General features: G+C 66.0%; 110 protein-coding genes, 1 tRNA gene and 2 riboswitches (2 of these 113 running past the window's edge). Of the genes, 68 read left to right on the top strand and 43 right to left on the bottom strand.

Translation table 11 applies throughout. From position 1 onward, the window contains the following. From QX135_RS12505 to QX135_RS12485, 5 genes are all read left to right on the top strand, one after another. A protein-coding gene (locus tag QX135_RS12505; RefSeq protein ID WP_315740534.1) for a branched-chain amino acid ABC transporter permease crosses the window boundary here: on the top strand, window positions 1-258 show its final stretch. It extends 660 nt beyond the left edge of the window; 258 of the gene's 918 nt are visible here — the last part of the coding sequence; the start codon falls outside the window, past its left edge; it ends in the stop codon at window positions 256-258. Then, entirely contained in the window at window positions 255-1,202 is a 948-nt protein-coding gene (locus QX135_RS12500) for a branched-chain amino acid ABC transporter permease (RefSeq protein ID WP_315827950.1), read from the top strand. Before QX135_RS12505 ends, QX135_RS12500 begins: the two co-directional genes overlap by 4 nt. Continuing rightward, window positions 1,195-1,965 carry an ABC transporter ATP-binding protein gene (locus QX135_RS12495; RefSeq protein ID WP_315740532.1) on the top strand — a complete coding sequence of 257 codons (771 nt, stop codon included), beginning with the start codon at window positions 1,195-1,197 and terminating at the stop codon, window positions 1,963-1,965. Before QX135_RS12500 ends, QX135_RS12495 begins: the two co-directional genes overlap by 8 nt. Window positions 1,966-1,981: 16 nt before the next feature. Further along, the gene (locus QX135_RS12490; RefSeq protein ID WP_316181387.1) at window positions 1,982-2,686 is read left to right on the top strand and encodes an ABC transporter ATP-binding protein; all 705 of its coding nucleotides are present in this window, start codon (window positions 1,982-1,984) and stop codon (window positions 2,684-2,686) included. A gap of 188 nt (window positions 2,687-2,874) precedes the next feature. Then, on the top strand, window positions 2,875-3,027 hold the full coding sequence (locus QX135_RS12485) for a transporter (RefSeq protein ID WP_316181235.1): 153 nt from the start codon (window positions 2,875-2,877) through the stop codon (window positions 3,025-3,027). A 3-nt stretch (window positions 3,028-3,030) separates the two neighbouring features. On the opposite strand, the gene QX135_RS12480 is transcribed toward QX135_RS12485, so the two are convergent. Then, entirely contained in the window at window positions 3,031-3,366 is a 336-nt protein-coding gene (locus tag QX135_RS12480) for a hypothetical protein (RefSeq protein ID WP_315740531.1), read from the bottom strand. Between the two features lie 219 nt (window positions 3,367-3,585). Then, window positions 3,586-3,687, top strand: a riboswitch (guanidine-I (ykkC/yxkD leader). Window positions 3,688-3,761: 74 nt separating this feature from the next. On the opposite strand from QX135_RS12480, the gene QX135_RS12475 reads away from it, so the two are divergent. The 5 genes from QX135_RS12475 (at window position 3,762) to QX135_RS12455 (ending at window position 8,315) form a co-directional block, all read left to right on the top strand. Beyond that, the gene (locus QX135_RS12475; protein ID WP_316181236.1) at window positions 3,762-4,832 is read left to right on the top strand and encodes a putative urea ABC transporter substrate-binding protein; all 1,071 of its coding nucleotides are present in this window, start codon (window positions 3,762-3,764) and stop codon (window positions 4,830-4,832) included. A 151-nt stretch (window positions 4,833-4,983) separates the two neighbouring features. Beyond that, complete coding sequence (locus QX135_RS12470) at window positions 4,984-5,805, top strand: ABC transporter permease (RefSeq protein ID WP_316181238.1); 822 nt, start codon at window positions 4,984-4,986, stop codon at window positions 5,803-5,805. Next, window positions 5,805-6,578, top strand: coding sequence for an ABC transporter ATP-binding protein (locus tag QX135_RS12465; protein WP_316234100.1), 774 nt, complete (start codon window positions 5,805-5,807; stop codon window positions 6,576-6,578). The genes QX135_RS12470 and QX135_RS12465 overlap by 1 nt, the downstream gene beginning before the upstream one ends. A 40-nt stretch (window positions 6,579-6,618) precedes the next feature. Then, window positions 6,619-7,824, top strand: a complete 1,206-nt coding sequence (locus QX135_RS12460; protein ID WP_316181241.1) for an agmatinase family protein — start codon at window positions 6,619-6,621, stop codon at window positions 7,822-7,824. Window positions 7,825-7,946: 122 nt separating this feature from the next. Further along, complete coding sequence (locus tag QX135_RS12455) at window positions 7,947-8,315, top strand: hypothetical protein (RefSeq protein WP_315773763.1); 369 nt, start codon at window positions 7,947-7,949, stop codon at window positions 8,313-8,315. Between the two features lie 12 nt (window positions 8,316-8,327). Here the strand turns inward: QX135_RS12455 and QX135_RS12450 are convergent, their stop codons facing one another. The 3 genes from QX135_RS12450 to QX135_RS12440 form a co-directional block, all read right to left on the bottom strand. After that, the gene (locus QX135_RS12450) at window positions 8,328-8,582 is read right to left on the bottom strand and encodes a hypothetical protein (RefSeq protein ID WP_316173223.1); all 255 of its coding nucleotides are present in this window, start codon (window positions 8,580-8,582) and stop codon (window positions 8,328-8,330) included. A 3-nt stretch (window positions 8,583-8,585) separates the two neighbouring features. Next, entirely contained in the window at window positions 8,586-8,939 is a 354-nt protein-coding gene (locus QX135_RS12445; protein WP_315717130.1) for a PilZ domain-containing protein, read from the bottom strand. A gap of 132 nt (window positions 8,940-9,071) precedes the next feature. Then, the gene (locus tag QX135_RS12440) at window positions 9,072-9,992 is read right to left on the bottom strand and encodes a helix-turn-helix transcriptional regulator (protein ID WP_316181244.1); all 921 of its coding nucleotides are present in this window, start codon (window positions 9,990-9,992) and stop codon (window positions 9,072-9,074) included. Window positions 9,993-10,101: 109 nt separating this feature from the next. Here QX135_RS12440 and QX135_RS12435 point away from each other — a divergent pair, with 109 nt between their 5' ends. The 4 genes from QX135_RS12435 (at window position 10,102) to boxB (ending at window position 16,130) form a co-directional block, all read left to right on the top strand. After that, a complete protein-coding gene (locus QX135_RS12435; RefSeq protein ID WP_315773696.1) occupies window positions 10,102-11,637 on the top strand; it encodes a benzoate-CoA ligase family protein in 1,536 nt (511 codons plus the stop codon). A 339-nt stretch (window positions 11,638-11,976) separates the two neighbouring features. Continuing rightward, window positions 11,977-12,780 (top strand): alpha/beta hydrolase, encoded by an 804-nt coding sequence (locus tag QX135_RS12430; RefSeq protein WP_316234099.1) that lies wholly within the window; start codon window positions 11,977-11,979, stop codon window positions 12,778-12,780. Between the two features lie 95 nt (window positions 12,781-12,875). Further along, on the top strand, window positions 12,876-14,564 hold the full coding sequence (gene boxC / locus QX135_RS12425; RefSeq protein WP_316231526.1) for a 2,3-epoxybenzoyl-CoA dihydrolase: 1,689 nt from the start codon (window positions 12,876-12,878) through the stop codon (window positions 14,562-14,564). A gap of 114 nt (window positions 14,565-14,678) precedes the next feature. Continuing rightward, window positions 14,679-16,130, top strand: coding sequence for a benzoyl-CoA 2,3-epoxidase subunit BoxB (gene boxB / locus QX135_RS12420; RefSeq protein WP_316234098.1), 1,452 nt, complete (start codon window positions 14,679-14,681; stop codon window positions 16,128-16,130). 93 nt (window positions 16,131-16,223) lie between these two features. Here the strand turns inward: boxB and QX135_RS12415 are convergent, their stop codons facing one another. Together QX135_RS12415 and QX135_RS12410 are read right to left on the bottom strand one after the other, a co-directional pair. After that, window positions 16,224-17,033 carry an SDR family oxidoreductase gene (locus tag QX135_RS12415; protein WP_315813556.1) on the bottom strand — a complete coding sequence of 270 codons (810 nt, stop codon included), beginning with the start codon at window positions 17,031-17,033 and terminating at the stop codon, window positions 16,224-16,226. Between the two features lie 116 nt (window positions 17,034-17,149). Beyond that, the gene (locus tag QX135_RS12410) at window positions 17,150-18,208 is read right to left on the bottom strand and encodes a polysaccharide deacetylase family protein (protein ID WP_315813555.1); all 1,059 of its coding nucleotides are present in this window, start codon (window positions 18,206-18,208) and stop codon (window positions 17,150-17,152) included. Window positions 18,209-18,372: 164 nt separating this feature from the next. Here QX135_RS12410 and QX135_RS12405 point away from each other — a divergent pair, with 164 nt between their 5' ends. The 4 genes from QX135_RS12405 to QX135_RS12390 all read left to right on the top strand — a co-directional run bounded on the left by QX135_RS12405 (window position 18,373) and on the right by QX135_RS12390 (window position 22,972). After that, a complete protein-coding gene (locus QX135_RS12405; RefSeq protein ID WP_316234097.1) occupies window positions 18,373-19,767 on the top strand; it encodes an OmpA family protein in 1,395 nt (464 codons plus the stop codon). 4 nt (window positions 19,768-19,771) lie between these two features. After that, the gene (locus QX135_RS12400) at window positions 19,772-20,077 is read left to right on the top strand and encodes a hypothetical protein (protein ID WP_315740516.1); all 306 of its coding nucleotides are present in this window, start codon (window positions 19,772-19,774) and stop codon (window positions 20,075-20,077) included. A 503-nt stretch (window positions 20,078-20,580) separates the two neighbouring features. Then, entirely contained in the window at window positions 20,581-21,636 is a 1,056-nt protein-coding gene (locus tag QX135_RS12395; protein WP_315740515.1) for a lysylphosphatidylglycerol synthase domain-containing protein, read from the top strand. 28 nt (window positions 21,637-21,664) lie between these two features. Further along, window positions 21,665-22,972, top strand: coding sequence for an ATP-binding protein (locus QX135_RS12390; RefSeq protein WP_315740514.1), 1,308 nt, complete (start codon window positions 21,665-21,667; stop codon window positions 22,970-22,972). 121 nt (window positions 22,973-23,093) lie between these two features. Here the strand turns inward: QX135_RS12390 and QX135_RS12385 are convergent, their stop codons facing one another. After that, on the bottom strand, window positions 23,094-23,609 hold the full coding sequence (locus QX135_RS12385; protein ID WP_315717142.1) for a GcrA family cell cycle regulator: 516 nt from the start codon (window positions 23,607-23,609) through the stop codon (window positions 23,094-23,096). Window positions 23,610-24,086: 477 nt separating this feature from the next. On the opposite strand from QX135_RS12385, the gene QX135_RS12380 reads away from it, so the two are divergent. Next, a complete protein-coding gene (locus QX135_RS12380) occupies window positions 24,087-25,298 on the top strand; it encodes an aspartate aminotransferase family protein (RefSeq protein WP_315740512.1) in 1,212 nt (403 codons plus the stop codon). Window positions 25,299-25,306: 8 nt separating this feature from the next. Next, a complete protein-coding gene (gene argF / locus QX135_RS12375; protein WP_316181390.1) occupies window positions 25,307-26,233 on the top strand; it encodes an ornithine carbamoyltransferase in 927 nt (308 codons plus the stop codon). Between the two features lie 332 nt (window positions 26,234-26,565). On the opposite strand, the gene QX135_RS12370 is transcribed toward argF, so the two are convergent. Beyond that, the gene (locus QX135_RS12370) at window positions 26,566-26,952 is read right to left on the bottom strand and encodes an endonuclease domain-containing protein (RefSeq protein ID WP_315774321.1); all 387 of its coding nucleotides are present in this window, start codon (window positions 26,950-26,952) and stop codon (window positions 26,566-26,568) included. A gap of 115 nt (window positions 26,953-27,067) precedes the next feature. Here QX135_RS12370 and QX135_RS12365 point away from each other — a divergent pair, with 115 nt between their 5' ends. Next, on the top strand, window positions 27,068-28,075 hold the full coding sequence (locus QX135_RS12365; RefSeq protein WP_315740511.1) for an Hsp33 family molecular chaperone: 1,008 nt from the start codon (window positions 27,068-27,070) through the stop codon (window positions 28,073-28,075). 893 nt (window positions 28,076-28,968) lie between these two features. Here QX135_RS12365 and apaG read toward each other — a convergent pair. After that, complete coding sequence (gene apaG / locus QX135_RS12360) at window positions 28,969-29,361, bottom strand: Co2+/Mg2+ efflux protein ApaG (protein ID WP_315735770.1); 393 nt, start codon at window positions 29,359-29,361, stop codon at window positions 28,969-28,971. 323 nt (window positions 29,362-29,684) lie between these two features. Between apaG and QX135_RS12355 the strand changes: the two genes are divergently transcribed. The 3 genes from QX135_RS12355 to QX135_RS12345 are packed head-to-tail and all read left to right on the top strand — an operon-like array spanning window position 29,685 to window position 32,951. Further along, on the top strand, window positions 29,685-31,025 hold the full coding sequence (locus QX135_RS12355) for an OpgC domain-containing protein (protein ID WP_315797791.1): 1,341 nt from the start codon (window positions 29,685-29,687) through the stop codon (window positions 31,023-31,025). Continuing rightward, window positions 31,025-31,783: an SGNH/GDSL hydrolase family protein gene (locus QX135_RS12350; protein WP_315735774.1), complete on the top strand. Its 759-nt coding sequence runs from the start codon at window positions 31,025-31,027 to the stop codon at window positions 31,781-31,783. The genes QX135_RS12355 and QX135_RS12350 overlap by 1 nt, the downstream gene beginning before the upstream one ends. Window positions 31,784-31,796: 13 nt before the next feature. Next, on the top strand, window positions 31,797-32,951 hold the full coding sequence (locus QX135_RS12345) for an SGNH/GDSL hydrolase family protein (protein WP_316181258.1): 1,155 nt from the start codon (window positions 31,797-31,799) through the stop codon (window positions 32,949-32,951). An 87-nt stretch (window positions 32,952-33,038) separates the two neighbouring features. Here QX135_RS12345 and QX135_RS12340 read toward each other — a convergent pair whose 3' ends face one another. After that, window positions 33,039-34,247, bottom strand: a complete 1,209-nt coding sequence (locus tag QX135_RS12340; protein WP_315773990.1) for an O-succinylhomoserine sulfhydrylase — start codon at window positions 34,245-34,247, stop codon at window positions 33,039-33,041. A 76-nt stretch (window positions 34,248-34,323) separates the two neighbouring features. Continuing rightward, a riboswitch (SAM riboswitch) is annotated at window positions 34,324-34,403 on the bottom strand. 112 nt (window positions 34,404-34,515) lie between these two features. Here QX135_RS12340 and QX135_RS12335 point away from each other — a divergent pair. Both QX135_RS12335 and QX135_RS12330 read left to right on the top strand, forming a co-directional pair. Further along, window positions 34,516-35,622: a 2'-deoxycytidine 5'-triphosphate deaminase gene (locus QX135_RS12335; RefSeq protein WP_315735780.1), complete on the top strand. Its 1,107-nt coding sequence runs from the start codon at window positions 34,516-34,518 to the stop codon at window positions 35,620-35,622. 120 nt (window positions 35,623-35,742) lie between these two features. Next, on the top strand, window positions 35,743-37,221 hold the full coding sequence (locus QX135_RS12330; protein WP_316181261.1) for an MATE family efflux transporter: 1,479 nt from the start codon (window positions 35,743-35,745) through the stop codon (window positions 37,219-37,221). 16 nt (window positions 37,222-37,237) lie between these two features. On the opposite strand, the gene QX135_RS12325 is transcribed toward QX135_RS12330, so the two are convergent. From QX135_RS12325 to QX135_RS12305, 5 genes are all read right to left on the bottom strand, one after another. Then, a complete protein-coding gene (locus QX135_RS12325; RefSeq protein ID WP_316181263.1) occupies window positions 37,238-37,639 on the bottom strand; it encodes an SRPBCC family protein in 402 nt (133 codons plus the stop codon). Between the two features lie 11 nt (window positions 37,640-37,650). Then, a complete protein-coding gene (locus QX135_RS12320) occupies window positions 37,651-38,010 on the bottom strand; it encodes a VOC family protein (RefSeq protein ID WP_315778383.1) in 360 nt (119 codons plus the stop codon). A gap of 51 nt (window positions 38,011-38,061) precedes the next feature. Then, window positions 38,062-38,901 carry an AraC family transcriptional regulator gene (locus QX135_RS12315; protein WP_316181266.1) on the bottom strand — a complete coding sequence of 280 codons (840 nt, stop codon included), beginning with the start codon at window positions 38,899-38,901 and terminating at the stop codon, window positions 38,062-38,064. A gap of 76 nt (window positions 38,902-38,977) precedes the next feature. Further along, a complete protein-coding gene (locus QX135_RS12310) occupies window positions 38,978-39,550 on the bottom strand; it encodes a methylated-DNA--[protein]-cysteine S-methyltransferase (protein WP_315757628.1) in 573 nt (190 codons plus the stop codon). Window positions 39,551-39,774: 224 nt separating this feature from the next. Further along, entirely contained in the window at window positions 39,775-40,194 is a 420-nt protein-coding gene (locus QX135_RS12305; RefSeq protein ID WP_315735792.1) for an SPW repeat protein, read from the bottom strand. 243 nt (window positions 40,195-40,437) lie between these two features. On the opposite strand from QX135_RS12305, the gene QX135_RS12300 reads away from it, so the two are divergent. After that, window positions 40,438-40,511: transfer RNA gene (locus QX135_RS12300), tRNA-Gly, on the top strand. A 34-nt stretch (window positions 40,512-40,545) separates the two neighbouring features. Here QX135_RS12300 and QX135_RS12295 read toward each other — a convergent pair. Together QX135_RS12295 and QX135_RS12290 are read right to left on the bottom strand one after the other, a co-directional pair. Continuing rightward, entirely contained in the window at window positions 40,546-42,411 is a 1,866-nt protein-coding gene (locus QX135_RS12295; protein ID WP_316181268.1) for an AMP-dependent synthetase/ligase, read from the bottom strand. A 174-nt stretch (window positions 42,412-42,585) separates the two neighbouring features. Beyond that, on the bottom strand, window positions 42,586-42,951 hold the full coding sequence (locus tag QX135_RS12290) for a nuclear transport factor 2 family protein (protein WP_316181269.1): 366 nt from the start codon (window positions 42,949-42,951) through the stop codon (window positions 42,586-42,588). A 165-nt stretch (window positions 42,952-43,116) separates the two neighbouring features. Between QX135_RS12290 and QX135_RS12285 the strand changes: the two genes are divergently transcribed. From QX135_RS12285 to QX135_RS12260, 6 genes are all read left to right on the top strand, one after another. After that, the gene (locus QX135_RS12285; protein ID WP_315784814.1) at window positions 43,117-43,476 is read left to right on the top strand and encodes a hypothetical protein; all 360 of its coding nucleotides are present in this window, start codon (window positions 43,117-43,119) and stop codon (window positions 43,474-43,476) included. 712 nt (window positions 43,477-44,188) lie between these two features. Then, complete coding sequence (locus QX135_RS12280) at window positions 44,189-44,713, top strand: hypothetical protein (RefSeq protein WP_315735802.1); 525 nt, start codon at window positions 44,189-44,191, stop codon at window positions 44,711-44,713. Window positions 44,714-44,845: 132 nt separating this feature from the next. After that, window positions 44,846-45,034, top strand: coding sequence for a hypothetical protein (locus QX135_RS12275; protein ID WP_315735804.1), 189 nt, complete (start codon window positions 44,846-44,848; stop codon window positions 45,032-45,034). Window positions 45,035-45,053: 19 nt separating this feature from the next. Then, a complete protein-coding gene (locus QX135_RS12270) occupies window positions 45,054-45,647 on the top strand; it encodes an SCO family protein (RefSeq protein ID WP_315735806.1) in 594 nt (197 codons plus the stop codon). A 98-nt stretch (window positions 45,648-45,745) separates the two neighbouring features. Continuing rightward, entirely contained in the window at window positions 45,746-46,654 is a 909-nt protein-coding gene (locus QX135_RS12265) for a transporter substrate-binding domain-containing protein (RefSeq protein ID WP_315813339.1), read from the top strand. A gap of 141 nt (window positions 46,655-46,795) precedes the next feature. Beyond that, on the top strand, window positions 46,796-48,442 hold the full coding sequence (locus tag QX135_RS12260) for a lysine--tRNA ligase (RefSeq protein ID WP_316181271.1): 1,647 nt from the start codon (window positions 46,796-46,798) through the stop codon (window positions 48,440-48,442). Between the two features lie 192 nt (window positions 48,443-48,634). On the opposite strand, the gene QX135_RS12255 is transcribed toward QX135_RS12260, so the two are convergent. After that, complete coding sequence (locus tag QX135_RS12255) at window positions 48,635-49,396, bottom strand: carbonic anhydrase family protein (protein WP_316181273.1); 762 nt, start codon at window positions 49,394-49,396, stop codon at window positions 48,635-48,637. Between the two features lie 254 nt (window positions 49,397-49,650). On the opposite strand from QX135_RS12255, the gene QX135_RS12250 reads away from it, so the two are divergent. Both QX135_RS12250 and QX135_RS12245 read left to right on the top strand, forming a co-directional pair. Beyond that, window positions 49,651-49,995, top strand: a complete 345-nt coding sequence (locus QX135_RS12250; RefSeq protein WP_315778374.1) for a DUF952 domain-containing protein — start codon at window positions 49,651-49,653, stop codon at window positions 49,993-49,995. Then, a complete protein-coding gene (locus QX135_RS12245) occupies window positions 49,992-51,086 on the top strand; it encodes a quinone-dependent dihydroorotate dehydrogenase (protein ID WP_315735815.1) in 1,095 nt (364 codons plus the stop codon). The genes QX135_RS12250 and QX135_RS12245 overlap by 4 nt, the downstream gene beginning before the upstream one ends. Before the next feature lie 63 nt (window positions 51,087-51,149). Here the strand turns inward: QX135_RS12245 and QX135_RS12240 are convergent, their stop codons facing one another. The 5 genes from QX135_RS12240 to QX135_RS12220 form a co-directional block, all read right to left on the bottom strand. Beyond that, the gene (locus QX135_RS12240) at window positions 51,150-52,454 is read right to left on the bottom strand and encodes an MATE family efflux transporter (protein WP_316181392.1); all 1,305 of its coding nucleotides are present in this window, start codon (window positions 52,452-52,454) and stop codon (window positions 51,150-51,152) included. 107 nt (window positions 52,455-52,561) lie between these two features. Then, window positions 52,562-53,296, bottom strand: coding sequence for an MBL fold metallo-hydrolase (locus tag QX135_RS12235; protein WP_316181276.1), 735 nt, complete (start codon window positions 53,294-53,296; stop codon window positions 52,562-52,564). Between the two features lie 13 nt (window positions 53,297-53,309). Continuing rightward, a complete protein-coding gene (locus QX135_RS12230; protein WP_315735819.1) occupies window positions 53,310-53,618 on the bottom strand; it encodes a DUF6460 domain-containing protein in 309 nt (102 codons plus the stop codon). A gap of 120 nt (window positions 53,619-53,738) precedes the next feature. Continuing rightward, window positions 53,739-55,607 carry an ATP-dependent DNA ligase gene (locus QX135_RS12225; protein WP_316181278.1) on the bottom strand — a complete coding sequence of 623 codons (1,869 nt, stop codon included), beginning with the start codon at window positions 55,605-55,607 and terminating at the stop codon, window positions 53,739-53,741. Continuing rightward, entirely contained in the window at window positions 55,604-56,650 is a 1,047-nt protein-coding gene (locus tag QX135_RS12220) for a ligase-associated DNA damage response exonuclease (RefSeq protein ID WP_316181394.1), read from the bottom strand. Before QX135_RS12220 ends, QX135_RS12225 begins: the two co-directional genes overlap by 4 nt. A 115-nt stretch (window positions 56,651-56,765) precedes the next feature. Between QX135_RS12220 and QX135_RS12215 the strand changes: the two genes are divergently transcribed. From QX135_RS12215 to pdeM, 4 genes are all read left to right on the top strand, one after another. Beyond that, complete coding sequence (locus QX135_RS12215) at window positions 56,766-57,692, top strand: methyltransferase domain-containing protein (protein WP_316181280.1); 927 nt, start codon at window positions 56,766-56,768, stop codon at window positions 57,690-57,692. A 108-nt stretch (window positions 57,693-57,800) separates the two neighbouring features. After that, window positions 57,801-59,030, top strand: a complete 1,230-nt coding sequence (locus tag QX135_RS12210) for an ABC transporter substrate-binding protein (protein WP_315813334.1) — start codon at window positions 57,801-57,803, stop codon at window positions 59,028-59,030. Window positions 59,031-59,411: 381 nt separating this feature from the next. Next, complete coding sequence (locus tag QX135_RS12205; RefSeq protein ID WP_316181282.1) at window positions 59,412-62,108, top strand: ligase-associated DNA damage response DEXH box helicase; 2,697 nt, start codon at window positions 59,412-59,414, stop codon at window positions 62,106-62,108. A gap of 49 nt (window positions 62,109-62,157) precedes the next feature. Beyond that, window positions 62,158-62,811, top strand: a complete 654-nt coding sequence (gene pdeM / locus QX135_RS12200) for a ligase-associated DNA damage response endonuclease PdeM (protein ID WP_316181396.1) — start codon at window positions 62,158-62,160, stop codon at window positions 62,809-62,811. 247 nt (window positions 62,812-63,058) lie between these two features. Here the strand turns inward: pdeM and QX135_RS12195 are convergent, their stop codons facing one another. Further along, window positions 63,059-63,925, bottom strand: a complete 867-nt coding sequence (locus tag QX135_RS12195; protein WP_316181284.1) for a LysR family transcriptional regulator — start codon at window positions 63,923-63,925, stop codon at window positions 63,059-63,061. Between the two features lie 97 nt (window positions 63,926-64,022). On the opposite strand from QX135_RS12195, the gene QX135_RS12190 reads away from it, so the two are divergent. Then, a complete protein-coding gene (locus tag QX135_RS12190) occupies window positions 64,023-64,943 on the top strand; it encodes a DMT family transporter (protein WP_316181286.1) in 921 nt (306 codons plus the stop codon). Then, window positions 64,940-65,719: an MBL fold metallo-hydrolase gene (locus QX135_RS12185; protein WP_316181288.1), complete on the top strand. Its 780-nt coding sequence runs from the start codon at window positions 64,940-64,942 to the stop codon at window positions 65,717-65,719. Before QX135_RS12190 ends, QX135_RS12185 begins: the two co-directional genes overlap by 4 nt. Window positions 65,720-65,730: 11 nt before the next feature. Here the strand turns inward: QX135_RS12185 and QX135_RS12180 are convergent, their stop codons facing one another. The 5 genes from QX135_RS12180 to QX135_RS12160 all read right to left on the bottom strand — a co-directional run bounded on the left by QX135_RS12180 (window position 65,731) and on the right by QX135_RS12160 (window position 72,869). After that, entirely contained in the window at window positions 65,731-66,510 is a 780-nt protein-coding gene (locus QX135_RS12180) for a TIGR02186 family protein (protein WP_315735834.1), read from the bottom strand. Beyond that, entirely contained in the window at window positions 66,507-67,433 is a 927-nt protein-coding gene (locus tag QX135_RS12175; RefSeq protein WP_315735837.1) for a sulfite exporter TauE/SafE family protein, read from the bottom strand. The genes QX135_RS12180 and QX135_RS12175 overlap by 4 nt, the downstream gene beginning before the upstream one ends. Window positions 67,434-67,586: 153 nt before the next feature. Beyond that, on the bottom strand, window positions 67,587-68,420 hold the full coding sequence (locus tag QX135_RS12170) for a hypothetical protein (protein ID WP_316181290.1): 834 nt from the start codon (window positions 68,418-68,420) through the stop codon (window positions 67,587-67,589). A 151-nt stretch (window positions 68,421-68,571) separates the two neighbouring features. Further along, window positions 68,572-72,093 carry a hypothetical protein gene (locus QX135_RS12165; RefSeq protein ID WP_316181292.1) on the bottom strand — a complete coding sequence of 1,174 codons (3,522 nt, stop codon included), beginning with the start codon at window positions 72,091-72,093 and terminating at the stop codon, window positions 68,572-68,574. A gap of 188 nt (window positions 72,094-72,281) precedes the next feature. Beyond that, window positions 72,282-72,869: a PadR family transcriptional regulator gene (locus QX135_RS12160; protein WP_316181293.1), complete on the bottom strand. Its 588-nt coding sequence runs from the start codon at window positions 72,867-72,869 to the stop codon at window positions 72,282-72,284. Between the two features lie 137 nt (window positions 72,870-73,006). Between QX135_RS12160 and QX135_RS12155 the strand changes: the two genes are divergently transcribed. The 4 genes from QX135_RS12155 to QX135_RS12140 all read left to right on the top strand — a co-directional run bounded on the left by QX135_RS12155 (window position 73,007) and on the right by QX135_RS12140 (window position 78,987). Further along, on the top strand, window positions 73,007-73,405 hold the full coding sequence (locus QX135_RS12155; RefSeq protein WP_315735843.1) for a nuclear transport factor 2 family protein: 399 nt from the start codon (window positions 73,007-73,009) through the stop codon (window positions 73,403-73,405). Between the two features lie 128 nt (window positions 73,406-73,533). Beyond that, on the top strand, window positions 73,534-75,324 hold the full coding sequence (locus QX135_RS12150; protein ID WP_316181295.1) for an acyl-CoA dehydrogenase C-terminal domain-containing protein: 1,791 nt from the start codon (window positions 73,534-73,536) through the stop codon (window positions 75,322-75,324). 87 nt (window positions 75,325-75,411) lie between these two features. After that, entirely contained in the window at window positions 75,412-76,620 is a 1,209-nt protein-coding gene (locus QX135_RS12145) for an acetyl-CoA C-acetyltransferase (protein ID WP_315735847.1), read from the top strand. Between the two features lie 153 nt (window positions 76,621-76,773). Further along, complete coding sequence (locus tag QX135_RS12140) at window positions 76,774-78,987, top strand: 3-hydroxyacyl-CoA dehydrogenase NAD-binding domain-containing protein (RefSeq protein WP_316181298.1); 2,214 nt, start codon at window positions 76,774-76,776, stop codon at window positions 78,985-78,987. 189 nt (window positions 78,988-79,176) lie between these two features. On the opposite strand, the gene gstA is transcribed toward QX135_RS12140, so the two are convergent. After that, on the bottom strand, window positions 79,177-79,791 hold the full coding sequence (gene gstA, locus QX135_RS12135) for a glutathione transferase GstA (protein WP_315778359.1): 615 nt from the start codon (window positions 79,789-79,791) through the stop codon (window positions 79,177-79,179). Window positions 79,792-79,939: 148 nt separating this feature from the next. Here gstA and QX135_RS12130 point away from each other — a divergent pair, with 148 nt between their 5' ends. The 3 genes from QX135_RS12130 to QX135_RS12120 all read left to right on the top strand — a co-directional run bounded on the left by QX135_RS12130 (window position 79,940) and on the right by QX135_RS12120 (window position 82,808). Continuing rightward, window positions 79,940-80,428, top strand: coding sequence for a helix-turn-helix domain-containing protein (locus QX135_RS12130; RefSeq protein ID WP_315735855.1), 489 nt, complete (start codon window positions 79,940-79,942; stop codon window positions 80,426-80,428). A 96-nt stretch (window positions 80,429-80,524) separates the two neighbouring features. Next, on the top strand, window positions 80,525-81,895 hold the full coding sequence (locus tag QX135_RS12125; protein WP_316234096.1) for a glutamate--cysteine ligase: 1,371 nt from the start codon (window positions 80,525-80,527) through the stop codon (window positions 81,893-81,895). Between the two features lie 250 nt (window positions 81,896-82,145). After that, entirely contained in the window at window positions 82,146-82,808 is a 663-nt protein-coding gene (locus tag QX135_RS12120; RefSeq protein ID WP_315784842.1) for a PAN domain-containing protein, read from the top strand. Window positions 82,809-82,904: 96 nt separating this feature from the next. On the opposite strand, the gene QX135_RS12115 is transcribed toward QX135_RS12120, so the two are convergent. From QX135_RS12115 to tldD, 4 genes are all read right to left on the bottom strand, one after another. Continuing rightward, a complete protein-coding gene (locus tag QX135_RS12115; protein ID WP_316234095.1) occupies window positions 82,905-83,474 on the bottom strand; it encodes a nucleotidyltransferase family protein in 570 nt (189 codons plus the stop codon). Window positions 83,475-83,550: 76 nt separating this feature from the next. Then, a complete protein-coding gene (locus tag QX135_RS12110; protein ID WP_315778356.1) occupies window positions 83,551-83,889 on the bottom strand; it encodes an MmcQ/YjbR family DNA-binding protein in 339 nt (112 codons plus the stop codon). Window positions 83,890-83,902: 13 nt separating this feature from the next. Beyond that, a complete protein-coding gene (gene lepB, locus QX135_RS12105; protein WP_315757600.1) occupies window positions 83,903-84,694 on the bottom strand; it encodes a signal peptidase I in 792 nt (263 codons plus the stop codon). Further along, window positions 84,691-86,115: a metalloprotease TldD gene (tldD, locus tag QX135_RS12100; RefSeq protein ID WP_315735865.1), complete on the bottom strand. Its 1,425-nt coding sequence runs from the start codon at window positions 86,113-86,115 to the stop codon at window positions 84,691-84,693. Before tldD ends, lepB begins: the two co-directional genes overlap by 4 nt. 84 nt (window positions 86,116-86,199) lie before the next feature. On the opposite strand from tldD, the gene QX135_RS12095 reads away from it, so the two are divergent. Then, complete coding sequence (locus tag QX135_RS12095; protein ID WP_315735867.1) at window positions 86,200-86,700, top strand: GNAT family N-acetyltransferase; 501 nt, start codon at window positions 86,200-86,202, stop codon at window positions 86,698-86,700. 86 nt (window positions 86,701-86,786) lie between these two features. On the opposite strand, the gene QX135_RS12090 is transcribed toward QX135_RS12095, so the two are convergent. After that, window positions 86,787-87,416, bottom strand: coding sequence for an invasion associated locus B family protein (locus tag QX135_RS12090; RefSeq protein WP_315757598.1), 630 nt, complete (start codon window positions 87,414-87,416; stop codon window positions 86,787-86,789). 480 nt (window positions 87,417-87,896) lie between these two features. Between QX135_RS12090 and coxB the strand changes: the two genes are divergently transcribed. From coxB to QX135_RS12020, 14 genes are all read left to right on the top strand, one after another. After that, the gene (gene coxB / locus QX135_RS12085) at window positions 87,897-88,733 is read left to right on the top strand and encodes a cytochrome c oxidase subunit II (protein WP_315784764.1); all 837 of its coding nucleotides are present in this window, start codon (window positions 87,897-87,899) and stop codon (window positions 88,731-88,733) included. A gap of 69 nt (window positions 88,734-88,802) precedes the next feature. After that, window positions 88,803-90,416 carry a cytochrome c oxidase subunit I gene (ctaD, locus tag QX135_RS12080; RefSeq protein ID WP_315735873.1) on the top strand — a complete coding sequence of 538 codons (1,614 nt, stop codon included), beginning with the start codon at window positions 88,803-88,805 and terminating at the stop codon, window positions 90,414-90,416. 158 nt (window positions 90,417-90,574) lie between these two features. Further along, window positions 90,575-91,513 carry a heme o synthase gene (locus QX135_RS12075; protein WP_316234094.1) on the top strand — a complete coding sequence of 313 codons (939 nt, stop codon included), beginning with the start codon at window positions 90,575-90,577 and terminating at the stop codon, window positions 91,511-91,513. A 20-nt stretch (window positions 91,514-91,533) separates the two neighbouring features. Continuing rightward, entirely contained in the window at window positions 91,534-91,710 is a 177-nt protein-coding gene (locus QX135_RS12070) for a CoxF protein (RefSeq protein ID WP_315735877.1), read from the top strand. 34 nt (window positions 91,711-91,744) lie between these two features. Beyond that, window positions 91,745-92,380 (top strand): cytochrome c oxidase assembly protein, encoded by a 636-nt coding sequence (locus QX135_RS12065; protein ID WP_315735879.1) that lies wholly within the window; start codon window positions 91,745-91,747, stop codon window positions 92,378-92,380. Between the two features lie 87 nt (window positions 92,381-92,467). Beyond that, entirely contained in the window at window positions 92,468-93,325 is an 858-nt protein-coding gene (locus QX135_RS12060) for a cytochrome c oxidase subunit 3 (RefSeq protein ID WP_315757594.1), read from the top strand. A gap of 166 nt (window positions 93,326-93,491) precedes the next feature. Continuing rightward, the gene (locus QX135_RS12055) at window positions 93,492-93,881 is read left to right on the top strand and encodes a DUF983 domain-containing protein (RefSeq protein ID WP_315735883.1); all 390 of its coding nucleotides are present in this window, start codon (window positions 93,492-93,494) and stop codon (window positions 93,879-93,881) included. Window positions 93,882-94,065: 184 nt separating this feature from the next. Further along, window positions 94,066-94,824, top strand: a complete 759-nt coding sequence (locus QX135_RS12050; protein ID WP_315735885.1) for an SURF1 family protein — start codon at window positions 94,066-94,068, stop codon at window positions 94,822-94,824. An 84-nt stretch (window positions 94,825-94,908) separates the two neighbouring features. After that, a complete protein-coding gene (locus QX135_RS12045; protein ID WP_315797760.1) occupies window positions 94,909-95,388 on the top strand; it encodes a MerR family transcriptional regulator in 480 nt (159 codons plus the stop codon). Next, window positions 95,315-95,746: a carboxymuconolactone decarboxylase family protein gene (locus QX135_RS12040; protein WP_316160873.1), complete on the top strand. Its 432-nt coding sequence runs from the start codon at window positions 95,315-95,317 to the stop codon at window positions 95,744-95,746. The genes QX135_RS12045 and QX135_RS12040 overlap by 74 nt, the downstream gene beginning before the upstream one ends. Before the next feature lie 536 nt (window positions 95,747-96,282). After that, window positions 96,283-97,698: a threonine synthase gene (gene thrC / locus QX135_RS12035; protein ID WP_315797758.1), complete on the top strand. Its 1,416-nt coding sequence runs from the start codon at window positions 96,283-96,285 to the stop codon at window positions 97,696-97,698. Next, window positions 97,698-98,987, top strand: a complete 1,290-nt coding sequence (locus QX135_RS12030) for a pitrilysin family protein (protein WP_315735902.1) — start codon at window positions 97,698-97,700, stop codon at window positions 98,985-98,987. Before thrC ends, QX135_RS12030 begins: the two co-directional genes overlap by 1 nt. Window positions 98,988-99,101: 114 nt before the next feature. Beyond that, entirely contained in the window at window positions 99,102-99,689 is a 588-nt protein-coding gene (locus QX135_RS12025; protein ID WP_315735904.1) for a GNAT family protein, read from the top strand. A gap of 142 nt (window positions 99,690-99,831) precedes the next feature. Further along, window positions 99,832-100,449, top strand: coding sequence for a hypothetical protein (locus tag QX135_RS12020; RefSeq protein WP_315778388.1), 618 nt, complete (start codon window positions 99,832-99,834; stop codon window positions 100,447-100,449). A gap of 122 nt (window positions 100,450-100,571) precedes the next feature. On the opposite strand, the gene QX135_RS12015 is transcribed toward QX135_RS12020, so the two are convergent. From QX135_RS12015 to QX135_RS11995, 5 genes are all read right to left on the bottom strand, one after another. Further along, window positions 100,572-101,063 (bottom strand): ATP F0F1 synthase subunit B, encoded by a 492-nt coding sequence (locus QX135_RS12015; RefSeq protein ID WP_315797757.1) that lies wholly within the window; start codon window positions 101,061-101,063, stop codon window positions 100,572-100,574. After that, window positions 101,063-101,638 carry a F0F1 ATP synthase subunit B' gene (locus QX135_RS12010; RefSeq protein WP_315735908.1) on the bottom strand — a complete coding sequence of 192 codons (576 nt, stop codon included), beginning with the start codon at window positions 101,636-101,638 and terminating at the stop codon, window positions 101,063-101,065. The genes QX135_RS12015 and QX135_RS12010 overlap by 1 nt, the downstream gene beginning before the upstream one ends. A 28-nt stretch (window positions 101,639-101,666) precedes the next feature. Beyond that, window positions 101,667-101,894, bottom strand: a complete 228-nt coding sequence (locus QX135_RS12005) for a F0F1 ATP synthase subunit C (RefSeq protein ID WP_006615622.1) — start codon at window positions 101,892-101,894, stop codon at window positions 101,667-101,669. Between the two features lie 40 nt (window positions 101,895-101,934). Further along, entirely contained in the window at window positions 101,935-102,678 is a 744-nt protein-coding gene (locus QX135_RS12000; RefSeq protein WP_315735910.1) for a F0F1 ATP synthase subunit A, read from the bottom strand. A 73-nt stretch (window positions 102,679-102,751) separates the two neighbouring features. Continuing rightward, window positions 102,752-103,129, bottom strand: a complete 378-nt coding sequence (locus tag QX135_RS11995; protein WP_315784748.1) for an AtpZ/AtpI family protein — start codon at window positions 103,127-103,129, stop codon at window positions 102,752-102,754. Window positions 103,130-103,415: 286 nt separating this feature from the next. Between QX135_RS11995 and QX135_RS11990 the strand changes: the two genes are divergently transcribed. The 3 genes from QX135_RS11990 (at window position 103,416) to QX135_RS11980 (ending at window position 105,200) form a co-directional block, all read left to right on the top strand. Continuing rightward, complete coding sequence (locus tag QX135_RS11990) at window positions 103,416-104,039, top strand: 2-hydroxychromene-2-carboxylate isomerase (RefSeq protein ID WP_315735914.1); 624 nt, start codon at window positions 103,416-103,418, stop codon at window positions 104,037-104,039. A 102-nt stretch (window positions 104,040-104,141) separates the two neighbouring features. Further along, on the top strand, window positions 104,142-104,708 hold the full coding sequence (locus QX135_RS11985) for a hypothetical protein (protein ID WP_315773769.1): 567 nt from the start codon (window positions 104,142-104,144) through the stop codon (window positions 104,706-104,708). 24 nt (window positions 104,709-104,732) lie between these two features. Then, the gene (locus QX135_RS11980; RefSeq protein ID WP_315784746.1) at window positions 104,733-105,200 is read left to right on the top strand and encodes a secondary thiamine-phosphate synthase enzyme YjbQ; all 468 of its coding nucleotides are present in this window, start codon (window positions 104,733-104,735) and stop codon (window positions 105,198-105,200) included. A 108-nt stretch (window positions 105,201-105,308) separates the two neighbouring features. Here QX135_RS11980 and QX135_RS11975 read toward each other — a convergent pair whose 3' ends face one another. Next, entirely contained in the window at window positions 105,309-106,979 is a 1,671-nt protein-coding gene (locus QX135_RS11975) for an MFS transporter (RefSeq protein ID WP_315735921.1), read from the bottom strand. Between the two features lie 352 nt (window positions 106,980-107,331). Between QX135_RS11975 and QX135_RS11970 the strand changes: the two genes are divergently transcribed. Further along, complete coding sequence (locus QX135_RS11970; RefSeq protein ID WP_316181318.1) at window positions 107,332-108,006, top strand: response regulator transcription factor; 675 nt, start codon at window positions 107,332-107,334, stop codon at window positions 108,004-108,006. Window positions 108,007-108,889: 883 nt separating this feature from the next. Here the strand turns inward: QX135_RS11970 and QX135_RS11965 are convergent. Continuing rightward, a complete protein-coding gene (locus QX135_RS11965) occupies window positions 108,890-110,203 on the bottom strand; it encodes an MFS transporter (RefSeq protein WP_316181320.1) in 1,314 nt (437 codons plus the stop codon). A 206-nt stretch (window positions 110,204-110,409) separates the two neighbouring features. Here QX135_RS11965 and QX135_RS11960 point away from each other — a divergent pair, with 206 nt between their 5' ends. Next, complete coding sequence (locus QX135_RS11960) at window positions 110,410-111,345, top strand: LysR substrate-binding domain-containing protein (protein ID WP_315784741.1); 936 nt, start codon at window positions 110,410-110,412, stop codon at window positions 111,343-111,345. A gap of 172 nt (window positions 111,346-111,517) precedes the next feature. Here the strand turns inward: QX135_RS11960 and QX135_RS11955 are convergent, their stop codons facing one another. Further along, on the bottom strand, window positions 111,518-112,908 hold the end of the coding sequence (locus tag QX135_RS11955) for a PAS domain-containing hybrid sensor histidine kinase/response regulator (protein ID WP_316181323.1). It continues 2,128 nt past the right edge of the window; 1,391 of the gene's 3,519 nt are visible here — the last part of the coding sequence; its start codon lies beyond the right edge, outside the window; the stop codon is at window positions 111,518-111,520.

The raw sequence follows: 112,908 nt of genomic DNA, 5'->3' as shown, positions 1-112,908 counted from the left end.
AACATCCTGATTCTCGCCTTCGTGGTGATCGTGATCGGCGGCATCGGCTCGATCCGCGGCGCCTTCATCGCCGCGATCATGATCGGCCTGATCGACACCATGGGCCGCGCCTTTCTGCCCAATCTGCTGCGCCAGGTCCTGAACTCGGCCGCGGCCTCCACTGCGGCGCCGGCGATGTCGTCGATGCTGATCTATCTCCTGATGGCGATCGTGCTGGTGGCGCGGCCTGAAGGTCTGTTTCCGGCCAACCGCAGATGAAATCCTCGCTCAACGTTTCGACCATCGTGGCCATCATTGTCGTGGCCGGCCTGGTGCTGCTGCCGGTCTATTCGAACCTCTCCGGCAACATCTTCATCCTCACGCTGTTCACCCGCATCGTGATCCTGGCGCTGGCGGCCGTCAGCCTCAACCTGATCATGGGCTATGGCGGCATGATGAGCTTCGGCCATGCCGCCTATCTCGGCATCGGCGGCTACGCCGTCGGCATCCTGGCGCAGGAGGGCATCGGCTCCGGCTATGCACAGTTCGCGGTCGCCATCGCGGTTTCGGCGCTCTATGCGCTGGTCATCGGCGCGCTCTCCCTGCGTACCCGCGGCGTCTATTTCATCATGATCACGCTGGCCTTTGCGCAAATGGCCTACTACGTCGCGTCCGGCCTCGCCCGTTACGGCGGGGATGACGGGCTCACGGTCTACAAGCGCAGCGATTTCGGCGGCCTGATCAATCTCGGCAACCGCGTGCAGTTCTATTATCTCTGCCTGTTCTGCCTGCTTGCCGTCGTGGTCCTGATCTGGCGGATCGTCAATTCGCGCTTCGGCCTGGTGCTGCAGGGCCTGCGCTCCAACGAGCAGCGCATGCAGGCGATCGGCTTCCCGTCGAAGCGCTACAAGCTGGCGTGCTTCGTCATCGCCGGCATGCTCTGTGGCCTGTCCGGCGCGCTGCTTGCCAACAACACCGATTTCGTCAGCCCTGCCGTGATGTACTGGACCCGCTCCGGCGACCTCATGGTGATGGTCATCCTCGGCGGCATGGGCACCCTGATGGGGCCGGTCGTCGGCTCGGTCGTGTTCCTGGTGCTGGAAGAGGTGCTGTCGCAGATCACCGAATATTGGGCGCTGATCATGGGGCCGCTGCTGCTGCTGATCGTGCTGTTCGGCCGCGGCGGCATCATGGGCATGCTCGGGAGGTTGAACCGTGGCTGAACCTCTGCTTCGCGTCGACAATCTCGTGCGCCGGTTCGGCGGCATCGTCGCGACCGATCACGTCTGTCTCGACGTTGCCAAGGGCGAGATCCACGCCATCATCGGGCCGAACGGCGCCGGCAAGACCACGCTGATCAGCCAGCTCACCGGCCACCTGGCGCCGCATGCGGGTCGCATTTTCTTAGGGGGCCGCGACATCTCGCATTTCCCCGCCTATAAGCGCAGCGCGCTGGGGCTGGCGCGTTCGTTCCAGATCACCTCGCTGCTGACCGACTTCACCGCGGCCGACAATGTCGCGCTTGCGGCGCAGGCCCATGACGGCAAGCACTCGTTCCGTTTCTTCGCCGCCGCGCGCAAGGACAAGCCGCTGCGTGCCGCCGCGCACGCCGCGCTGGAGCGCGTCGGTCTCGGCCATCGCGCCGATGTGCTGGTGTCGAAGCTCAGCCATGGCGAGCAGCGCGAGCTGGAGCTCGCGGTCGCGCTCGCCACCAAGCCGCAGCTCCTGCTGCTCGACGAGCCGATGGCCGGCCTAGGGGTGACCGAGTCGCAGCGCATGGTGAAGCTGCTGAACGAGCTGCGCAAGGAAGTGTCGATCGTGCTGGTCGAGCATGACATGGAGGCGGTGTTCGCGCTCGCCGACCGCATCTCGGTCCTCGTCTATGGTCGCATCATCGCCTCGGGCAAGCCGGACGAGATCCGGCAGAACGAGGAGGTCAAGCGCGCCTATCTCGGCGATCAGCACGTGGTGGTCGGCCATGGTTGATCTGGGGACAAGCGCCATGCTGCTCGAGGTCGACGGCATCGAGACCTGTTACGGCCTGAGCCAGGTCCTGTTCGGCCTGTCGTTGGCGATCCGTCCCGGCGAGATGGTCTCGCTGATGGGCCGCAACGGCATGGGCAAGACCACCACGATCCGCTCGATCATGGGTCTGACCCAGGCCCGCGCCGGCCTGATCCGCTTCAGCGGCCAGGAGACGCGAAAGCTGCCGTCCTACAGGATCGCTCAGCTCGGCATCGGCCTGGTGCCGGAGGGACGGCAGATCTTTCCGAATCTGACCGTCACCGAGAATCTCGTGGCGGCCTCGGCCAACCGGCTCGGCGCGTCCGATCCCTGGACGCTCGACAAGATCCACGCGCTGTTTCCGCGGCTGGCCGAGCGCGGCGGCAACATGGGCAATCAGCTCTCCGGCGGCGAGCAGCAGATGCTGGCGATCGGCCGGGCGCTGATGACCAACCCGAAACTCCTCATTCTCGACGAGGCGACCGAGGGCCTGGCGCCGTTGATCCGAGAGGAGATCTGGAACTGCCTGTCGCTGCTGAAATCGCGCGGGCAGTCGATCCTGGTGATCGACAAGAACGTCGGGCATCTGACCCGCATCTGCGACCGCCACTACATCATCGAGCGTGGCCGCACCGTGTGGCACGGCACGTCGGAGCAACTGATGGCCGAGCCCGAGCTGCAGCACCGCTATCTGGGGATTTGAGGGCGGCGCGCTGCCGGCTATTCCGACGTGGAAGCGGATTGACTCAAATCAAGATCGCGTCGGGCGTTGGGGCGTAGATTTTGACAGTTGCCCCGACATGCGCTGATTTTTCGCATTGAGGCGCGGCTTGGACGGGATTATTTTTCCAGGGTAGTAGTTTGTTTTTCCTTTTATCAGAGGTTGAACAGATGCGTGCACCTCGTATCCGAATCGAATCACCACAGAAAGCCGTGGCCAGCCTGCGCGGCTTCTGGTCTGTTCATTCCGACCTTGAGACGGGGCTGTGTCTCGCCTTCATGCTGATCGTCGGAATCATCGTGAAAATGACGCCGCCACTCTAGACCTCAGCGATGGAACGGGATGTACTTCTGGTACTCCTTCGGCACCCGGCTGCGATAGCGCGACGGCACCGTGCCGCTGCGCAGGGAGTCCTCGACTTCCTTGCGCGTGCTGGTCCTCGTCCGCGTCTTCTTCGGCGCGGTCGCCTCGCTGGCCGGCTTGGCGTCGCCGGGTTTCTCGGCCGAGGCGGCTGGTGCGGGAGTGGCTGTCGGCGTGGGGCTTGCGGCGGGAGCAGGTTGCGCCGGCGCATCGGGAGCGGGCGCGCTCTGCGCGAAGGCTGCATCGGCGGCGAGGCTGAGAGCCAGAATGGTTGCCAATGCGATCCCGGAAGACCTGATCATATCAACGAGACTCCAAGCGACTGCGATTGACGTGCCTGCCTGATGATGTCGCCCCCGCGCACCGGACGGTTCATGCGGTCGTTGCATGGCCGGCGTCGGCTGATGCGCCACATCGCCCAAGAAGAATTCTGAGTGCCTGATTTTTGAGCACAGCGTGCCGCCGGTTCCGTTGAATCGCAAGCATTTTTCCTGGCATGCGGATTGCTCCCCTTGTTGATCAGAGTTGGCAGCTAGGGTTCCGGTTCTCCATCGAGAATGCTGGTCCGAGAGCAGCCGCCAGGGGAGAGCCCTGGTGCACGGCGGGATAAAAACCCGGGAGACCTCAGTGGCCGCGCTTGGCAGGCACGAGGTTCTTCATGCCAGTCCGCGGTCAGAAAACCGATGAGGGACTGGACATGGGAAAAGCGCGAAATCTGTTTGTTGCACTGCTCGCTGCATCGACGCTGGCGACCGCATCGCTGTCGCCCGCGTCAGCTGAGAAGAAGAAGGAATTCAACATCGCCTGGACGATCTATGTCGGCTGGATGCCGTGGCCGTATGCGGCCGAGTCCGGCATCGTCAAGAAATGGGCCGACAAATACGGCATCTCGATCAAGGTCACCCAGATCAACGACTACGTCGAGTCGATCAACCAGTACACCGCCGGCAAGTTCGACGGCGTCACCGTCACCAACATGGATGCGCTGACCATCCCCGCTGCCGGCGGCGTCGACACGTCGGCCATCATCATGGGCGACTATTCCAACGGCAATGACGGCGTGGTGCTGAAGAAGGGCAAGACCATGGCCGACATCAAGGGCCAGAAGGTCAACCTCGTCGAGCTCTCGGTGTCGCACTATCTGCTGGCGCGCGGCCTCGAGACCGTGAAGCTGTCCGAGAAGAACATCAAGACCGTCAACACCTCCGACGCCGACATCGTCGCCGCTGCGAAGTCGCCCGACACCACCGCGGTCGTGACCTGGAATCCGCAACTCTTGGAGGTGAAGGCCGAGCCGGGTGCGAGCCTGGTGTTCGACTCCAGCAAGATCCCCGGCGAGATCGAGGATCTCCTGGTCGTCAACAGCGCGACGCTCAAGGACAATCCCGAGCTCGGCAAGGCGCTGACCGGCATCTGGTACGAGACCATCGCGCTGATGAAGGACCAGAGCGAGAAGGGCAAGGCCGCCCGCGAGGCGATGGCCAAGCTGTCGGGCACCGATCTCGCCGGTTTCGAGACCCAGCTCAAGACGACGTTCATGTACTACGAGCCGAAGGATGCGCTCGCCTTCATGACCGGACCGGAGCTGCCGAAGATCATGGATCTCGTGCGCACCTTCTGCTTCGATCACAATCTGCTTGGCGAGAAAGTGAAATCGAAGGACGCGGTCGGCATCTCCACGCCAACGAAGGCGCTGGGCGCGGCCAGCAACGTGAAGCTGCGCTTCGATCCGACCTTCATGAAGATGGCGGCCGAAGGGAAGCTCTGACCGTGTTCCCGCCGGGCAACCAGTGTCTCCCCTCATCCTGAGGAGCTTGCGCGAGCGCAAGCGTCTCGAAGAATGACGCCCGGATCGGGGCTTCATGGTTCGAGACGGCGCTGGTGCGCCTCCTTTCAATGAGGAATGATGGAGTCTGTCGATGCCGCGTGCCATGAACGTCGTTCCGAACCGGGGCAGCCGGCTGTTGCTGGCCCTGTTGCCGTTCCTGCTGATCGCGCTGATCTATGTGGTCGGATCGGCGCAGCGGCGCGCGGACAATCCCGACGACAAGCTGCTGCCGCCGGTCTCCGAGATGGTCGCGACCTCCAAGCGGCTCGCGACCGAGCCTGATCGCCGCTCCGGCGACTACGTGCTGTGGTCCGACACGGCGGCGAGCCTGCAGCGCCTCGCGCTCGGGCTCGGCATCGCGGCGGTGATCGGGCTCGTGCTCGGACTCGCCATCGGATTGCTGCCGGTGGCCGGCGCCGGCTTCGGCACGCTGGTCGCGGTGCTGTCGATGATCCCGCCGATGGCGGTGCTGCCGGTTCTGTTCATCGTGTTCGGTCTCGGCGAATTGTCTAAGGTGGTGCTGATCGTCATCGGCGTCACGCCGACGCTGGTGCGCGATCTCTCACTCGAGGTGCAGGCCATGCCGCGCGAGCAGCTGATCAAGGCGCAGACCCTGGGCGCCTCGACCTGGCAGGTCGCGATCCGTGTCGTGTTGCCGCAGATCATGCCGCGCCTGATCAAGTGCCTGCGGCTGATGATCGGCCCGGCGTTCCTGTTTCTGATCTCGGCGGAGGCCATCGCCTCCGACGTCGGGCTCGGCTACCGCATCTTCCTGGTCAGGCGCTATCTGTCGATGGACGTGATCCTGCCCTATGTCGTCTGGATCACGCTGCTCGCCTATCTGTTCGACCTGGCCTTGGTGTGGATCGGCCGGCGCGCGTTCCCCTGGGCATATGACGGCGGAGCGCGCTGATGAGCACGCTCTCGTTCCGGAATGTCTGGGTCGAATACGGCAACCAGGTGGTGCTCGAACGCATTAATCTCGAGATCGCCTCCGGTACGTTCCTGTCGATCGTCGGTCCTTCCGGCGCGGGCAAGAGCACCTTTCTGCGTCTGATCCTCGGCCAGGAGAAGCCGACGCAAGGCGCCGTGCTGCTCGACGGCCAGCCTTTCCCGGCCGAGCCGGGGCCGGACCGCGGCATCGTGTTCCAGCGTTACTCGGTGTTTCCGCATCTGACCGTGCTCGGCAACGTGCTGCTCGGCTATGAGCTCGCCGCCTGCCCGTTCACGGCGCGGCTGTTCGGGGCGGCGCGCAAGGAGGCGATGGAGAAGAGCCTCGCGCTGATCGAGGCCGTCGGCCTCGCCGAGCATCGCGACAAATATCCAAGCGCGTTGTCCGGCGGCATGCAGCAGCGCCTGGCGATCGCGCAGGCACTGGCGAAGCAGCCGCGCGTGCTGCTGCTCGATGAGCCCTTCGGCGCGCTCGATCCCGGCACCCGCGTCCAGATGCATTCGCTGATCAAGCCGCTGTGGCGCGAGCACAACATGACCATCGTGATGGTCACCCACGACATCAAGGAGGCGTTCGGCCTCGCCACGCGGCTGATCGCACTCGACCGGCCGCGCAAGGATCCACAGGCGCCGGAGCGGTTCGGCGCGCGCATCACCTACGACCTCGATCTCACCCGCGACAGCGCCGTGCCCGTGCTCGGTTTCATCCGCGCCAGCGTGCAGGCGGCGCAATAGTCAGTTCAAGAAACGTCGAAAGAAACGAAGGAGAGCTTTCATGTCATTCCCATCGATGCGCCGGTCACGCCGTGCCGGCTTGCAGCCGCTGCGCCGGAGCATGCGCCGTCACCATCCGGACTTCGACAAGATGGCCACGCAAGGCTGGCAGGCGCTGGAGGCCGAGGGCAAGCTGCCGACCAACGGCTGGCGCAAGGAGCGGCAATGGGCGCTCGACATGGGCCTGCCCGGCGCCGACAGTCTGACCGATCGCGACATCCCGACCTTTGCGCGCGGTGAGCTGCCGCATTTCGCCGGGATCAACACCTTCATGAAGGCGCCCTATGTCGAGAACGTCCGTGACGTCGCCAAATACGACGCTGCCGTGATCGGCATTCCCTTCGATTCCGGCACCACCTATCGCCCCGGCACCCGCTTCGGGCCGCAGGGCATCCGCCGCATCTCCGCGCTCTACACGCCCTACAACTACGAGCTCGGGGTCGACCTGCGCGAGCAGATGACCCTGTGCGATGCCGGCGACGTCTTCACCATTCCCGCCAACCTCGAAAAGAGCTTCGACCAGATCAGCCGCGGCGTCGCGCATGTGTTCTCGTCCGGAGCGCTGCCGATCATGCTCGGCGGCGACCATTCGATCGGATTCCCCTGCGTGCGCGGCATCGCGCAGTGTACCGACAAGCGCATCGGCATCATCCATTTCGACCGTCACATCGACATCCAGGAGAAGGATCTCGACGAGCGCATGCACACCACGCCCTGGTACTGGGCGACCAATTTGCCGAACGTCTCGCCGACCAACCTGGTGCAGCTCGGCATCGGCGGCTGGCAGGTGCCGCGCGAGGGTGTCGAGGTCGCGCGCAAGCGCAACACCAACGTCCTCACCATCGCGGACATCGAGAAGATCGGCCTGGAGAAGACCGCCGAGATCGCGCTCGACCTGGCCTGGAAGGATGCCGACGCGGTCTACATCTCGTTCGACGTCGACTCCATCGATTGCGGCTTCGTGCCCGGCACCGGTTGGCCCGAGCCCGGCGGCTTCCTGCCGCGCGAGGCGCTCAAGCTGCTCGGCCTCGTCGCCGCCGAGGGCCTATGCGGCCTCGAAGTGGTCGAGGTCTCGCCGCCCTATGACACCTCGGACATCACCGCGCTGATCGGCGTCCGCGTCGTGGTCGAGGCGCTCGGCTCGATGGTCGCGCACGGCAAGCTCGGCAGCCACAAGCACATCATCAACAAGCCGGTCAGCTATTGAGGCCCGCGATGCGACATCATCACCACCATCACGGCCATGATCACCACGCGCATGATCACGACGATCATCATGACCATCCGCCGCACGGCCCCGGGCACAACCATGCGCACGGGCGCGTACCGGTGCAGTGGCAGACGCCGCACCAGCCGGAGGGCGCCAAGCCGGTCGCGGTGACCGAGCCCGACCTCGACAAGGTCGAGGCCGCCTTCGTCGACGGTTTCATCGCCGCCCCCGATCCGACCAGCTTCCTGCGGCTGGCGCGCGTCCCGTTCGAGATCCTGCGCGACGGCGCCAGCCTCAAGCTGCTGCGGGTGGAGATCGATGCGCTGACCGATGTCGGCAGCCTGACGCCGCATCTCGGCGGCGGCACCTTCCGCTACGATCCGCTGCCGTCGAACTTCATCTCACGCCGCCGCCGGCTGCGCTTTGTCTATTTCGACGGCACCGGCCTGTTGCCGCTGACCTATGCGGAGCTGCGGGAGATCGAGTGACCAGCTCAGAACTCAAGGCAGCGGCGTTCGCTTGAGCGCCGCTGCAAGCGCCTCGAAGCGCCCGGTGACTTCCGGCAGCACGAATGCGCGCACGGTCGAGGCCGCCGCGACGCCGATCACCAGCACGATGACATATTGGGCGGCGAGCAGCAGCGTGACGCGCCGGAGCCAGTGCGATCGCGGGCGCTCGGCGGCGCGCGCCGCGACCGGCGGCGGCGCATCGGAGGCGATCAGCCAGTCGTCGTGCTCTTGCGAGGATTCGGACATTGCTCAGTGCCCCGAGAGCAATTGCTCGAGGCGCGATTTGAGCTGCCTGTTGGCGCGCTCCTGCAGGCGCAAGGCGCGCGCCGTTTCGAGATCGATCACCTCGCCATCGTCGTGAAGGAAGGCGAGGCCGGCGCCCGCGCCGTCGCGCCACACCATCTGCGCCGGTCGTGACCATCCGCGCCGTTCGATGCTGATCTCGACGCGGTCCGGCAGCAGCACGCTGCCCTCGAGCTCGACCTTGACGCCGCGGTGGTTGAAATTGCGCACGACGCAGGCCAGCGTCGAGCAGCCTGAATTGAAGGTCAGCACGCCGCCATAGTAGACGCGCTGGCGAGCCTCGCGACGACGATTTTGCATCCCACGTCCTCCAGTGACTTAACGATTGATTAATCAATCGGAGGGTGTGTGGCGAGTCTCGCCGGTATTGAAATGTGGGTGGTGGTTAATGCGTACCGGACGCTTGCGGCGCGATCGAAGTCGCACGACGTCTCACGCCCGCGCGAACATCCGGGCGTCGCCCGTCAGCACCGGCTGCACGGCATCGCTCAGCCGCACAGCGGCCGCCTCGACCGACAGCCCCGCCGTATCGACCACCGCATTGGCCCTCGCGTACAGCGGCTCGCGGCTCGCCAGGATGTTTCGCAGCTCGGCCATCGCCGAGCGGTCGTCGGCCATCGGCCGGAGGTCGCCCTGCTTACGCACACGCCCCATGTGCTCCTCCGGCTCGGCCTTGAGCCAGATGGTGTAGAACGAGGTCAGGATCAGGTCGAAGGTGACCGGCTCGGAGACGATGCCGCCGCCGGTCGCCAGCACCATCGGCTCCTTGCGCGCGAGCAGTTGCACCAGGGCGGCCTGCTCCATGCGGCGAAAGCCTTCCTGACCGTAGAGCGCGATGATCTCGGCAACCGAAAGCCCGTTCTGCCGCTCGATCTCCTTGTTCAGCTCGACGAAGCTCCAGCCGATCCGCTCCGCCAGCATCTTGCCGAGCGTCGACTTGCCGGCGCCGCGCAGGCCGATCAGCGCAATGCCTGAGAACGAACGCCGCAATGGCGCCGATGCGCTGCCGGCAAGCAGCTCCTTGACCTCCGCGATCTGGCTCGGGGTCGCCTTCTTCAGGAGATCGCGAATGACCGGCCAGTCCGGCGATGGCTCGCCGCCGGGGATGATGTCGTCGAGCGGCGCGTTGATCGCATTGGCGATCCGGCGCAGCAGCACGATCGAGACATTGCCCTTGCCGCTTTCGAGCTGGGCGATGTAGCGCTCGGAAATCCCGGAGACCTCGGCCAGCACCTTGCGCGACATGCCGGCGAGCCCGCGCATCCGCCGCACCCGCTGGCCCAGCTGGTCGAGGAAATCGGTCTCGGCCGCGGACTGGCCGTCGTCGCGCGGGGCATCGCTGTGTGGCGTCATATCCCTGAGGTACTCTTTTGACCAGGAAACATAATGCCGAGGAGGATTGACAGCAAGCGACGTTGATGGCCTTGTATGAATTATAATTCAAAAATCCGGGGAGAATGCCGTGAAGTCGTACAATGCGGTATCGTGGTTGCTTGACCGCAATGTCGAGGCGGGCCGCGGCGACAAGCTCGCCTACACGGACACGGTCTCGGAGCTGACCTATCGCGGTCTGCAACAGCAGACCTGCCGCGTCGCCAACATGCTGCGCCGCCTTGGCGTCCGCCGCGAGGAGCGCGTGGCGATGATCATGCTCGACACGGTGGATTTCCCCGCGGTGTTTCTCGGCGCGATGCGCGCGGGCGTCGTCCCGGTGCCGCTCAACACGCTGCTGACCTCGGAGCAATACGCCTATGTGCTCGCCGACTGCCGCGCCCGCGTGCTGTTCGTGTCCGAGGCGCTGTATCCGGTGGTGAAGGACATTGTCGGCCGGATGCCGGATCTCGATTGCGTCGTCGTGTCCGGCGCCAATGCCTTCGGCCACAAGCTGCTCACCGAGGAGCTCGCGCGCGAGAGCGATCAGTTCGACACGGTGGCGACCCACGAGGATGAGCCTGCGTTCTGGCTGTATTCATCCGGTTCGACCGGCATGCCCAAGGGCGTGCGCCATCTGCACGGCAATCTCGCCGCGACGGCCGAGACCTATGCCAGCCAAGTGCTCGGCATCCGCGAGAGCGATGTCTGTCTGTCAGCCGCAAAGCTGTTCTTCGCCTATGGCCTCGGCAATGCGCTGACCTTCCCGCTGTCGGTCGGCGCAACCACGATCCTCAACTCCGAGCGCCCGACGCCGGCGCTGATGTTCAAGCTCCTCAACCGCTACAATCCGACCATCTTCTACGGCGTGCCGACCTTGTTCGCCGCGATGCTGCACGATGAGTCGCTGCGCCATGAGAAGGCCGGCAGCGCTCTGCGCATCTGCACCTCGGCCGGGGAGGCGCTGCCGGAATCGGTCGGCAATGCCTGGAAGGCGCGGTTCGGCGTCGACATTCTCGATGGCGTCGGCTCGACCGAGCTGCTGCATATCTTCCTGTCCAACGCGCCCGGGGACATCAAATACGGCTCATCGGGGCGCCCTGTGCCGGGCTATCAGGTTCGTCTTGTCAATGAGGCCGGCCAGGACGTGCCGGACGGCGAGGTCGGCGAGATGCTGGTGCATGCACCGTCCGCCGGTGAGGGCTACTGGAATCAGCGCCACAAGACCCGCTCGACCTTCGAGGGCTATTGGACGCGCACCGGCGACAAATATGTCCGCGACGCCGATGGGCGCTACACCTTCTGCGGCCGCTCCGACGACATGTTCAAGGTCTCCGGCATCTGGGTGTCGCCGTTCGAGGTCGAGAGCGCCCTGATCACGCATCCCTCCGTGCTCGAAGCGGCCGTGGTGCCGGAAGCCGATCCGGAAGGCCTGTTGAAGCCCAAGGCCTATGTCGTGCTGCGCCCGAGCGTCGATCGCTCGACCCTGCACGAGGCACTGAAGGAACACGTCAAGCAGAAGATCGGCCCGTGGAAATATCCGCGCTGGATCGAGGTGGTGGACAGCCTGCCGAAAACCGCGACCGGCAAGATCCAGCGCTTCAAGCTGCGCGAGGGGGCACATTAGCTGTCATTGGCTGTCATTCCCGCGCGCGCCGCAGTCGCGAATCCGGAAGCTCGACGTGGGTGAGATCAAGCGACAGACAATCTCAAGATTCCGGATCGGCCCAGCTTCGCTGCGCCGTCCGGAATGTCGGGGCCGGGATATGTGCATGGTGACGCAACTCATCGCCGCGAACTCCGCTCGGCTCTCTCCCCCCTTGTGGGGGAGAGGTGGAGAGGGGGGTACCACGCGCGCCGGTGCGTGTGGCTTACCCCCCTCCCTAGCCCTCCCCCACAAGGGGGGAGGGAACGAGGGAGCGAGCTGCGGGAGCATTTTACATCACGTGCAGACGGAGCGGTCGCGATGGCGCTAGCTGCATCAGGCTTCCTCACCATCGACACCGCTCAACTCGAACATCGCTTGATCGGTCCGCAGCCATCCGACGCGCCATGCATCGTGCTGCTGCATGAGGGCCTCGGCTCGGTCGGCCTGTGGGGCGATTTTCCCGACAAGCTCCAAGCCGCGACCGGCGCCTCCGTGTTCGCCTATTCGCGCGCCGGCTACGGCGCCTCAAGCCCGGTGACGCTGCCGCGGCCGCTCGACTACATGCAACGCGAGGCCCGCGATGTGCTGCCGAAGCTACTTGATGCGATCGGCTTCCAGCGCGGTCTCCTCGTCGGCCATTCCGATGGCGCCTCGATCGCGGCGATCTACGCCGGCGGCCGCGCCGATCATCGCCTCGACGGTGTCGTGCTGATCGCCCCGCACGTGATCGTCGAGGACGTCTCGGTCGCGTCGATCGCCGCTATCAAGACCATTTACGAAACCACGGAGCTGCGCGCCAAGCTCGGACGCTGGCACAAGGACGTCGACAACGCGTTCCATGGCTGGAACGGCGCCTGGCTCGATCCGGCATTCCGGGCCTGGGACATCACCGGCGACCTCGCCTACATCCGCGTCCCCGTCGCGGTGATCCAGGGCATCGACGACCAGTACGGTACCATCCGCCAGGTCGAGATCATCCAGGAGGAGTGCTACTGCCCGGTCGAGGTGACGATGCTTCCCAAGACCGGCCATTCCCCGCATCGCGAGTCGCCTGACGCCACCTTGCGGGTCATCGCCGAGTTCGCGGCCGCGACCTTGCCGGCCCCGGCATCACGAACATGAAACAAAGTGCATGTTTCGGCTTTTTGTCGTAGACGTCGGTCAAAACATGAATTATTGTGCATCTCAACGATAAGCACTCCAACGAAGGGTGACTCATGGCCGGGGAAGACCGCGTGCTCGCGGGAGGCAAGACGTTCATCGATTTTCAGACCGATCCCTCCCGCTACAAACATTGGAAGCTCTCGATCGACGGCGAGGTGGCGACGCTCGCCATGGACGTCGACGAGAATGGTGGCCTGTTCGAGGGCTACCAGCTCAAGCTCAATTCCTATGATCTAGGTGTCGACATCGAGCTGGCGGACGCCGTGCAGCGGCTGCGCTTCGAACACCCCGAGGTGAAGGTGGTCGTGCTGCGCTCGGCCAAGCCGCGTGTGTTCTGCGCCGGCGCCAACATCCGCATGCTCGCGGGCGCCACCCATGCCCACAAGGTGAACTTCTGCAAGTTCACCAACGAGACCCGCAACGGCTTCGAGGATTCCAGCGAGAATTCCGGCCAGCGCTTCATTACCGTGGTGAACGGCACAGCGGCCGGCGGTGGCTATGAGCTCGCGCTCGCCACCGACCACATCATCCTCGCCGATGACGGATCGTCCTCGGTGTCGCTGCCGGAGGTTCCGCTGCTCGCCGTGCTGCCGGGCACCGGCGGCCTGACGCGCGTCGTCGACAAGCGCAAGGTGCGCCGCGATCGCGCCGATGCGTTCTGCACGACGGAAGAGGGGGTCAAGGGCAAGCGCGCCGTGCAGTGGCGGCTGGTCGATGAGATCGCGCCGAACTCCAAGGTCGATGCCAAGGTGGCCGAACGCGCCAAGGAGTTCGCGGCCGCCTCCAAGCGCAACGGCAGCGGCAAGGGCGTTGCGCTCACGCCGCTCAAGCGCGTGATCGATGCGTCAAGCGTACGCTACGGCTTCGTCAACGTCGACATCGATCGCGCCGCCCGCATCGCCACGATCACGATCTCGGCCCCCGAAGCCGCGCCGCCCGCCGACATCGACGGCATGATCGCGCAGGGCGCATCGTTCTGGCCGCTGCAGGTTGCGCGCGAGCTGGATGATGCCATCCTGCATCTGCGCATCAACGAGCTCGGCATCGCCATGCTGGTGTTCAAGTCGCATGGCGAGCGCGCCCAGGTGCTGGCCCATGACGCCTTCCTGGAGGCCAACAAGGCGCATTGGCTGGTCAACGAGATCCGTCACTATTGGAAGCGCGTGCTGAAGCGCATCGACGTCACGTCGCGGACGCTGGTGACCTTGGTCGAGCCCGGCTCCTGCTTCGCCGGCACACTCGCCGAGCTCGTGTTCGCCTCCGACCGCTCCTACATGCTGATCGGCACCATCCAGGGCGACAACCGTCCGGCGCCGGCGATCGAATTGTCGGCGATGAATTTCGGCCCCTATCCGATGAGTCACGGCCTGACGCGGCTGGAGTCGCGCTTCCTCGCTGATCCCAACGATCTCGAGCGTGTCCGCGCGCAGACTGGCAAGCCGCTCGAGGCCGACGAGGCCGAGGAGCTCGGCCTCGTCACCTTCGCGCTCGACGACATCGACTGGGAGGACGAGATCCGCGTCTTCCTCGAGGAGCGCGCCAGCTTCTCGCCGGACAGCCTCACCGGACTCGAAGCCAATCTACGCTTCGCCGGCCCCGAGACGATGGAATCGAAGATCTTCGCCCGCCTCACCGCCTGGCAGAACTGGATCTTCCAGCGGCCCAACGCGGTCGGCGAGGAGGGCGCGCTCCGGCGCTACGGCACCGGCGAGCGGCCGAACTACGACATGACGCGAGTGTAAGGGGAGCGAACGGGGAGTGGCGAATAGCGAATAGGGAAGGATGTCTGGAACCCCTATTCGCTACTCGCCATTCGCTACTCGCCTCCAACAGATCAAAGCCCCCGGGAGGTCTCCATGAACATGAACATCATGAACGTCGATTACTCGACCAAGATTCCGAACAACGTGAATCTCGCCGAGGACCGTCAGGTCCTCAAGGCGCTGGAGGGCTGGCATCCCGGCTATGTCGACTGGTGGAATGACATGGGCCCCGAGGGCTTCCAGCAGTCGCTGGTTTATCTGCGCACGGCCTATTCGGTCGATCCGCGCGGCTGGGCCAAGTTCGACTACGTCAAGATGCCGGACTATCGCTGGGGCATTCTCCTTGCTCCGCAGGAAGAGGATCGCAAGATCCCGTTCGGCGAGCATTATGGCGAGCCGGCCTGGCAGGAGGTCCCCGGCGAATACCGCGCGCTGATGCGCCGCCTGATCGTGATCCAGGGCGACACCGAGCCGGCCTCGGTCGAGCAGCAGCGCCATCTCGGCAAGACCGCGCCGTCGCTCTACGACATGCGCAACCTGTTCCAGGTCAACGTCGAGGAGGGTCGCCACCTCTGGGCGATGGTCTATCTGCTGCAGAAATATTTCGGCCGTGACGGCCGTGAGGAGGCCGACGAGCTGCTGCGCCGCCGGTCGGGCGACGCGGATTCCCCACGCATGCTCGGCGCCTTCAACGAGAAGACGCCGGACTGGCTGTCGTTCTTCATGTTCACCTACTTCACCGACCGCGACGGCAAGATGCAGCTGCACTCGCTCGCGCAGTCCGGCTTCGACCCGCTGTCGCGCACCTGCCGCTTCATGCTGACCGAAGAGGCGCACCACATGTTCGTCGGCGAGACCGGCGTCGGCCGCGTCATCCAGCGCACCGTCGAGGCGATGCGGGCCGCCAGGATAGATGATCCCACCGACATCGCCAAGGTCCGCGCGCTCGGCGTCATCGATCTGCCGACGATCCAGAAGAAGCTGAACCTGCACTACACGCTGTCGCTCGATCTGTTCGGCTCGGAGGTCTCGACCAACGCTGCGAACGCCTTCAATGCCGGCATCAAGGGCCGCTATCACGAGACCCAGATCCAGGACGATCACCAGCTCAAGAACGCGACCTATCCGGTGCTCAAGCTGGTCGACGGCGAGATCAAGCGGATCGACGAGCCGGCGCTGACCGCGCTCAACATGCGCCTGCGCGACGACTACTCGCAGGACTGCGTCAAGGGCCTGTTGCGCTGGAACAAGATCATCAGCACGGCGGGCTACGACTTCCAGCTCAAGCTGCCGCATACCGCCTTCCACCGCGCCATCGGCGAGTTCAAGGACGTCCATGCGACGCCCGACGGCATCCTGATCGACGAGGGGACCTGGGCCAAGCGTAAGAGCGACTGGCTGCCCTCGACCGATGACGGTGCCTACATCTCCTCATTGATGAAGCCGGTCACCGAGATCGGCGAGTACGCGTCGTGGATCGCGCCCCCGAAGGTCGGCATCGACAACAAGCCGGGTGACTTCGAGTACGTGAAGATCGAGACTTGATGAGAGGCGAATAGCGAGTTGCGAGTAGCGAATAGGGGAAGTAGCCTATTCGCTATTCGCTATTCGCTATTCGCTATTCGCTATTCGCCCTTCTCAACTATCCCAGCCCGCGCCCGGAATGCCCGGGTTTGCGTAGACGATACCGCCATCGACCGCGATCGTATTCCCCACCACGTAGTCGCCCGCGCGCGAGGCGAGGAAGATCGCTGTGCCCGCCATGTCCTCGTCGGTGCCGATGCGCCCGGCGGGCACGCGCGAGGCGACCTCGTCGGCGTTGTCGCGCGCGGCCTTGTTCATGTCGGACTTGAACGGTCCGGGCGCGATCGCGGTCACAACGACGTGGTCCTTGATCAGCTTGGCCGCCATGCGCCGCGTCAGATGGATCAGGCCGGATTTGCTCGCCGCATAGGAATAGGTCTCGAGCGGGTTGACGAAGATGCCGTCGATCGAGGCGATGTTGATGACCTTTGCCGGCCGTTCGGCGCTGGCCGCCGCACGCAAGGGAGCTGCGAGCGCCTTGGTCAGGAAGAACGGCGTCTTGAGGTTGAGGTTCATCACCTTGTCCCAGCCGCTCTCCGGGAATTCGTCGAAGTCGGCGCCCCACGCCGCGCCGGCATTGTTGACGAGGATGTCGAGCTTGGGCTCGCGCTTCTTGATCTCGCCCGCGAGCGTCTCGATGCCGGCCATCGTCGAAATGTCGATCGGCAGCGCGACACATTCGCCGCCATATTCCGTCGTCAGTGCCTTGGCGGTCGCCTCGCAGGGCCCGGCCTTGCGCGCGGTGATATAGACCCGCGCCGCGCCATGCGCGAGCAGGCCGGATGCGATCATCTTGCCGATGCCGCGCGAGCCGCCGGTGACGAGCGCGATGCGTCCTTCGAGTGAGAACAAGTTCCTGAGCATGAAGCCTCCCTTTCCTTATGTCATGCGCGCTTGTGAGCGGGACGCGCCAGCACGTCAAGGGAGACGCAGTCGCACGAATTCGCCGCAATTCAATCGGAGGGGAACGTTATGCGGGCCTATGCCGCGTCGATGCGGCGGAAGCCGTTCCACATCGCGGTGGCCGCGCCCGAGGTCAGCACCGGCAGCACGCGGGCGTCCTGGTAGTGGCCATTCAGCGAGACACGCGACAGGGCCGTGAGATGATCGGCGCTCTCGGCGAAGATCATGCCGGGGCGGGTGGTGACGGCGGTCTTGTAGCCGCTCGCGGCCGCCAGCACGAACTCGCGCTGGGAGGCGGCGGCGCGGTCGCCGTAGGGATAGGCCATGTGTAGCACCGGCCGCTGCAACTCGTTCTCGATCCGAGCACGGCTGCCGGCGATCTCGATGCGCGCCGTCTCCTCGGTCTGCTTGGCGAGATTGCAGTGACTGATCGAATGCGCGCCGATCGAGATCAATGGCTCAGTCGAAAGCGCCCGGAGCTCGTCCCAGGACAGGCAGAGCTCACGGCAGATCGAGGCCTCGTCGACGTCGTAGCGCGCGCACAGCGCGCTGATCTCACGCCGCACGTCGTGCTCGCCCGGCAGTGCGCGCAGCCAATCGTGCAGGCGCTGGAACGTCACGCATTTGGCTGCCGACGTCGATGCATCGAGCTGCAGCGACAGCCCGCCGATCTCGATGTCGATCGTTTGCGCCTTCGCGACCAGCCGCTCCAGCGTCACCCACCAGAGCCGGCCCAGTCCCGATGCGAAATCGCTCGTCACATAGATGGTGAACGGCGCATCGAACTCGCGCATGACAGGCAGCGCGAAGTCGCGGTTGTCGCGATAGCCATCGTCGAAGGTGAAGCAGGCGAAGTGGCGCGAGAAGTCCTTCGCCACCAGCCGGCTGTGCAACTCGTCGAGGGTGATGATCTCGATGTCGTGGTCGCGCAGGTGCGACAACATTTCGCGCAGGAAATCCGGCGTGACCTCGAGGTGACAATTGGGCTGGAAATCGGCGTCGTGGTGCGGCCGCACATGATGCAGCGTATAGATCGCTCCCACGCCCGAGAAGATCGGGCGCAGCCAGACATGCGCGCCGCTCAGATACAGCGCTTCCAGGCCGGCACGGATAAAGGTTTTGCGAAATCGCCTCATCTGAAATATGCGGCCCGGTGAGTGTCGGGACAAGGTTACCGACGAATGATTGAAGAAAGCCTTAGCCTGCGGTCGCAACGTACCGTGCGGCGCGCCTCATTTCCGGTTTGACAGGCATGCAAGGGTTTGTTTTCTCTCTGCTTCCTCGATGCGACGGATGACGAATGCGTGGACTTTTCAGGTGGAGCGGGAAATGGTGGCCTGGCGTCCTCCCGCTGATCGTGCTTTGGGGCCTCGCGGCCTGGACCAGCACCGTTCCCCTGGAGAATGATCTCGCCGGCCGCAGTTCGGCCGTCCTGAAGGGGGCCGTGCTCGACAGGACGAGCGTCACGGTGGATGGCCGCGATGTCTCGCTGCGCGCCAATGCTTTTTCCGAGGCTGGACGCCGCGATGCGGTCGCTGCGGTGGACGGCGTGGCCGGCGTGCGGCTCGTCAACGACGAGACGCGGCTGGTCGCCGAGGCCAAGCCCTTCGTCTGGTCGGCCGAACGCGACGTCGTCCGGGTGACACTGGGCGGCAATGCGCCGCTGCCCGCCTTGAAGGGCAGGCTGATGGACGCGACGCGGGCGGCGCTGCCGGGCGTGGAGGTCGCTGACCAGATGGGCCTGGCGCGCGGCGCGCCAACGCGCTTCGAGGATGCGGCGCTGCTGCTGATCGGCCAGATCGGCAGGCTGAAGGACGGCAAGTTCACGATCTCCGATGGCGAGGTCGCATTGTCCGGCATGGCCCGCGAGCTCGGCGGCCGCGAGGCGATCGCGGCCGCGCTCGGCAAGCTGCCGGACGGCTTCAAGGTCGCCAGCAACGAGGTCAAGGCGCCGCCCTACATCTTCCAGGCCTACAAGGACCCGGTCGCGGTCACCGTGACGCTCGCCGGCAACGTTCCCGACGAGAACATCCACGCCGTCGTCGTCGGCTCTTCATCGCGAAAATTCTTCAGCGAGAAGGTCGTGGACAATCTCAAGAACAGCATCGGTGCGCCCACCAACTTCGTGAATGCGGTGGTGCCGGCGCTGGGCGCCTTGTCGCGGCTGTCGACCGGCACGCTGGTGGTGTCCGACCGCGACATCAAGATCTCCGGCGACGCACTCTATGACGCCGCAGCAGCCCAGATCCGGACCGGGCTCGCCAAGGATGTCCCACAGGGCTGGCAGGTGAAGGCCGACATCACGGTGAAGCCGGCAGCCGCCCCGGTCGATCCCACGGTGTGCCAGCAGCTGTTCTCCGACCTGCTCGGCAAGGCGAAGATCCGATTCGAGACCAGCCGCAGCGACCTCGACAGGGATTCCACCGGTCTGCTCGACCGCCTCGTCGAGATCGCGTTCCGCTGCCCCTCCGCCAATGTCGAGATCATCGGCCACACCGATGCCGATGGCGACCCCGCGGCCAATCAGGTGCTGTCGCAGAAGCGCGCCCAGGCCGTGGTCGATTATCTGGCCAAGGCCGGACTGCCGGCCGACCGCTTCACCCCGATCGGCTATGGCAGCACCCAGCCGGTCGTCTCCAACGACACCGCCGACGGCCGGGCACAGAACCGCCGCATCGAATTCGTGGTGAGGTAACGTCATGGCCTATCTCGTTGCCTTTCACTGGGGCTGGCTGGCCGGCGCCTTCGCCATCGGGCTGGCGATGGGCTGGGTCGCCGTGGTGCATCGCGCCCCGCGCGTGTCGGGCTGGCTGACCTGGCTGCTGGCGGTGCTGGCCGCCGGCCTGGTCGCGGCGGCCGTGGCCTGCCTGATCCCCGGCCGGGCCGGCTACTGGCTCGAGCTGCTGCTGATCATGTTCGTGCCCTACCTCGTCGGCTGCGCCATCGGCACGTGGCTGCGGGCGCTGGTGGTGATCCGCAGCATGCGGACGAAATCGGCGGCCTGAAGCGGCCGCCCGCCGGTCTGCGTCCGACGCCACCTGCCAAGACTGCGGCGGTGCCCCCCGCCGTCCGTGTGCCCGGGTCATCGCAACTGCGAGACACGAAGGTTTGACGAGGCGCGATCCTGTCAAACGCGCAGCCGGTGCTTATCGTTGAGCCATGGCGACCCGCCGAGCCCTGGGACGCTCCGGAAAGCCCGGAGATGCGCGTTCCTCACCGAAGTTTAACCTGGGCTTTGCAGGCTGGCCGGGAGCGTGCGGACGCTCCATCCTGCATGATGGCTTGCCTGATGTCTTTGCCTGATGTCTTGCCCCATGTGCGGCAAAACGGTGCATCGCATTTCCGTAAAGCCTGCTAAGTATATCCATGTGTACGCTTTTGTTCGCACGCTCCGTGTTCCCCAATGCGTCGAAACGCGCTACGAGGGCGTTGTATGCGCACATGACGCTGCGGCCTCCGGGGCGCGGCGTCCCCGGCCGTCGTGATCGGATCACGGTGAGAGGTGTAGATGCTTGAAGCCATACGCAGAGCGGCCACGTTCCTGCGCGAGAAGCAAGTCCTGCACAAGCTCGGCGTGCTGATCAGCATCGCTGTGATCGCGGTCGCCTGCTACGTCCTCTACCACATGCTGCGCGGCATCGACACCTACGAGGTGCTCGAGGCGATCAAGAGCACGGAGCCGCATCAGATCGCGCTCGCCGCGCTGTTCGTTGCCGCCGGCTATTTCACGCTGACCTTCTACGATCTGTTCGCGGTGCGCGCGATCGGCCACGACCACGTGCCCTACCGCGTCAATGCGCTGGCCGCCTTCACCAGCTATTCGATCGGCCACAATGTCGGCGCCAGCGTCTTCACCGGCGGTGCCGTGCGCTACCGCGTCTATTCGGCCCATGGGCTGAACGCCATCGACGTCGCCAAGATCTGCTTCCTCGCCGGCCTGACGTTCTGGCTCGGCAATGCCGCCGTGCTCGGGCTCGGCATCAGCTATCATCCGGAGGCGGCGGCCTCGATCGACCAGCTGCCGCCCTGGGCCAACCGCATGGCGGCGATCGCGATCCTGGTCGGTCTGTTGGGGTATGTCGCCTGGGTATGGACCAAGCCGCGCGTGGTCGGCCGCGGGCCGTGGACCGTGGTGCTGCCGAGCGGCCCGCTGACCCTGCTGCAGATCGCGATCGGCATCATCGACCTCGGCTTCTGCGCGCTCGCGATGTATGTGCTGGTGCCGGACGAGCCCAATCTCGGCTTCGTCGTCGTGGCCGTGATCTTCGTCTCGGCGACCTTGCTCGGCTTCGCCAGCCATTCCCCCGGCGGGCTCGGCGTGTTCGACGCCGCGATGCTGGTCGGGCTGTGGCAGATGGACCGCGAGGAGCTGCTGGCCGGAATGCTCTTGTTCCGGATGCTGTATTATTTGGCGCCGTTCCTCATTTCTGTAATCTTGCTGACGTTTCGCGAGGTTATCATCAGCACGCGGTCGAAGCGGCTGCGACAGGCCGCGCTCAGCCTCGATCCGGGCCCCCCGCCCGAAGCCGCTTTTGTGAGGAAGCGCAGCGATTCCGGTGCCTGACGCCAGCTCAAGGGAATAGTAGGACGAGATGGCTCTCGACGCTCCCTCCGACACGGCGCTCTCGATCTTCACCCCCTGGCCGGACCGGCTGCGCCATTCCGCGATCATCCTGCTGGCTGCGGCGCTCGCGCTTGCCGGGCTCGTGCTGCTGGACGAGCTGCTGCCGCTGCGCGCCCTGGCGGTATTCCTGTGTATCGCCGCCGCCGCCCTGGTGCCGTGGCGGCTGCATGGCGCGGTCGCCAAGCGGGAGGAGGAGCGCCACGCCAACCCGGTCGAGGCGCCGGCCGTGAGCGCGGTGGTCGAAGGCATCCCCGATCCCGCCGTGCTGCTCGATCGCGCCGGCCGCGTCATTCACCTCAACGCCGCCGCCGCGCAGCTCGCGCCTGCCTTGCGCAAGGGCGAACTCGCCCAATTCGCGCTGCGCACGCCGGAGATCATCACCGCGCTGCGCGAGGCGATCGCCACCACCGAGATCCGCCGCGCCACCTATCACGATCACGTTCCGGTCGATCGCTGGATGGAGCTGATCATCACGCCGGTGCCGGTGCCGACGGCGTTCGGCGGCACCGACAAATGCATGCTGATGACGTTCCACGATCTGACCCCGCTACGCCGGGTCGAGGAGATGCGCGCCGATTTCGTCGCCAATGCCAGCCACGAGCTGCGCACACCGCTGGCGGCGCTCTCGGGCTTCATCGACACGCTGCAGGGGCCGGCCAAGGACGATCCGAAGGCGCGCGAGCGCTTCCTCGGCATCATGCACATCCAGGCGACGCGCATGGCGCGGCTGATCGACGATCTCCTGTCGCTGTCGCGGGTCGAGCTGTCGGCGCATGTCCAGCCCCACGCCATGGTCGACGTCGTCCCCATCATCCGCCAGGTCACCGACGGGCTGGAGTCGCTGGCGCGCGAGCGCCAGGTGGTGATCGAGACCAGCCTGCCGGAGGCGCCGGTGACGATCGCCGGCGACCGCGAGGAGCTGCTGCGCGTGTTCGAGAACCTGATCGAGAACGCGCTGAAATACGGCGCCTCGGGCGGCCGCGTGATCGTCTCGCTGGAGCAGGCCGTCTCCGCCGAGAACGCGCCGGAGATCCGGGTCAAGGTGCGCGATTTCGGCCCCGGCATCGCGCCCGAGCATCTGCCGCGGCTGACCGAGCGCTTCTATCGCGTGGATGTCGGCGACAGCCGCGCGCAGGGCGGCACCGGCCTCGGCCTCTCTCTGGTGAAGCACATCCTCAACCGCCATCGCGGCCGGCTTCTGATCGAGAGCGTGCCGCGCAACGGCGCCGCCTTCACGGCCTGCTTTCCGCAGTCCAGGCCCGCAGCACGCGCCTGACGGGCGGGCGCATCTTGCGGCCCGGCGCAGGCCGGGCGCACGTCATCGATCGTTGTGAACAGAGGCCGGACATCGCGAGGCGATGCGGAGCACCTCATCGCCCGCCGTGGTCGCCGGCCGCTCAGCGCGTGGTCGACTTCGCCGGCTGGCGGCGGCGGTCGGCTGCGGGCTGATAGGCGACGCGCGAATGCTGCGCGCAATAGGGCAGGCCGGACAGCGCCTTGCCGCCGCAGAAGAAGAAATCCGCGCTCGAGGGATCGCCGACCGGCCAGTGGCAGGTCGCCTCGTTGAGCTCCAGCAGCGACAGCCGCTGGTTCATCGGCACGACGTTGTCGAATGCAACCGGATCGGGCTCCGCCTCAACCTCGAAAACCTGTGCGAGCGCCGTGTTGCCGCGCGCCACCGGGCGCGCCACCCGCATCATCGGCTGTGCCGGGCGGGCCGCCTTGCGCTGGCGCGGTGCCGCGGTGGCCGGGCTCTTGGCGCGGCCGGACAGGCCCAGCCGGTGCACCTTGCCAATCACGGCGTTGCGCGTCACGTTTCCGAGTTCCGCGGCGATCTGGCTGGCCGACAGTCCGGCTTCCCAGAGTTTTTTCAGTTGCTCGACGCGATCGTCGGACCAGGTCAATACGGTCATCGAACCTTTCCCTTCGCGTTGCGCCGGCCAATTCCGGGACGGCGCTGCGATGCTGTCTCAAGAAAATCCCTGGCGGCAGAATCCCTTGTCCCTCGCCGGGCGCGCGCAAGGCACCCGGACGTTACGCAAACTCAGAGAACTTCGAGAGGGATCAGAACTGCCGCACGAGATGTCGTACTCGACGTTGAAAACGCTACAATATGGCGTGACTCCCGCGCAAGAGTCGGTGGCCGCAGTCCACACATTCCGTGGTTCCCTGTGGCGTGTCTCGATCTGTGTCAGGCGTCCGGAATCTCACGGGCCGGCCCCCCATGCATCAGCTGACGCGTAGTTGACTCCCACCGCTGCCCGCATACAATAGATGCACGTGCCGCCTTGAAAAGGCGGCACATTTTGTTTTCCAGGGTGGGGTCCCTGATGCGCGATGGCGCCGCGTGGCGCGTGTCTCGGCCGGCCCGTCAGCTCATGTGATCCGCCATGACCAGTGTTGCCGCTACGCATCTCCTCCCCGTATTCGCCCGGGTCGATCTTTCGTTCGAGCGCGGCGAAGGCGCGTGGCTGATCGCGACCAATGGCGACCGTTATCTCGATTTTACCTCGGGCGTCGCAGTCAATTCGCTCGGCCATGCGCATCCGCATCTGGTCAAGGCGCTGCAGGAGCAGGCGGCCAAGCTCTGGCACATGTCGAACCTGTTCAAGAGCCCGGATGGCGAGCGCCTTGCCGCGCGGCTGTGCGAGCAGAGCTTTGCCGACTACGTGTTCTTCGCCAATTCGGGCGCGGAGGCGATGGAAGGCGCGATCAAGATCACGCGCAAATATCACGCCGCCAAGGGACATCCCGAACGCTATCGTATCATTACGTTCGAAGGCGCGTTCCACGGCCGCACGCTCGCCACGCTCGCCGCGACAGGTTCGGCCAAATATCTCGACGGCTTCGGTCCGCCGATGGACGGCTTCGATCAGGTTCCGTTCGGCGACATCGAAGCAGTGAAGAAGGCGATCGGTCCGCACACCGCCGGTATCCTGGTCGAGCCGGTGCAGGGCGAGGGCGGCGTGCGCACCGCGCCGCTGCCGTTCTACAAGGCGCTGCGCCAGCTCTGCGACGACAACGGTTTGTTGCTGGTCATCGACGAGGTCCAGACCGGCATGGGCCGCACCGGCGATCTGTTCGCGCATCGCTGGCTCGGCGTCACGCCGGACGTGATGTCGCTGGCGAAGGCGCTCGGCGGCGGCTTTCCGATCGGCGCCGTGCTCGCCACGGCAGAAGCCGCGTCGGGCATGACGCCGGGCTCGCATGGCTCGACCTTCGGCGGCAATCCGCTGGCGGTCGCCGCGGCCAACGCCGTGCTCGACGTGATGCTGGCGCCCGGCTTCTTCGATCACGTCCGCAAGATGTCGCTGCTGTTGAAGCAGAAGCTCGGTGCCGTTCTCGATCGTCATCCCGATGTCATCTCCGAGATCCGAGGCGAGGGCCTGCTGATCGGCGTCAAGGCGGTGGTGCCGTCGGGCGATCTGGTCGCGGCGCTGCGCGATCAGAAGCTGCTCACGGTGGGGGCCGGCGACAACGTCGTACGCTTCCTGCCGCCGCTGATCGTCAACGAATCCGAAATCGAACAATCGGTCGAGATGCTCGATCGCGCCTGCGCGGCGCTGTCGGGCGGGCCTGCCAAGCAGGCGGCCGCATCATGAGCAAGACCATGGGCAACACGCCGCGTCATTTCCTCGATCTCACTGAGATGCCGGTGGAGGAGTTGCGCAACGTGCTGGCGCTGTCCAGCGCGATGAAGAAGACCTTGAAGGCGCGCGAGCCGGCGAAGAAGCCGCTCGACGGCAAGGTGCTGGCGATGATCTTCGACAAGCCGTCGACGCGCACCCGCGTGTCGTTCGACGTCGGCATGCGCCAGCTCGGCGGCGAGGCGATCATGCTGACCGGTACCGAGATGCAGCTCGGCCGCGGCGAGACCATCGCCGACACCGCGCGCGTGCTGTCGCGCTATGTCGACGCCATCATGATCCGCATCCTCAGCCATGAGGCGCTGCTCGAGCTCGCCGCGCACGCCACCGTGCCCGTGATCAACGGTCTGACCCGGCGCTCGCATCCCTGCCAGGTGATGGCCGACGTGATGACCTTCGAGGAGCATCGTGGCTCCATCGAGGGCCGCACTGTGGCCTGGACCGGCGACGACAACAACGTGCTGGCCTCCTGGGCGCATGCCGCCGAGCGCTTCAAGTTCCGGCTCAACGTCGCCACCCCGCCGCAGTTGTCGCCGGGCAAGCCGATGAAGGATTTCATCCGCGCCACCCGGGCCGACATCCATCTCGGCCACGATCCGGAGGTCGCTGTCGCCGGTGCCGACTGCGTCGTCACCGACACCTGGGTGTCGATGGGAGACAAGGATGGCGAGCACCGCCACAATTTGCTCAAGCCCTATCAGGTCAACTCCAAGCTGATGTCGCTCGCCAATCCCGAGGCGCTGTTCATGCACTGCCTGCCGGCGCATCGCGGCGAGGAGGTCACCGACGAGGTGATCGACGGCCCGCAGTCGGTGGTCTTCGATGAAGCCGAGAACCGCCTGCACGCGCAGAAGGGCATCCTGGCCTGGTGCTTCGGCGAGCGAGCTTAGGGGCTTGATAACGAGAAAGTTTGAGCTACGTATTCGGTGCACCCTCTCCCCTTGTGGGAGAGGGTGGTTTCCATGCGGAGCATGGAAACCGGGTGAGGGGTTGCCCCGGGCTCAGGCTTGAGTGTGTGGCACCAACCCCTCACCCAAGTGAGTTCGCTGCTTCCGTCGGTGTAGCCCTCTCCCACAAGGGGAGAGGGCGCATTCATCAATCCCGTGAGGGGCTGATCTTTCGATCGCGTTCGCCGGTTGATTAGTTCAAGGTTTGTTTGAATCCGCGCGGCAAGCTCGGTGCACCTTCTCCCTTGTGGTGGCATGATCGACCGGCGGCGCGGTCATACTGGGTGAAGGGTCTCTCTCGGTTCGCTCAGCTTTACGAGAATGTCCTCGAGAACGGCCGAGCGTTGAAGGAGCACCTCGTTGTTCCAGTACCTCGCAACTCTAAACCCCTCTCTTGCGAGCACTTCCTCTCTCGTCCGATCACGCACCGCGTCGGCATGCTGACTGCCATCGATCTCGATGACCAGGCGCTGCTCGAAGCAGACGAAATCGAGGATGTAGTCCCGGAACGGCACTTGTCGTCGAAACTTGAACTGCGACAGGCGGCGGTCGCGCAGCAGCCGCCACATAGCAGCTTCGGCATCAGTTGGCTCCCGACGCATTGCTTTCGCGAAGCCGCGGATGCGCTTGGCCGTTGGTCGATGATGCGGTGCTTGCGTCACCACCCCCACCCTGCGATGCGACCTAATCCTCTCCCACGAGAAGGTATACGGAGCCCGCGGTATACGCTAGTTCCATCCCCCTTCACTTTCCCCGCTTCATCCCCAAATACGCCCCATGACAACCAATTCCCCCGACAACGACATCCATCTCGACACCAGCCGCGCGCCCTCGGCGGTGCCGGTCGACGACGCCGTGCTGCCGTTCGAGGTCGCGGCGCTCGATCTGCGCGGTCGGCTCACCCGCATGGGTCCCGCGCTCGACGATATCCTCACCAAGCACGCTTATCCCGCGCCCGTGGGCAAGCTGCTCGGCGAGGCCATCGTGCTGACGACCTTGCTCGGCTCCTCGCTGAAATTCGACGGCCGCTTCATCCTGCAGACCCAGACCGACGGGCCGGTGTCATTCCTGGTGGTCGACTTCCAGGCGCCCGACCGGCTGCGCGCTTACGCACGCTATGACGAGGCGCGACTGCAAGAGCTGAAGGATTCGGCCAAGGACTCCGGCGGCCTGCTCGGCAAGGGCCATCTGGCAATGACCATCGATCAGGGCGCCGACATGAGCCGCTACCAGGGCCTCGTCGCGCTTACCGGCGGCAGTCTGGAGGAGGCCGCGCATGAATACTTCCTGCGCTCCGAGCAGATCCCGACCCGTGTGCGCCTCGCCGTTGGCGAGGAGTGGAGCGGCGGCAAGCACCGCTGGCGCGCCGGCGGCCTGCTGACGCAGTTCCTGCCCCAGGCGCCCGAGCGCCTGCGCCAGGCCGATCTGCATCCCGGCGATGCGCCCGAGGGCACCGAGCTGCATGCGGTCGAGGAAGACGAGGCCTGGATCGAGGGCCAATCGCTTGTCGCGACGGTCGAGGATATCGAGCTGATCGACCCGGCGCTGTCCGGCGAGCGGCTGCTGTATCGTCTGTTTCACGAGCGCGGCGTCCGCGTGTTCGACACCGTGCCGCTGCAGGCGCGCTGCTCCTGCTCGCGCGATGCGGTCGCCAACATGCTGAAGAGCTTCTCGCCCCAGGACCGCGCCGACATGGTGCAGGACGACAAGGTCGTCGTCACCTGCGAGTTCTGCTCCTCGGTCTATCATTTCACTCCGCACGAAGCCGGCGTGACGGAGAATTGACTCTGTTGCGCTCGCTCCGCGCGTCGTAGCGATCGTGGTCGAGCGACAGCCCTCCGTACGTCGTCGCTTCGCTCGTCGCAATGACGCTCGATAGGCGGCGGCTGCGTCGCGCGGCGTCGGAGAGAATGTCGGGAGTTCGTGTGCGCCGGCGATTTCCATTAGTTCGTTGTTGAAAATCGGCTTTCTCGCTGATCGACGCCACATCCTTGCCCGTCGCGTTGATTGGTCGCAGCAACAAACAGCTTGTGCCGTCGGGCAAATCACTGGCACATTTCCGCGCATCCTGTTGCCGCATGAGGGGCGTTTCGCGACCGTCACGGACCGTTGGCAGTGGGAGGCGATGGGCGTGTGTTGCCGCAGCGTGGTTCAGTCTGCGCGGACGAACGGCGATGCACGCACGGTCAAGTCGCGCGGTCCTGATATCCCGATGCTGATATCAACTCACGTTGAGGCTTCGCTTCGCGTGGGGATGGCGGCCAGAAAGCCCGGCGCGCCAGGGAGAACGCGAAGCAGCCGTTAAAACCAGTCGCGCAGGGAAGGCCGGGTCGTTCCGGCTGAACCTGTGGTACCTGCCGCCTGCATTTTTTTCTGCAGGCGGGCCGCAGGCCTCAGCCGAGGCCCGGCCTTCCCTGCGCCCTCTATTTGCAGAGGGCGGATGAATGGGCAAAGCTCGGACGCGAGATGCGTCGCGAGAACGATGATGTGCGGCGTGAGTACAGGGTCCATCGTATTGCACTTCGTCCGCTGGCGCGTTGTCGGAAGCTTGCCGGGACGACAGCGGGCCAAACATCGGCAGGCGAGGCGAGCCGCAAGGACAAGGTATTGAACGTCGAGAGCAGCACAAGAGACAGCGAGCGGACGACTGGGGGCAGTCGAACTGCATGCCTTCTCAGCTAATTCAACACCCGCTTGCCGTCGGGGCTGTCGAGCGAGAAGGCCGGCACGGCGATGTCGAAGTGCTCACCGCTCTCGCTCTCCATCTGGTACGAGCCGGCCATGAAGCCGGACGCGGTGGTGAGCGGGACGCCGGAGGTGTATTCGAAGCGCTCGCCTGGCGCGAGCACCGGCTGCTCGCCGACCACACCCTCGCCGCGGACCTCCTGCTGCCGGCCGATCCCATCGGTGATGATCCAATGCCGGCTGCGCAGCCGCACCGTCTCCTCCCCGCTGTTGGTGATGACGACGGTATAGGACCAGAACCAGCGGCCATCGGCCACCGACGACTTCTCAGGCAGGAAGTTCGGTTCGACGGTCACTTCGATGTGGCGAGTCACGGCGCGATACATGGTGGCATTGTAGCGGAAACCAGCGCCGGAACCAATCGGGACGCCATCGTGCTTTCAACACAGTTCCGCATTATGGCACCAGAATCGCGGACTCTGTCGCCCGTATGCGCGATCCGTTCCTTGGGCTCGGATCGGGCGCGGCCGGCAGCACCCTGGCGGTGATCGCCCTGTCCTGCGTCGTGCGATCGCCACCAGCCGTCCGCCAAGGTCGAAAAACTGGGCACGGCCCAGCTGATAAGTCCTTCATCGCTTGCGCGAAAACTGCGCAGCCCTACATTTCCCCTGCCGGGCCTCGAGGGCTGGCAGCTTTGACGCGGTGCCTGATGACGTCGATTGTCGATCGCCTTGCCGGACCGTCCGCCCCCGCAGCCAGCGCCGCACCCGCGCCGGCTACGGAGACTGCCGCTGCGGCGAGCGCGGCTGCACCTGCGGTTGCATCTGCATCTGCCGTCGCGGCTGCGCCGGCCGTCAGCGCTGCACCCGCCATCACCGCCGTCCCTGCGATCACCTTCCCGGCGGTCGGCGAGCGCGAACTGCGGCTCGACCTGTTTCGCGGGCTGGCGCTATGGCTGATCTTCATCGACCATCTGCCGCCGAACCTGCTGACCTGGTTCACGCTCCGCAACTACGGCTTCTCCGACGCCACCGAGATCTTCATCTTCATCTCAGGCTACACGGCGGCGTTCGTCTACGGCCGGGCGATGCAGGATGCCGGTTTCATCGTCGCAACCGCGCGCATCCTGCGCCGCGTCTGGCAGATCTACGTCGCCCACGTCTTCCTGTTCACGATCTTCCTCGCCGAGATCTCCTACGTCGCGACCAGCTTCGAGAACCCGCTCTACACCGAAGAGATGGGAATCATGGATTTTCTCAAGCAGCCGGACGTGACCATCGTGCAGGCGCTGATCCTGCGCTTCCGCCCCGTCAATATGGACGTGCTGCCGCTCTACATCGTGCTGATGTTGTTCCTGCCGTTGATCCTGTGGCTGATGCGTTGGCGGCCCGACGTGACGCTCGGCCTATCCGTCATTCTCTATGCCGTGACCTGGGAGCTCGATCTCTATCTGACGGCCTATCCCAACGGCTTCTGGGCCTTCAATCCGTTCGCCTGGCAATTGCTGTTCGTGTTCGGCGCCTGGTGCGCGCTCGGCGGCGCGCGGCGCATGTCGCGCATCATCAACTCGCCGATCACGCTCGGGCTCTGCGTCGCCTATCTGGTCGCGGCCTTCTGTGTGACCCTGACCTGGTACATTCCGCAGCTCGGCCATCTGATGCCGCGCCGAATCGAGCAGTGGATGTATCCGATCGACAAGACCGACCTTGACGTGTTGCGTTTCGCGCATTTTCTCGCACTCGCAGCACTCACCGTGCACTATTTGCGCAAGGATTGGCCGCTCTTGAAGTCGCCGTGGCTGCGTCCGCTGATTGTCTGTGGGCAACACTCGCTCGAGATCTTCTGTCTCGGCGTGTTTCTGGCGTTTGCGGGCCACTTCGTCCTTGCCGAAGTGTCCGGCGGCGCCATGATGCACGCGGTGATCAGCCTTTGCGGCATCCTCATCATGTGGGGGGTGGCGTCGTTGATTTCGTGGTACAAGCGTGAGGCCGATAAGGGCGCGACGCGAAAAGGTGCGCGCAGCAACGCCGATCTGGCGGGAGGGGGCTGATGAAGTCCGTCTCGTGGTTAAGGTTTGGTATCGCAGTGCTGGCTGTTTCGCTGGCGGCCTCTGCGCGCGCGGAAGAGGCGCCGCAGAACTGCGAGGTGCCGGCCTACCTGCTGACCACCGAGAGCCCGCTCCCGAAGGTTGCAGACGCCGTCAAGAACGGCCGCACGCTGGATATTCTCGTCGTCGGAAGCAGGTCATCCTCCATTGTCAGCACGTCCGACGCCAATGCCTACCCCGCCCGTCTGCAGGCTGCGTTGAAGGACAAGCTGCCAACCGTCGCCGTCAATCTCAGCATCGAGCTGCAGCCCAAGAAGACGGCCGAGGAGGTCGCGGGCAATCTCGTTAAACTGGTGGAAGGAAAAAGGCCTAATTTGGTCATCTGGCAGACCGGCACGGTCGACGCCATGCGGTCGATCGATCCTGATGAGTTCCGGCAGGCGGTCGACGACGGTGTGGCGACGCTGCAGAAAGCGGGAGCTGACGTCGTCTTGATGAACCTGCAATACAGTCCGCGGACGGAGACATTGATCTCCGTGCCGCCCTATGTCGACAACATGCGTGTGGTGGCGCAGCACCGGGACATTCCGCTGTTCGATCGGTTTGCCATCATGCGGCAATGGAACGAGCAGGGCGATTTCGACCTGTTCAATCCGACGCACGGAGTCGAGCTGGCCAAGCAGGTTCATGACTGCCTCGGCCGGGCGCTGTCGAAGTTCATCATCGACGCGGCGCATATCGGGCCGGCGCAGCAGAACTAGGGTTATGTCGTTCATGACGTCGAATGAGTGTCACCGCGTCTCCGGGACATGGGAGAAGCTTTCGGCCGTTGCGGTCATTGCCATCGCCCTCGCGCTGAGCCCGCAGAAGCTACGGGCGCAGAGCGCAGCGCCGGCTGCGCCCGCCGCGCTTTCCGATGTGGAGAGCTCCGATCCAAAGGCTCCGCTGATCAGCGGGCGACCGAGCATCGGTCACGTCACGGTGGCGCAGGCGAGCGATCAGGTGCCCGGGCCGATCGCCGTGGCGCGCCCGGCGACCATAACCTCGCCGCCTGCGGCGACGACCGCGCCGGCCATGACCGATGCACAGCCGCCGGCTGCAGCCGGGCAGGCCGTCGTGGCGGCGCCGCCGTCGCGCAGCATCACCGAGCGGGCGATCGACAAGGTCAAGCAGGTCGCGAAGTCGGCCACCGACATCTTCAACCGCGTGCCGTGCCTGACGCCGAAGGGCGTCGCCAAGAAGAATTTCATTTCGCTGCCGCACGTCGCCAACAAGCTCGCCTCCGGCCTGCCGGTCGTCATCGTCGCCTTCGGCTCGTCGTCGACGCAGGGCTATGGCGCGAGCGCGCCGGACTACACCTATCCGAATCGGCTCGCCGCGCAGCTGCGCCGGCAATATCCGATGGTCGACATCAGCGTCATCAATGCCGGCGTCGGCGGCGAGGATGCGCCGGAGATGATGAAGCGGCTGGAGACGTCGGTGATCGACCGGCATCCGGATCTCGTGATCTGGCAGGTCGGCACCAATGCCGTGCTGCGCGATCTCGATCCCGCCGAGACCGCCAAGCTGGTCGATGACGGCGTCGCCAAGATCCAGGCGGCGGCCTCCGATGTCGTGCTGGTCGACCTGCAATATTCGCCGCGCGTCAACGAGCGCTCGGAGAACGCCAGCCGCATGAACAAGCTGCTCGGGCGTATCGCCGAGCTGCATCACGCCGGCATCTTCCCCCGCTTCGAGGTGATGCGCGACTGGCACGAGCGGCAGGCGATCCCGATCAACGAGTTCGTGATCTCGGACGGTCTGCACATGAGCGATTGGGGCTACGCCTGCTTCGCCCAGCTGCTCGGCGACGACATCATCCGCTCGGTCGGCCAGGTCAAGCTCGGCATCAACACGCCGGCCAACGTGCTGACCTATCGGCCGATGTGAGAGTGGCGAGTAGGGAATAGCGAGTAGCGAGTAGCGAATAGGATGCAATCGGTACGCCCTATTCGCCATTCTCTATGCGGCCATTCGCTACGCGGCCCTCAGGGCCGCATCCAGATCCTCGATCAGATCGTCGGCATGCTCGAGCCCGGCGGAGAAGCGGATGAAGCCCTCGCTGATGCCGAGCTCGGCGCGCGCCTCCGGCGTCAGCCGCTGGTGCGTCGTCGTCGCCGGATGCGTGACCAGCGTCTTGGCGTCGCCGAGATTGTTGGAGATGCGCGCGAGCTTCAAGCCGTTGAGCGTGCGGAACGCGCCGGCCTTGCCGCCCTTCACCTCGAAGCCGACCAGCGTCGAGCCGGCGCGCATCTGCTTGCGCACGGTCGCCGCCTGCGGATGGTCCTCGCGACCGGGATAGATCAGCCGCGAGATCTTCGGATGCGCCGCGAGAAAGTCGGCCACCTTCGCCGCCGTCTCGGTCTGCGCGCGCACGCGCACCGCCAAGGTCTCCAGGCCCTTGAGCAGGACCCAGGCGTTGAACGGCGAGATCGACGGACCGGTCTGGCGCATGAAATTGTGGATGTGCTCGGCGATGAACGCCTCCGACGACAGGATCACGCCGCCGAGGCAGCGGCCCTGGCCATCGATGTGCTTGGTCGCGGAATACACCACGACGTCGGCGCCGAGCGCGAGCGGGCTCTGCCAGATCGGGGTCGCGAACACGTTGTCGACGATCAGTCGCGCGCCACGGGCGTGCGCGATCTCGGCGATCGCGGGAATGTCCATCACGTCGAGCGTCGGATTGGTCGGGCTCTCCAGGAAGAACGACTTGGTGTTCGGCCTGACCGCCTTCTGCCATTGGTCGAGGTCGAGCCCATCGACCAGGGTCGATTCGATGCCGTAGCGCGGCAAGAGATCTTCGACGACGTAGCGGCACGAGCCGAACAGCGCCTTGGCGGCGACGACGTGATCGCCGGCACGGAGGGGAGCGAGGATTGCCGTGGTGACTGCGGCCATGCCGGTTGCGGCCGAGCGGCAGGCCTCGGCGCCCTCGAGCTCGATCATGCGGCGCTCGAACATTGCCGTGGTCGGGTTGGAGAAGCGCGAATAGATGAAGCCGGGATCCTCGCCCTTGAAGCGCGCCTCGCACTCCTCGGCGGTGGCGTAGACGAAGCCTTGCGTCAGATAGAGCGCCTCGGCGGTCTCGCCGAATTCGGAACGCAAGGTGCCGGAATGCACCAGGCGGGTTTCAGGACGATAGCGGGCGAACGACGCCGGGGCCTTCGCGGGGGACTTCGACATGTGACCTCCATCGTGACCACCGCCTCCAGCGATGGGCACAAAAAAACCGGCCTGGGAAAACTCCTCACGGCCGGGATCACAATCGTCCCCGGCCTGTTTAGCGACTTATTTAACGTGGCTGCAAGCCGGCCGGCTCAAATCACCACGGGATAAGTCGTGCTCATAGTCGCAACCGGCCTTTCCGTCAAGCCAGCCATCGGATAACCGGTAAAAAGACCCTATATAGGCTCGATAAGCCGCCGTTCCGGCGCCTGCAAAGGATCAGGTCTTGCCGTTTTCGCTCAGCCCCGACGCCCACGGCATCCTCCCCGATCGCATGATCGTGGCGATGGCGGAGGCTGGCCTGATCATCCCCGCATACGATTTTGTCGAAAGCCAGATCCAGCCGGCGAGCCTGGACCTGCGGCTCGGCGACATCGCCTATCGCGTGCGGGCAAGCTTTCTGCCCGGGCCGGGCGCGACGGTCGCCGAGCGTATCGACGAGTTGAAGCTGCACGAATTCGCGCTCGCCGACGGCGCAGTGCTGGAGACCAACTGCGTCTACATCGTGCCGCTCTTGGAGAGTCTCGCGCTGCCGAAGGACATCGTCGCGGCCGCCAATCCGAAGAGCTCGACCGGGCGGCTCGACGTGTTCACCCGCGTGATCGCCGACGGCACGCGACGGTTCGACATGATCGGAGCCGGCTATCACGGTCCGCTCTACGCCGAGATCAGCCCGAAGACGTTTCCCGTTTTGCTGCGCGAAGGCTCGCGCCTGTCCCAGGTCCGCTTCCGCTACCGCGACGCGGTTCTGTCGGAGGACGAACTGATCGCGCTGCATCAGGCCGAGCGGCTGGTGGATCGCGATGATGCGGATCTCGTCGGCGGCGTCGCTCTTTCCGTCGACCTGTCCGGCAGCAATGCCAACGGCTATGTGGGCTATCGCGCCAAGCGCCATACCGGCGTCGTCGACGTCGACCGCCGCGCCGGCTATGCTGTGGAGGAGTTCTGGGAGCCGATCAAGGCGCGCCCCGACGGCAGCCTCATTCTCGATCCCGGCGAGTTCTACATCCTGGCTTCGAAGGAGGCCGTGCAGGTGCCGCCGGACTACGCCGCCGAGATGGTGCCGTTCGATCCGCTCGTGGGCGAATTCCGTGTCCACTATGCCGGCTTCTTCGATCCCGGCTTCGGCTATGCCGGCGCCGGCGGGCAGGGCTCGCGCGCGGTGCTCGAGGTGCGCTCGCGCGAGGTGCCGTTCATCCTCGAGCACGGTCAGATCGTCGGCCGCCTCGTCTATGAGAAGATGCTGGCCCGGCCGAACGCGATGTATGGCAGCCGCATCGGCTCCAACTACCAGGCCCAGGGCCTGAAGCTCTCCAAGCACTTCCGCCTCTAGGCCCGGCTGCGCGCTGACCGCGCACCCCCAATGCGCCCGCTGCACGGGGCGCGGCCCGGCGGTGTGCTAGGAGGAACGACAAAGGTCCCGCCAGATGGCGCGGCCAAACGGGGAGCGAGCATGTCCGAGATCGGCTTGGCCGACAGTCCGGTCGGCGAGGGGCGTACGTTGCCGCCCATCGCGAAGCCGGTTCGGAATGCGCTCGTCGACGGACCCATTCTGCGCACCCTGCTGTCGCTGGCCTGGCCCAACATCATCGCGAACACGGCAGGCACCTGCGTCGTCATCGCCGAGACCTCCTATATCGGCCGGCTCGGTATCGAGGCGCTGGCGGCGATGGCACTAGTGTTCCCGCTGGTGATCCTGACCATGACGATGTCCGGCGGCGCCATGGGCGGCGGCGTGGCCTCGGCGATCGCGCGGGCGCTCGGCGCCGGCGACACCGAACGGGCCTCGACCCTCGCCACGCACGCGCTGCTGATTGCGCTGTTGTTCGGCGCGACCTTCATGGTCGGCATGCTGGTGTTCGGTCCCGCTTTGCTGGAGGTGCTCGGCGGCCGCGGCGCGGTGCTGAGCCATGCCACAGCCTATCTGCAGATCTTCTTCGGCGGCGCCATCCTGCCCTGGCTGATGAACTCGATGGCCGGCATCCTGCGCGGCACCGGCAACATGAAGCTGCCGTCGTTCATGATCCTCAGTTCGGCGCTGCTGCAGATCGTATTGGGCGGCACGCTCAGCCTGGTCCTCGGGCTCGGCATGCGCGGCGTCGCCGCCGGCGCGCTGCTGGCTTTCTGCGTCAGCATCTCGGTGATGGGCTGGTACCTGTTCTCCGGCCGCGCGCGCGTGCGGCCGAAGCTGCGGGGCCTGAAGATCAGCCGCGCGATGTTCGCCGACATCCTCAAGGTCGGCGCCATCGCCTGCTTCTCGCCGCTGCAATCCGTGCTGTCGATCGCGATCTTCACGCACATGCTGGCATCGTTCGGCACCGCCGTGCTGGCCGGCTACGGCATCGGCGCACGGCTCGAATTCATGGTGACCACTGTCGCGTTCTCCGTCGGCATGGCCTCGGTGCCGATGGTCGGCATGGCGATCGGTGCGGAAAGAATCGCGCGTGCCCGCCGGATCGCCTGGACGGCGGGGCTGGTCTCTTTCGCGTCGGTGGGTGCGCTGTCGACGCTGATCGCGATCGTCCCGCAATTGTGGGTCGACATCTTCACCCAGGACGAGAGCGCGCGCAGCGCCGGCCGGCACTATCTGCAGGTCGCAGCGCCAATGTATGCCTTCATCGGCCTGGCGATCTCGATGTACTTCTCCTCACAGGGCGCGGCCAGGGTGATCGGTCCGGTGTTGGCACAGACGGTGCGGCTCGTCTTCATCGCCGCAGGCGGTAGCTATCTGCTGAGCCATGCCGCGACCGAGGGCGACTTCTTCATGCTGGCGGCGTCCTCGATGGTCCTGCTCGGAGTGCTGACGCTCGCCACCGTCATGCTCACCCGCTGGGGCCCGAAGCCGGCCGCAGCGCTGGAGCTGCGCCCGGCCGTGCTGGCGGTCGAGCTCGGCTCGGGGGCGCAGATCCCGCCATCTCCGCATGTCGGCTGACGGCTGCTCGGCTCGTCTAGGCGCCCAGCCCGCCTATGGCGTCCTGCATCGCGCGCGTGCCGAGCGCCATCTGCTGCTCGATATAGGGCGCGATGGCGTGCGGCAGCACGTCGGTGATCCAGAGCATCCGGCAACCCTGCGCGCCGTCGGGGATGATCTGCACGGACGCGTTGTGATGCGTCACGCGTTCGCTCTCGATCGTGTAGACCAGACGCTGCTGCGCCTCGTCGCAACTGACGAGGCGTTCGCGCGCCACATTGCCGTTGGCGAAGGTCACGATCCGGACGTCGCCGTCGAGCTGGCAATCGACGACGAAGCCGGGCGCCAGCCGGGTATGAACGGCGCCGAAGTCGCGCACGGCGTCCCAGACGGCGGCTGCGGAGGCTGCGATCGGGATGTCCTTCTGAATCGATGCCATGGCCGGGGACCTCACGGACACACGGCTTCGATGTTGTTGCCGTCGGGATCGATCAGGAAGGCGGCGTAGTAGGTCGGACTGTAGTCCGCGCGCGGCCCGGCGCCGCCATTGTCGCTGCCGCCGGCCTTCAGCCCCTCGCTGTGGAATCTGGCGACCGCCGCGTGGTCCCGGGCGCGGAACGCGATATGGGCGGCGCCTTTGCTGGCGCCCTTGTCGAGATACAGCCACAGCGCCGGCTCCCCCTTCGGGCCGATGCCCGCCGACGCCTCGTCCTTGGAGCAGAGGATGTGGCCGAGCGGCGCCAGCGCCGCTGTGTAGAAGCGGACGCTGGCGTCCAGATTGCCGACCTTGAGGCCGATATGATCGTACATCGATGATCTCCATGCTTCGCATGCGGCTGCCGCACGCGCTGGATCATCCAATCAATGGCGGCTGAGATGGTCTTGGAGAATCTTGCGCTCGCCGCGCGACGCCTTGCGAAACTTCGCCGGCGACACGCCGGCAGCGCGCGCGAAGGTGCGGGTGAAATTCGACAGATCGGCAAAACCCGAATCGTAGGCGATGGTGGTGACCGGCGTATCTTCCTCGCTGAGACGCCGCGCGGCGTGCCGCAAGCGGGAGCGGATCAGATATTGATGCGGCGTCACGCCGATCGTGGCCGCGAACAGCCGCAGGAAATGGAACGGGCTGACGCCGGCCTCACCAGCCGCAGCCGCCAGATCGATGTCGCGCGCCGCATTGTCGTCGATCCACAATGCGCTCTCGACCGCGCGCCGGCGATCGCGAAGGCTTGGCGTCGCCGCCCGTTCGTGCTGGCCCGTGGCGGTCGCGACGAAGCGGCTGGCGATGATCTGGCCAACCTCGTCCAGACCGAGGTCCTGCTCGCGCGCGGCGACGGCCTCCGCGAGCTCACCGAGGACCATGAGCTCCGGCAGCGGCGGCATCGCGCCAACCCGCCAAGCCTGCCTGTTGCCGCCGATCTCGTCGATGAGCGCATGATCGAAGAAGAATGACAGGCATTCGTCGCCGCAGACGTGATCGTGCGTGCACATGAACTCATCGCCGGGATGGCCCACCAGCAGCGAGCCGGTGACCAGCTCGAAGAAGCGGCCGCGGTGCCGACAGCCGAAGCTCCCCTTGCGCACATAGGACAGCGAGTAGCCGGAATACTGCTCGACATAGGGACGCTCGCCCGGAACCGCCGCACAGCGGAACTCGGAGACGGTGACGTCACGGCTTTCGAACAGGATGGTGGCGCTCATCCTGCAAATCTAGCGCATTGCGGATGAAAGAGGAGGGCTGCGTCCGAGATAATATCGCGCGCAGCGAGGCGCCCGCTTACGACGCGCGCGGCCGGTCGACCGCGAGAAACGCGTCGAACAACGTCAGGCCCGCATGAGGCCGTGCGCCTTCGAGCGACAGCAGCCGCCGTTTGGAGATGACGCCGCTGTTGGGCGACGGCTTGTCGAGACCGTTGCCGATGTCGCGCACGCGGTGACAGGGAACGATCAGCACGAGCGCATTCTTGCTCAGCGCCTGCGCGATCGAATTCAGCGCCTTGGGAACGTGCAGTTCGTCTGCGATCGCGTCGGCGCTGCGCGTCTCGCCGCGCGGAATGGCACGAATGCAATCGTAGACGCGCTGGTTGAATGGTGTCACGCCGCCGAGATCGAGCACGACATCGGAGAAGTCGACCTCCTGCCCGCGCAGCATGGCGGTGATGCCTTCGATGGCGAGTTCAATATTCGAACACGGGCGCTGCTCCCGCGCTTCGGGAAATTGGCGAAACAGGCGCCGCCGCGTCTCGATTTCCCGTGCTTCCGGCAGTTGTACGCCGGTGATTCCGGCATCGCTCCACGCAATGCCGCAACGGCCGAGGGCCGTATCAAAGATCGTATACCCACGCCCCATGACGCCACCCCAACCCCACGCCACATCATATCATCGTCACGATCGCCCGCATCAACTTTGTTTACAAAGTGTTAACAGCGCGGCGTGACCGGGGCGGGTTTGCCCTGATTTGGGTGATGGTTGTCAAGCGTCCCGTTGCGATCGTTGTCTGCGATCTCTGTCATCGGCATCGCGATCGCGGAATGCGGCGCAGCGCGCAGGCGAGGTGCGATCGACCAGAGGCGCTACGGCTGGCTCACCAATGCAGGCCTATCGCCAGCAAAATCAGGATCATGCGCAAGCCACAGTTCGAGCAGGCTCAGGAAGGTCACGGCGATCCCGATCGTGATGCTGACATGCATCGCCGACGTATGCACGAACCCGAGCAGCCACGGAGCTGCAATCAGCCACAATCCAAGCGCGACCTTCAGCCACTCCTCCCAATCGGCAAACGCCAGGAGGCCGCCGAGCGAGAGCACGACGACGGCAGCCCCCGCCAACGCAGCATCGATCCGGCCGGCGCTGCCGACAAAGCCGAACAGCCAGGGCGCGACGGCAAGGAACAGACCGCAGCCGAGGGTGTAAAGGTCGAGCGCCGACGGGCCCGCCATGATGGCGAGGGCTTTCGAGGTTGCGGTCTGAGACGCGGGGCTGTGGCTCTGCATGATGTGAGCTCCCAGGACATTGACGGCGGACCTTGACGGCGCGGCGAAGCAGCGAGGGGCGCCGCCTCCAACGGGCAAAAGCGCGACCGGCCCGATCCGTTCCGGAGCCGGCGGTCGCGGCCGATCACGATCCGGAGATCAGGCCGGTGCAGAACTGTTGCCTCCCCCAACCCTTGGGCCTGGCGGTGTCGCGGCAACAAGCCGCTTGGCGAAACGCATGGTCTCGGCTAAGCATTGGCGAACGCGGGCGTAGTTCAATGGTAGAACGGCAGCTTCCCAAGCTGCATACGAGGGTTCGATTCCCTTCGCCCGCTCCAATGCCGCAATGTCCTGCTGCTACGCTCTGCAAAATCAGCTTCGTACGGTAGCCGATGGCCGCAAAGCTGCCGCGCGTTTTGCATAGATCGCCTCGATCTCCTTCGCGAAGCTCCGCTCGATCGCCGGACGCTTGTTCTTCAACGTCGGCGTGATCAGGCCTTCCTGCACGGTCCACGGCTCCAAGGTCCAATGCACCGCCTTCGGCGTCGCGTAGGACGGATAGGCCTTCGCGGCTCGCGCAATGTGGCGCAGCAGAGAGGCCGCTTCGGCCTCGGTGCCGCGCTGGCCGTGCGCCGCGAGCCTCGCCTGCTGCTCAGCCCAGCCGTTGGCGTTGAGCACGACGATCGCGGTCAGGAACGGCCGGTTCTCGCCGATCACGATGGCCTGCTCGAACAGCGGATCGGTCAGGATCGCGGTCTCCAGATCGGCGGGCGCGATCTTCTCGCCGGTCGAGGTGACGAGGATGTCCTTGATCCGACCGGTGATGGTGATGCGTCCGCCGTCGATGCGGGCCTGGTCGCCGGTGTGCAGCCAGCCGTCGGCTTCCCTGGTGCGGGCTGTCTCCTCCGGCCGGTGCCAATAGCCGAGCATCACGTTCGGGCCGCGCACCATCAACTCGTCATTGTCGCCGATGCGCACCTCGATGCCCGGCAGGGCGCGGCCGACGGTGCGCGGGTCGTTGTCGTCAGGCGTGTTGACGCTGACGACGGGCGATGTCTCGGTCATGCCGTAGCCCTGCAGCACCTCGAGCCCGAGCGCCAGGAACAGCCGCACCACCGGCTCGGCGATCGGCGCGCCGCCGCTCACGGCGACGTGCAGCCGTCCGCCGAATCGAGCCAGTATCTTGGCGGCGACTAGGCGTTGCAGCAGCGGCCACGCGATACGGTCGAACGCCGAGAGTCTCGTCCCGCGCCCATGCTGCGCATCGAAGCGCCGGCCGCCGATCGTGATGGTCAGGTCGAGCAGCGCCCGTTCGAGCGGGTTTGCGATCGCGCGGTGATGCATGATGACCGAGTAGATCCGCTCATAGATGCGCGGCACGGAGATCAGGATGGTCGGACGGACCTCCACCAGATCTTCGGACAGCTGCTTCACCGAGCGCGCATAGGCGACGCAGGCGCCGATGGCGATCGGGTAGTAGTAGCCCGCGGTGCGCTCGAACGTGTGCGACAGCGGCAGGAACGACAGGAATACGTCGTCGGTATCGGCCGCCAGCCGCTGATGGATGGCCTTGAGGTTGGAAACGACGTTGTCGTGCGACAGCATCACGCCTTTTGGCCGGCCCGTCGTGCCCGAGGTGTAGACGATGGCGGCGAGGTCGTGCGGCGCGATGGCGACCCGGGGGCCGGGAAGCGTGGCGTTGCCGGCTGCGTTCAACCACGCCTCCAGATCGACGAGGCGCGGATCGCCGGTCGGCTGGGTCGTTCGCCGGTCGGCGCAGACGATCCGCCGCAGGTCGGGCAGGGCCTCGCCGACCGCTGCGATCTCATCCCAGCGTGTGTCCGAATCGACCAGCAGCAGCCGGGCACCGGAATCGGAGAGGATGTAGGCGATGCTGTCGGCATTATCGACGGCATGCATCGGCACCGGCACCAGGCCGAGCGAGAGCGCGGCCTGGTCGATGGCGAGATGCGCGATTCCGTTCGGCATCAGGATGGCGACACGCTCACCCTGGGCGAAGCCGTCGGCCGCAAGCGCCCGCCGCCAGCGGTCGACGACGAGATCGATCTCGCGCCAGCAGAAGCTCGCCCATCGGCCGCTTCCTGCGTCGAACTGTCGGTAGGCCTGCTTGTCCGGGCTCCGTTCGACGCGCCAGCGCCAGAGTTCGGGCAAGGTGGTGATGGCGGCCAGCGTGCCGGCCGCCATGGCGTGATCATCGATGGGATTTGACTGCTGCACGCCCGTCTCCGGCGATCCTGAACTCGTCGCGAAGCAGAAGCTCTGCAGCGGCGGACCGGATCCGACGTTGACGTAGCGCAATCACCACGAGACAGGTCGTGCGTCTGCGCATGGGAGCCCGGCCATCGCGGCAGGCCGACCGCACTGCGGAAGCCGGGCGGAACGGGACGTCCGTCAGGCGCCCTGCGGGACCTTGTCGAGAAACCCGGTGACGCGCTGGATGCGGCCGTCGGCCAGCTCGACGAAGTCCGTGCCCTGGATCGGGGCTTCCGCATCCTCGGGGCCGAGCTCCCAGGAAAAGCGGAGATGATGACCGTGGCCGTCCGCGGAGCCGATCAGGCGAAAGCGGAAGTCGGGAAAGCGCTGCTGCACGCCCGCGACCAGGCCATCCACCGCATCGCGTCCTTCGCCGCGCATCAGCGGGTCGACATAGAGCGCATCCGCGGTCCAGTGACGTGCGAGCAATGCGCCGCGCTGCGCGGCATCACGTTCGTTCCACAGCGCGATGTAGCTCTCGGCGATCTCGGTTGGGTTGGTCATCGGTGCTCTCCATGTTGTGAACGATGAGGAGCCCATCATCGCGCCCGGCGCGCAGCGAATCGATTACGTCGAACGTCATCTCATCCGGAATGACAGAACTGTAAGTTGCCGCCTGTTTGCGCGAGGACTACTCCACGCGCGGAGGCGGTGCGGGGAATGCGTCTCATGATGTCCGACACTTGGAAGTGGATTGCCGTCGCAATCTGTCTGGTGCTGTTCACGGCGGATACCGTGCTCAAGCCGCAGGACAAGCCCAATCGCATGGTGTTCTTCGAGCTGCATCGCGGCGAGCGCCCGACGATGATCGGCATGATGCGCGACGACCTCGTCAAGCTGCCGGGACGCGGCGCCAGCCGCATCCGCGACGCGCTCGCGCGCGGCGAGACGTTAACGGTCTGGCAATATGAATTAAGAAAGATTGAAGACGGCAGCTATCAGGAGGTGCCGGAGCGGCAGATCCAGCTCGGCGCCGCCGATGCGCCGCTCGTCACGTTTGGAGCGCGGATTCGGCTGCCCGATAATTAGTTAACTTCACGGGGACCGAGGGCGTCGGGAGGCAGATCGTCCTCCCGGCTGCCAGCGCGATATCGGCCGGACCTCGCTCGATCTCGCGATCAGACGGCGCGGTGCTGGGAGTGATCCTGCCGCGCCCGCTTGCGGGGCGGGGCTCGACACGGTCCAAACTTGTGATTGCATTGGTCGCATCTCCGGATTTCGGCATGCCAGCCAGGGCTGGCGGGAGCCCGCACCCACGATCGTGATCGCACGAGCGCCCCTGGGCCGGCGATGAGAGGGGTGAGCGTCCCGCCGTCACCGGGCAACGGGGCGTGTGTCGCGCGGAAGCTCGGCCACCGGGCTTTTCCGGAGTGTCGTTTGTGCCGCCGTGACGCCGCTGCCGCGCCGATGGGCGAATCATGCCGGGCCTCTGCCTTGCTCGTGGCGCCATCGCCATGTCCGGAACCAGCGTTCGGCCATTTTCGGTGGTAGCGACTCATTGGTGCAGCGGGCTTGCAACACTCGCGGTGAATTTGGCTTTCGTCACCGCGCTGTCCTGGACAAAAACACGATCTCGAAACACGCTGCATTTGCGATTTGGATTTGGCTTTCGCGTTCCGGTTCTGCGGATGGGCTCGTGGTCGCAAGGTCCCGCCGCCGTCCAAGCATCTCAAGAAGCGCATCACAAGACGCGTACCAAAGTCGGTCAGATCGGTTTCGCCGGGTTGAACTGGGGCTCGACATGAAATTCTGGACGGGGTTGCTTGCGGTCGTTCTGTTGCTGTCGGGGGTCGGCGCCAGCCAGGCCGTGGTCCGGATCGCCGATGACCGCGGCGGCCGGATCGGAACCTATGTCGACAAGTACCAGGGCCTGCGATCCTCCGGCGAGTATGTGATCATCGACGGGCTCTGCGCCTCGGCCTGCACCATCGTGCTCGGGGCGATCCCCCACGAGAAGATCTGCGTCACCTCGCATGCCAATCTCGGATTCCACGCCGCCTGGGATTTCGGCGCCAACGGCCGCGCCGTCACCAACCCCGAGGCGACCCAGATGCTGTACTCGATGTACCCGTCGCCGATCCGCCGCTGGATCACCCAGCGCGGCGGCCTGACGCCCCGGATGATCTTCCTGAAGGGCAAGGAGCTGCAGGCAATGTACAAGCCCTGCTATATGGATGCCCAGGCATCCTCTCCGGCCTCCTCGCATGTCGCGCCCAATGCGCCGGCCATCTCGCCGGCCGCGGCCAAGGCCTCCGCCTCCCATTGATGACGCCGGCCACCGGCCGTTTCGGGTGAGCGGCTGCCCGTCCGCGGCGCTTGCCTGGACCGGCCGCGGGGCTTATCTGAAGCGCGAGGGGCGGGCCGCTCGGGCCAGCACTCGCCCGATGAGCACGTCATCATGCAGCCTCTTTCAGCGCCGCAAGAGATACCGTCCGCGTCGGGTGACCGGCGTTCGGCCTCCGCTTCGGCTATCGTGGCCGGGGTTGCGGCGATCGGGCTCGTCGCCGGCGCCGTGACGATGTGGGTGCAGTACGGGACCGCGGTGTTCTTCGAGACGATCGCGGCCGGCTGGCAAGCCTGCTTCTGAGACAGTGAAGGAGCGCTCAATGCCATCCAATGCCACCCGCCCCCTGGTGATCGTCGGAGCCTTTGCCGCCAGCCTCGTGGTCGGGCTGTCGCTGATGTTCCTCATCATGGGCGGCGGCCGAAACATCGCGGCGCCGGCCGCGATCGGCGGACCGTTCCAGCTGACCGACCAGAGCGGGGCCGTCGTCACCGAGAAGAGCCTTGAAGGCCGTCCGACCCTGATCTTCTTCGGCTTCACCCATTGCCCGGACGTCTGTCCGACCTCGCTGTTCGAGATCTCCGAGGTGCTGCGCGCGATGGGCAAGGACGCCGACGGCGTCAACGCCTATTTCGTCTCGGTCGACCCCGAGCGCGACAATCCGGCCGCGATGAAGGACTACCTCTCCAGCTTCGACCCGCATCTGAAGGGTCTGACCGGCGATCCCGAGGTCCTGGCGAAGGTTCTCACCGAGTACCGGGTCTATGCCAAGAAGGTCCCGCTGAAGGACGGTGATTACACCATGGACCACACCGCCCTGGTGTATCTGATGGACCGCAACGGCCGGTTCGTCGCGCCGTTCAACCTGAAGCGGACGCCCGAGGAAGCGGCGGCGGATCTCAAGAAATACCTCTGAGCGCGTTGACGCTCCAGCCGGGCGGCCGCCTCCGGGCCGAATCCAGCCTCGAATTTGCGCCGGGATGGTCTATAAGGCGCTGACCATCGGGACCGCTGATGCAGACCGTCTTATCAAAGCCCGTGAAATCCGCGCCTGCGGCCCGCGCCGCCATCGTCAGCGCGCTGCTCTGCTTCGGTCTCGCCGCAGCCGGCTCGGAGGCGCGCGCCCAGGCGCCCGTGCGGCCCGCCGTCGAGGCGGCGCCGCAGGCCGTCCCCGGCTTCTGGGACCCGCGACGCCGGCCCGACCGGCCCGATTTGTCGCGCCTCACCGTGATTCGTTTCCTGACCGAGACCGACTATCCGCCGTTCAACTTCACCGGTCCGGACGGCAATCCGGCCGGCTTCAACGTCGATCTGGCACGGGCGATCTGCGACGAGATCAAGGTCACCTGCACCGTCCAGATGCGCCGGTTCGAAACCCTGCTCGATGCGCTGTCCTCGAACCGGGGCGATGCGATCATCGCCTCGATCGCGGTGACGCCGCAGATGCGGGCGCGGGCCGACTTCTCCGATCCATATTACCGGGCGCCCGCTCGCTTCGTGTCCCGCCGCGATGCTGTCATGACCGAGATCCGCCCCGAATTTCTCGAGGGCAAGAAGATCGGCGCCGTCGCCGGCACCGCGCACGAGGCCTACCTCAAGGCGATGTTCACCGACGCCGAGATCAAGACCTATCCGAACGACGAGGCGCTGCGGCAGGCGCTGCGCCGAGCCGAGGTCGACCTGATCTTCGGCGACGGCATCTCGCTGGCGTTCTGGGTCAATGGCACCGATTCCGGCGATTGCTGCGCCTTTTCCGGTGGACCTTTCGTCGAAAGCCGCTATTTCGGCGAGGGCGTCGGCATCGCCGTGCGCAAGGGCAACGACCTCTTGCGCCAGGCGCTGAACTGGGCGCTGTTCCGGGTCTGGGAAAAAGGCCGCTACACCGACCTGTGGCTGCGCTACTTCTCGATCAGCCCGTTCTAGCGCTTGCCGTCGTTCCGGGGCGCGTCGAAGACGCGAACCCGGAACCTCGAGATTCCGGGTTCGATGCTTCGCATCGCCCCGGAATGACGGGTATCATGACCGCTGTTTTGCACTGACGTCTTCGGAGAAGTCTTTTTCACGATGTCCACGATCGATCTCGTCCCAACCAGCCCAAGCGACTTGCGCGCGCTCGCCGAACAATCCAACGCCTGGCCGTTCGAGCAGGCGAAAGCGATCGTCAACCGGCTGAAGAAGAACCCCAAGGACGAGGTGCTGTTCGAGACCGGCTACGGCCCGTCCGGCCTGCCGCATATCGGCACCTTCGGCGAGGTCGCGCGCACCACGATGGTCCGCCACGCCTTCCGCGTGCTCACCGAGGACAAGATCAAGACCCGCCTGATCGCGTTCTCGGACGACATGGACGGCCTGCGCAAGGTGCCGGACAACGTGCCGAACAGGGACATGCTGGCCACGCATCTGGGCAAGCCGCTGTCGCGCATCCCGGACCCGTTCTCCAACGAATATCCGTCGTTCGCCGCTCACAACAATGCGCGGCTGCGCGCCTTCCTCGACCGGTTCGGCTTCGACTACGAGTTCGCCTCCGCGACCGACTACTACACCTCCGGCAAGTTCGACGCGGCTCTGCTGCGCATGCTGGAGCGGCTCGAGAAGGTGATGGCGATCATGCTGCCGAGCTTGCGCGAGGAGCGCGCGGCGAGCTACTCGCCGTTCCTGCCGATCTGCCCGCGCACCGGCCTCGTGCTGTATGTGCCGATCGTCGAGCACGACGCCAAGGCCGGCACCGTCTCCTACGACGATCCGGAGACCAAGGAGCGCATGACCGTTCCGGTGACCGGCGGCCATTGCAAGCTGCAATGGAAGCCGGACTGGGCGATGCGCTGGCATGCGCTGGGCGTCGACTATGAAATGGCCGGCAAGGACCTGATCGATTCGGTGAAGCTGTCGGGCAAGATCTGCGCGGCGCTCGGCGGCACCCCGCCTGAGGGCTTCAATTACGAGCTGTTCCTCGACGAGAAGGGCCAGAAGATCTCGAAGTCGAAGGGCAACGGGCTGACCATCGACGAATGGCTGCGCTACGCCTCGCCGGAATCGCTGTCGCTATTCATGTATCGCGAGCCGAAGGCGGCGAAGCGGCTGTATTTCGACGTCATCCCGCGCAACGTCGACGACTATCAGCAGTTCCTCGATGGTTTTCGGAAGCAGGATGCCAAGCAACAGCTCGGCAATCCGGTCTGGCACATCCATTCCGGAAAGCCGCCGAAGGCGGACATGCCCGTCACCTTCCAGCTGCTGCTGACCCTGGTGTCGTCGTCGAACGCGGAGAATGCCGAGACGCTGTGGGGCTTCATCGGCCGCTACCGGCCGGGCGTGACGCCGCAGACCCATCCCAAGCTCGACGCGATGGTCGGCTACGCCATCAACTACTATCGCGACTTCGTCGCGCCGACCAAGACCTTCCGCGAGCCGACCGAGGGCGAGCGCGTGGCGCTGCAGGATCTGCGCGATGCGCTGTCCAATCTTCCGGCGGAGGCCACGGCCGAGGACATCCAGAACGTGGTCTACGAGATCGGCCGCCGCGAGCCGTTCCTCGACCACGCCAAGAAGGGCAAGGACGGCCGCCCCGGCGTGTCGCTGGACTGGTTCAACATGCTCTACCAGGTGCTGCTCGGCCAGGAGAAGGGCCCCCGTTTCGGCTCCTTCGTCGCGGTCTACGGCGTGAACAATGCGGTGGCGATGATCGACGGCGCGCTAGCGCGGAGCGCGTGAGTGCCGCGCTGGTCACGGCATAAACCGGTGTCGTCCCGGCCTTGGGCCGGGACCCATAGCCACGAGCCGAGGTGAGGTGACGGATATCCGCCACCTCGCAAGACAACTGAGATTCCGCGGTTGGGTCCCGGCGTTCGCCGGGACGACAGCGGAGAACTCGGCGACCGCGTCAGTCCGAAGCGGCCATTCGAACTACACCCCGTGCAGCACGAAGCGGCGGTCGAGCTTCTGCACCGGGCGCGCGTTCATCGGATACAGCTTGGCGAATTTCGCGACGTCCGCTTCCGCGACCGAGACCGGCTCGCTCAGCAGCAGCCATTCGACCACCTCTGAGCAGGGCGGCGTCGTCAGCGAGCCGGCATAGCGATAATAGGAGCGGCGTGCCGGCAGCATCATGTTGGGGTTGATGCGCGGATCGGCCTTGACTGCGGGACCCTCCTTGTCCGGCATCGTCGCCACGATCTGCGCGAAGGCGGGATTGGGCCGGCCGGTGGTCATGAGAACGCCGACCACGGCGAGCCCGCCCGACGCGGTGCGGTGGACGAAATGCGCCTCCATCGGATAGTTCTTGCCACCGATCTGATGCTCGCTCGGGCGATGGAAATGCACCTGCAGCAGCTTGTAGGTGGTGCCGTCGAGCTTCAGGGTGCTGCTGCCGTCGGCAAAGTTGAGCTGGATGGTGTGACCATTGTTGACGATGGTGTCGGCGGTCCTGGCCCAGCTCAGCTTGAAGTTGGGCAGTTGGGCCCGGGTCGAGTGCTCGATGTCGATGGGCGATTGCTGGGTGCCGACGCCGCAGACCTTGTTGGCCGCATCGAGATCCCCCCAATTGGCCGGTCCGGTCGCGCCCTCATAGCTCCAATGCGGGGCGCCCTCGGCGGCGAAGCCCGGGGTCGCGCAGGCGGGGCAGAGGGCGAGCCCCGCAAGAGCCTTCAAGACGTGGCGGCGGTCCATGGCAATCTCCAAAAGGTTCAAGCGTGGGCATGATCGGTTGCGAATCGCGCGCAACAGGAAAACCGAATCAGGTTAACCCTTGCTGAGGAACCGGCTGCGTCCTCGCGAACTCGCAGTCATTCGGGTGCAGCCTGAGCGGGGCGGCCGCCGGGCTGTCCCGGGCAAACGATGCTTGAGTTCGCCGCCCCCTGCCGATACGGTCGGCCGCTCCGAAAACATCAGCAAACTCAAGCTCGAGCCAGGACCGCGCGAAGGTGCCCAAAATCTACAAAATCTGCTCAGCTTCGGCCTGGCGCGAGGCGGAGCGGCTGGGCGTGTACCGCGGTAGCGCCGACGATCTGCGCGACGGGTTCATCCATTTTTCGACCGCCCCCCAGGTGCCGGAGACGGCCCGGAAGCACTTTTTCGGGCAGAGCGCGCTGTTCCTGGTCGAGGTCGAGGCGGATGCACTGGGTGGAGGCTTGCGCTGGGAGCGCTCGCGCAACGACGAGCTCTTCCCGCATCTGTATGGCGAACTCGATCTCGGCGCCGTGACCGCCGTTCACCAGTTGCACAGCCGTGCCGATGGCGGCCATGACATTCCGGACCTGAAGCCGTGATCCGCGCTTTCGACCAGCTCTCGCTGCCGCTGCTCCGCTGGCTCGACGCCGAGGATGCGCACCGGCTCGCCATCCAGGGCCTGAAGCTCTTGCCGGCGATCAAGCCGCGACCGGACGATGCGAAGCTCGCGGTGCGCGCCTTCGGGCTCAACTTCCCGAATCCGGTCGGCATGGCCGCCGGCTTCGACAAGAACGCCGAGGTGCCGGACGCGCTGCTGCGGCTCGGCTTCGGCTTCGTCGAGATCGGTTCGGTCACGCCGCGGCCGCAGAGCGGAAATCCGCGCCCGCGGCTGTTTCGGCTGGAGCGCGACGAGGCGGTGATCAACCGCATGGGCTTCAACAATGACGGCGCCGAGATCGTGTTGCGGCGGCTTGCCGGCCGCGCCCATCAGGGCGGCATCGTCGGCGTCAATGTCGGGGCCAACAAGGATTCGGCCGACCGCGTCGCCGACTACGTCCGGCTGATCGAGACCTTCGCGCCGGTGGCGAGCTACTTCACCGTCAACATCTCCTCGCCCAACACGCCGGGCCTGCGCAACCTGCAGCAGGCTTCTCAGCTCGACGAGCTGCTATCCAAGGTGCTGGAGGCGCGCGACCGTATCCGCCGCAAGGCCGGCGACACCCCGGTGCTGCTCAAGATCGCGCCGGATCTCAGCCTCGCCGAGCTCGATGACGTCGTCCATGTCGCGCGCTCGCGCGGCGTCGACGGCATGATCGTGTCGAACACGACGCTCGCTCGGCCCAGCTCGCTGCGCGAGCAGTTGCGCGCCAAGGAGCAGGGCGGCCTGTCCGGGCGGCCGCTGTTCCGGCTGTCGACCCGGATGGTGGCCGAGACCTTCGTGCGCGTCGAAGGCGCGTTCCCGTTGATCGGCGTCGGCGGCATCGACACGGGCGGCGCCGCGCTCACCAAGATCCGCGCCGGGGCCAGCCTGATCCAGTTGTATTCCTCGCTGGTCTACAAGGGCCTCGGCCTGGTCGAGAGCATCAAAGCCGACCTGACCTCGACGCTGCTGCGCACGGGGCGTGACTCCCTGGCGGAGATCGTCGGCGCCGATGCCGCGACGATCACGGCCGAGGATTGGCCGGTTTAGTTGCAGCCGAGCTGTCGCATCATTCACGCACGGCTGTCATCCCCGCCTTCGGACGATGACAGCTTACATTGTCGGTCGAGTCGGGCTCTTCCCGAACGACGCCCGCAGCAGCGCCGGATAGCGTGCGGCCTGGAAGCCGCCGCGGGCGGCGTAGAAGCCGAGCATCGCGATCCACAGGCCCGTATTGCCGAAGCCGCGCAACGCCAGCCAGATGCCGAGGAAGACGATCAGCGCCGCCACCATGAGATTGCGCATGTCGCGCGCCCAGGTGGCACCGATATAGACGCCATCGAACGCGAAGGCGAACACCGACAGCAGCGGCGAGGCCACCACGAACGGCAGATAGTCGCGCGCTGCGCGGCGCACCGCATCGTTTGCCGTCATCACGTCGATCAGCACCGGACCGAACAGCGCGAAGATCACCGCAACGGCGAGCGCGAAGCCGAAGCCCCAGGCGAGCACCAGCCTTGTGGCGCCGGAAAAGGCGTCGCGGTTGCGCGCGCCGAACGCATAGCCGCACAGCTGCTCGGCGGCGTTGGCGAGCCCGTCGAGGAAAAACGCGGCCACCAGCAGGAAATTGTTCAGCACCGCGTTGGCCGCCAGCGTCGTGTCGCCGGCACGCGCGCCTTGTGAGGTGAAGAACAGGAAGGCGACGATCATCGCCGCGGTGCGGATCATGATGTCGCGGTTCACCGCCATCATGTGCATCAGCTTGGCGCGGTCGAGCAGCGCAGCGCGCGATATCCGGGCGTCGGCTTTGACCAATCGGCGCGCCAGCACGAGGCCGATCGCGACACCGACCGTCTCCGCGATCACGGCGGCAATCGCCGCGCCGGCGATACCGGCCTGCAGTATCTGGACGAACAGGATGGTCGCGGCCATGTTGATCAGGTTGATCGCGACCTGAACGGCCAGCGCCAGCCGTGCGCGCGCCAGTCCGACGAGCCAGCCGAGCAGCACGTAGTTGGCGAGCGCCAGCGGCGCCGACCATATCCGGACGATGAAATAGCTGCGGGCCGCGCTCAACACGGCGTCGCTGCCGCCCATGATGTCGAAGATGATCGCGCCCAGCGGCAGTTGCAGCGCGATCAGGGTGACGCCGATCAGCGCGGCCAGCGCCAGGCCGCGGATCAGGACCATCAGGATCTCGTCGCTCTCGCCGGCGCCGAGCGATTGCGCGGTGAAGGCGAGTGTGCTGGCGCGGAGGAAGGCGAACAGCCAGAACAGGCAATCGAAGATCACCGAGGCCATGGCGACGCCGCCGAGCATGGCCGCTTCGCCGAGCCGGCCGATCGCCGTGGTCGAGACGATGCCGATCAGCGGCGTGGTCAGGTTGGCGATCATCGCGGGACCCGCGATGTCGAACACCTGCGCTGTCGTGATTTTCGCTGAAGCGGTCAAGAACGTCTCGCGGATTGGCAAAGCGCGCGGCACGCGCGTCTCTCCTGGTCTTAGCGGCCTTTCGCGTCTCTCAGCTAGAGGTCGATGCTCATGCCGTCATGCGCGGCCACATGGCCGATGCGGTCCAGCCGGCCCAGCATGTCGTCGCTCATATGGGTGAGCACCAGCCGCTTCGGCCCGATCTCGCCGAGATGCCCCTCCAGCGCCGCGAGGCTGAGATGGTTCTTCACCGCCTTGTCGTAGGTGTAGGCCTCGGCGATCAACAGGTCGGCGTCGCGGCCGAGCGGGATCAGGCTGTCGGTCCACTCGGTATCGGCGGTGTAGGCGACGATCTTTCCCTCGGCCTCGATCCGGTAGCCGAGAAACGGTCCGCCCGAATTGCCGTGGACGACTGGAAACGGCGTCACGCAGACCGCGCCGAAGCGCATTGGCTGCTCAGGCGCGAGCTCGATCACCGACAGTTCGAATTTCCGCGGCGTGCGCGACGAATGCTCGAACAGCGCCTCCATGACTTGCGTCAGCCTTGCCGCGATGCCGGCCGGGCCGACGATCACCAGCGGCTGCGTCCGGCGCGAAAACTGCGCATCGAGCAGCAGGAACGGCAGGCCGGCGAAATGATCGCCATGGAAATGCGTGATCAGGATCAGTTCGATATCGTTGCAGGCGATGCCGAGCCGCTTCAGCGCCGGTAACGACGAGGCGCCGCAGTCGATCAGGAGATTGGTGCGCAAGCCGGTCAGATGGAAGCAGGTGTTGGACCTGCCGCCCGAGCCGAACGCGTCACCGCAGCCGACGAAGCGGAGCTGCATCGGCTGCGTCTCTCTACCGGCCGCGCGGGGCGAACAGCCGCGACAGGAACCAGATCGGGATCACGATCACGGCGCCGAGCAGGAAGTAGCGCCACAGCCAGTTGAAGGCGTCGAAGCCGAGCTCGTACAGCCGGATGAACAGCAGCCGGATGCTGTGCAGGATGTTCAAGGGATCGAAGCCGATCGCCGACAGCACCACGCCGACCAGGATCGACAGCAGGACCAGCCGGAACGCCACCGACAGCGGCGAGCCGCCGAGAAAGCGATACAGGCCATCCGAGCTGCGGGCGCGGGCCGGATAGTCCCTGATGTCGTTCGACATGTCATCGTCTCCAGGCGGGTTCGTCGGATTCGCGAGCCCGATTATAAAGCACGGCAGGGCAGGTGGGGAACCCGGCTCGCCGCCGCAAGCTGGTTACTGGCATTTAATGTTCCCGCGCTGTCACGCCGGGGTCTCGCTCTTCAGCATGCGCTCCAGCGTCTCCAGCCGGTCGGCGTCGCGCGGTGGCTTGTCCCAGCGCAACCGGTTGATGCGCGGAAAGCGCATCGCGATGCCGGATTTGTGCCGCGGCGAGCGCTGCAGGCCCTCGAACGCCACTTCGAGCACGAGCCCCTGCCCGGGCTCGTGCACGACGTGGCGGACGGGACCGAACTTCTCCGTGGTGTTGCGGCGGACGAAGCGGTCGATCTGCAGCAGCTCCTCGTCGGTGAAGCCGAAATAGGCCTTGCCGACGGGCACCAGCTGATCGCCGCCGTCTCCCGCCGTCCAGACGCCGAACGTGTAGTCGGAGTAATAGGACGAGCGCTTGCCGTGGCCGCGCTGCGCATACATCAGCACGGCGTCGATGATGTGCGGATCGTGCTTCCACTTCCACCACTGCCCCTTGGGACGCCCCGGCAGATACAGCGCGTCGCGCCGCTTCAGCATCACGCCTTCCACCGCTTCGGCATCGTCGCCGGCCCCGGCCGAGGCGGGATTGGCGCGCGCGGCCTTCAACGCATCCCAGGTCGCGAACGCAATGGTCGGTGACAGGTCGACGCGCGGATCGTCCAGGCGCTTGATGAACGCCTCCAGCTTCGCGCGGCGCTCGGCGAACGGCAGCTCGCGCAGGTCATCGTCCTCATCGCCGAGCAGGTCGTAGGCCCGCAAGTGGATCGGGTACTCCTTCATCAGCTTCGGCGACACCGATTTGCGGTTCAGCCGCTGCTGCAGCACGTTGAAGCTCTGCACGCGCTGATCGCGCACCACGAGCAGCTCGCCGTCGAGCGCGCCGGGCAGATGCAGCGATGGCAGCAGGTCCGGAAAGCTTCCCGTGATGTCCTCACCGCTGCGCGAATACAGCCGTGTGACGACGCGGCCGTCGGCCTCGCGGCCGCTCACCGCCTGCACGCGGATGCCGTCCCATTTCCATTCCGCGATGTAGTCGGCCGCGTTCATGCCGGCGAAGTCGTCGTCCTCGACCGCATGCGCCAGCATCACAGGGCGGAACGGCGCGGGATCGCGGTTGACCGGCTTGTCGCCGCGGCCCTCCAGCCACGCGAACAGGTCGAGATAGGGCGGCGCGAGGCCCGGCCAGATCAGCTCGACCTCGTGCGGGTCCTTGTCGCCGAGCGCGGCCGCTGCGGTCTTGGCAAGCCGCGCGGAGATGCCGATGCGCAAGCCCCCGGTGACCAGTTTCAGCAGTGCCCAGCGCCCGGTCTCGTCGAGTTCATCCAGCCATTGCGCGAGTTGCCGCGGCATCTCGGTCTTGCCGAGGGTGCGCAGGGTGGTGACGACCTCGGTCAGCGTCGGCGGTGGCGGGTTGTTGTGGCCGGATGCTCTCGTAAGACCACCTGTGTGGCACCCCCCTCCCTGACCCTCCCCCACAAGGGGGGAGGGAACGGAGAGAGCAGTGCTCGGAGGAGCAAGATCACTTGTTGAGCCCCTGTTGGCTATCGAACGAGATGCAAGCTCCGAGTGCCACTCGGCTCCCTCCCCCCTTGTGGGGGAGGGGTGGGGAGGGGGGTACCCAGGAACGAGCTGCTGATGATGCGCCCTGTCCTTCGGCCACATCAGCGCGACGGTCTCCGAGAGATCCCCCACATAATCATACGACAGCGCGAACAGCACCGGATCGGTGCGCGCGGCGATTATTTCGCGGATCAGCGCCGGCTTGGCGTGCTTGAACGACAGCGCGCCCGTCAGCGCGCCCAGCGCGTAGCCGCGATCGGGATCCTCGACCTCGCGGAAGTACGACGTCAGCAGGCGCAGCTTGTTGTTGCGGCCGGGCTCATAGGCGAGGCGGTCGAGCAGCTCGGCGAAGCGGTTCATGCCTCCGCGTCCTCCGTCGCCACCACCTCGCTCTCCTCCTCGTCGCCATAGCCGACCAGGTCGAGCGGCCGGGCCGCCAGGCCCTTGCTCCGGCACCAATGCACCAGCGCGTCCTCCTGGCCGTGGGTGACCCACACCTCGCTTGCGCCGGTCGCCGCGATGGTGGCGGTCAGCCCGTCCCAGTCGGCATGGTCCGAGATCACCAGCGGCAGCTCGACGCCGCGCTGCCGGGCGCGGGCGCGCACCCGCATCCAGCCCGAGGCGAAGGCCGTGACGGGATCGGGAAAGCGCCGCGTCCACAGGTCGGAGGTCGCGCTCGGCGGCGCCAGCGTGATCGTGCCGGCGAGCTCGGCCTTCTTGACGCCCTTCACAGGCCTCAGCGCGCCCAGCGCGATTCCCTTGTCCCGATAGTAGCGCGTGATCCTCTCCATTGCGCCATGCAGGTAGATCGGCTGCTCATAGCCGGCCTCGCGGATCAGCGCGATCACGCGCTGCGCCTTGCCGAGGGAATACGCGCCGACCAGATGCGCGCGGTCGGGAAACAGCGCCACCGAGGCCAGCAGCTTGTTCACTTCCAGCGCTGCGTCGCCGTGACGGAACACGGGTAGGCCGAACGTCGCCTCGGTGATGAAGACGTCGCATTGTACCAGCTCGAACGGCGCGCAGGTCGGATCGCGCGCATCCTTGTAGTCGCCGGATGCGACGATGCAGGTCCCGCCACAGGACACCTTGATCTGCGCCGAGCCGAGCACGTGACCGGCGGGATGAAAGCTCGCGGTGACGTCGCCGAGCCTGATCTCCTCGCCATAGCCGATCGCCTGGATCGAGCCCGCAAAATTGTCGCCATAGCGCAGCCGCATGATGTCGAGCGTCTCCTGCGTCGCCAGCACGGCGCCGTGGCCGGCACGGGCATGATCGGAATGGCCGTGGGTGATCAGCGCCCGCTCGACCGGGCGCACGGGATCGATGTGAAAGCCGCCGGCCTTGCAGCACAGGCCGGAGGGAACGGGCAGCAGGATGTCTTGCGGGCGCATGCCGGTCATATAGGTCACGCAAGACGCGTTTTCAGGTCGTGCCAGTTTCCATCTCGTCATGCGCGGGCTTGACCCGCGCATCCATCTCCTCGATGAGAAGCCCGCATTGACGACGATGGTTCCCATGCCCAACCGCCTGTTCCTGTCCTCCGGCGATCTGATCGCCGACCGCCGCTACGAGTTCGCCCGCGATCTGCAATTGAAGGGCGACCTGGTCGCGGCCGCCGAGGTGATGGAGCAGGCCATCGAGGTCGCCCCCAGCTTCGCCTCGGCCTGGTTCGAACTCGGCAAGATCAGGATCGCGCTCGGTGAAACCGACAAGGCAATCTCTGCCTTCCGGAACGCCTGCGTCGCCGATCCGGATGACCGCCACGGCGCCGCTGTGCGTCTGATGCAGCTCGGCGCCGCGCCGCTGTCGGACATGCCGAAGGCCTATGTGCAGTCGCTGTTCGACCAGTACGCGCCGCGTTTCGAGACCGAGCTGATCGAGCGGCTGCACTACCGCGCGCCGGCGATCCTGTTCAAGGCGGTGATCGCGGTGCGCGCGGCCGAGCGCAAGCCGGCCTACTTCAAGCGCGCGATCGATCTCGGCTGCGGCACCGGGCTGGGTGCAGCGGCGTTCGCCAGCAACGTCGACAGCTTCATCGGCATCGACCTGTCGGCCGGCATGATCGCGGAGGCGCGCGCCACCGGGCTCTATGCCGGGCTCGAGGTCGACGACATGACCGCAGGGCTGCAGCGCCAGGACGTTGCGTCTGCTGATCTCATTCTCGCAGCCGATGCGATGGTCTATGTCGGCGACCTCGGCCCGGTGTTGCGCGAGGCGCAACGTGTGCTGGCGCCGGGCGGGCTACTGACTTTTACCGTTGAGACCCATGACGGCGACGGTGTGATCATGGGGAAGGGGCTGCGTTATGCCCATGGAGCGGAATATGTCCGTGGCGTGATCGCGGCCACGGGATTGAAGCTGGCCCATCTCGAGCCGGCGTCGCCGCGCACCGAGGAGCAGCTGCCGGTGCGCGGGCTGGCCGTGGTCGCCGTCAGGACTTGAGTCTACACGCTATTGAATGCGCTGCACGCAGCGTCCAATGCGGCAACTTCGCTCTTGCCGCAGCTCTCCCGATGCCAAAAAATGTCGGCAGTCTAGGGAGAGACAAAAATGAAAAAACATCTGACGCGGCGCGATTTCTGCGCCACCGCGCTTGCGACCATCGGCGCTTCGACCATCGCCTCGCCTTACGTCTGGGCTGCCGAGAAGAAATATGATGCCGGCGCCAGCGACACCGAGATCAAGATCGGTCAGACCATTCCGCATTCCGGTCCCGGTTCGCTGTACGGCGTGCTCGGCCGGGTGGGTGAAGCCTATTTCCAGATGCTCAACGAGCAGGGCGGCATCAACGGGCGCAAGGTCAAGTTCTTGACCATGGACGATGCCTATAGCGCACCGAAATGCGTCGAGGCGACGCGGCGGCTGGTCGAGCAGGACGAAGTACTGGCGCTGTACGGCTCGCTCGGCACTGCGCCGCAGACCGCCGTGCACAAATACCTCAATTCCAAGGGCGTGCCGCAGCTGCTGCTCAACACCGGCGCCTCGAAGTGGAATGATCCGAAGAACTACAAATGGACCATGGCGGGGCTGCCGCTCTATCCGACCGAGGCGCGCATTCTCGCCAAGCACGTGCTGAGCGTGAAGCCGGAAGCCAAGATCGGCATCCTCTATCAGAACGACGATTTCGGCCGCGACTTCCTGGGACCGTTCAAGAAGGTGCTGGCCGACGCCGGCGGCAAGGCGCAGGTGATCATGGAGCAGACCTATGATCTCACCGAGCCGACGGTCGACTCGCAGCTGATCAATTTGTCGAAGTCCGGCGCCGACGTATTCTACAACATCAGCACGGGAAAGGCCTCGTCGCAGTCGATCCGCAAGGTGGCCGAGCTCGGCTGGAAGCCGCTGCAGCTGCTGTCGGCGGGCTCGACCGGCCGTTCGATCCTGTCCGCCGCCGGCCTCGAGAACGCCAAGGGCATCGTCGCGATCCGCTATTCCAAGGACGCCGGCGTGCCGCAGTGGAAGGACGATCCGGACGTGAAGGGCTTCGAGGCGCTGCGCGCCAAGTACCTGCCCAGCATCGATCCCGACAACACCATCGCCTATGCCGGCTACGGCCAGGCGGTGTCGATGGGCGAGATCCTGCGCCGCTGCGGCGATACGCTGACGCGCGAGAACGTGCTGAAGCACGCCACGACCTTGGCCGGCTTCCACTCGCCGTTCTTCCTCGACGGCGTCAACTATGCCTACACGCCGGACGACTACACGCCGATGAAGACGCTCTACATCTCGATCTTCGACGGCAAGGACTGGAGCATCTCCGAGAAGCCGATGACGGAGTAGGGGGGCAGCGGTCTCATTCGTCATTGCGAGCGAAGCGACGCAATCCAGAGTTCCTCCGCGGACGCAGTCTAGATCGCTTCGTCGCTTCGCTCCTCGCAATGACGATGTGGCGAGGGATGCAGCCTCAAACTCCGCTGTCGTCCCTGCCTAGTGCGCAATTGCGCACGCGGCGCAGGGATCCATAACCACCGGCTTTGTTGGGACGATGACGGGCAGTATGCGTCTCACCGATGGATTCCGCGGTATGGGTCCCTGCGTTCGCAAAGACGACGGCGGAGCGAGGCGCTGGTGCGCTTCAGGATAGGCTGGCACGGCAGCCGTGAAGGCTAAGGCGCCTATCCGCCCCTCGACGAACCGCGGGCGACTGCCTACCTTCCCCCGGTGCCGCCCCGCGTCTCACCAGTCCCGCCTGACGACAGCGCCGCCTTGCCCGACCATTTCACCGAATGGTTCGCGGCGCGCGGCTGGGCGCCGCGTGCGCATCAGCTGGCGCTGTTGGAGAAGGCGCGCGCCCAACGCTCGGCGCTGCTGATCGCCCCGACCGGCGCCGGCAAGACGCTCGCCGGGTTCCTGCCGACCCTGGTGGAGCTCGGCTCCGCCGTCGCGCCGAAGCATCGTTCTGTTCTTGCCAAGCCATCCGCTCTCTCCACTCCCTCCCCCCTTGTGGGGGAGGGGCGGGGAGGGGGGCCTCCGGCGGCGGTGTCGATGGTGGCACCCGGCACCGAGCCGAATGCACTGGTCGAACTCGCGAACACGGAAAAGAGCAAGCAGACGGCGAACCGCATCCCGCGACCCGCCGGCCTGCACACGCTCTATATCTCCCCGCTGAAGGCGCTCGCGGTCGACATCGCCCGCAACCTCGAGGCGCCGATCTCGGAGATGGGCCTGCCGATCAAGGTCGAGACTCGCACCGGCGATACGCCGGTGTCGCGTCGGCAGCGGCAGCGCCGCTATCCGCCGGACATTTTGCTGACGACGCCCGAGCAGATGGCGCTGTTGCTGTCGTCCGACGATGCGCCGTTTCTGTTTTCCTCACTGAAGCGCGTGGTGCTCGACGAGCTGCATGCACTGGTGACCTCCAAGCGCGGCGATCTCTTGTCGCTCGCGCTGGCGCGGCTGTGGCGGCTTGCGCCGGACATGCGCATGATCGGCCTGTCGGCGACCGTCGCCGAGCCCGAGCAGCTCGCGCGCTTCCTGGTGCCGCAGCCGAGCGGTGGCATAGCCGCGGCCGATGTCGTGGTCGCCGGCGGCGCCGCGCCGCCGGTGGTCGAGATGCTCGACACGCAGGAGCGGCTGCCGTGGGCCGGCCACAGCGCGCGCCATGCGCTGGCCGAGATGTACGAGCTGATCAAGCGAAACAAGACCACGCTCGTGTTCGTCAACACCCGCAGCCAGGCCGAGATGCTGTTCCAGGAGTTCTGGCGCATCAACGACGACAATCTCGCCATCGCCCTGCATCACGGCTCGCTCGACGTCGCGCAGCGCCGCAAGGTCGAGGATGCCATGTCGGCAGGCAGGCTGCGCGGCGTCGTCTGCACCTCCTCGCTCGATCTCGGCGTCGACTGGGGCGACGTCGATCTCGTCATCAATGTCGGCGCGCCCAAGGGCTGTTCGCGGCTGATGCAGCGCATCGGCCGTGCCAATCACCGGCTCGACGAGGCTTCGCGGGCGGTGCTGGTGCCGGCCAACCGCTTCGAGGTGCTGGAATGCTCGGTCGCGATCGATGCCATCGCCGACAATGCGCAGGACACGCCGCCTTTGCGCACCGGCGCGCTCGACGTGCTGGCGCAGCACGTGCTCGGCTGCGCCTGCGCCGAGCCGTTCCTCAGCGACGAGCTCTATGTGGAGATCATCACTGCGGCCCCCTATGCGTCGCTGTCGCGCGCCGATTTCGACGATGTCATCGACTTCGTCGCCACCGGCGGCTACGCGCTGAAGACTTATGAGCGGTTCGCCCGCATCAAGCAGGATGCGAGGGGACGCTGGCGCGTCGCCAATCCCAAGGTGCGGCAGAGCTATCGCTTGAACGTCGGCACCATCGTCGAGGAGGCGATGCTGAAGGTGCGGCTGGTGCGCTCGCGCGGCGGCGGCGCCGGCGCGATCGCGCGCGGCGGCAGGCTGCTGGGCGAGATCGAGGAGGCGTTCATCGAAGGGCTCACGCTCGGCGACACGTTCGTGTTCAGTGGCGAGATCGTGCGCTATGAGGCGCTGGCCGAGGACCAGGTGTATGTGTCGCGCGCCAACGATGCCGATCCCAAGGTGCCGTCCTACATGGGCGGCAAGTTTCCGCTGTCGACCTATCTCGCCGATCGCGTCCGCGGCTTGCTGGATGATCGCCGCGCATGGTCGGCCTTGCCGGAGCAGGTGCGCGACTGGCTGTTGCTGCAGAAGGACGTGTCGCGCGTGCCGGCGCGCCGCGAGCTCCTGGTCGAGACCTTCCCGCGCTCCGACAAGCATTATCTCGTCTGCTATCCGTTCGAGGGCCGGCTCGCGCATCAGACGCTGGGCATGCTGTTGACGCGAAGGCTGGAGCGGGCGCGCGTCCGGCCGCTCGGCTTCGTCGCCAATGAATATGCGCTCGCGGTGTGGGGGTTGGGCGACATGTCGTTGATGGTCAGCCAAGGCCGGCTCGATCTCGCCGCCTTGTTCGATCCGGACATGCTGGGCGACGACCTCGAAGCGTGGCTGGCCGAATCGGCGCTGATGAAACGCACGTTCCGGTCCTGTGCGATCATCTCCGGCCTGATCGCGCGGCGTTCGACGACCGAAGAGAAGACCCGCCGCCAGGTGCTGTTCTCGACCGATCTGGTCTACGACGTGCTGCGCCGGCATCAGCCCGATCACATGCTGTTGCGCGCCGCGCGCGCCGATGCCGCCACCGGCCTGCTCGATCTGAAGCGGCTCGGTGATATGCTCCAGCGCATCGAGGGACGAATCACCCATCGGGAACTCGATCGCGTCTCGCCGCTGGCGGTGCCGGTGATGCTGGAAATCGGCCGCGAATCCGTCTATGGCGAGGCCGCCGACGAGCTCCTGGCGGAAGCTGCCGAGGAACTCGTGAAGGAAGCGATGGGGTAGATCGAGAAGCGAGGCGGCTTTGCGGGGGACTGTCTGCGCATCGGGAATGATGGACGTCGCCAGCATCGCGCTGCGCGCCGATCTCTCCGGCGCGCTGGTGTGGGACGAGCAGCGCCTGCTCATCGTTTCCGACCTGCATCTGGAAAAAGGCTCGAGCTACGCGTCACGCGGCACGCTGCTGCCGCCGTTCGACACCGCCGCGACCTTGCACCGGCTGGCCGCCGTGGTCGCGAACTACAATCCGCGCGCCGTGATCGCGCTCGGTGACAGCTTTCACGATCGCGACGCGCATACGCGCCTGACCGGTGACGATCGCGCCTGCATCGCCAACCTCCAGGTCGGCCGCGACTGGATCTGGATCACGGGCAACCACGATCCGGCCCCGCACGGCATCGGCGGCGAGGTGGTCAACGAGATCACGGTCGGCGCGATCAGCTTCCGTCACGAGCCGACCGGCGCGCGTGGAGAGATCGCCGGCCATCTGCACCCCAAAGCGCGGGTGGCGACGCGGGCGCGCACTTTGGAGCGACGCTGCTTCGTCTCCGACGGCGAGCGCGCCGTGATGCCGGCGTTCGGCGCCTATGCCGGCGGCCTGAGCGTGCGCGACGCGGCCTTCGCCAAGCTGTTTCCGAAGCGCGCCTTCATCGCGCATGTGCTGGGAGATAGGCGCCTGCACAGCATCGCCGCGGCGCGGTGCTATTAGTCGGATGATGGAAATTCATTAGTTGGATCAGTGATCAGAGGTCGAACGGATCATTCGACGCTGGACTGATCATGCCCGCTGCGCGCACCGCTGCGCCCTCTCCCCCGCTTGCGGGGGAGAGTTGGAGAGGGGGCGCCAAGCGCACCGCTGTCGGAGCGGCCCCCTCCCTAACCCTCCCCCGCAAGCGGGAGAGGGAACGCACCGCCCTCGTGGCGCCATGGTCGCAGGAGTCGCGGACGTCTCGCTGCTACGCCGCCTTCGCCTGCACCTTCTCGCAGAACTCGGCCAGCCGGTCGGCCAGGCGCAACGTCGCCGGGCTGGCATCGGGCGAGGCCAGCAGCGCAACCTCGGTGCGGTCGATCGGCGCAAAGCCCTCGCGGGCGGTCAGCACGCGGTGCTCCGCTTGCACCGACATTTCCGAGAGGATGCTCAGGCCCATGCCGGCCGCGACCGCGGCCTGCACAGCGGCGAGGCTGGATGACGTATAGGCCATGTGCCAGGCGCGCCCTCTGCTCTCCAGCGCATGGATCGCCCGGGTCCGATAGAGGCAGCCGAGCGGGAAGCCGATCAGCGGCAGCGAGCGGGCGTCGATGTCGACGGGATGGGCCTTGCTGGTCACCCAATAGATCTGCTCCGGCCACGCCGCGATCGCCGCCCTGGTGTCGTCAATGCCGCGCTTGAGCAGCGCCAGATCGAGATCGCCGCGCTCGATGTCGCGCTTCAGGTTGAGGCTCTGGTCGGCGCGGACGTCGAGCCTGAGATCGGGATGGGCGCGTGCGAACGCGGCGAGCAGCTTGGCGAGCCGGTAGGCGGCGAAATCCTCGGGGATGCCGAGCTTCACCGCGCCGTCGGGTCCGGGCCGCGCCACGACATCGCGGGCCTCCTCGGCGAGTGCCAGCAGGCGGCGGGCATAGGACAGCAGCCGCTCGCCGGCCTCGGTCGGCGTGACCTCGCGGCCGTCACGGTTGAGCAGCGTCTGGCCCAGATCCTCCTCGAGCCGCCGGATCTGCTGGCTGATCGTCGACTGCGTGCGGTGGACGCGCTCGCCGGCGCGGGTGAAGCCGCCGGCCTCGACCACCGAGACGAAGCTGCGCAACAGGTCCAGATCGAGCACGCGGGACCTCCATTCGAAAAACCACTGAGTGTCAGTCTATCATTTAATTTCCAAATGGGAAAGAACAGCCCTACACCGGCGACGAAGGAGAGCTCCGATGTCGTCCGTTTCCTCGGTTGCCGTGACCCCGATGAAGTCGAACCTGCTGCCGCTCGAAATCGGCCTGTTCTGCTTGCTGTGGAGCTTTGCCTTCGTTGCCGGCAAGATCGGGGTGACCTATTGTCCGCCGCTGCTGCTACTTGCGGCGCGGTTCTCGCTCGCCGGCGTCCTCATTCTCGTGGTGTCGGCGGTCCGGGGCGAGCTGCGCATGAGCTGGCGCGATGCGGCCGTGTTCGCGATCATCGGCATCGCCAACAACGCGCTCTATCTCGGCCTCGGCTACACCGGGCTGCAGACGGTGTCGGCGGGGCTCGGCGGCCTGATCGTCTCGGCCAATCCCGTGTTCACAGCGGTGTTCGCGGCGTTGCTGCTGGGCGAGCCGCTGACCCTGCGCAAGATCTCAGGCCTCGCGCTCGGCACCATCGGCGTCGCCATGATCGTCTGGCACCGCATGTCCGTCGGGACCGACCAGCTCGAAGGTATTCTCTATACTCTGGCGGCGCTGGCCTCGATCGTGACCGGCACCATCCTGTTCAAGCAGCTCGCCCCGAAGGGCAGCCTGTGGGTCGGCAACGGCATCCAGAACCTCTCGGCCGGGCTGGTGCTGTGGCCGGTCGCGCTCGGCGTGTCGCACGTGGGCGAGATCGTGCCGAATGCGCAACTGATCGGCGCGTTCGCCTTCCTCGTGCTCGGCGGCTCGATCCTGGCCTATGTGCTCTGGTTCCATCTCTTGAAAGTCTGCGGCGCGACCGCCGCCAGCGCCTATCATTTCGTGATGCCGCCGCTGGCGATGATCTTCGCCTTCCTGGTGCTCGGCGAGCACGTGGCGCTGCAGGACCTGCTCGGCGTCGTTCCCGTCGCGCTCGGGATCTATCTGGTCACGCGGGCGCCGGCCCGAACCGTTGGAGCATCATCATGAGCGTTGCGATCACCCTGATCGGCGGCCCGACCGCCCTGATCGAAATCGATGGCTTCCGCCTGCTGACCGATCCCACATTCGATGCTCCCGGCCGCTATGAATTGCCGCATGTCGTGCTGGAGAAGCTCACTGGACCGGCGATGACCGCGGAGGCGATCGGCGAGGTCGATGCGGTGCTGCTGAGCCATGACCAGCATTCCGACAATCTCGACCACGGCGGCCGCGCCTTCCTGACACGTGCACCGCGCGTGCTCACGACGGAAGTCGGCGCAGGCAGGCTCGGTGCGCCGGCGGAAGGATTGGCGCCGTGGCAGACGACGCAGCTCAGCAAGGGCGGCAGGACATTGACGGTCGCGGCGACGCCGGCGCGCCATGGTCCCGCCGGCATCGAGCCGCTCGCGGGCGATGTGATCGGCTTCGTCCTGATCCCGCAGCACGGCGCGCCCGTCTATGTCAGTGGCGACACGGTGTTCTATGACGGCGTGGCGGAGGTGGCGCGGCGTTTCAAGCCTGGCGTCGTGATGCCCTTTGCCGGAGCGGCGCAGACACGCGGGCCGTTCCATCTCACCATGGATACCAACGACACGGTCGAGACCGCGCGCGTGTTTGCCGAGGCCGCCATCGTTCCGGTTCACACGGACGGCTGGGCCCATTTCCGCCAGGACGCGCAGGATCTGCGCAAGACCTTCGATGCGCTCGGGTTCGGTGCGCGGCTGAAGCTTCTGGAGCCCGGTGTGAGGACGGTGATCGCCTCGTCGTCCAGCTCCTCGCAATGAGGCGGAAAAGATCAATCCCGACGGAACACGATCGAGGCCATCCATCCCGTCATCAGTGCCATCGCGGCGGTGACGAGACCATAGACGAAGCCGTTCTGCCGCGCTGAGTTCGCGACGAACTGCTCGAAGCCGACCTTGACGATCTCGAACGCAGTCTCGGTCTTGGTGACCAGCGCGCCGTCGGCGAGCAGCTTGATCTCGACCTCATAGGTGCCGATCGGCACCGCAGCGGGCAGAGGGATGCCGGTACGGAACAGGGTCGGCGTCAGGAGGGTCACCGCGGACGTGTCCTCGCGATACAGGCCGTGCTGCGACTGCAGTCGCACGAAAGCGCTGCGGAACGCGTCGTTCGGGACCACGTCGGCATAGTCAGGACCGACGCGCTGGGTCAGCAGCACGTTGTTGAGTCCAAGCTGCTGCCGGCGCAGCACCTCGGGCGCGGCCATCGTGTCGAACGGGCGGTTGGCGAACAGCGCCAGATAGCCGGGCACTTTGAGGAACTGGCGCGAGTCGGTGTTGATCCAGATGCCGAACTTGCGCTCCTTGCGCCGCGTCACCATGTCGGCGCGCGGCCCCCGGACGGTGACGACGAGGTCATAGGCGGTGCGACCCGGCGGGGTCTGGACGTCCTTCTCGACCGAGCCGAACAGCACCAGCTCCTCCCCGGAATAGTTCGGCGTCACCGTCACGCGATGGTTGGAGACCGAGACGATCAGCCGCTCGGCGCGCGCCGATGCGGCGCCGGCAAGCAGCAGCATGAAGGTGAGGCTGGCGAGGCGGAGCGGCGTCATCTGCTGATCTCGGTCTCGCGGATCGTGAACAGGTCGTCGGGCTTGATCACGAGCTCGATCGCGAACCGGATGCCGACGGCGAGGATCAGCAGGCCGAGCAGCAACCGCAGCTGCTCGCCGCGGATCATCTGGCCGGCGCGGGCCCCGAACTGCGCGCCGGTGACGCCGCCGACCATCAGGATCAGCGCCAGCACGGCGTCGACCAGATGATTGCTCATCGCGTGCAGCATGGTCGCGATCATCATGGTCGCGAGCGTCAGGACCATCGAGGTGCCGATGACGGTCGAGGTCGGCACGCGCAGCAGGTAGATCAGCAGGGGCACCAGAATGAAGCCGCCGCCGATGCCCATCACGGCGCCGAGGAAGCCGATGATGAGGCCGATGGCGATCACCGGAATGACGGAGACATAGATCTTCGAGCGCTTGAAGCGCATCTTCAGCGGCAGGCCATGGATCCAGACATGGCTGCCCGGACGCCGTACGGTCGCGACCGCGCCCTGGCGCGCGCGCATCATCGCCCGCAGACCCTCCCAGAACATCGTGCCGCCGACGCTCGTCAGCAGGGCGACATAGGACAGCGCGATCATCAGATCGAGTTGGCCGAGCGAACGCAACAGGGTGAAGGTGGCGACGCCGAGCCCGGTGCCGAGCGCGCCGCCGATCATCAACACCGAGGCCAGCGAGGGATCGATCGCGCGCCGCCGCCAATAGGACAGCGCGCCGGAGAACGAGGAGGCGGCGATATGGCTGGAGACCGAGGCGACCGCGACCGCGGGCGTGATGCCGACGAAGATCAGGAGCGGCGTCATCAGGAACCCGCCGCCGATGCCGAACATGCCGGAGACGAAGCCGACGGCCGCGCCCATCGCCAGCAACAGGAAGATGTTGACCGGGATGTCGGCGATCGGAAGATAAATCTGCATCGGCGCGGCCTCTGCGAACCTTCGAGCGAGCATCCCGCGCATGCAAAGCAGGACGCCGGGCTCCTGCATAACCGAAAATGGGAGCGAAGGGATCAGTCATTCCCGCCCAAAGTGACATCCACCGGCGCCGAGCGTGGGGGTCTGGGCGCTCCGTCAGAGGGCCTTGAGCGGCGCGGTCACCAGCCTCATGGCCTCGGCATCGCTCGGATCGAGCCAGCGGATCTCGCGGGTCTGCGACATCGCCTCGATGACCTGCGACGATACGCCCATGCGTGTCATATAGCCGAGGATGGCGCCGGTCACGCGCTGGGTGTCGGCGACCGCGTCGGCGCCACGGGCCTCCGACGTGAAGCGGTGCACGCCGAGCGCCGAGCCATCGAGGCCATAGCGGGTCTGCCCGCCGGCAAAGGCGAACACGCAGGCGCTGGCGCAGAAGCCCGGACGGATGCGGCCGGAATTGTCGGCCACGCCGACGGCGGTGGCGAGTCCGTGAGCGCGGATGATCTCGCCCATCAGCACTCCCTGGTCGAGGTTGCCGCCGGGCGAGGACAGCAGGATCAGGTCGCCCGGCTTGAAATGGGCCTCGCTGATCCGCTCGCGCAGCCAGCCGGCCGCCGCGGGTCCGATGGGGCCGCTGACGGCGAGCACGGTGCGCCTGTCGCCCAGCCCGGCAAGCGCGGGGTCGGCGACCAGCGCCGCCGACAGACTCGGCGAGATGTATTGATCCTTCCAGAACGACCAGGCGTCGGGTCGCGACAGGTCGCGGTAGGCGCGAATGCCCCCGCCGAGTAGGATTGCAACGAAGAAAATGACGGAAGCCAGCCGACGCCATCGGAACGCCGCAGGATAGCCGTCGGTCACTTGCTGGATTGGTTGGCGAGGAGGCGGAGCGGGGGCGACGTTCGCCGTGGTCCGCGGCGGCACGCGGGGGCCCGTCGGCGACTGCAGGAAGCGCGCGCCGTCGTGTTGTTCGTTCCCCGCTGACACGCGTCGATGCTCCCTCGCGGCGCTCGTGATGATCCGCCGCGACAACCTATATCGATCGACCGCGCGACACTATGGCGGCGCGATCGCAAGCCGGGAGGATTTTGCAGGCCGCGCGCGAGCGCTCGTCAGCCTGCCCAGAGAAATGCCCTCGTCAGCGCAGCGCCGTCGCAGCCGCGCGCTTCGCCAGCGCCGCCTTGGCCGCGGCTGCCTTGGCGATCGCCTGCGTGCCATCCCAGCCGCCGGCGGGTGCCGGCACATTCACGGCGTCGTCGGGCTGCGGTTCGACCGTGAAGGTCTGGATCGCGAGCTTGGCCGCGGCGAGCGACTGGACATCGAGCCGTTTGGCGACATCGTCGCGCTTGCGCCCGGCATCGACGTCACCCTGCGCTGCGGCCAGGGTGAACCATTTGTAGGACTCGGCGAGGTTCTGTTCGACGCCGATGCCACGGGCATAGAGAATGCCGAGGTTGAACTGGCTGTCGGCGACGCCGCGCTCGGCGGCCTTGCGGAACCATTGCGAGGCGCTCTTGTAGTTCGCGCCCTTGCCGCCGCCGTCGGCATCCAGCACGGCGAGGTTGTGCATCGCCTTGGCGCTGCCGCGCTCGGCGGCGACGACGTAGTAGCGGCGGGCGATGTCGGCGTCCTTCTTCACGCCGAGACCCTTCTCGTAGAAGGTGCCGAGACGGAAGACCGCCGGGATCAGCCCCGCCTGTGCCGCGCGGTCATACCACTTCGCGGCTTCCTCATAGTTCGCCGCGACACCCTTGCCCTCGGCAAAGCGCACGCCGACCTCGTAGGCGGCGGTCGGATCGCCCTTCAGAGCGGCGTTGCGCAGCGCCAGTCCGCCGATGGCATCAGGCAGCTTCTCGGAGGCGGGCACCTGCACCAGACCGAGCTTCTGGCCGTTGGCGGCGGTTGGGATCGTGCCGGTGACATCAGTGGGGACGGCAGCGGGTACCGTGGCCGGCTTTTCGACGTCCTGCGGGATCGCGAGCATCGCGATCGTCTCCGCTTCGCTCGGCATGGCCCGGTTGTAGGACTGACGGTCGATCGGCGTCGGCGACGTCAACGACGGCACGCTCTGGTCGGGCGTCGTCGGCCGCGGCGACAGGCCCGGCGAGGCCGACGGCATCTGCGCCCGGGGCGCCTCGCCCTGGGTTTCCATCGGCGAGATCGGCGGCGGCGTGCTGCCGCTGTCGAGCAGCGACATCGCAAATTTGAAGGTGCCGAGCACGATCACCACGACGCTGGCACCGACCAGCAGCGAACGGATCTTCGACCCGATGGTCGAGACCTCCTCGTCACCCTCAGCGGTGAGAGCGAACGTCGGCTTGTCCTTGGGTTTGGCCTTGGGCTTGGCGACGTCGCTGGCGACTTCCTTGACGACGTCCTTGGGCGGCTCCTTGGCCTTCTCCTTCGGCTTGTCCTTCTTCGCCTTCTTGGCGTCATCGGGCTGTGCAGCCGCCGCGGCCTGCGCCGCGCGGCGCGCAGCCGCGATGAAGCTCGACGTCGACACCGGCTCCCGCTTGCCGGCGGGAAGCTCGCTCAGCGCATCCTCGGACGCGGCGATCCGCTCGGCGGGCGATGCGGTCCGGCTAGGCGGACGGGTGCCCGGTTCAAGCGGATGATCCGGTGGCAGCTCGGGGACGATGATGGTCGCGCGGGGCGCCTGTGCCGCGTGCGGCTCCAGGATGTCGGCGATCGCCTTCGGCGGAATCGGCGGCGGCATGGCAGCCGCCGGCGCCTGAGCGGCGTGGAAGTCGCGCGAGGCGGCCGCGAACGCCTGTTGACCCGCGGCCGGAGCGACAATCTGTCCCGCTGGCTGCTCGGCCGCCGGATTGGGCAGCTCCGGCCGGTAGGCAGGCTCTGGCCTGGCCGGCTCGGCATGGGCCTGGGGCGCCGGCGCGCGTGCAGCCGGCATCGGCGACTCGATTGGCGGTGCCAGCGGCGGCAGCGCGGCCGGCGGGCCCGCGGTGGCGCGCACATTGCGCAGGTCGCCTTCGATCATGGCGAGGCGGTCGACGACGTGCCCCAGCGTGTTGTGGACGGCCTCGAGCGAGTCCTGGGTGTTGCGGTCGGTCTCGGTCTGGCTGAAGCGGATGTCGGACAGCTCGCGCTTGACCATGTCGATCAGGCCGCCGTCCTGCGACGTTTCGCGCTGCGACCGGCTCTCCGCCAGCGCTGCGAATGTCGCCTGCTGCCGTTCGAGATAGCGCAGGATGTCCTGCAGGCCGTCCTCGACGCGGGTCATGTTGCCGCCGCGCGGGTCGTTGGCGGCCTCGAGCCGCTCCAGCAGATAGCTGATCCGCTGTTCGAGATGGGTGATCGCCGATGAGCCGTCGTTGCCGACCTGCAGGCGGTCGATGCGGTCGGACAGGCCGCGCAGCGCGTCCTCGATCTGGGCGGTGTTGTCGCGCGCTGCCGGCGGCGGCTCGCGGCTCTCCAGCGTCGAGGTCAGCGCGGCGATGCGCTGTTCGAGCGCCGCAAAGGAGTCGTGGAACGACTCGTGATTGTCGCGCGCCTGCGTGACCTGGTCGACCTTCGACGACAGCTGCCGAAGATCGTCCGACAGCCGTTCCAGGGCGTCGTTGGAGGCGACATTGGCGACGATCGCACGCAGCGCCGCGATGGCGCTTTCGAGCTGCTGCACGGTGCCGGGGTCGTCATTGGCGCGCAGGATCAGGTCGAGCTTGGCGCCGAGATTGCGGATCGCCTCGTCATAGACGGCGAGCTGCTCGGCAGGCTTCAGCGAGCCGACGACCTCGCGGATGTCGGTCAGCGCGCGCTCGATCCCGGCCAGTGCCTGGCCGTCGACGCCGGTGTTGCGGTTCTCGTCGATGCGGCGCGACAGCGAGCGAATCTCGTTCTCGATCGACTCGATCGCCCGGCGCGGCATCGCCTCCGTGATGGCGTGACGAATCTCGGAGAGCTCGTTGCGGAAGCCGGCGATCGACTGCTCGATGCCGTCGTCGGGGCGATGCAGCGCCTCGATCTGGCTCGTGATCTTCAGCAGATGGCGTTCGAGCAGCGAAAAATCGGGCGTGGGGGCGGCCGGTTGCGGCGGCGTCAGCGGCGCGCTGATCGGGGTCATCAACGGCGCTGCTGCGGATGCCATGGCAGGCGCGGTCGGCGGCGCCTGGTGCGGCGGCAGCGGGCGCGCATTGTCGAGCTCACTCTGGCGGGCGCTGATTTCCGCGACGGCCACGTCGAACGAACCCGCGCTGAGCGGCTGGGCGGGCCGGTAGAGCTGCGCGGCGGCGCGCTCGACGCCGTCAGGACCACGATAGCGGTCTTCGGTGTCCGGCTTGCGCAGCGGCGTCGAGATCTGTGACAGGCGGGCGTCGAGCCGCGAGATCGCATCGTTCAGCTGACGCGCGACGCCCTGCTCGTCGCGTGGCGCATCCTTGCGCGCGACGGGGCGCGACATCTGCTCGATCTGCCGTGCGATGGAGTCGAGCCGCTGGTGGATGTCGGTCACCTCGCGGGCATCGCGGCTGACGGTCGGCGTGCTGCGCGGCGCGTGGCTGCCACGGAAGTCGGGCGGGGTAGATGCGCCGAGCGTGGAGTTGATCCAGTCGTTCAGCGTCATGCCGGCGCGTTGCGCCGCGGCCTCGGCCCTTTCACGGACGGACGGGTCGATGCCTTCATTACTCCACGGTACGCGCGAATTCATGTCTCGTCCGGTTCCGCTTCCAGCGCTCCACCAAGCGCCTCCAGCCTCTCCACGCGTCCCGGACATGAACATGAACGGGTCCGCGCAGATCGTCTGCTCCAGGTCCCGACTTTTGACTTTTACGGTAAATAACGCGTTAAGTTTACTGCCGGCGCGGTCAGAAGTTTTGCCCTATCGAACGGCGGGTATCAGCCGGCATTTTCACGCGATGATGGATCGAGCGATCGTGCGCTGCTGGCGCCGGATATCGTCGAGAGCGCGGTGATCGCTTCCTCGCACCATTCGGCCACCATGCGTTCGTGGCGCAGGCCGAGACGCAGGTTGAGGAGCTTGCCCATATCGGCCGGGGCCACGTTGCCGTCCGCATAATGCTTCTTGAGGATGCGATCGTAGCGCTCGGCGCGGTCGCGATGATGCTCGAGCCGCGCCATCAGGTCCGCCCGGATCGGCCCGATGTCGGCGGCGCCCAGTGCATAGAGCCGGACGAGAAGATCGTCCTTCGTCGAGGCCGGCGTGCTCGGCCGCGCCGCCCAGTTGCGAAACGCCGCGCGGCCCTCCGCGGTCAATGTGTAGACCAGCTTATTGGGCTTGCCGGTCTGCACCACCTCGCGACCCTGGATGTAGCCGCGGTCGCGCAGCCGCGACAGCTCGCGGTAGATCTGCTGGTGGTCCGTCTTCCAGAAGAAGCCGATCGAGGAATCGAACGTCTTGGCGAGCTCGTAGCCCGTCATCGGATGTTCGGTGAGGCAGGCGAGGATGGCGTCGCCGAGGGCCATGGCCGGAAATTGCTCCCGTTTTTCTGATCGTGTTCTGCCCCGCTCCACGCTTGACATTATGCACACTAGCGCATATGCGTCAATGTGCATATGGGGTGGTTGTGGTGCTGGCCTGTTCCGCTCCGAGGAGACGCCCAATGACAATGACCGGCCTCGATGGATGGTACGGCTATATGAGGTCTCACGATCTCGGCGCGCTGCGGGAGCTGCTGCACCCCGACGCAGTGTTCGAAAGTCCCGTCGTGCATACGCCGCAGCGCGGCCGCGACATCACCTTCAAATATCTCGCGAGTGCTGAGAAAGTCTTAGGCGGTCCCGGATTCAAGTATGTCGGGGAGTGGCGTAACGCCACGGGCGCCGTGCTCGAATTCGAGAACGAGATCGAAGGCATCAAGCTCAATGGCGTCGACATCATCACTTTCGATGACGCCGGTCGGATTACTCACTTCAAGGTGATGGTGCGCCCGCTCAAGGCGATCAATTTGCTGCACCGCCTGATGGGTGAACAGCTGGCCGCGATGAGCAAGCCGTCGTGATGTGACCGACAGCCGCAAACGAATGGCTGCCGCAAGCTCTTAGAAGTCGCTACAGTCCGCGGCCAGCATTGCCTGCCGCGTCCGCACAATTTCAGTCTGAAACTTCAGCCTTCCTGCCGGAGACGCCGATGCCGATCTACAAAGCCCCCGTGGAAGATGTAACCTTCCTGCTCAACGACGTGTTCCAGATCGACCGCTACGACAATCTGCCGGGCTTCTCCGATGCCTCGGCCGATGTCCGCGAGGCGATCCTCGGCGAGGCCGCCAAGCTCGCCGAAGAGGTGCTGCACCCCCTGAATCGCGTGGGCGATCTCGAAGGCTGCAAGCGCCATGACGACGGCAGCGTGACCACGCCGAAGGGCTTCAAGGAGGCCTACAAGCAGATCGTCGAGGGCGGCTGGCTCGGCCTGTCGGCGCCGACCGAATATGGCGGGCAGGGCCTGCCGGTGACCTTGAGCCAGACCGTCAACGAATTCCAGTGCTCTGCCAACATGGCGTTCTCGATGTATGGCGGCCTCACCATGGGCGCCACCGCCGCGCTGATCGTGCATGGCAATGAGGAGCAGAAGAAGACCTACGTGCCGAAGATGGTGGCGGGCGAGTGGACCGGCACCATGAACCTCACCGAGCCGCATTGCGGCACCGATCTCGGTCTCTTGCGCACCAAGGCGGTGCGCCAGCCCGACGGCAGCTTCAAGATCTCCGGCACCAAGATCTTCATCTCGGCCGGCGAGCACGACTTGGCCTCCAACATCATCCACCTTGTGCTTGCCCGCATCGAAGGTGCACCGGCCGGCATCAAGGGCGTGTCGCTGTTCGTTGTGCCGAAATTCATGGTCAATCCGGACGGCACCGTCGGCGCGCGCAACGGCGTCACCTGCGGCTCGATCGAGCACAAGATGGGCATCCACGGCAACTCGACCTGTGTGATGAACTACGACAACGCCACCGGCTGGCTGATCGGCGAAGAGAACAAGGGCATGCAGGGCATGTTCGTGATGATGAACGAGGCCCGGCTCGGCGTCGCCGTGCAGGGGCTCGCGCAGTCCGAGGTCGCCTATCAGAACGCGGTCGCCTATGCGCGCGAGCGCATCCAGGGACGTTCGCTGACCGGTGCCAAGGCGCCGGACAAGGCGGCCGATCCGATCATCGTGCATCCCGACGTGCGCCGCACCCTGCTGTCGATCCGCGCCTTCAACGAGGCCGCGCGCGCCATGGTGGTGTGGACCTCGCTGAAGAGCGACGTCGCGCACCGCTCGCAGGACCCGAAGGACCGCCAGGCCGCCGACGACCACATGGGCCTGATGACCCCGGTCATGAAGGGCTACATGACCGACATGGGCTTCGCCAACGCGGTGCAGGCGCAGCAGATGTATGGCGGCCACGGCTACATCGCCGAGCACGGCATGGAGCAGTTCGTGCGCGATGCCCGCATCGCGATGATCTACGAGGGCGCCAACGGCATCCAGGCGCTGGATCTCGTCGGCCGCAAGCTGCCGCGCGACGGCGGCCGCGCCGTGATGGCCTTCTTCAACGAGGTCGGCTCGTTCGCCAAGGAGCAGGGCGGCAACGACGCGATGAAGCCGTTCGTCGCCCCGTTGTCGACCGCGCTCGGCCATCTGCAGCAGGCCACGACGTGGCTGATGCAGAACGCGATGACCAAGCCGGACAATGCCGGCGCCGCCGCGACCGACTACATGCATCTCTTCGCGCTGGTCACCTTCGGCTACATGTGGGCGAAGATGGCCAAGGTCGCGCAGGACAAGATTGCGGCCGGCGACAGCTCGACCTATCTGACCACGAAGCTGGTCACGGGCCGCTTCTTCATGGAGCGCGTGATCCCTGAGACGGCCGCGCATCTCGCCCGCCTGCAGGCCGGCTGTGCGACCGTGATGGAGCTGCCGGCGGAAGCCTTCTGATGCTGCGGCGGGAGCCGGTGCGCCGCTCGCGCGCCGGCTACCGTCGAACACCAACGACAACGAATCCGATCAGATGAGGAGGGCGTGATGCCTGAGGCCTTTATCTACGACCACGTGCGTACCCCCCGCGGCCGCGGCAAATCCGATGGCAGCCTGCATGAGGTGACCGCGCTCGCGCTCGCCACGGTGCCTTTGAAGGCGCTCAAGGACCGCAACAACATTCCCGAGGACGCGGTCGATGACGTCGTGCTCGGCGTGGTCGATCCGGTCGGCGAGGCCGGCTCGGACATCGCGCGTTTCGCCGCGCTGAATGCGGGTCTCGGCGACGCCGTCCCGGGCATTCAGATCAGCCGCTTCTGCGCCTCCGGCCTCGACGCCGTGAATTTCGCCGCCGCGCAGATCATGAGCGGCCAGCATGAGCTGGTCATCGGCGGCGGCGCGGAGTCGATGAGCCGCGTCGGCATCGGCGCCTCCGGCGGCGCCTGGCCGATGGACCCGTCGATGGCGGTGCCGGCCTACTTCATGCCGCAGGGTGTCTCCGCCGATCTGATCGCGACGAAGTACGGCTTCTCGCGCGACGACGTCGACGCCTACGCGGTGCAGAGCCAGCAGCGCGCGGCGAAGTCCTGGGAGGAAGGCCGCTTCGACAAGTCTGTCGTTCCGGTCAAGGACATCAACGGCCTGACCATCCTCGCCAAGGACGAGCACATGCGACCGTCGACGACGATGCAGTCGCTGGCGCAGCTGCAGCCGTCATTCGCGGCCATGGCGCAGATGGGCGGCTTCGATGCGGTGGCGATCCAGTCGCATCCGGAGATCGAGCGCGTCAACTACGTGCATCACGCCGGCAACTCCTCGGGCATCGTCGACGGCGCCGGCGCGGTGCTGCTCGGCACCAAGGAGGCCGGGGCGAAGTATGGCATGAAGCCGCGCGCGAAAATCCGCGCCTTCGCCAATATTGGATCCGAGCCGGCGATGATGCTGACCGGCCCGGTCGACGTCACCGAGAAGCTGTTCGAGCGCTCCGGCATGAAGACCTCGGACATCGACCTGTTCGAGCTCAACGAGGCGTTCGCCTCGGTCGTGCTGCGCTACATGCAGGCGTTCGAGATCGACAAGGACAGGATCAACGTCAATGGCGGCGCGATCGCGCTCGGCCATCCGCTCGGCGCCACCGGCGCGATGATCCTGGGCACCGTGCTCGACGAGCTCGAGCGCACCGGTAAGGCCACCGCGCTGGTCACGCTGTGCATCGGCGGCGGCATGGGCACCGCGACCATCATCGAGCGGGTGTGACGAACCCCTAACGTAGGGTGGGCAAAGCGAAGCGTGCCCACCATCGTCTTCATCGACACCGTCGGTGGGCACGGCGCAAGGGCGCCTTTGCCCACCCTACGATCGCAGGATTTTTTGCCGCGCCGACCGGCTGCAGGCACGAGGGAGCACCACATGGCCTTCAAGAACTTCAAGCTCGAAACCGATGCCGACGGCATTGCGCTGATCACCTGGGACATCCCGGGACGTTCGATGAACGTGCTGGACGAGACCTCGGCGATCGAACTCGAGACCATCGTCAAGGAGACCACTGCTGACGCCGCCATCAAGGGCGTCGTCATCACCTCGGCCAAGGAGGCGTTCTGCGCCGGCGCCGACCTGTCCATGCTCGAGGGCATGAACCGCTCCTATGCCGAGGTGCTGAAGGGCAAGGGCGAGGAAGCCGCCAACCAGATGCTGTTCGACAACAGCCGGCGCTTCTCGCAGATCTACCGGGCGATGGAGACCTCCGGCAAGCCGTGGGTCGCCGCGATCAACGGCCTCGCGCTCGGCGGCGGCTTCGAGCTGACCTTGGCCTGCCATCACCGCGTCGCGGCCGAGAACCCGAAGACCCGTCTCGGCCTGCCCGAGATCAAGGTCGGCCTGTTCCCCGGCGCCGGCGGCACCCAGCGCGTGCCGCGCATCGTGCAGCCGCAGGACGCGATGAACCTGCTGTTGAAGGGCGAGGCGCTGACGCTCGACAAGGCCAAGGCCTTGAAGCTGGTCGACGCCATCGTTCCGGCGGCGGATCTGATCAAGGCCGCCAAGGACTGGATCAAGGCCGGCGGCAAGGCCGTCGCACCGTGGGACGAGAAGGGCTTCAAGCTGCCCGGCGGCCCGGTGTTCTCGAAGAACGGCATGATGATGTTCCCGGCCGGCAACGCCATCTACCGCCGCGAGACCTACGACAACTATCCGGCCGCGCGTGCCATCATGAGCTGCGTCTATGAGGGCCTGCAGTTGCCGATCGACGCCGCGCTGCGCGTCGAGTCGCGCTACTTCGCCCACATCCTGCGCTCCAAGGAAGCCGCGGCGATGATCCGCAGCCTGTTCCTTTCGATGCAGGAATTGAACAAGGGCGCGCGCCGCCCGGTCGACGTGCCGCCAAGCAAGCTGAAGAAGATCGCCGTGATCGGCGCCGGCTTCATGGGCGCATCCGTCGGCTACGTCTCGGCGCGCGGCGGGCTCGAGGTCGTGCTGATCGACCGCGACCAGGAGAGCGCCGACAAGGGCAAGGCGCATGCGCAGAGCGTGGTCGATGGCCTGGTCAAGAAGGGCCGTGCCAAGCCGGGCGAGGCCGAGGCGATCATGGGCCGCATCACCGCGACCGCGGACTACGCCGCGCTGAAGGATTGTGACCTGGTCATCGAGGCCGTTTTCGAGGACCGCAAGGTCAAGGCCGAGACCTACGCCAAGGCGCAGCAGCATCTGAAGGACGGCGCGATCTTCGCCTCCAACACCTCGACCTTGCCGATCACCTCGCTGGCCGAGGAGTTCAAGGACCAGGGCCGCTTCATCGGCATCCACTTCTTCTCGCCGGTCGAGAAGATGATGCTGGTCGAGATCATCATGGGCAAGGCCACCGGCGACGTCGCGCTGGCGACCGCGCTCGACTATGTCCGCACCATCGGCAAGACGCCCATCGTGGTCAACGACTCCCGCGGCTTCTTCGCCAACCGCTGCGTGATGCGCTACATCGCCGAGGGCAACGAGATGTTCCTCGAAGGCGTGCCGCCGGCGATGATCGAGAACGCGGCCAAGATGGCCGGCATGCCGGTTGGTCCGCTGTCGCTGTCGGACGAGGTCGCACTCGATCTCGGCCTCAAGATCATGAAGGCGACCGAGCACGATCTCGGACCCAACGCGATCAACCAGGACCACAAGAAGCTGATGGTCGAGCTGGTCGAGAAGCAGGGCCGCTTCGGCCGCAAGAACGCCAAGGGCTTTTACGACTATCCCGAGAAGGGCAAGGGTCAGAAGAGCCTGTGGCCCGATCTCGCCAAGCTGCAGCCGAAGCATCTCGATCCCGATACGCTGGATGTCGAGGAGCTGAAGCAGCGCTTCTTGGTGGTGCAGGCGGTGGAGGCTGCGCGCACCGTCGAGGACCACGTCATCACCGACGTGCGCGAGGCCGATGTCGGCTCGATCCTCGGTTTCGGCTTCGCGCCGTTCACCGGCGGCACGCTGTCCTACATCGACTTCATGGGCACGAAGAAGTTCGTCGAGCTGTGCCACAAGTTCACAGAGAAGTACGGCTCGCGCTTCGCCCCGCCGAAGCTGCTGGAAGAGATGGCCGCCAAGGGCGAAACCTTCTACGGCCGCTTTCCGCCGAAGAAGGCGGCGGCTTGAGACCGGAATGCTAGGCGGAAGCGAGCCGCGTTTGCTGTCCATTCCCTCCCCCCCTTGTGGGGGAGGGTTAGGGAGGGGGGTAGCCGCAGCCACCAGCGCTTGTGGCTACCCCCCTCTCTATCTCTCCCCCACAAGGGGGGAGAGAACAGACCGCCCGAGAAGCAACGGCGAGTTCTTTCAAGATCTCGCTCACCCCGCCTTCATCAGCCCTTCCTTCGTCAGCGCCTCCTGCACCTTCGGCCGCGCGGCGACGCGGTTCTTGTAGGCCACCAGATTCGGCATCGCCGACAGGTCGAACTTCATCCGGTCCGCCCAGGTCAGGATGGTGAACAGATAGCCGTCGGCGACCGTGAACTGCTGGCCCATCAGATAGTCGTGGCCGGCAAGCTGGCCGTCGATATATTTGAACTTGCCCATCACGCGGTCCTTGAAGAACGCCTTGGCGTCGTCGGAGAGCACCGGCGAGAACATCGGGCTGAAATTCTTGTGCAGCTCCGAGGTGATGAAGTTCAGCCACTCCAAGAGCTTGTAGCGCTCGCCGCTGTCGCGCGCCGGGGCGAGGTTCTTGGTCGCCGCCCGGTCGGCGATCATCTGGACGATGACCGGGCCTTCGGTCACGATCTCGCCGCTCGGCAACCCGAGCGCCGGCACCTGGCCCTTCGGATTGACCTTGAGGTAATCGTCGCCATTTTCCAGGGTCTTGGCGCGCAGATCGACCTTGACGAGATCGTAGGGCAGGCCGGCCTCGAGCAGGGCGATGTGGGGCGAGAGCGAGCAGGCGCCGGGTGAATAATAAAGCTTCATTGGGTATTCCCTCCGTGAGACCATCGTCGTGGTTGGAACCGATCGCGGCGTCACACCCGCCCTTACATGCACTTGCATGGAATAGTCAAGATTGATGCAGGTGCATCGAATGCGCTAGAACGAGGACCTGAAGGATACGAGCCGGCCCATGAAACGCAAACCATCGACCGAGGCGACCGCCGCCTGGATCCGCCTGATGCGGGTCCAGAGCCGGGTGCTGGACTGCGTCGAGCAGGAGCTGAAGAAGGCCGGTTTTCCGCCGCTCGCCTGGTATGATGCGCTGCTGGAGCTGTCCCGGGCGCCCGCGGGCGAGCTGCGCCCGGTCGAGCTCGAGCGGCAGATGCTGATCCCGCAATATTCCACTTCCCGGCTGATCGACCGGCTGGTCGAAGAAGGTCTGGTCGTCCGGCGCGAATGCAAGATGGACAAGCGCGGCCAGTTCGTCGAGATCACCGAGGCCGGACGCGAACTGCAGAAGCGGATGTGGTCGGCCTATTCCGCCGCGATCGAGAAGCATGTCGGCTCCAAGCTGTCGGATACCGACGCCGCCAAGCTTTGCATGCTGCTGGATCGGCTTGGCTGCTCCTGTGGTCAGGCCGCTCCGTTGGCGGCCGGAGAGGGCGCGGCGACCCGATGAAGCATCCGTTCCCATTCACATCCGCGGCCCCCTGGGGTCCGCGGCCCTTCCTGTCACCACGCGCGACCCTCGAAGCGCTTCTGAACCGAGACTCCCATGGCGCGTGACCAGATCGATATGACCCCGCTGCAGTCGCGCGACGAACTGGTGGCGTGGCTCGCGGCCGGCGTGAAGCCGCCGTCCGCCTTCCGCATCGGGACCGAGCACGAGAAGACGCCGTTCACGCTCGACGGTCACCGCCCGGTCCCTTACGAGGGTGCGCGCGGCATCGGCGCGCTGCTCGAAGGCATGAAGCTCCTGCTCGGCTGGGAGCCGATCATGGAGCGCGGCAACATCATCGGGCTCTATGATGTCACCGGCGGCGGCGCCATCTCGCTGGAGCCGGGCGGCCAGTTCGAGCTGTCGGGCGCGCCGGTCGAGACCGTGCACCAGACGCATGCGGAGCTGATGGCGCATCTGGCGCAGGTACGCGAGATCGCGACTCCGCTCGGCATCGGCTTTCTCGGGCTCGGCATGACGCCGTCCTGGTCGCGTGCCGAAATTCCCCTGATGCCCAAGGGCCGCTACAAGATCATGACCAGCTACATGCCGAAGGTCGGCCGTTACGGCCTCGACATGATGTACCGGACCTGCACCGTGCAGACCAATCTCGACTTCTCCTCCGAAGCCGACATGGTCAAGAAGCTCAGGGTCTCGGTGGCGCTGCAGCCGATCGCGACCGCGCTGTTCGCCAATTCGCCATTCACCGAAGGCAAGCCGAACGGCTTCCTGTCGTTCCGCTCCGAGATCTGGCGCGACACTGACAATCAGCGCTCGGGCATGATCCCGTGGGCGTTCGAGGATGGCATGGGCTTCGAGCGCTGGGTCGACTACGCGCTCGATGTTCCCATGTATTTCGTGAAACGCGAGGAGACCTATATCGACGTCTCCGGCACCTCGTTCCGCGACTTCTTCGAAGGCAAGAACCCGGCGATGCCGGGCGAGCGTCCGACGCTGTCGGATTGGGCCAATCACCTCTCGACGATCTTCCCGGAGGTGCGCCTGAAGCGCTATCTGGAAATGCGCGGTGCCGACGGTGTGCCGTGGGGCCGGCTGCCGGCGCTGCCGGCGTTCTGGGTCGGCCTGCTCTACGACGACGTCAGCCTCGACGCGGCCTGGGACCTGGTCAAGACCTGGACCGCGTTCGAGCGCCAGAACCTGCGCGACGACGTGCCGCGCCTCGGCTTCAAGGCGCGTATCCGCAATCGCTACGTGTTCGAGGTCGCCAAGGAATGCCTGACCCTGGCGCATCTCGGCCTGCGCCGGCGCGGTCGCATCGACCATCTCGGCCGCGACGAGAGCCGCTATCTCGAGCCGCTCGATCAGATCATCGATTGCGGCCGCTCGCCTGCCGAGGAGATGCTGGAGAAGTTCGACGGCCCGTGGGGCGGTTCGGTCGAGCCGGCCTACGACGAATATGCGTTCTGATCGGAACGGCTGAGCCTGCGACCGTCGCAGGTTCGCTGCGCCGTCTGCTCCACGTTGAGGCGGCTGGCGGCTTGGGTCCGCTGTTTTTTGTTGCGATTTGTGTCCCAGGTTCGATTCAGCGCCTGGGCGCCGCTGCGTTGCCTTCCGCTGCTCCCACCGGTCCGAGCCGTTCATCCGCCATACAGGTTCATGGCGATCAAATGACTGCCTAAAAACTCGCAAGAAAACTCGAACATTAACAATGGGTCGGATGGTTCAGCGGCGGCGCGTGGGGCGCTTCATCGGGGCATGGCTGAGGGCACTGGCGTGCCTGTTCGCGGCTGTGTGCCTGACGCCGGCTTCAGCCCAGACCTATTCCGATCGCCCCGGCGGCGACTATATGAGCGCGCCGATCACCTCCGGCGACCCGGCCGATTGCGCGCTGCTGTGCGAGCACGACCGGCGGTGCCGCGCCTGGAGCTTCAACTATCCGACCGTGATGGAAGCGGGTGCGGTGTGCTGGCTCAAGAACAGCGTGCCGGCGCGCGTGCCGGACAATTGCTGCGTTTCCGGCGTGCGTGGCGCGGGCGTCGTCGAGATCCGCAACGATGCGGTCGAGACGTCGATCGACCGTCCCGGCGGCGACTACCGCAGCTTCGACATCAAGACCACCGATCTGAAGGGCGGCGACAAGGCCGAGAAGGCCGCCGACAAGGGCGACAAGAGCAGCGGTGACAAGGCGGCGGACAAGAAGGAAGAGAAGGCCGCCGACGCCGAGGAGATCTGCAAGGCCGCCTGCACCGGCGACAACAAATGCCGGGCCTGGACCTTCTCGCGGCCCGGCTATGCCGGCAAGGAGGCGCATTGCTTCCTGAAGAAGGAGATCAAGCCGCCGCGGCGCCGCGCGGGGTTCACGTCAGGCGTGGTGCGATAGCGCGGGGCGACGAGGGCCGCTATTTTGCGGGCCGGCTATAGGACGGCAAACAAAGATGCCCGCGTCCCTGTCGTTTCACGTGTTGGTCCAACAATGTTAGTCTTCCGCGACGATCACGGTGATCTCAGGCCACAGTGCCTTCCAACGTTCCGCCTTGGCGATGTAGTTCGTCGCCGAGAAATTGGCCGTGTGGTTCGGCCGCACGATCATCTGCGCGATGTCACCGAAGCCCTTGGGCGCATAGAGCTCATATCCATCGGCGGCGGGGCGGAGCCCGACCTGCGTGTTGACGGTGAGAAACCGGTCGATTCCATCGGTTGATCGCGACACGGCGGAGTAGGGACGACCGTGCTTGGCGGGATACCAGAGATGGACGCGGGCCTGGTTGCGCACCTCCACCTTGGCTTCGATGTCATGGAGGCAGGATGTGATGCGCCGGATGACGGCGTCCTCAGCATCCCACGACGTATCCGGATCGAAATAGAAGATGTCGTAGTCGTTGATGCCGTGATCGATCGGACGGCCGGTCCGCACGTTCCAGACGCTCTGAGTCAGGCAGCCGGCGACGACCCAGGCATCGGGCACGGCCGTTTCACGCAGCACGCGCATGATCGCGGTGTTGACGGGGTTGCGCAGCGCGGCTGCGATGAAATCGTCTTTGGTCATGATGGTCGAAGGCATCAGAACATGGGTGCCGTCGACACGTTCAATACACGAGATGGAGAACGGCGTGCAGCCCGTTTCAGCCGCGATCGAACACGGCTACGGCTCTCCTTGACGCCAGGGCCCGCCACTGCCGGCGCAACAGCGGCTCTGCGTCGGCGCGCTTCGCCTTCGACAGGCGCAGCAACACGATCGGATAGTCGCGGTAGTGATCGGTGAAATAGAACAGCTTTGGGCGCGTCTCGACCAGCATCGCGCGTTCATCCAGCAGTACGCCGGGCAGGACGAGGCTGTCCCCGTCCTCCTTCAGCCGCGCCAGCATCTTCTTGCGCACCTTCAGCGCGGGCGTCCCGTAGGACGTGCCGTCCTCGACCTCCGGCCATGTCAGCGCAAGCGCCCTGACATCGTCGAAGGTCACGGCCGCGATCCGCTCAGCGCACCGCGGTGAAGAAGCGATCCAGCCGGAAGCCCGACAGCCAGGCCCAGACCGGCTGGTTCTTGAAGCCGAGGTCCCAGGAGCCGACCACCGCATCGGCGCGGCCCACGAGGTTGTCGATCGGCAGCAAGCCAACGCCGCCGTCGCGCAAGGCAACGCGGCTGTCGGCGGAGTTGTCTCTGTTATCGCCGAGCACGAACAGCTTGCCGGGCGGAACGGTCACCTCCGGGGTGTTGTCGAGCCGGCCGTTGTCGCGCATCTTGAAGATCAAATGCGACACGCCGTTCGGCAGCGTCTCGACGTAACGATAGGCCGGCTCGTTACGGCCGGTGTCGTCCTCGGCATCGCCGATGCCGTCCGGCTTCAGCGCGGCTGCCTGGCCGTTGATGTAGAGCTGGCCCTGGCGCATCTGGATGCGGTCGCCGGGCAGGCCGACGACGCGCTTGACCCAGGCCTGTGAGGTGTCGCCGGGCCAGCGGAACACGACGACGTCGCCCCGCTTCGGCGTTTCGCCGAACAGGCGGCCGGTCTCGGGCAGCGTGATCTGCATCGGCAGCGACGAGGTGCCGTACCCATAGGGGAATTTCGACGCCAGCAGGGCGTCGCCGATCATCAGGGTCGGCTCCATCGAGCCGGACGGCACGTAGAACGGCTCGGCGATCGCGCCCTTGGCGACGAACACCACCATCACCACGGCGGCGAGTTGCGCAAGCTGACCGCCCCAAGTGGTTTCCTTACGCACGGCCTTGGTTCCGATCTTGCTCGTGGACATCTTGTCGAGGCTCATCGGCCCGTGCCTCCAACGGTGATGCGATCCATGCGAAGCGTCGGCTGACCGACGCCGACCGGCACGCCCTGGCCGTTCTTGCCGCAGGTGCCGATGCCGGTATCGAGCGACAGATCGTTGCCGATCATGCTGATGCGGTTCAAATCCGTCGGGCCGTTGCCGATCAGCATCGCGCCCTTCACCGGCGCACCGACCTTGCCGTTCTCGATCCTGTAGGCCTCGGTGCACTGGAAGACGTATTTGCCCGAGGTGATGTCGACCTGGCCGCCGCCGAAATTGACAGCATAGATGCCGTTCTTGACGGATGCGATGATTTCGGCCGGGTCGTGCTCGCCGGCCAGCATGTAGGTGTTGGTCATGCGCGGCATCGGCACATGTGCGTAGCCCTGGCGGCGGCCGTTGCCGGTCGGCGCCATGTTCATCAGCCGCGCGTTCTGGCGGTCCTGCATGTAGCCGACGAGAATGCCGTCCTCGATCAGCAAGGTACGGCTGGTCGGCGTGCCCTCGTCGTCGATCGACAGCGAGCCGCGGCGCGAGGCCATGGTGCCGTCATCGACCACGGTGACGCCCTTGGCGGCGACCGGCTTGCCCAGCAGTCCGGCAAAGGCCGAGGTCTTCTTGCGGTTGAAGTCGCCCTCGAGGCCGTGGCCGACGGCCTCGTGCAGCATCACGCCGGGCCAGCCGGCCCCTAACACGACGTCCATCTCGCCGGCGGGGGCGGGGACAGACTCCAGGTTGACCAGCGCCTCGCGCAGCGCGCCGTCGGCGGCCTCGCGCCAGGCTTTGGTCTCGATGAAGCGCGCATAGGCCTCGCGGCCGCCATAGCCCTTGCCGCCGCTCTCCTGGCGATCACCCTGGCCGGCGACGACGGAGATGTTCACGCGCACCAGCGGGCGGATGTCGCGATAGCTCTCGCCATCGGGCCGCAGGATCTCCACGACCTGCCAGGTCGCGCCCAGGCTCACCGTCACCTGGCGCACGCGCGGATCCTTGTCGCGCAGATACGCGTCGATCTCGCCGAGCAGCTTGACCTTGGTTTCGAAGCCCGGGGCGTCCAGCGGATTGTCGTCGCCATAGAGCCGGACGTTGGTGTGCGGCGGTGCGCTCGCGAACGTGCCGGAATAGCCGCCCCTGACCGCGCTCACCGCATCGGCGGCGCGCATCAGGGCCGGCAGCGACACGTCGGAGGAATGGGCATAGCCGACCGCGTCGTCCTTCACCGCGCGCAGGCCGAAGCCCTGGCTGGTGTCGTAGGTCGCCTGCTTCAGCCGGCCATTGTCGAAGGTCAGCGCCTCGGTCTGGCTGTATTCGAAGAACAATTCGCCGTCATCGGCGCCGGCCAGGCCGCGCGCGACCTCGCTCCGGACCGCATCGCGATCCAGATTGGCGCGCTCGAGCAGGGAAGTGGTGGGAGCAGTCATGTTTCAATCCGTTGTCGGAGCGTTCATTCCAAGATAGTTGTTTTGACGCCGGGGCGCGAGGGGCTGGATGATTACCGAACTGACATGGTTGAGATCGTTCCCATCACGTCCGCTCACATCGAGAGCTTCCACCGCACGCTCGATCATGTCGCGCGCGAGCGGCGCTATTTGTCGTTCGTGCAGGCGCCGCCGCTGGAGTCCACGCGCGCCTTCATTCTGAACAACATCCACGAGGGATATCCGCAATTCGTCGCTCTCTCGGCCGGGGAGGTGGTCGGCTGGTGCGATGTGACGCCCAAATCGGGGCCAATCGATGCCCGGATCGGGGTGCTCGGCATGGGCCTAATGCCGCAGTTCCGGCACCAGGGCCTCGGCAGGCGACTGATGGCGGCGGCGCTCGAAGCCGCGCGGGCGGCCGGCTTCTCGCGTGTCGAGCTCACGGTCTACCGCAGCAACACCAACGCTATCCGGCTGTACCAGAAGGCCGGATTCCTGCTCAAGGCGGTGCAGCCGCGGGAGCCTGGCGATGACGGGTTCGACAAGACCCTGCTGGTGATGGCGCTGGCGCTCGACGGCCCGCGCTGAGGCCGCGGCGCGCGCATTCAGACGCGCGAACTCACGGCTCGATCACGGCATCGTGCGCGGGAGGGGCCTGTCAATCGTGGCCAACGTCAGGGCAGCTTGTCGAAGCCTTCGGCCAGTCCGTTGAGGCTCAGCGGGAAGCCGATCCCTTCCTCCGGCGTCTCGAAGATGATGAAGGTCGCGGTCTTCGCCGTCTTGAGCTGGCCGAGCAGCTTGTCCTCCAGCACCACCTCGGCGACGCAGCCATTGGGCAGGCAGCGCACGAAGCCGGCGCGGCCGACGTCCTGGTTGTCGAGCTTCAGGCCGAGGCCGGAGGGCAGCAGCACGCCGAGCGGCGCCACCACGCGCATCAGCCGGCTCTTCTGGTCGGCGGTCTTCAGCATGATCACGGTGAGGCCGGCATTGGAGCGGTCCTCGGCCACGACGCTCTGGATCAGCGCGCACTGCTCGCTCTGCGCGCCGGGCGGCGTGTCGCAGCGGATCTGCCAGTCGCCATGCACCGAGCGCACCGCGCCCTGTGCCAACGCCGCGTGCGGCACGCCGACCACCGTCGCGGCCATCAGCGCGATCGCCGTTGCTGCGGCGGAGGTCATTGCGGCGACACGCGTGAGTCGCGCACGCACCGCGCTGAATCGGTACAAACGGCGCGAGTCATTCGCAGCTGGGGTCGACATGTCAGCTGTCCTGTCCGTTGAAACCCTGATCCGGGTCGGTGCCATGACAATTTCCTGTGGGTGATCTGCGCGTCCGACGCCATGATACGGCAATGATGGCGTCTTGAGGACAGCGTCACCGGCGTAAGGCACGAAACGATACCAAATATGGCCGCACCCCGGTGGGCGCTGCCGCAGCGCCTCGCCGAATCAGCCTCGCAAACGGCCGTGTCCCGTTTGCCTACATCGCGCCGCACGCCTGTCAAGCGCCCGTTGCCCGCGAAATCACGGCATGCGGCAATCTCCCGGAAAATACGCTTGTCGCGACGAACGGCGCGGCGCGCGATATCCGGCGCAAGACTGCATTGCGATAGATCAAGAATTATGGTTTGAGAAGAAAGATTTCGTCATTCCAGTGAACTGGCCCAGGTGCTTTTCTATGCATCCGCCCGAAGGCCATTTGTCAGGAGAGCGGATCGAACGGCGCGCCGCCGCGTGAAGCGGGCGGTGCGCTGAGGGGGAAAGTTCTGAAGGGAGCGCGACGGCATGAAGATGTCGAAAGGCCAATTGAGCGCCTTGCTGGGGTTGGCTGTAACGGGCATGACGCTCGTGTCGGGTGGAGCGGCGTTTGCTGAAACGGGGCAGCCGGCGCCATGGGAAGTCAAGCTGCAGGAGGCTGCGACGCCGGTGATGGAGAACATCACCTGGTTCCACGGCCTGCTGCTGACGATCATCACCATCATCACGCTGTTCGTGCTGGCGCTGCTGATCGCCGTGGTGGTCAAGTTCAACGCGCGCGCCAATCCGGTGCCGTCGCGGACCACGCACAACACGCTGCTCGAAGTGGCGTGGACGCTGATCCCGGTGCTGATCCTCGTCACCATTGCGGTGCCGTCGTTCCGCCTGCTGTTCCTCGAGCTCGACGTGCCGAAGGCCGACCTCACGATCAAGGCGACCGGCAAGCAGTGGTACTGGAGCTACGCCTATCCCGACAACGGCAAGTTCGAGTTCGACTCGCTGATGGCGCAGGACAAGAAGCCGCGCCTGCTGGCGGTCGACAATGAGATGGTCGTGCCGGTCAACAAGGTGATTCGCGTCCAGACCACCGGCGCCGACGTCATCCACTCCTTCGCCGTGCCGTCCTTCGGCATCAAGATCGACGCCATTCCCGGCCGCCTCAACGAGACCTGGTTCAAGGCGACCAAGGTCGGCATGTATTACGGCCAGTGCTCCGAGCTGTGCGGCAAGGACCACGCCTACATGCCGATCGCGGTGCGCGTCGTGAGCGACCAGGAATTCACCGCCTGGGTCGAGGACGCCAAGAAGAAGTACGCCAGCGCGCCCGCGAGCACCTACGCGTCGGCTGCGGGCATATCGCAGTAGCGCGCGGGGACGAGCGCTTAGGATTGAGGGCCGCCTCGCGCGGCCTACGGGGACACTGAGGATTGGACAATGGCGACGAACGCGACGACCCTGACCGGCCATGACGATCACGCGCACGACCATCCGACCGGATGGCGCCGCTGGATCTATTCGACCAACCACAAAGACATCGGCACGATGTATCTGATCTTCGCGGTGTGCGCCGGCATCATCGGCCTCGTCATGTCGGTCGCGATCCGCATCGAGCTGATGTATCCGGGCGTGCAGTTCTTTCACGAGAACCACACCTACAACGTGTTCGTGACCTCGCACGGCCTGATCATGATCTTCTTCATGGTCATGCCGGCGATGATCGGCGGCTTCGGCAACTGGATGGTGCCGCTGATGATCGGCGCGCCGGACATGGCGTTCCCGCGCATGAACAACATCTCGTTCTGGCTGCTGCCGGCCTCGTTCGCGCTGCTGCTGACCTCGACCTTCGTCGAGGGCGAGCCCGGCGCCAACGGCGTCGGCGCCGGCTGGACGATGTATGTGCCGCTGTCGACCTCGGGTCATCCGGGACCAGCGGTGGATTTCGCGATCCTGTCGCTGCATCTCGCCGGTGCGTCGTCGATCCTCGGCTCGATCAACTTCATCACCACCATCTTCAACATGCGTGCGCCGGGCATGACCCTGCACAAGATGCCGCTGTTCGTGTGGTCGATCCTGGTGACGGTGTTCCTGTTGCTGCTGTCGCTGCCGGTGCTCGCCGGCGCCATCACCATGATGCTGACCGACCGCAATTTCGGCACCACCTTCTTCGATCCGGCCGGCGGCGGCGACCCGCTGCTGTTCCAGCATCTGTTCTGGTTCTTCGGCCATCCGGAAGTGTACATCCTGATCCTGCCCGGCTTCGGCATGATCAGCCAGATCGTGTCGACCTTCTCGCGCAAGCCCGTGTTCGGCTATCTCGGCATGGCCTACGCCATGGTCGCGATCGGCGGCATCGGCTTCGTGGTGTGGGCGCACCACATGTACACGGTCGGCATGTCCTCGGCGACGCAGGCCTATTTCGTCGCCGCCACCATGGTGATCGCGGTGCCCACCGGCGTGAAGATCTTCTCCTGGATCGCCACGATGTGGGGCGGCTCGATCGAATTCCGCGCGCCGATGCTGTGGGCGGTGGGCTTCATCTTCCTGTTCACGGTCGGCGGCGTCACCGGCGTCGTGCTGGCGAATGCCGGCGTCGACCGCGTGCTGCAGGACACCTATTACGTCGTCGCGCACTTCCACTACGTGCTGTCGCTCGGCGCCGTGTTCGCCATCTTCGCGGGCTGGTACTACTGGTTCCCGAAGATGTTCGGCTACATGTACAACGAGACCATCGCCAAGGCGCACTTCTGGGTCACCTTCGTCGGCGTCAACTTGGTGTTCTTCCCGCAGCACTTCCTCGGCCTGTCGGGCATGCCGCGCCGCTACATCGACTATCCCGATGCCTATGCCGGCTGGAATCTGGTGTCGTCGATCGGCTCCTACATCTCGGCCTTCGGCGTGCTGATCTTCATCTACGGGGTCGTCGACGCCTTCATGCGCAAGCAGCAGGCGGCGAACAATCCGTGGGGACCGGGCGCGACGACCTTGGAATGGACCCTGTCCTCGCCGCCGCCGTTCCACCAGTTCGAGGTGCTGCCGAAGGTGCAGTGAGCCCGATCTCTCCGACGCGGCGCCCATCCGGCGCCGCGTCGATATCCGCCGGTGGTGCGCCCGATGGTTTGCCGGATGGAGTCTTGAATCGAGGTTCTGGCGCGCCCTGCGTCAGAGCCGTTTGAATTGAAGCCTGTGAATTGAAGTCTGGATTCGTCGTGTCGGTCATCGATCAGAACGCCATTGCCGTCGGCCCGCGGATTTCCGAGGCCGATGTCGGCGATTATCTCGCGCTCCTGAAGCCGCGGGTGATGTCGCTCGTGATCTTCACGGCGTTGATCGGCCTGCTGATCGCCCCGGGCCATTTCCACCCGGTGCTCGCCATCACCTCGCTGCTGTGCATCGCGGTCGGGGCCGGGGCCTCCGGGGCGCTGAACATGGCGCTGGAAGGCGACATCGACTCCCTGATGTCGCGCACCGCCAACCGCCCGATCCCGCGCGGCCGCGTCACCCGCCAGGAGGCCCTCGCCTTCGGCATCACGCTGTCGTTCTTCTCGGTGCTGACGCTGGGCATCCTCGTCAACTGGTTCGCCGGCGCGCTGCTTGCCTTCACCATCTTCTTCTACGTCGTGATCTACACGCTGTGGCTGAAGCGCTGGACCGCGCAGAACATCGTCATTGGCGGCGCCGCCGGCGCCCTGCCGCCGGTGGTCGCCTGGGTGTCGGCCACCGGATCGATCGCGCCGGAGCCGCTCTGGCTGTTCCTGATCATCTTCTTCTGGACCCCGCCGCATTTCTGGGCGCTGGCGCTGTTCCGCAGCGACGATTACGCCCGCGCCGGCGTGCCGATGCTGCCGGTGGTCGCCGGCCCCGATGCGACCCGGCTGCAGATCCTGCTCTACACGATCGTGCTGGTGGCGGTCGCGCTGGCGCCCTGGCCGCTCGGCTATTTCGATGCCGTCTACGGCGTCGTCTCGCTGGCGCTCGGCGCCGGCATGCTATGGCTCGCGATCGAGGTGTTCCGCAAGCGCGAGCGCAGCACCTCGCTGCGCGCCAACCGCAAGTTGTTCGCCTTCTCGATCCTTTACCTGTTCGCGCTGTTCGCGACGCTCGGGCTCGAAGCGGTCGCGCGCATGATCGCGCCGCTGATCTGGTAAGAGGCGCGAGACTGGAAAACATGGCGATCACGATGGCAGATCCGAACGAGCAAGAGGGCATCGTCCTCACCGAGGCGCAGCTGCGCAGCCGCCGTCGCCGCTCGATCGCGATTGCGCTCGCGCTCGGCGTGCTGGTGGTGCTGTTCTTCGCGGTGACCATGGTGAAGGGTCCCGCGGTGCTGAATCGGCCGATGTAGAGACGCGATGCAGGACAGGGCGAAGCAGACCGCAATGGAGACAACCGACCAGATCGTTCCGGCGACAGCGCCGGCCGCGCCGCGCCGCGGCCTCGGCCGCGATGCGCTGGTCGGCGGCATCTGCGGCGCCGTCGTGGTGCTGATGGTCGGCGCGTCCTATGCGGCCGTGCCGTTCTACAACTGGTTCTGCCGCGCCACCGGCTTCAACGGCACCACGCAGGTCGCGACCGCGGCGCCGTCGTCGGCGCCGCTGGCGCGCCGGATCGGCATCCGTTTCGATGCCAATGTCGCCGGCGGGCTGCCGTGGAAGTTCGAGCCGGAGAAGACCGAGATCGAGGTCGCGATCGGCGAGGTGGTCACGGTCTACTACAAGGTCACCAACCAGGCGGCGCGCACCACCATGGCGCAAGCGGCCTACAACGTGACGCCGCTGACGTCGGGCGCCTATTTCCAGAAGATCAACTGCTTCTGCTTCACCGAACAGACCATGGCCCCGGGCGAGACCCGTGAGATGCCTGTCGTGTTCTACGTCGATCCGGCGATCACGGCCGATCACGAGAATGACGGGCTGAAGACGATCACGCTGTCCTACACCTTCTATCCCGTTCGCGACGCCGAGCCCAAGCCGATCGCCGCGGGCGAGCCGGACAAACCGCGGGGCAACCTGTGACCGCGCGGACGTCCGATATCCGGGGACCATTGCTGTTGAACGACACCGTGCCGGCGCGACCGGCATCGATCTGGGGAGAGACCTGACATGGCTGAGGCGCACGCCAAGCATCACGACTACCATCTCGTCGACCCGAGCCCCTGGCCGTTCGTCGGCTCGGTCTCGGCCTTCATCATGGCGTTCGGCGCGATCGGCTGGATGCACAAGATGTTCGGCGCCGCGCCGGTCGTGTTCGGCATCGGCACCATCGGCGTGCTCTACACCATGGCGAGCTGGTGGGGCGACGTCATCAAGGAAGCGCAGTACAAGGGCGATCACACCCGCGTGGTGCAGCTCCATCACCGCTACGGCATGATCCTGTTCATCGCCTCCGAGGTGATGTTCTTCGTCGCCTGGTTCTGGGCTTATTTCAATGCCGCGCTGTATCCGAACTTCGAGGTGCAGGCCACCCGCGACGCCCTGTTCGGCGGCGTCTGGCCGCCAAAGGGCATCGAGACCTTCGATCCCTGGCATCTGCCGCTGCTCAATACGCTGATCCTGCTGACCTCGGGCACCACGGTGACTTGGGCCCACCACGCGCTGCTCGAGGGCGACCGCAAGGGCCTGAAATACGGCCTGATCCTCACCATCCTCCTGGGCGCCACCTTCACCTGCGTGCAGGCCTATGAGTACAGCCACGCGACGTTCTCGTTCGCCGGCCACATCTACGGCTCGACCTTCTTCATGGCGACCGGCTTCCACGGCTTCCACGTCCTGGTCGGCACGATCTTCCTGATCGTCTGCCTGGCGCGCGCCTATGCCGGCCACTTCACGCCCAAGCAGCATCTCGGCTTCGAGTTCGCCGCCTGGTACTGGCACTTCGTCGACGTGGTCTGGCTGTTCCTGTTCATCTGCATCTACGTCTGGGGCCACGGCGCCGAGGCGATGGCCCACGGCGCGCACTGAAGCTGGCGCGCACCGCTTCCGCCGAACGTGCTAAGAAGGGGCGGCCCTCGGGCCGCCCTTTCTCGTTGCGGCGGCGCCCGGCGGTTGATCGAAATGTGATCCGCTCTCGTCGCCTCCGGTTGTATCACCATGAGGCGTCGCCCGGCCGCCCAGGGGGCAAGACACCATGACCACCCATCCGCCCGTCACTTTGGCCCAGACCGTCCTGCGCGGGCTCGCCTGCCGCTGCCCGCGCTGCGGCCGGGGCAAGCTGTTCGACGGCTTCCTCAACCTGCGCAAGCGTTGCGAAGCCTGCGATCTCGACTACGCCTTCATCGACACCGGCGACGGTCCGGCGATCTTCATCATGATGCTCGCTGGCGCCATCGTGGTCGGCGCCGCCCTGATCGTCGAGGTGAAGTATCAGCCGCCGTTCTGGGTCCATGCCGCGCTATGGGGACCGCTGATCCTGGTGACGACGCTGCTGCCGCTGCGCGCGATGAAGTCGCTGCTGATCGCCCTGCAATTCCACCACAAGGCCGCGCCCGGCCGTTTGGTGGACAAAACGCCGCGATGAGGGACTTAACGGATCGCCGCCGGCGCGGTGCGCTCCCTCCCCCCTTGTGGGGTGGGGAGGGGGGTAGCTCCGGCGGCAGTCTTTGTGGGGCTACCCCCACCCCCAACCCCTCCCCGCAAGGGGGAGGGGAGCGCACCGTCTGCGTCGGCAGAGCGCGCAGCCTGTCGTTGGCGGCCCTGCAACGATGACCTCGACCCGCCCCAACACCTCATCTCGCGCCTTTGCCGCCTTCACCCTCGTCATGGTCGCACTGTTCATCGGCCTCGGCGTCTGGCAGTTGCAGCGCCGGGCAGCGAAGCATGCGCTGATCGCCGCGCTCACCGATCGCGTCGCCGCTGCGCCCGAGCCGCTGCCGCCACAGACGGAATGGCGCACGCTGACGCCGGAGCGCGACGAATTTCGCCGCGTCAGCTTCACCGCCACCTACACCAGACTGCCGGACGCGATGGTCTACAGCGCCGGCTCGGCCGTGCGCGAGGACGTCTCCGGGCCGGGCACCTGGGCGTTCCTCCCCGCGCGCCTGCCGTCTGGCGAGACCGTCGTGATCGACGCCGGCTTCGTCGCCAACACGATGCAGGAACGCAGCGTCCAGGATCGCCAGGTGGGCAAGCTCGTCACCGGCGTCCCCGTGACCCTGACCGGCTATCTGCGTTTCCCGGAAGCCGCCGGCCTGCTCACCGCGGCGGAAAATCACGACAAGCGCCTGTGGTTCACCAGGGATCATCAGGCCATGGCCAACGCCCTCGGCTGGGGTGAGGTCGCGCCGTTCTACATCGATCTGGAATCGCCAGTGCCCGACAATGGCATTCCCAAGCCCGGCCCGCTGTCGCCGCATCTGCGCGACGAGCACATGCAATACGCGATCACCTGGTTCTCTCTGGCCGCCGCGTTGATCGTCGCGTTCGCGGTGTGGGCGCGCGGCCGGCGCGCAGCGAACCGATGAGCCCGTAGCCCGCGAAACGGCGCTTGACTTAGAGCGCGCTCGAACCCGTAGCCTGCCGGGCGTCGTGAATGGAGATGAGCGCGCATGAAGATCGGCGAGCTGGCGAGGCAGTCGGGGCTCACGCCCCATACCATCCGCTACTATGAGCGGATCGGGCTGCTGCCCAGGGCCGATCGCGATCATGCCCGCCAGCGGGACTACGACGCATCGATCCTGACCTGGATCGAATTCCTCGGCCGTCTCAAGGCCACGGGAATGCCGATCCGGGACATGCTGCGCTATGCCGAGCTGCGCGCGGGCGGCGCTGCCACGGAGCCGGGCCGACGCCGGCTCCTGGAGCGCCATCGCGACGCAGTCCGGGCGCGCGTCGCCAGCTTGCAGGATTGTCTTCTCGTTCTCGACGCCAAGATCGCCGGCTATGCCGGCGCGAACGAGAGGACGAACGATGATGACGCAATCAACGCCCAGCCAATCCACGACGACGAGCCCGATGCCGGGCGGCACGCAATCGGGCGCCAACAACGATCAGGATCGGCTGGCGCGCGGCCGGCGCGCGCTCGATAGCATTGACGGCGAGGCCGGCCACAATGTGATCGCGGCGCTCGCCGACATCGCGCCGGATTTCGCGACCTACGTGATCGAGTTTCCGTTCGGCGACATCTATTCGCGGCCCGGCCTCGATCTGCGCAGCCGCGAGATCGCCACCATCGCGGCCCTGACCGCGCTCGGCAATGCCAGCCCGCAGCTGAAAGTTCATATCCATGCGGGCCTCAATGTCGGCCTCAGCCGCGACGAGATCACCGAGGTGATCATGCAGATGGCGGTCTATGCCGGCTTTCCCGCCGCGCTCAACGGCCTGTTCGCGGCCAAGGCGGTGTTCGCCGAGGCGGACGCGAAAGGCGCGGAGGCCGCACGGGTCTGAGCGGTCTCCTTGTAACGCGTAGCCGGAATGAGCAACGCGACATGCGGGACCGGTGCGACCCCGCATGTCGATGTCGCTCATGCGGGCTACGGTTGCGGGCTACGGCTTGGTCCCGATCGACCGCACGCTCCCCGAGACCTTCACCGGCGCACCGGCCGATCCGTCGAGATCGACCTGCAGGCAGCAGGGCACGCCCATGTCCTCGCCCTGGCGGATCACGATCGGCCCCTCGGCCGCCCAGGCGAGCTCGCGCAGATAGCCGGCAGACGACGATCGTCAACATTTCTACCGAACGCATTGAACCGCGCGATGACGGCGGAGCGGGAGGCTGGTTCAGAGCGCCACCATGCGCTGCGCTCCCGCGCCGGCGTCCGTAACGCCGCCGTAACCCGGAGCCGCGACCATTGCTGTGCCAACAACCGGTTTCGCGCACGGGCCAAAACCATTATGGTGCCGGACCATGTTGCCGCCAGGCGGTTCCGATTTCGAATTCAATCAACGGGTTATGGCCTGGTGACGCAGGTCAGGAGAGCGGTTTGACGCGCTATGTTTCGACCCGCGGGGAAGCCCCCGCGCTCACCTTCTGCGATGTGATGCTGACCGGGCTCGCCCGCGACGGCGGCCTGTACGTGCCCGAGACCTGGCCGCAGCTGACGCCCGAGACGATCGCTTCGTTCTTCGGCCGGCCCTATTGGGAGGTCGCGGTCGAGGTCATCAAGCCGTTCGTCGCCGGCGAGATTTCCGACGAAGAACTCGGCCGCATGGCCAACGAGGCCTATGCGACCTTCCGCCACCCCGCCGTGGTGCCGCTCGACCAGAGCGCAGCGCACCAGTTCGTGCTGGAGCTGTTCCACGGCCCGACGCTGGCGTTCAAGGACGTGGCGATGCAGCTGATCTCGCGGCTGATGGACCACGTGCTGGCCAAGCGTGGCGAGCGCACGACCATTGTCGTGGCGACATCAGGCGATACCGGTGGCGCGGCGGTCGAGGCTTTCGCCGGCCGCGACTATGCCGATCTGATCGTGCTGTTCCCGCATGGCCGCATCTCCGAGGTGCAGCGGCGGATGATGACGACGTCGGGTGCGGCCAACGTGCATGCGCTGGCGATCGAAGGTCATTTCGACGACTGCCAGGCGATCGTGAAGGGCCTGTTCAACCATCACGGCTTCCGCGATTCGGTCAGGCTGTCGGGCGTCAACTCGATCAACTGGGCGCGCGTCGTCGCCCAGGTGGTCTACTACTTCACCTCGGCGGTCGCGATCGGCGCGCCCCACCGCGCCGTCGACTTCACCGTGCCCACCGGCAATTTCGGCGACGTCTTCGCCGGCTATGTCGCCAAGCGCATGGGCCTGCCGGTGCGCACGTTGCGCGTCGCGACCAACGTCAACGACATCCTCGCCCGGACGCTGACGACCGGCATCTACGAGGTGCGCGAGGTGCATGCGACGGCTTCGCCCTCGATGGACATCCAGGTGTCATCGAATTTCGAGCGGCTGCTGTTCGAAGCCGGCGGCCGCGATGCCGGCACCGTGCGGCGGCTGATGGACAGCCTCAAGCAGTCCGGCCGCTTCGTGCTGCCCGATGCCATGCTGGCGGCGATCCGCGCCGATTTCGATGCCGGCCGCGCCGACGAAACCGAGACCGCGGCGGCGATCCGTGCCGCCTTCCGCGAGGCCGGCGATCTCGTCGATCCGCACACCGCCGTGGCGCTGGCCGTAGCCGATCGCGACGGCACGGATCTGTCGGTGCCGAATATCGTTCTGTCGACCGCCCATCCCGCCAAATTCCCCGATGCGGTCGAGGCCGCCTGCGGGATGCGGCCGCACCTGCCGGTGTGGCTCGAAGGGCTGATGAGCAAGCGCGAGGACATCAGGATCATGCGGAACGACCAGGCCGAGGTGGAGAAGTTCATCCGCTCGGTCAGCCGGGCCGCCAAGCAGGGAATTGCATGATGGGTGTGGAAGTCACCAAGCTGCCGACGGGGTTGACGGTCGTCACCGACACGATGCCGCATCTGGAGACGGCGGCGCTCGGGGTCTGGGCCGGCGTCGGCGGTCGCGACGAGAAGCCGGACGAGCACGGCATCTCGCACCTCCTCGAGCACATGGCGTTCAAGGGCACGACGACGCGCAGCGCCCGCGAGATCGTCGAGACGGTCGAGGCGGTCGGCGGCGATCTCAATGCCGGCACCTCGACCGAGACCACGGCCTATTACGCCCGCGTGCTGAAGGCGGACGTGCCGATGGCGCTCGATGTGCTCTCGGACATTCTGGCCAATCCGTCGTTCGTGCCGGAGGAGCTGGAGCGCGAGAAGAACGTGATCGTGCAGGAGATCGGCGCGGCACAGGACACGCCCGATGACGTCGTGTTCGAGCATCTCAACGAGCTGTGCTTTCCGGACCAGCCGATGGGCCGCTCGCTGCTCGGCACCGCCAAGACGCTGGAGGCGTTCGATCGCGACAAGCTGCACGGCTATCTGTCGACGCATTATCGCGGACCCGACATGGTGGTCGCCGCGGCCGGCGCCGTCGATCATCAGCGGGTGGTCGAGGATGTGACGAAGCGATTTGCCAGCTTCAATGGCGGCCCGGCGCCAAAGCCGCTGCCGGCGACATTCGGCAAGGGCGGCTCACGCGTCGTGCACCGCGATCTCGAGCAGGCGCATCTGACGCTCGCGCTCGAGGGCGTGCCGCAGGCCGATCCGTCGCTGTTCTCGCTGCAGGTGTTCACCAACATCCTGGGCGGCGGCATGTCGTCCCGGCTGTTCCAGGAGGTGCGCGAGAACCGGGGGCTCTGCTACTCCGTCTATACGTTCCACGCGCCCTATAGCGACACCGGCTTCTTCGGCCTCTACACCGGGACAGATCCGGCTGACGCGCCCGAGATGATGGAGGTCGTGGTCGACATCATCGGTAATGCGGTGGAGACCTTGAGCGAGGCCGAGGTCGCCCGCGCCAAGGCGCAGATGAAGGCCGGTCTGCTGATGGCGCTGGAGAGCTGCAGTGCCCGAGCCGAGCAATTGGCGCGGCATATCCTGGCCTATGGACGGCCGCAGACCTTGCAGGAGATGGTCGCCAAGATCGAGGCGGTCAGCGTCGAGAGCACGCGCGATGCGGCGCGGGCGCTGCTCGCACGCAGCAAGCCGGCCGTCGTCGCGCTCGGCACCGGCAGGGGTCTGGACACAGCGGTGACTTTCGCCGAAGGTCTGACCGGTTCGAGATCGAAGGCCCAACTGCACTGAACGTGGTGCGGCTCGGTGCGGTCTTCGCATTGAATTCCGCCAGGACTCGGCGCCGGAGATCTGGGGTGGGTCGGAGCAGGCTTCGACCCGGAAAGAGCAGGGGGAGCATCACAGATGGCCCTGTTTCGCTTGCCATCCAACGGACCGGCTGCGCTGGCTCCGCGCGGCCAGGGCCTGCTGCTGCGCGCGCCGCAGATGGCCGATTACGCGCAATGGGCGCGGCTGCGCGAGATCAGCCGCGACTATCTCACGCCCTGGGAGCCGATCTGGCCGTCCGACGACCTGACGCGCTCCGGCTTCCGCCGCCGGCTGCGCCGCTATGCCGAGGACATCTCGGCCGACCGCTCCTATCCGTTCATCCTCTTCCGCGAGCAGGATGGCGCCATGCTCGGCGGCATCACGCTCGCCAATGTCCGCCGCGGCATCGTTCAGGCCGGCACCATCGGCTACTGGATGGGGCAGCCGTTCGCGCATCATGGCTACATGACGGCGGCGCTGCGGCTACTGCTGCCGACCTTGTTCGGCGAGCTCAATCTGCACCGGGTCGAGGCGGCCTGCATCCCGACCAATACGCCGTCGATTCGCGTGCTGGAGAAATGCGGCTTCACCCGCGAGGGCCTGGCGCGTCGCTACCTGTGCATCAACGGGGTCTGGCAGGACCATTACCTCTATGGCCTGTTGCACGAGGATTTCCGAGGGTAGCAATCGTGATCGGGATGGCCGCGGGAGAGGCCGATCGGGGCTGGTTCCGGCCTCTGAATTGGGTATAGACGCCTGGGCTGGGCGACCGAGTTGCCGGGGATATCAGACGATGCGAGAGACGAGCGTGATCAGGGTTGGGACGTTGGCAGCCGTGCTGCTGGCCTTGGGAGCCGCGGGCGCGGCGCCGCCGGCGGCCGCCCAATCGCTGACCGACCGCTTCAAGAGCCTGTTCGGCGGCGGCTCCGACAACAAGGGACAGGAGAACTTGCCCGCCGGCGGCGGACCGCCGGCCGATCCGACCGAGGGCCTGACCTGTCCGCCGGTCAGCATTCGCGCCGGCGCCTCGACCTACGCCGTGGCCGCGCCCGGCAAGCAGGCGGTCGGCAATGACGTCCGGTTCCAGGCGTCGATCACGAAGACCGCGCGCGAATGCAATCTCAACGGGGCCGAAATCATCGCCAAGATCGGCATCCAGGGGCGCATCGTTGCCGGACCGGCGGGCGCGCCAGCGAGCGTCGACATTCCCATGCGCATCGCCGTGGTCCAGGGCGGCATCGGCGAGAAGGTGATCGCGACCAAGTCGTATCGCACCACGGTGCAGATGACCGAGGACGGCAGCGTGCCGTTCACGATCGTCGCCGAGGACATGGTCTATCCGGTCCCGCCGCCCGGCGCCAATGCCGACAATTACGTCTTCTACATCGGCTTCGACCCGCAGGCCCTGACCCCGGAGCGGCCGCACGGCAAGAAGCGGAGGTGAGGCGAGTGAACGACGGCGAGGCCGCGCTCGGCAGGTCCGGGGCCGATGGCCTTCAACGCAAAAGGCCGGCGCGATGAAATCGCCCCGGCCTTTTGAAGATTCTGGATCAGATGGACTGCCGCTCAGTTCAGCTTGCGGCCGACTTCCGCGATGCCTTTGGCCACGAGGTCTTCGCCAAGAGCGCCCTTGACCGACTGCGACAGCACGGTCGCGGCGGCCTGGACGGCGGCATCCGCCGCAGCGGACCTGACGTCGGCGAGAGCCTGGGCCTCGGCGAGGGCGATCTTGCTCTCGGCGGCCTTGGTGCGACGGGCGACGAAGTCTTCCATCTTGACCTTGGCCTCCGCCGCGATGCGCTCGGCTTCCGCTTTGGCGCTGGTGATGATCTCCTCGGCCTCGCGTTCGGCACTGGCGCGGCGGGTCTTGTAATCGGCGAGCACCTTGGCCGCCTCTTCCTTGAGCCGCTTGGCCTCCGCCAGCTCGTTCCTGATGCGCTCGGAGCGATTGTCGAGCGCCTTCAGGACCGTGCGGTGGACACCGAGATAGGCGAACAGGCCCATCAGGATCACGAAGGCAATCGCAACCCAGGTTTCCGGATCAGCAAGCAAATGCATCAGGCTGTTCCCTTCAACGATGCATCGACCGCAGCCTCGACCGTCTTGGCCGCAGGGGCCTTGCCGGTGAGCTGCTTCACGATCGCGCTGGCTGCGTCTGCGGCGATGCCGCGGACATTGCTCATTGCGGTCGTGCGGGTGGTGGCGATGGACTTCTCAGCCGCCGCGAGCTTGGATGCGAGGCTGTCTTCCAGCGCCTTGCGCTCGGCGTCCGAAGAAGCCGCGAGCTTCTCGCGGGTCTCGGCTCCGATCGCCTGGGCACGGGCACGAGCCGTCGCCAGCTCGCTTTCATACGCCTTCATCGCGGCTTCGGATTCATCCTTCAGCCGCTGCGCTTCAGCCAGATCGCCGTCGATCGACTTCTGGCGGGCGTCGATGACGGCCCCGACCTTCGGCAGCGCCACACGCGAGACGATCACGTACAGCGCCACGAAGGCGATCACCAGGGAGACGATCTGGGAGGGAAAGGTTTCCTTCTGGAAGGGAGGGAAACCATGCCCGCCATCGGCCTCAGTATGGGCGCTTGCGGTGCCCTTGGCCTCGCCGCCCTTGGCCTCGCCATGACTTTCAGCCACGGGCTTCTCCTGTCCGGCTCAGGCCGTCTTAGACGGCGTACAGCAGGAGCAGCGCGATCAGCAGCGAGAAGATGCCGAGCGCTTCGGTCACCGCGAAGCCGAAAATCAGGTTGCCGAACTGGCCCTGGGCAGCCGACGGATTGCGCAGAGCGGCCGACAGATAGTTGCCGAAGATGATGCCGATGCCGGCACCCGCGCCACCCATGCCGATGCAGGCAATGCCCGCGCCAATGTACTTCGCTGCAACCGGATCCATGAAACGAACTCCTTTGAGGGGTTTGGTAGAGAGGGCCGGATCAGTGGCCCGGATGGATAGCATCGTTGAGATAGATGCAGGTGAGGATCGTGAAGACGTAGGCCTGGAGGAACGCGACCATCAGCTCGAGGCCGGTCAGCGCGACCGTGAGGCCGAGCGGCAGCAACGCGCCGACCTTGCCGACGAAGCCGAGCGCGCCGAGCATGGTCACGAAGCTCGCGAACACCTTCAGCGTGACGTGGCCGGCCAGCATGTTGGCGAACAGACGGACGCTGTGCGAGATCGGGCGGGAGAAGAAGGAGATGATTTCGATCACGACCACCAGCGGCAGGATCACCGCGGGGATGCCGGACGGCACGAACAGCTTAAAGAACTTCAGGCCGTTCTTGTAGAAGCCGTAGATGATGACCGTCAGGAACACCAAGAGCGCCAGCGAGAAGGTGACGATGATGTGGCTGGAGACGGTGAAGGTGTAGGGGATGATGCCGACGATGTTCGAGACGAAGATGAACATGAACAGCGAGAACACCAGCGGGAAGAACGTCATGCCGTGCGAGCCGGCGCTGGTTCTGATGGTGTTGGCGACGAATTCGTAGGACAGCTCGACCACCGACTGGAACCGGCCCGGCACGAGCGCGCGCCCGGCCGCCATCATCATGACGGCGATGAGCACGACCGCGAGCAGCATGTACGCGGACGAGTTCGTGAAGGTGATCTCCTGATTGCCGATGTGGCCGATCGTGAAGATCTTGTTGAGATGGAATTGGTGGATCGGATCGATCATCCGCGTGGCGTCTCAGTTGTTCACCGGCCACGCCGGCGCTTTGCAATTCACTCGACGATCTTCCGCGCTGATCTCACTGGCGGGGCCTGTCGGGAGCTATGCCTGCGGATCTCACCACGTTCAACACGCCGGCGGCAAAGCCGAGCAGGAAAAACACGATGAAACCGAAGGGCGATGTCGACAGCAAGCGGTCGAAGCCCCAGCCAAGCAACGCGCCGACGAGGACACCGGCGATCAACTCGGACGACAGTCGCAGGCCACGCGCCATGGCCGAAGCCCGGGCTGCAGTGTCACCGCTGCCGTTTCCAGGTTGATCAGCCCCGATCTTTCGGCCGTCGCGAATTTCGGACAACCGTTGGTCGAGACTTCCGAGCCTTGCGGAAAGCGCAGCCTCATCGGGCGACTTGTCGCGATCCTTGTGTCCGCTGCTCTCGTTCGTGTCATCCGCCATGTGCCATCCGCCACGTGTGGAGACCCGACCCGGTGCCGCGAGTTTCAGGAATTAGCGCCCCATCGCCCTTTAAAGCCGGGCGGACCATACTGACCGCATCCCCCCAAGTCAAGATTGCGTGTTGAACTGTTAGATGCCTGAATTTACACGTTTTCTCGGCTTTTTCGTCAGATCGGTCGCGCGTGTCACCGCGCCGCATCAACAGTGTTGTGTGCGGCTGCGATCTTGCACCCGTCAGGACCCTCTGATCAGCTCTCGCTGAGCTCCAACCGACACGGGAACCCGCATGGCGCGCCAGATCGACTACTATTTCTCGCTGCAGTCGCCATGGGCCTATATCGGCCACCGGCTGTTCCGCGACATCGCCGCGAGCCACGGGGCGACCGTCAACCTCAAGCCGGTCATGCTGGTGGATCTGTTCGCCGAGACCGGCGGGCTTCCACTGGCCAAGCGCCATCCGGCGCGGCAGCGCTATCGCATCGTCGAGCTGAAGCGGTGGCGCGACAAGCGCGGTCTTGATTTCCACATCCAGCCGAACAACTGGCCCTTCAACGCCCGGCTCGCCGACGGCGTCGTCATCGCGGCGCAGCAGGCCGGCCTCGATCCGGAGCCCTATCTGCAGCGCGCCTTCCCGGCCATCTGGGAGCAGCAGCTCAATCTTGCGGATGCCGAGGTGATCGCCGGCTTGGCCGATGCAGCCGGACTGCCGGGCCGCGATCTCGTGACGCAGGCGGCGACGGACATGGTCGGGGCGGCCTACGAGCAGAACCGGCAGGACGCGATCGCGGCCGACGTGTTCGGCTCGCCGGCCTATGTGCTGGACGGCGAGATCTTCTGGGGGCAGGACCGGCTCGAGCTGCTGGCGGACGCGTTGAAATCCGGTCGCTCCGCCTATACGTCCGAAACATAGGTGCGGCCTGTGGCAGGGGATCGCACCTGGGGCAACGTCATGGCCGCGACACAATGTCGGCGTGCATGGCGGCGGTTGCGAATGCGCCTGGGAGAGCCAGCCATGAGTCTCACGAAGCCCTACCGGCCGCCCCTCCTCGCGCTGTTGGCGTTGAGCTGCCTGGGCGGAGAGGCGTTTGCGATCGAGGACACCGCGCCTGACGGCGACAAGGGACGCTACACGATGTCGACGACATCGGATGGCGTGATCCGGCTCGATACGAGGACCGGTGCGGTCTCGATGTGCAACAACAGCGGTGGGTCGGGCTTCGCCTGTTACGCGGTGCCCGATGAGCGCGCCGCGCTGGATGCCGAGATCGGCCGTCTGCAGGCGGAGAATGAAAAGCTCAAGGGCCAGCTCGCGTCGCGCGACCAGAGCATCTCCGGCAAGATCGATGAGCCGCTGCCGAAAGATCAGGCGCTGCCCAAATCCGATCAGTTGAAGAAAGTCGAACCCAAGACGGGGGACAAGCCCGGTGAATCGAAATCCTCCGATGCAACGCGCAAGCTCGAGATCCCGCTGCCCAGCGACCAGGACATGGATCGCATGATGGGGTTCCTCGAACAGGCTTGGCGCCGGCTGCTCGACATGGCGACGCGGGTGCAGAAGGACGTCTCGGGCAGGATCTGAGACCGCTTCGAGGAGGCTGAACGCATGCCAGCCAGATCGATGTCGCGCAGCGCGCCCTCGGTGAGCGTCATCAACACGATCGTAACCTCGACTCTGACCGTACAGACTTCGGGCCGCGGCTTCACCGATCTCACGCGCGAGGTCGAGGCGTTCCTGCGTGAAGTATCCGCCAGGGAAGGCGCGGTGACCCTGTTCATTCGCCACACCTCGGCGTCGCTGACGATCCAGGAGAATGCCGATCCCACCGTGCTGCACGATCTCGCCACGGTGCTGGCGCGGCTGGCGCCGGAGAATGCCGGTTGGGTGCACGACACAGAGGGACCCGACGACATGCCGGCGCACGTCAAGACCATGTTGAGCGCGGTCTCGCAGCAGGTGCCGGTGCAGGACGGCCGCATGATGCTCGGCACATGGCAGGCGCTCTATCTGATCGAGCATCGCGCGCGTCCGCATCGGCGCGAGGTGGTGCTGCAGTTCATCGGCGCGGCCTGAGGCCATAAAAGAGAAAATCCCTGGCGCAAAAAGCGGAACGGCCGCGGAGTGATCCGCGGCCGTTCGTCGTTGGAAGCAGATGCGAGCGGGGTGCCGCTCGCCTCGTGATCAATCGGCCTGGATGTCGACGTCCTTGGTCTCCGGCAGGAAGATGAAGCCGACGACCGCGGTGATCACGGCGAACGTGATCGGGTACCACAGGCCGGCATAGATATCGCCGGTCGAGGCCACGATTGCGAAGGCGGTGGCGGGCAGCAGGCCGCCGAACCAGCCGTTGCCGATGTGGTAGGGCAGCGACATCGAGGTGTAGCGGATCTTGGTCGGAAACAGCTCGACCAGCATCGCTGCGATCGGGCCGTAGACCATGGTGACGAAGATCACCAGGATCAGCAGCAGGCCGATGATCGCCGCGACCTGCGGACGGAAGATGTCGAACGGATGCGCCATCTTCACGATCGTCGGGTTGCCGGCCTTCGGATAGCCGGCCTCGCCGATCGCCGCCGTCAGCGCCGGGTTGCTGGTCTTGGCGTCGGTGTAGGGCACTTCCTTGCCGTTGAAGGTAACCTTCACGCCGGAGCCGGCCGGACCGTACACGGTCGAGTACTTGACCGAGGACTGGGCCAGGAAGGCGCGGGCGGTGTCGCAAGGCGCGGTGAAGACGCGGGTGCCGACCGGGTTGAACAGGTCGCCGCAGCCGGCGGGATCGGCCACCACTTCCACCTTCGTCGCCTCGATCGCCTTCTCCAGCGCCGGGTTGGCGTTGGTGGTGATCATCTTGAAGATCGGGAAGAAGGTCAGCGCCGCAATGAGGCAGCCGCCCATGATGATCGGCTTGCGGCCGATCTTGTCGGACAGCATGCCGAACACGACGAAGAAGCCGGTGCCGAGCAGCAGCGACCAGGCGATCAGCAGGTTGGCGGTGTAGCCGTCGACCTTTAGGATCGATTGCAGGAAGAACAGCGCGTAGAACTGGCCGGTATACCAGACCACGCCCTGGCCCATGGTGGCGCCGATCAGGGCCAGCAGCACGATCTTGGCGTTGCCCCAGTTCGCGAACGCTTCCGTCAGCGGCGCCTTCGAGCTCTTGCCCTCGTCCTTCATCTTCTGGAACACGGGCGACTCGTTGAGGCGCAGACGGATCCAGACGGAGACGCCGAGCAGCAGCACGGACACCAGGAACGGAACGCGCCAGCCCCATTTGGCGAAGTCGGCCTCGCCGATGATGGTGCGGGTGAACAGGATGACCAGCAGCGACAGGAACAGGCCCATCGTCGCCGTGGTCTGGATGAAGGAGGTGTAGTAGCCGCGCTTGCCCATCGGCGCATGCTCGGCGACGTAGGTGGCCGCACCGCCATACTCACCGCCGAGCGCGAGGCCCTGCAGCAGGCGCAGACCGATCAGGATCACCGGTGCGGCGAAGCCGATGGTCTCGGCGTTCGGCAGGATGCCGACGATGAAGGTCGACAGACCCATGATCAGGATCGTGACCAGGAAGGTGTATTTGCGGCCGACGATATCGCCGATGCGGCCGAACACGATGGCGCCGAACGGGCGGACCAGGAAGCCGGCGGCGAAGGCCAGCAGCGCGAAGATGTCGCGGGTGGCCGGCGGGTAGGCGCTGAAGAACTGCGCGCCGATGATCGAGGCCAGCGATCCGTAGAGATAGAAGTCGTACCACTCGAACACGGTGCCGAGAGAGGAAGCCAGAATGACGAAGCGTTCGTCCTTCGTCATGCCTCCCGATCTCGCTTGTGTGGCTACCATTGTCGACATCGGCATTCGCTCCCCATGATTGTTGTGATGATGGCTTTCGCCTCCGCATGCCGGACTTGGACGGCGCAGGTCGCGGAGACCTTGGCCTTCAGTAACATTGCAGTGAAACCCGCCCCAATACGACTTTCGGCTCTGCCCTCTGCGGCGCGCGGGAAAGATGGGGACATTGCGGCGGATCAAGTTCGGTGAGCGGCCGTCGCGTTACCGATGTTGCGTTGCACAAGGTTCGGATTAACCGCCTTCCCTGCAAGTGGAATTGGACGCTTGCATGCAACCGGTGGCCGGGCGAGTATTTCCGGAAAACCGGGCGTGTGCAGTTGCAGCATGTCGTCGGTCTCGCAAGGTCAAGTCTGGATTCATGGCGGCTGCCAGCACCCATCTCGTCATTGCCGATGATCACCCGCTGTTCCGCAACGCTTTGCGGCAGGCGGTCGCGAGCGTGCTCGCGGAGGCCGTGGTCGACGAGGCCGGTTCGTTCGAGGAACTCACCGCACTGCTGGAAAAGGATTCCGAGGTCGATCTCGTACTTCTCGACCTCACCATGCCCGGCATCTCCGGCTTCTCGGGCCTGATCTATCTGCGCGCGCAATATCCGGCGATCCCGGTGGTCATCGTGTCGGCGAGCGACGACGGCGCGACGATCCGCCGCTCGCTCGATTTCGGCGCGTCCGGCTTCATCCCGAAACGGTTCGGCGTCGATACGCTGCGTGATGCCATCAAGAAGGTGATGGACGGCGACGTCTGGGTGCCGCCCGACACCGACCTCGCCGCCGGGGCCGATCCGGAGATGACGAAGCTGCGCGACCGGCTGGTCACCTTGACCCCGCAACAGGTGCGCGTGCTGATGATGCTGTCGCAGGGCCTCCTCAACAAGCAGATCGCCTACGAGCTCGGCGTCTCCGAGGCGACCATCAAGGCGCATGTCTCGGCCATCCTGCAGAAGCTCGGTGTCGAGAGCCGGACCCAGGCTGTGATCGCCGCCGCGAAGATCGCGGGCAGCGCCTGGCGGCAGGATACGCCGACGGGGAAGTAGGCGACGGGAAAATCTGGATGAGTCGTCATTCCGGGATGGTCCGAAGGACGGGGCCCGGGATCTCGAGATTCCGGGTTCGGCTCTGCGAGCCGCCCCGGAATGACGATACCCCGCAGCAGTCTGCCGGAGGCGCCATTGGCCGGCGCTTGATGCCGTCTTGCAGTGTATGTGGACAGCGTCCATTCCGCACGCCTTCTGCTTCACTCGCGACACGCCTTCACGGCCTCGCGGCGCACAGCGCGTCCGAGCTTTGCCAATCATCGGCCCTCTTGAAGATAGAGGGCGCAGGGAAGGCCGGGCGCTGGCCGCGCCCGTGGCCCGCCTGCAGAAAAAAAGCAGGCGGCAGTCACCACAGGTCTGGCCGAAACACCCGGCCTTCCCTGCGCGATGGCTTTAACGGCTGCTCCGCGCTCTCCCCGGGGACCGGCTTTCTTGCCCCCGTCATCCGCAACACCGTCGTCACGGATTTGGCATCAGCAACGGGATGCCAGGACCACACGGCTTGACCGTGCGCGCCGGTTCGTTCGTCGGCATGCCAAAGCACGCTGCGACCCGACGCGCCCACCGCATCCCGCGCCCTACGTTCGTGACGATCGCGAAGCGCCCCTCATGGCGGGCACGGGATGGCGCGACTCGTAGCATGATTTCTGGAAAAAAGAAACAGGATTTTGGACCAGCGAGAGCAGGAGATTCTGATCCAGTTGATGTGACAAGACGAAATCAAACTCCGTCGCAAGTTGCATCGGACGTGCGAGTGCCGGTGCAGCATGCTCAAATCCGGAGACGTCGTCGCCGGTCCAGTCACACTCCACTCATTCGGCGGAGACAGATGGTGCACATGCTCCTCCGGGCAATGCGTGCATCGGCAACCAAGGGAGATTTTTCAGGGTCGATTGAGCAGAACGAATGCCACAGCGGTGAGACCAAGCATGCACGCCGCCACCGCGGCGAAGGCCGTCGCGTAGGCGTGCGGGTCGTCGCGCTGCAGCAGGGCGCCGATCAGCGCGATCCCGAACGCGAAGCCGATCTGTCGCATCGTCACGCAGATGGCCGCTGCCGTCGCGGCACAATCAGGTGGTACGGCCGAAACGGCCGCAGCCGTGATCTGCGCGTTGAACAACGCGCAACCGCTGCCGCCGATCAGCAACGCGCCGACGACGGCCCAGATGGCCAGCGTCGTGCGGAGGTCGTAGGTCGCGAGCGCGAGCAGGAGATCGGCTCCGCCCACGATCGCGAGCCCACCTGCGAAGTACCAGCGCGCCGGCAGCGTCGCGGCCAGCTTGGCCCCAATGGATGGAAGCAGCACCATGGGCACCGTCAAGGTTGTCAGCAGAAGGCCGGTGGCCGCCGGGCTGAGTGCCATGGGCCCGCGCGCCATTTGCGGCAAGTGGACGAGAAGGGCCCAGAATCCGATCGAGCCAGCGATGGGGACCAGGCACATCGCCACGAATCGTGGCGAGCCGAACAGCGCAAAATCGAACGCGGGCGCAGCGTGCCGCCGCTCGATGCGGACAAAGAGCACGAAGGCGGCGATACAGCCGCCGAGCACGGGAGGCGTTGCAATGAGGCCCGATCCTTCAGGGCCATGATCAGCCAGCATCAGGAACGCGAGCAACCCGACGCCCAGCGCAAGTGCCGCGGGCCCGGCCCAGTCTAGTGGCGCAGATGTCCTTGAAGGGCAATGGTTGCTGGCGGTTCGACCCGTCAGCAGCACCAGCGCGACGCAGATGGGGATGTTGATCCAGAACACCCACGGCCATCCCAGCGTCGCCGCAATGAGCGCGCCGAGCGGTGGCCCGGCCACCATCGACGCGCCGATGACGGTCCCCGATATGCCGAAGGCCCAAGCCCGGCGAGAGCCAGGGTAGGCGGCGGCGACGAGGGCCGACGCAGATGCCGTCAGCGCAGCGCCGGCAATCCCCTGAAACACGCGCCAGGCCAAGAGACCGAACAGGGTGGTCGCGGTCGCGCATAGCGCCGACGCGAGGGCGAAGAGAATGGCGCCGGTCATGAACACGCGCCATCGCCCATACCGATCGGCGACCGGGCCTGCCAGCGGAAGCGCAAAGATCAACGCCAGACTGTAGACGTCGATCACCCAGGCTTGCTGCGCAACGTCAGCGGACAGGCTGGATGCAATGTCCGGCAACGCCGCCGAGAGCGCGGTGAGATCGAATTGAAACAAGAAGCCGCTCATGCATGCGGCGATCAGCGTCGACAGGGCGCTGCCAGCGGGCTGCGAAGCTGCGGTCGTGCTGTGACTTGGATGATAAGATGCGGGTGTACGCTTCGTCGAAGGTGCGTTTGGCATGCGGCTTTCATGCCTCACCACCTCCTGCCAACGCGAATGATCGTTCCTCAAAGCGGCATGAATCTATATCATGCTCCTGGAGAACGAGCCCGATGACCCGACGCCTGCCGCCCTTCCGCCCGCTGATTGCGTTCGATGCGGTCGCTCGCCATCGCTCCTTTACGCGCGCCGCCGACGAACTGGGCGTGACACAGAGTGCGATCAGTCATCAGGTCCGCCGTCTGGAAGAGTTTTTCGGCGTGCAACTCTTAAGGCGACTGAATCCCGGGATCGAACTGAGCGAGGACGGCGCGAGATTGCAGGGCGAGCTTGCAGGCCTGCTGGATGGGATCGCGGGCCTCGGGACCAGTCTACGTCGTCGACCTGGCCGGCAGACGCTGCGCTTGGGGGCCGGCTCGTCGTTAGCCGCGTGGTGGCTGGTTCGCCGGCTGAGAGCCTTTCGCGCGCTCCATCCGGACATCGAGATCGATTTCGTGCCCGTCGAGTCCGAGGCTGATGGCGAGCCGCCGCTGGACGTGCGGATCTTGTGGACCACACTCACCGAGTCCCGCGCCACGTCGGTGCAAGCACCACTGTTTCGCGAGCGTGTCTTTCCGGTCTGTGCGCCGTCGTTGCTGCCGCAGGCGAGGCCGCTGTCGGACCCCGCGGCGCTGCTCGACCTTCCATTGATCCAGAAGCGTCATACCCCGGGTGAGTGGAGTTGGTCCTACTGGTTCCAGAAGCTCGAGATCAAGCGCGCCGAGCCGCGCGGTCTCGTGTTGGGAGACATGGGCCTTTGTCTAACGGCCGCCGTGGAAGGGGCCGGCGTTGCCATTGGACGCTCCCTGCTCGTCGCCGATGCGATCAGCGACGGGCGTCTCGTTCCTGCACTTGCAGCCGCTCCGGACGTGCTCTCGACTAAGGTTCACATTGCACGTTGGAGCCCGGAACTCATTGGAGATCGCAACACGAAGGTTCTGGTCGGCTGGCTCGCTGACGCCGCCGAGGAGACGAGCCTCGGGGTGTTCGCCGATCGAAATCTCACCTAACCGGGCTGCGTCCGAAGCCCTGCACGAGTCGGCAGCTCTCTGATGAGGTCGCCAACCTCCTGCTGCGAAAACCGCAATTCTTACATCTTCTGCAAGTTGATCCAAAAGTCCGCCGCCAGTTGGTCGCGCAGAAACTCCGAGCAGCTGCCACGCGCGACCATGGTCCCGCACGCTACTCCGCCGCCACCATCTGCTGAATCCGCCACTGTCCCAACAACGCCCGCAGCGACGCCGGCTTCAGCGGCTTGTTGAGCACGGCGATGTTGTCGTCGCGGGCGGCGGCGCGGACGTGGGGGCTGCGGTCGGCGGTGATCAGGATCGCGGGCAGCGCCTCATTGAAGCGGCGGCGGATGTCGCGGATGGCGGCGATGCCGTTGCCGCGGTCGAGGTGATAGTCGACGAGCAGGCCGGTGACGGCGCCGTCGCGTGCCGCGATCGCCTCCACCGCGGACTCCGGATCGGGGACGGCGATCACCTCGGCGTCCCACGCCGTCAGCAGGGTCTTCATGCCGTCGAGGATCGCGGGATCGTTCTCGATGCAGACGATCAGGGCGCCCGCGATCGGCGTCGTTGCCAGCGGGGTCGCGGTGGTGACGGCGGCGGTGTGGTTGATCGCCTTGGCGATCGGCACCGTCACTGAGAACACCGAGCCGCGGCCGGGTCGCGAGTCCAGCGCAATGCCGTGATTGAGCACACGCGCGATGCGCTCGACGATCGACAGCCCCAAGCCGAGGCCGCGCGCGATCCGCGCGCCCTGCTCGAGGCGGTGGAATTCCTTGAAGATCTCGCCGCGCTTGACCGGGGGGATGCCGACGCCGGTGTCGTAGACGCCGATCTGCAGCGACTGGCCGTGGCGGCGGCAGCCGACCAGCACGCGGCCCTTGGGCGTGTACTTGATGGCGTTGGAGATGAAGTTCTGCAGCAGCCGGCGCAGCAGCAGGCGGTCGGATTCGACCGGCAGCGACGACGGCACGAACACCAGCTCCAGACCCTTGGCGCGCGCGGCCGGCGCGAACTCGATCTCCAGCGAGCGCATCAGGTCGGCCATCTTGAAGCTCGAGATCGAGGGCGTCATCGCGCCGGCGTCGAGCCGGGAGATGTCGAGCAGCGCGCCGAGAATCTCCTCGATCGCCTCGAGCGAGTCGTCGATGTTCTCGACCAGGCGCGAATCCTCGCCCGCCGTCTGCCGTTCGACCAGGCTGGTCACATAGAGCCGCGCCGCGTTCAGCGGCTGCAGGATGTCGTGGCTGGCGGCGGCGAGGAAGCGCGTCTTGGAGATGTTGGCGTCCTCGGCGGCGCTCTTGGCCAGCGCGAGCTCCGAGTTCAGCCTTGTCAGCTCCTCGGTGCGGTCGCGCACGCGCTTCTCCAAGGTCGCATTGGCGCGCTCCAGCGCTTCGGCGGCCTCGAACGAGGGCGTCACGTCGGTAAAGGTGATGACGAGGCCGCCATCCGGCATGCGGTTGGTGCGGACCTCGATCACCATGTGGCGGTCGGCGAGGCGTTCCAGATAAGGCTCGCCCTCGGTGGTGTAGGCGGCGAGTCGGCGCGCCAGCAGCGCCTCGC

This window comes from Bradyrhizobium sp. SZCCHNR1098, assembly GCF_032489375.1.
Lineage (GTDB): Bacteria > Pseudomonadota > Alphaproteobacteria > Rhizobiales > Xanthobacteraceae > Bradyrhizobium.
This window is presented reverse-complemented; position numbering and strand designations above follow the sequence as displayed.

Excerpts from the sequence above, each read along its gene's own strand:
- QX135_RS12500 (WP_315827950.1), top strand. The coding sequence starts at position 255 with ATGAAATCCTCGCTCAACGTTTCGACCATCGTGGCCATCATTGTCGTG.
- QX135_RS12490 (WP_316181387.1), top strand. The coding sequence starts at position 1,982 with ATGCTGCTCGAGGTCGACGGCATCGAGACCTGTTACGGCCTGAGCCAG.
- QX135_RS12485 (WP_316181235.1), top strand. The coding sequence starts at position 2,875 with ATGCGTGCACCTCGTATCCGAATCGAATCACCACAGAAAGCCGTGGCC.
- QX135_RS12480 (WP_315740531.1), bottom strand. The coding sequence starts at position 3,366 with ATGATCAGGTCTTCCGGGATCGCATTGGCAACCATTCTGGCTCTCAGC.
- QX135_RS12475 (WP_316181236.1), top strand. The coding sequence starts at position 3,762 with ATGGGAAAAGCGCGAAATCTGTTTGTTGCACTGCTCGCTGCATCGACG.
- QX135_RS12470 (WP_316181238.1), top strand. The coding sequence starts at position 4,984 with ATGCCGCGTGCCATGAACGTCGTTCCGAACCGGGGCAGCCGGCTGTTG.
- QX135_RS12465 (WP_316234100.1), top strand. The coding sequence starts at position 5,805 with ATGAGCACGCTCTCGTTCCGGAATGTCTGGGTCGAATACGGCAACCAG.
- QX135_RS12460 (WP_316181241.1), top strand. The coding sequence starts at position 6,619 with ATGTCATTCCCATCGATGCGCCGGTCACGCCGTGCCGGCTTGCAGCCG.
- QX135_RS12450 (WP_316173223.1), bottom strand. The coding sequence starts at position 8,582 with ATGTCCGAATCCTCGCAAGAGCACGACGACTGGCTGATCGCCTCCGAT.
- QX135_RS12445 (WP_315717130.1), bottom strand. The coding sequence starts at position 8,939 with ATGCAAAATCGTCGTCGCGAGGCTCGCCAGCGCGTCTACTATGGCGGC.
- QX135_RS12440 (WP_316181244.1), bottom strand. The coding sequence starts at position 9,992 with ATGACGCCACACAGCGATGCCCCGCGCGACGACGGCCAGTCCGCGGCC.
- QX135_RS12430 (WP_316234099.1), top strand. The coding sequence starts at position 11,977 with ATGGCGCTAGCTGCATCAGGCTTCCTCACCATCGACACCGCTCAACTC.
- boxC (WP_316231526.1), top strand. The coding sequence starts at position 12,876 with ATGGCCGGGGAAGACCGCGTGCTCGCGGGAGGCAAGACGTTCATCGAT.
- boxB (WP_316234098.1), top strand. The coding sequence starts at position 14,679 with ATGAACATGAACATCATGAACGTCGATTACTCGACCAAGATTCCGAAC.
- QX135_RS12415 (WP_315813556.1), bottom strand. The coding sequence starts at position 17,033 with ATGCTCAGGAACTTGTTCTCACTCGAAGGACGCATCGCGCTCGTCACC.
- QX135_RS12410 (WP_315813555.1), bottom strand. The coding sequence starts at position 18,208 with ATGAGGCGATTTCGCAAAACCTTTATCCGTGCCGGCCTGGAAGCGCTG.
- QX135_RS12405 (WP_316234097.1), top strand. The coding sequence starts at position 18,373 with ATGCGTGGACTTTTCAGGTGGAGCGGGAAATGGTGGCCTGGCGTCCTC.
- QX135_RS12400 (WP_315740516.1), top strand. The coding sequence starts at position 19,772 with ATGGCCTATCTCGTTGCCTTTCACTGGGGCTGGCTGGCCGGCGCCTTC.
- QX135_RS12395 (WP_315740515.1), top strand. The coding sequence starts at position 20,581 with ATGCTTGAAGCCATACGCAGAGCGGCCACGTTCCTGCGCGAGAAGCAA.
- QX135_RS12390 (WP_315740514.1), top strand. The coding sequence starts at position 21,665 with ATGGCTCTCGACGCTCCCTCCGACACGGCGCTCTCGATCTTCACCCCC.
- QX135_RS12385 (WP_315717142.1), bottom strand. The coding sequence starts at position 23,609 with ATGACCGTATTGACCTGGTCCGACGATCGCGTCGAGCAACTGAAAAAA.
- QX135_RS12380 (WP_315740512.1), top strand. The coding sequence starts at position 24,087 with ATGACCAGTGTTGCCGCTACGCATCTCCTCCCCGTATTCGCCCGGGTC.
- argF (WP_316181390.1), top strand. The coding sequence starts at position 25,307 with ATGGGCAACACGCCGCGTCATTTCCTCGATCTCACTGAGATGCCGGTG.
- QX135_RS12365 (WP_315740511.1), top strand. The coding sequence starts at position 27,068 with ATGACAACCAATTCCCCCGACAACGACATCCATCTCGACACCAGCCGC.
- apaG (WP_315735770.1), bottom strand. The coding sequence starts at position 29,361 with ATGTATCGCGCCGTGACTCGCCACATCGAAGTGACCGTCGAACCGAAC.
- QX135_RS12355 (WP_315797791.1), top strand. The coding sequence starts at position 29,685 with ATGACGTCGATTGTCGATCGCCTTGCCGGACCGTCCGCCCCCGCAGCC.
- QX135_RS12350 (WP_315735774.1), top strand. The coding sequence starts at position 31,025 with ATGAAGTCCGTCTCGTGGTTAAGGTTTGGTATCGCAGTGCTGGCTGTT.
- QX135_RS12345 (WP_316181258.1), top strand. The coding sequence starts at position 31,797 with ATGACGTCGAATGAGTGTCACCGCGTCTCCGGGACATGGGAGAAGCTT.
- QX135_RS12340 (WP_315773990.1), bottom strand. The coding sequence starts at position 34,247 with ATGTCGAAGTCCCCCGCGAAGGCCCCGGCGTCGTTCGCCCGCTATCGT.
- QX135_RS12330 (WP_316181261.1), top strand. The coding sequence starts at position 35,743 with ATGTCCGAGATCGGCTTGGCCGACAGTCCGGTCGGCGAGGGGCGTACG.
- QX135_RS12325 (WP_316181263.1), bottom strand. The coding sequence starts at position 37,639 with ATGGCATCGATTCAGAAGGACATCCCGATCGCAGCCTCCGCAGCCGCC.
- QX135_RS12320 (WP_315778383.1), bottom strand. The coding sequence starts at position 38,010 with ATGTACGATCATATCGGCCTCAAGGTCGGCAATCTGGACGCCAGCGTC.
- QX135_RS12315 (WP_316181266.1), bottom strand. The coding sequence starts at position 38,901 with ATGAGCGCCACCATCCTGTTCGAAAGCCGTGACGTCACCGTCTCCGAG.
- QX135_RS12310 (WP_315757628.1), bottom strand. The coding sequence starts at position 39,550 with ATGGGGCGTGGGTATACGATCTTTGATACGGCCCTCGGCCGTTGCGGC.
- QX135_RS12305 (WP_315735792.1), bottom strand. The coding sequence starts at position 40,194 with ATGCAGAGCCACAGCCCCGCGTCTCAGACCGCAACCTCGAAAGCCCTC.
- QX135_RS12290 (WP_316181269.1), bottom strand. The coding sequence starts at position 42,951 with ATGACCAACCCAACCGAGATCGCCGAGAGCTACATCGCGCTGTGGAAC.
- QX135_RS12285 (WP_315784814.1), top strand. The coding sequence starts at position 43,117 with ATGATGTCCGACACTTGGAAGTGGATTGCCGTCGCAATCTGTCTGGTG.
- QX135_RS12280 (WP_315735802.1), top strand. The coding sequence starts at position 44,189 with ATGAAATTCTGGACGGGGTTGCTTGCGGTCGTTCTGTTGCTGTCGGGG.
- QX135_RS12275 (WP_315735804.1), top strand. The coding sequence starts at position 44,846 with ATGCAGCCTCTTTCAGCGCCGCAAGAGATACCGTCCGCGTCGGGTGAC.
- QX135_RS12270 (WP_315735806.1), top strand. The coding sequence starts at position 45,054 with ATGCCATCCAATGCCACCCGCCCCCTGGTGATCGTCGGAGCCTTTGCC.
- QX135_RS12265 (WP_315813339.1), top strand. The coding sequence starts at position 45,746 with ATGCAGACCGTCTTATCAAAGCCCGTGAAATCCGCGCCTGCGGCCCGC.
- QX135_RS12260 (WP_316181271.1), top strand. The coding sequence starts at position 46,796 with ATGTCCACGATCGATCTCGTCCCAACCAGCCCAAGCGACTTGCGCGCG.
- QX135_RS12255 (WP_316181273.1), bottom strand. The coding sequence starts at position 49,396 with ATGGACCGCCGCCACGTCTTGAAGGCTCTTGCGGGGCTCGCCCTCTGC.
- QX135_RS12235 (WP_316181276.1), bottom strand. The coding sequence starts at position 53,296 with ATGCAGCTCCGCTTCGTCGGCTGCGGTGACGCGTTCGGCTCGGGCGGC.
- QX135_RS12230 (WP_315735819.1), bottom strand. The coding sequence starts at position 53,618 with ATGTCGAACGACATCAGGGACTATCCGGCCCGCGCCCGCAGCTCGGAT.
- QX135_RS12225 (WP_316181278.1), bottom strand. The coding sequence starts at position 55,607 with ATGAACCGCTTCGCCGAGCTGCTCGACCGCCTCGCCTATGAGCCCGGC.
- QX135_RS12220 (WP_316181394.1), bottom strand. The coding sequence starts at position 56,650 with ATGACCGGCATGCGCCCGCAAGACATCCTGCTGCCCGTTCCCTCCGGC.
- QX135_RS12215 (WP_316181280.1), top strand. The coding sequence starts at position 56,766 with ATGCCCAACCGCCTGTTCCTGTCCTCCGGCGATCTGATCGCCGACCGC.
- QX135_RS12210 (WP_315813334.1), top strand. The coding sequence starts at position 57,801 with ATGAAAAAACATCTGACGCGGCGCGATTTCTGCGCCACCGCGCTTGCG.
- pdeM (WP_316181396.1), top strand. The coding sequence starts at position 62,158 with ATGGACGTCGCCAGCATCGCGCTGCGCGCCGATCTCTCCGGCGCGCTG.
- QX135_RS12190 (WP_316181286.1), top strand. The coding sequence starts at position 64,023 with ATGTCGTCCGTTTCCTCGGTTGCCGTGACCCCGATGAAGTCGAACCTG.
- QX135_RS12185 (WP_316181288.1), top strand. The coding sequence starts at position 64,940 with ATGAGCGTTGCGATCACCCTGATCGGCGGCCCGACCGCCCTGATCGAA.
- QX135_RS12180 (WP_315735834.1), bottom strand. The coding sequence starts at position 66,510 with ATGACGCCGCTCCGCCTCGCCAGCCTCACCTTCATGCTGCTGCTTGCC.
- QX135_RS12175 (WP_315735837.1), bottom strand. The coding sequence starts at position 67,433 with ATGCAGATTTATCTTCCGATCGCCGACATCCCGGTCAACATCTTCCTG.
- QX135_RS12165 (WP_316181292.1), bottom strand. The coding sequence starts at position 72,093 with ATGAATTCGCGCGTACCGTGGAGTAATGAAGGCATCGACCCGTCCGTC.
- QX135_RS12160 (WP_316181293.1), bottom strand. The coding sequence starts at position 72,869 with ATGGCCCTCGGCGACGCCATCCTCGCCTGCCTCACCGAACATCCGATG.
- QX135_RS12155 (WP_315735843.1), top strand. The coding sequence starts at position 73,007 with ATGACAATGACCGGCCTCGATGGATGGTACGGCTATATGAGGTCTCAC.
- QX135_RS12150 (WP_316181295.1), top strand. The coding sequence starts at position 73,534 with ATGCCGATCTACAAAGCCCCCGTGGAAGATGTAACCTTCCTGCTCAAC.
- QX135_RS12145 (WP_315735847.1), top strand. The coding sequence starts at position 75,412 with ATGCCTGAGGCCTTTATCTACGACCACGTGCGTACCCCCCGCGGCCGC.
- QX135_RS12140 (WP_316181298.1), top strand. The coding sequence starts at position 76,774 with ATGGCCTTCAAGAACTTCAAGCTCGAAACCGATGCCGACGGCATTGCG.
- gstA (WP_315778359.1), bottom strand. The coding sequence starts at position 79,791 with ATGAAGCTTTATTATTCACCCGGCGCCTGCTCGCTCTCGCCCCACATC.
- QX135_RS12130 (WP_315735855.1), top strand. The coding sequence starts at position 79,940 with ATGAAACGCAAACCATCGACCGAGGCGACCGCCGCCTGGATCCGCCTG.
- QX135_RS12125 (WP_316234096.1), top strand. The coding sequence starts at position 80,525 with ATGGCGCGTGACCAGATCGATATGACCCCGCTGCAGTCGCGCGACGAA.
- QX135_RS12120 (WP_315784842.1), top strand. The coding sequence starts at position 82,146 with ATGGTTCAGCGGCGGCGCGTGGGGCGCTTCATCGGGGCATGGCTGAGG.
- QX135_RS12115 (WP_316234095.1), bottom strand. The coding sequence starts at position 83,474 with ATGACCAAAGACGATTTCATCGCAGCCGCGCTGCGCAACCCCGTCAAC.
- lepB (WP_315757600.1), bottom strand. The coding sequence starts at position 84,694 with ATGAGCCTCGACAAGATGTCCACGAGCAAGATCGGAACCAAGGCCGTG.
- tldD (WP_315735865.1), bottom strand. The coding sequence starts at position 86,115 with ATGACTGCTCCCACCACTTCCCTGCTCGAGCGCGCCAATCTGGATCGC.
- QX135_RS12095 (WP_315735867.1), top strand. The coding sequence starts at position 86,200 with ATGGTTGAGATCGTTCCCATCACGTCCGCTCACATCGAGAGCTTCCAC.
- QX135_RS12090 (WP_315757598.1), bottom strand. The coding sequence starts at position 87,416 with ATGGCACCGACCCGGATCAGGGTTTCAACGGACAGGACAGCTGACATG.
- coxB (WP_315784764.1), top strand. The coding sequence starts at position 87,897 with ATGAAGATGTCGAAAGGCCAATTGAGCGCCTTGCTGGGGTTGGCTGTA.
- ctaD (WP_315735873.1), top strand. The coding sequence starts at position 88,803 with ATGGCGACGAACGCGACGACCCTGACCGGCCATGACGATCACGCGCAC.
- QX135_RS12070 (WP_315735877.1), top strand. The coding sequence starts at position 91,534 with ATGGCGATCACGATGGCAGATCCGAACGAGCAAGAGGGCATCGTCCTC.
- QX135_RS12065 (WP_315735879.1), top strand. The coding sequence starts at position 91,745 with ATGGAGACAACCGACCAGATCGTTCCGGCGACAGCGCCGGCCGCGCCG.
- QX135_RS12060 (WP_315757594.1), top strand. The coding sequence starts at position 92,468 with ATGGCTGAGGCGCACGCCAAGCATCACGACTACCATCTCGTCGACCCG.
- QX135_RS12055 (WP_315735883.1), top strand. The coding sequence starts at position 93,492 with ATGACCACCCATCCGCCCGTCACTTTGGCCCAGACCGTCCTGCGCGGG.
- QX135_RS12050 (WP_315735885.1), top strand. The coding sequence starts at position 94,066 with ATGACCTCGACCCGCCCCAACACCTCATCTCGCGCCTTTGCCGCCTTC.
- QX135_RS12045 (WP_315797760.1), top strand. The coding sequence starts at position 94,909 with ATGAAGATCGGCGAGCTGGCGAGGCAGTCGGGGCTCACGCCCCATACC.
- QX135_RS12040 (WP_316160873.1), top strand. The coding sequence starts at position 95,315 with ATGCCGGGCGGCACGCAATCGGGCGCCAACAACGATCAGGATCGGCTG.
- QX135_RS12030 (WP_315735902.1), top strand. The coding sequence starts at position 97,698 with ATGGGTGTGGAAGTCACCAAGCTGCCGACGGGGTTGACGGTCGTCACC.
- QX135_RS12025 (WP_315735904.1), top strand. The coding sequence starts at position 99,102 with ATGGCCCTGTTTCGCTTGCCATCCAACGGACCGGCTGCGCTGGCTCCG.
- QX135_RS12015 (WP_315797757.1), bottom strand. The coding sequence starts at position 101,063 with ATGCATTTGCTTGCTGATCCGGAAACCTGGGTTGCGATTGCCTTCGTG.
- QX135_RS12005 (WP_006615622.1), bottom strand. The coding sequence starts at position 101,894 with ATGGATCCGGTTGCAGCGAAGTACATTGGCGCGGGCATTGCCTGCATC.
- QX135_RS12000 (WP_315735910.1), bottom strand. The coding sequence starts at position 102,678 with ATGATCGATCCGATCCACCAATTCCATCTCAACAAGATCTTCACGATC.
- QX135_RS11995 (WP_315784748.1), bottom strand. The coding sequence starts at position 103,129 with ATGGCGGATGACACGAACGAGAGCAGCGGACACAAGGATCGCGACAAG.
- QX135_RS11990 (WP_315735914.1), top strand. The coding sequence starts at position 103,416 with ATGGCGCGCCAGATCGACTACTATTTCTCGCTGCAGTCGCCATGGGCC.
- QX135_RS11985 (WP_315773769.1), top strand. The coding sequence starts at position 104,142 with ATGAGTCTCACGAAGCCCTACCGGCCGCCCCTCCTCGCGCTGTTGGCG.
- QX135_RS11980 (WP_315784746.1), top strand. The coding sequence starts at position 104,733 with ATGCCAGCCAGATCGATGTCGCGCAGCGCGCCCTCGGTGAGCGTCATC.
- QX135_RS11975 (WP_315735921.1), bottom strand. The coding sequence starts at position 106,979 with ATGCCGATGTCGACAATGGTAGCCACACAAGCGAGATCGGGAGGCATG.
- QX135_RS11970 (WP_316181318.1), top strand. The coding sequence starts at position 107,332 with ATGGCGGCTGCCAGCACCCATCTCGTCATTGCCGATGATCACCCGCTG.
- QX135_RS11965 (WP_316181320.1), bottom strand. The coding sequence starts at position 110,203 with ATGAGCGGCTTCTTGTTTCAATTCGATCTCACCGCGCTCTCGGCGGCG.
- QX135_RS11960 (WP_315784741.1), top strand. The coding sequence starts at position 110,410 with ATGACCCGACGCCTGCCGCCCTTCCGCCCGCTGATTGCGTTCGATGCG.